This is a genomic window from Methylomonas fluvii (assembly GCF_014850975.1).
Lineage (GTDB): Bacteria > Pseudomonadota > Gammaproteobacteria > Methylococcales > Methylomonadaceae > Methylomonas > Methylomonas fluvii.
Window position 1 is genome coordinate 1 of sequence record NZ_JACXST010000004.1, and the last position, 95,309, is coordinate 95,309.

The window sequence follows — 95,309 nt, forward strand, 5'->3', positions numbered from 1 at the left end:
TAATTTTCTCCGCTCAAGAACTGAGGGCAGCCATTGTCGGGATAGTTTTATGGTTATGTGCATTATACCTAGCACGGTTGGCGGCCAAATCAGATCCGAAAATGCGATTTATTTATCTACGACATTTACGGTATCGAGGTACGCGGGTAGGTAATTTAAGAGGGTATTACCCGGCCAGAAGCACCCCGTTCCGTGAAAATCCAAATAGCCAAGGGAAACAATACAGATGATGATCGAGGCCATAACACTCATGATTGCGGGACTAGGGATTCTATTAGTCGCAATCCTCGCCAGATTGATTTACAGGGCGGATAAGGATCGTCGGTTAAGTCAACATCGTTCCAAAAACGCCAGCGTAGCGGATTTGTTGATTTATGCCGCCGAGGTCGATGACGGTATTATTGTTGGTAAGGATGGATCGTTTCTCGCTGGCTGGCTTTATACGAGTGATGACAACGATAGTTCAACCGAAGCACACCGCGAATCAATATCCGCCAGATTAAACCAAGCAATATCCAGACTAGGCAATGGCTGGATGATCCATGTCGACGCCGTGCGACGCCCGGCGCCGTCATATTCAGAAAGGGGGTTATCGACATTTCCTGATCGAATCACGGCAGCCATCGACGAAGAGCGCCGGACACTTTTCGAAGGACTAAGTACCATGTACGAAGGGTACTTTGTCATGACATTGACGTATCTCCCGCCTGTGCTTGCAGAACGCAAGTTTATTGAACTTATGTTCGACGACGACGCCAGGAAACCTGACTCAAAGACATATACAACCGACCTCATTGAACACTTTAAACGTGAATGTCACAACATCGAAACGCGATTGTCGGCAGCGGTCAACTTACGCAGATTAAAGGGCCATGAAATCGTTAATGAAGATGGGACAACTGTCATTCATGATGATCTTCTGCGCTGGTTGCAGTTTTGTATTACCGGAAAAAATCATCCGATACAACTGCCAACAAACCCCATGTATCTCGACTGTTTAATTGGTGGAGAGGATTTGCTCGCGGGCGTGATTCCCAAGATAGGTCGTAAGTACATCCAGGTAGTAGCGATTGAAGGATTCCCGCTTGAATCGACACCGGGAATGTTAACCGCCCTTGGTGAGTTACCTATCGAATATCGCTGGTCCTCAAGGTTCATTTTTATGGACCCTCACGAGGCTATCAGTCACTTGGAAAAGTTTCGAAAAAAATGGCGGCAAAAGGTACGCGGTTTCATTGATCAAGTGTTCAATCTCAACACAGGACCGATAGACGAGGACGCGCAAAACATGGTGGACGACGCACAGGCGGCGTTAGCTGAAGTTAATAGCGGCATAATCGCCCAGGGCTATTACACCAGTGTTGTAATCCTAATGGACGAGAATAGAAAACGCGTACAGGAACTGGCTCAACAGGTAGAGAAGGCCATAAACAGGCTTGGATTTGTCGCCAGGATCGAAACCATTAACGCAATGGAAGCCTACTTAGGTAGTTTGCCGGGCCATGGTGTCGAGAATGTACGCCGTCCCTTGTTGAACACTATGAATTTGGCGGACTTGTTGCCGATTAGCACCATTTGGACAGGCAGAGAATATGCACCTTGTCCAATGTATCCAGCACTATCTCCCCCGATTATGCATTGTGTTACCCATGGCTCAACACCATTCCGTCTAAATCTCCATGTAGGCGATGTGGGGCATACATTTATGTTTGGTCGAACCGGAGCCGGTAAGTCAACCCATCTTGCCATACTCGCCGCGCAGTTGCGCCGCTATCAAGGCATGCACATCTTTGCATTCGATAAAGGGATGTCGCTGTACCCATTAACCGAAGCAATCCACGCCACGAGTGTAGGGAAAAGCGGTAAGCATTTCACGGTGGCCGCCGACGACGAATTGCTGGCCTTCTGTCCTTTGCAATACCTGAAAACCAAAAATGATCGCGCATGGGCTATGGAATGGATCAACATCATTCTGGCGTTAAATGGTTTGATTACATCACCCGCCCAGCGAAATGAAATTGGTAACGCCATCATCAACATGCATAACAGCGGCGCTAGAACGCTATCTGAATTCACGGTAACTATTCAAGATGAGGCAATACGCGAAGCTCTTAAGCAATACACCATTGATGGCGCAATGGGGCATCTATTAGATGCCGAAGAGGATGGGCTGGAACTTACCGATTTCACGGTTTTTGAAATAGAAGAGTTAATGAATCTCGGGGAGCGCTATGCGCTTCCAGTGTTGTTATATCTCTTTAGACGCATCGAACGATCATTAACCGGGCAGCCTACGGTCATTATTTTGGATGAGGCATGGGTGATGCTCGGTCATGCGGTATTCCGGGAAAAAATTCGAGAGTGGCTAAAGGTACTGCGAAAAGCGAACTGTTTTGTTTTGATGGCAACTCAAAACTTATCTGACGCTGCGAATTCTGGAATCCTCGACGTAATTATCGAATCAACCGCATCGAAAATCTTCTTGCCAAACATTTACGCCAGAGAGGAAGACGCGACCGCACTGTATCGCCGTATGGGCCTTAACTCTAGGCAAATCGAATTATTGGCTACAGCAATCCCCAAGAGGCATTACTACTACGTCTCTGAAGAAGGCTGTCGTCTCTATGATCTTGCGTTAGGCCCGCTCGCTCTCGCGTTTGTGGGCTCTTCGGATAAAGACTCTGTTGCGGCCATCAAGAAATTAAAGGCGACTCATGGTCATGAATGGGTGGGTGAATGGCTCGCTCGTAAGGGTTTAAGCATTGAAGAATACTTGGAGGAAGCAGCATGATTTTTAAAAGAAAAGACCCAAAAGCAGACCCCAGAAAAAATCCTGAAAAGCTGATTGGTGGCCGTAGAACCGGAGAAAACGAGAATCCATATTTGTCAGCAAGACGAACCTGGAAAGATCACACACAGGGCGTTATTTCTACGCGGCAGGCGTGGCAAGTAATGGGGATATTATCCATGTTGGTGGCGTTAACCGGTGTCGGAGGAATGATTCATATCGGCCAGCTATCGAAATTTGTGCCTTACGTCATACAAGTTGACAAGCTTGGTCAAACCGCAGCCATAGCCAGAGCCGACCGAGCATCACCGGTGGATGGGCGAGTAGTGGCATCTGTGGTATCGGCCTTTATATCAAACTCTCGAATAGTCACGATAGACATCGCGCTACAAAGAAAAGCCGTTATGGATGTCTACGCTATGTTAGCGCCCGGCGACCCATCGCTACAAAAAATGACTGAATGGTTGAATGGCACCGAGGAGTCTAGTCCGTTTAAACGGGCGATAAAGGAAATGGTAAGCGTAGAAGTGGTGAATGTCCTGGCCCAAACCCCAGATACCTGGGAGGTCGATTGGATTGAAACTACCCGCGACCGCCAGGGCATTGTGACCGGAAAACCCTCATACATGAGGGCATTAGTCAATATTAAAGTCGTTGAACCAACGCCGGCCACAAGCGAAGAGCAAATCCGGAAAAACCCAATGGGAATTTACGTGAAAGACTTTTCCTGGTCCAGACAACAACAGTTTTAACCGAACGAGGCAATCTCATGAAAAAGCAATACAGCGCAATGATAAAGATAGCCATGACGCTATTTGTGATGCGGTCTGCGGTGGCGGAGCCTGATATGGCGGATATGTATTTTGCAACCAAAAACCCGACATTAACCAAACAAGAAAAACAGGCTATTGCGATAGCCGAAAAATGGAAAGCAAGTAGCGCGACAGGCTTGGCTCCAACCAGCGGGCAAAACGGTACGATCACGTTCCTATACGGTGCTCAACAACCAAGTATTGTCTGCGCCGTTCTTCAAGTGTGTGACGTTTCGTTGCAGCCTGGCGAACAAGTAAACGGGATTAATTTAGGTGATACGGCAAGATGGACCATAGAACCAGCGATTGAGGGTAGCGGCCAAAGCGAAGTACAACATCTGATTATCAAGCCGCATGATGTGGGCTTGGAAACATCGCTATCGGTGACAACCAATCGTCGCGCCTATAACTTGCAGCTACGATCACACCGAACACAGTACATGCCAAAAGTGGCGTTTAGCTATCCGGAGGATGCGATGGCGAAATGGAATGCCATCGTCCATAAAGAACATAAAGAACGCCAAGAAAAGACCATTCCTCAAACCGGGGAGTATTTGGGCGATCTGCATTTCGATTATGAAATCGAACCTAATGGCCCAATTTCATGGACCCCGGTTCGCGTTTATCACGATAAGCAAAAAACCATCATTCAAATGCCGGAAACAATGGCACAAACCGAAGCGCCGACATTGCTGGTTGTGCGAAGGGAAGGGGGGATGTTTGAGGACGATGAAACCGTGATGGTGAATTATCGTGTACAGGGCGACCGTTACATTGTCGACACTGTATTCGATAGAGCAATCATGATTGCAGGTGTTGGCTCTAACCAAGACACCGTAACCATTCAACGGGTGAAATAACATGATCAGGATCTTAGCGTTCGTCATCAGTATTGCCGGACTGGTTGGATGCGCAACGGAACGATTCGGCAATTTCGAATCAAATGCGCCTTCTGGGCTTCATGAAGGCATTGCGGCAGATACCATTCATCATTTGGAAAAGATATATCCACCTGCTCAAACTCAATTCAATTTCGGCCAAAGCATTCCAAAATCAGATAGATTCGGAATGTTATTGGTGGATTCGCTGAGAGCAAAAGGCTATGCAGTGAAGGAGTATAGCCCGAAGCAAAGCGTTAGCGGCACGGGGTTGAGGCTTCAGTACGTCGTTGATAAGCCGTCTATCAATGTGACCGACTTGTACCGCATTAAGCTCAAGATTGACGACGTGACGTTTACTCATGCTTATGAGGCGAAGAACAACACCGCCATATCAGCAGGCGCTTGGGCAAAAATGGAGTAAGGCAATGGAATCGACAGCAAATACCGTCAATGAAGAATACATGTCGCCTGAATTGTCACCGGATGAACCAGAAGCCAGTCACGGCGTTCGTCGGGTAAATAACTTACCCGTACTTATCCTGGGTGTAGCCATATCGATCTTCTTAATCATAATGGTTCTGGTGGCCGCTGACCGTGCAAACCAGCAAAACAAACCAGAAACGGCGGACCGGCAAAAAGCAGGAAACGCCAATATGCTCGCCAAAGAAATAGTGGGCAATAACCTGGGCGGTATTATTCCCCCCGAATCCAATCCGCAACCTGATCCGCAGCTAGAGCCCGCACCGCCAGTCAAAATAGTACGGGCCGATATGCCTCCAACGCCGCCATCCGCCGCACCCAATAGAGCGCGTACCCCGGAAGAGGATGCAGCCGCACGTATTGCCGCAATGAAGCGACAACAATTCGAAGATGCAATTAAAGCAAGAACGATGGTGACGGTTACAGCTCCGCGCAGCTCCGGTTCACCTCCTGGCGTAATTGCAGCATCACAAGTGCAAACAACCGGAAGAGATGGGGTACTTGCTAAGCTTGCCGCAGTCAGAGAACAGATGACAGATACCGACCCTATGACCGCATATAAGAAACGGCTCGCGGCATTGCAGGATTCGGGAATCGTGGGAGCAGACGGGGAAAATGAAACTGGCGGCAACGAAAGATCGCCGCAACTTGTTAGTTCCGAGACTCTGGGCGAAAAAAATAATATTAGCCAATTCGGCAAATCAGGATCAAGCGATAGATGGCGACTGGACTCACTACCGGAAGCGCCAAGAACGCCATTCGAACTTCGGGCCGGTTTCATTATTCCTGGGACGTTAATTTCTGGAATCAATTCCGAGTTACCTGGGCAGATCATGGCCCAAGTTTCACAGGACGTGTTTGATACGGCAACCGGAAAATATCTATTGGTTCCGCAAGGCTCCCGATTAGTTGGTGTTTATTCAAGTGAAGTGGAATATGGGCAATCTCGGGTTCTTGTTGCATGGCAACGTATCGTATTCCCCGATGGTAAGGCAATGGATATTGGCGCTATGCCGGGCGCAGATAGTGCCGGTTATGCGGGATTCACCGACCAAGTTAATCATCATTTTGTCCGGATATTTGGGTCTGCGTTGTTAATGTCCGCCATTACAGCAGGCATTACTTATAACCAGCAACAAAACCAACAAAACGGGGTTTATACAGCTCCGAACGCCAATAGTGCGATGAGTAATGCGCTGGGACAACAACTAGGTCGAGTCACCTCACAAATGATCGCGAAAAACATGAATATCGCGCCGACTTTGGAAATAAGACCTGGCTATAGATTCAATATTATCGTGACGAAAGACTTAACTCTAACCAAACCGTATCAAGCATTTGATTATTAAGGTTTACACCACAGGAGTCATTTATGAAAAACAATAGCATTTTAGCCGCTAAAAAAATATTGGTAGGGGTGTTGACCGCAACTGTCATGTTTAGTCCATCCATTTCAGTCGCGGGAGTTCCTGTAATCGACGGTACGAACTTGACACAAAACATTATGACCGCGGTCGAAGAAATCGCTCAGACAATAAAGCAGGTTCAAGAATATGGTACTCAATTGGAACAGTATTCAACGCAGATACAGCAATATGAAAATATGTTGCAAAACACAGCGTCGCCAGCGGTCAATATTTGGGATAGAGCGACCGCAACTATGGGACGGCTTCGTGGAACCATTGATACCGTCACCCGGTATAAAGACAGATTCGGTAACATTGATAACTATTTGGCAAAGTTTAAAGACATAAACACCTATCGGGGGTCGCGTTGTTTTAACGGCGACGCCTGCACGAATGCCGATTTAGCCGACTTACGCGACTCTGTACACCTTGGCTCGGAGGCGCAACAGTCAGCAAACAAGGCCGCAATAGAAGGCCTAGATAGCCAACAAACAGCACTAGAAGCGGATGCCGCAACTCTCGAAGATATTCAAGCAGCGGCACAAGGCGCCGATGGTCAAGTCAAGGCTATCGGATATACCAATCAAATTGCCAGCCAACAGGCCAATCAGCTTCTACAAATACGTGGATTGCTGATAGCGCAACAAAACGCCGAAATAACCCGCAATCAGGCCTTGGCCAATAAAGAAGCGCAACAACAAGCCGCATCCGACAAGGCCCACGAAGTGCCCTATGCATACCGGGATAATGATGGCTGGGCCATCAGGTAATTGCGCATGTCCATTAAATATACCTTGGTCGTTATTTTTATCGTGGCCGCTATTGCAACAACCGTCAGTAACTGGGATGAGTTGGTCAATCAAGGCGAAGACTCCTTGCCAGTGGCTGAGGATACCGAGACGGATGCAGATGCGGATGCGCTTATTGTTAATGAAATAAATTGTAGGCACGAAAACCTCATTCGCATCGCCAATGAAAAAAAGCGGAGACGACTAGCCTCCGCTTGCGCCCGCCGTGTGACTTTCGGTGCTGCGAACAATCGAAACTGGTCAATCAAATAGCGCGAGAAACGGCAAATGAATAGACAAATATTCTTGTTTTTAGCCTTCTTGATGCTCGCATCCACTGACGCCTTAGCGGCAATAGATGGGCCGAACATTATGGACGATGTTCAAGGTCGGTTTGCCGGTGCTGCGGCGGGGTGGGCCGCCGCCATTACTGCACGAGCGACCTGGCTATTCTGGGTATTGGCCTTAATTTCTATGGTATGGACGCATGGTTTTTTACTATTGAGAAAGGCAGATATTGGCGAGTTCTATGCCGAATTCCTCCGTTTCACTATTACCACAGGGTTTTTCTGGTGGCTTTTGAGTAACGGGCCTGCAATGGCAACCAGCATTTTTGCATCAATGCAAACGTTAGGGTCAAATGCGGCCGGATTGGGTGCGGTAACGCCGTCCGGCATTATCGATGCAGGATTCCAAGTATTTGGAAAAGCGATTACCGCTTCATCAATCTGGGAACCGGTAGAGGGCGCGGCGCTAATTATCATGGGCGCAGTCGTGCTAGTGATCATGGCCCTGATCGCCACTAATATGCTTGTGCTCTTTGTTAGTGGATGGATTCTTGCCTACGCAGGCGTTATATATCTTGGCTTCGGCGGTGGTCGATGGACCACGGACATGGCCATCGGCTTTTACAAAACGGTATTGAACGTCGCCATCCAATTGATGGCAATGATTCTGATTGTTGGAATTGGACAAGCCTTTATCAATGATTATGTGGCGGCAATGGAAGCCGATATGACCTACGCGGATATGGGTTCATTTCTCGTAGCAGCAGTGGTCTTGCTGCTATTGGTCAATAAAGTGCCCCCAATGCTTGGGCAAGTCGCATTCGGAGGGGGAACCGGCGCACTTGGTAATGGATTTGGAGCCGGCTCGGCAATGGCGGCTGCCGCAACTGCCGGGGCGGCTATTGGCGTTGCCGGTGGAGCGATTGCTGCCGGAGCAACAAATATTAGCGGTGGCATTCAAGCCATTATGGCGGCATCAAATAAAGCAGCGGAATTCGCCGGCAGTGGGGCGGACGGAGCTTCCAGAATGACAGCCGACTATCTTCAAAGCAGTCAGAGCACCGCTAACGGTGGTTCTACCTCAAACTCAACAACTCCACTTGGCGAAGCAATGGGGGGTAGTGGTTCGTCAAAGCAGGCAAATGATTCCAAATATGGACCATCAATGGTTAAAAATCTTGCAACCGGAATTGGAGAGGTTGCAAAGCAAAAAATTAAGGACAGAACCAACAATACGTTTGGCGGACAAGTCGCGGCTGCAATTAGCAACAGTGCTCAATCAACACCCACGTTTGGCGGCGATAGCCTATCGGGATCTGATGAAACAGTAGATCCGGATGAAGAGGTCGCGGCATTCACCAACAACGATAGCGGTAATGCACATTCAGCATAACAGGAGAGCAATTCATGAATGCTATAAAGCTTTGTATTGTTGCAATCAGCATACTCCCGATGCTAGTGCATGCTCAGCCTAACAATCAGAGTCCACAACAACAAGAGCGGATCGTATGCTCTATCACTGCTGCCGCGAAATACGATATACCTGCAAATATTGTGCTGGCAATCGCCGAGAAAGAAGGCGGAAAGCCTGGGCAATGGGTAAGGAATACCAACGGCACTCACGATGTGGGACCAATGCAATTCAACACCTCGTACCTAACCCAATTGGCGAAATATGGCATTACGCCAGAAGACGTAGCCCGCTCAGGTTGCTATCCCTACGATTTAGCCGCATGGCGACTGGCCGTTCATATCAAAGACGATAAGGGTGATTTATGGACAAAAGTCGCCAATTATCATTCAAGAACCCCTTATTACAACGGAGTGTACAAAGCCGATTTGATGGTAAGGGCCAACAAATGGGCCGATTGGCTGGATGCATTTTTAAAGGGCGGAATAGTAGAGGTTGTTCAGGTACAGAAAACAGACTCGACACCTGTTCAAGCACAACCCGAGCCCATAACGCCGGTATATAAAAAACCGATGCAAATACACGCCGCAAGCATGGCATATATCCCTCGCAAAATTATGGTTAGTTCTGACTAACAACCATATTTTAGCCGCTAAAAAAAGGAAGCACGAAATGAACTATCCTCGTGTAGTTGTCGCAGATGGCACCATCGAAGCCATCAAGTGGTTTTCCCTGATCCTAATGGTGATCGATCACACCAACAAATATCTATATAAGGGAGCCATTCCTGTTTTATTCAACATAGGCCGTTTGGCAATGCCGCTATTTGTTTTGGTCCTTGCCTATAACCTTGCAAGGCCAATGGCCTTAGAGCGTGGTGTGCATATCCGGATTATAAAGCGATTAGCTTTGTGTGGATCGCTGGCAACACCGGCCTTCCTTGCACTCGGTGGATTACTTGCTGGGTGGTGGCCGTTAAATTTTATGTTCGCGTTGTTGGTTCTCACGCTCACCATTTATTTAATCGAGCATCAAACGATCACTGGCTACCTAGCTGCGGCGGTAGTGTTTTTACTTGGTGGATCAGTGGTCGAATATTGGTGGCCTGGTCTTATTCTTGGCTTATCGGCGTGGTGGTATTGTAAAACGCCACGGCTTGCCCCGGTACTAATTGCAACTATATCCATTCTGTCACTACGTCTAATCAGTGGCAACTACTGGGCCCTGGCGGTATTGCCGGTTGCATTGGTGGCATGCTTAGTGAGATTGCCAATCCCGCGCGTCCAATGGGCCTTTTATGCCTTTTACCCATTGCATCTAACTGTCTTATGGATCATCTCCTTGACAGACACAACGTTCACCAACCTATAAGGAAGTATTTATGACCATAAAGCGCCTAGTCATACTTGCGTCATTTATGACGTTCGCAAACGTCGCAAAAGCGCAAACATTCCATGTCGAGCCGATTACCTCTAACACGGTATCTGATGTTGGCATCATTGAAATGCCGCGATCAAATACCGTAACAGTCCTATTTGATAATCGGAGCATTATTTTTCGTCCTAACTTTAGCGATTCGTCAATTTTGGACGACGCCAAGCATGCCGCGTTGATAACGGTTCGAGGCCGGACCAGTACGCCAATCCCGAGCGCTAATGACGAGCAGCTTGCATTATCAAGGGCAGTATCCGCTAGAAAATACTTGGTCGAGCGCGGTGTGTCTCCTTTGAAAATTCACGTGAATTACGCTTCCGGATCTGACTTTATCGCAGACAATTCAACACCCGAAGGAAAGTGTCAAAACCAGCGGGTGAAAATTGAACTGGTGTACGTCACACCGACAAGCGGTTACTCGTCGGCCCCCCAATAGTACTTGACCTGATACGAGCCGTATTATGATATAGCCATCCAATTTGTTTCGTGACGTAGTCTATCGATGATAATGAGGTTTATCACAATCAAATAGAAACTTAATATCTATAATGCATTTTAATCATTAAAATATGCTTATTACGCATAATTCTATTCTGTATTTATGATTTCTTCAGTGTCTGAATTAGTTCGTACAGCAAGAAATGGGCGAAGTCAGGAGCAGTTCGCCAAGGAGCTTGGAGTTCGCCAATCCTCAATAAGCCGATATGAGAGCGGTAGCGTCAATCCTCCTGCTAGAGTGATCGATCACTGTATGAATCTCATTAATCAAAGCGAAATACAGACAGCTCCTTCTGCAGAGGAACTGGCCTCGAAAATATTGAACCACCTCCTGGGGATAGGGGCCGCAGATGCCCGATTGGTCCTGGATAAGGTTATTGACACACTCATTGCCAATCAATCGAACGTAAAGCCGACGAAAGGCAAAAGGTAAAAACATGAAGTTAAATGATATCCAGGTGATTGATCTATTTGCTGGTCCTGGCGGCTTGGGGGAAGGCTTTTCAAGTGCGGCTGATGAGGCATTCAAAATTCTGGTTTCTGCCGAGAAAGATCAGTTTGCATATCAGACTTTAAGGCTCAGAGCTTATTACAGACTATTGCTGAGGAAGGCACAGGATAAGCAGAGTCTTTATTTGGATTTCTGCAATGATTTTCGGGATAGCCCTTGGGATGAAGGCACGGAAGATTTGTGGCGAGAGGCCGGCGAAGAGGCAAAACTAATTGAGCTCGGGACTGAATCTGGAAATGCCGAGCTCGACAGTGCCATTCAGCAAAAGCTGAATCAAGAGCTGCCATGGGTTTTGATCGGCGGCCCTCCGTGCCAAGCTTATTCACTGGTAGGTAGATCAAGAAACAAAGGGAAAATTGATTACCAACCAGAAAATGACGATCGGCATTTTTTATACAAGGAATATTTAAGAATAATTCAGAAATATCGGCCTGCTATATTTGTTATGGAAAATGTAAAAGGCATATTGTCATCCAAAGTTAATGGCGAACTGATATTTCATTCCATTCTTAAAGATTTGTCTGATCCTGACTCTGCTTTTAATGAGGGAAAATCTGCTGGTGGATACAGAATTTTGTCTTTAGTAAAGGATGTTGTGTTTAAACGAGGTGACTCTCCAACTTCCATCAATCCCCATGATTTTATCATTCAGGCAGAGGAATACGGTGTACCACAAGCCAGACATCGCGTAATCCTGCTTGGGGTAAGAGAAGATATTCAGATAACAGGCACGCAGTTACTAAGAAAGGTTGAAAAACAGGTTTCTGTCGGAGAGGTAACATTTGATCTTCCCCCACTTCGAAGCAAATTAAGCCGCGAAGAAGACTCCTCTCAAATATGGGCAGGAACCGTTTCTGGCCACGCAAAATATTTGACTTCAAATTCAAACGACCAAAAGCTGGGACATGAAATTCATATGGCCATGAATGGGATTTCAAAACACATTCATACTGGTGGAACAAGAATGCCGGCTGAAAATTACCCCCTTCCGGTCCAGTCAGAATTACTGGCGGAATGGTATACACAGAATCGTCCACAAGTTTGGTTGAATCATGAGGCAAGAGCACATATGGCGAGCGATCTGCGGCGATATCTATATGCTGCTGCCTTTGCAAAGGCGTATAACCGTTCACCGAAAGGAGCTGATGATTTCAGGGTTCCAGGCCTGGAGCCACAACACAAAAACTGGGAAACTGGAAATTTTGCCGACCGATTCAGGGTGCAAGTCTCGGATAAACCGTCAAACACTGTAACCAGTCACATGGCAAAAGATGGGCACTATTTCATTCATTACGACCCATCACAATGTAGAAGCCTTACCGTCAGGGAGGCTGCGCGAATTCAAACATTTCCGGATAATTATTTTTTCCAGGGAAATAGAACTCAACAGTACCATCAGGTTGGTAATGCTGTGCCACCTTATTTAGCCAAACAAATCGCCGAGATTGTTTATAATCTTTTCGCCTGCCTCAAAATCTGATTCTGTAAGGATTTTCAAATAAGCAACAATGCATGTTTATTTAAGGACTACATGTAGCGGCTCGCATTTGAAAACGGTTGGGCTCGCATTCGATGCAGTTCTGAGCTCACAATAATTGCAACTGAAATAACCGTTGGGCTCAGATTATTTGCAAATGAGCTTGCATTTATCGACTCTGGCTTGCATTCCATTGGCTTGAGCTCAAATTATCTGCAAATAAAAATCGGGCATATCATCGACCGCAAGATATGTATTTTATGGGTACACCCTTACGGCACACCGCCATTGAGACAACTTTTTGCGTATCAATAGGGTTTATTTTGGTTTTTGAGACACTTCAGCATGAAAGTCTAGACCTAAATGAGACGAAATCAGGGGGGTATTCTACAATTGCAAATATTGTGAGCCCGCGAAGATGAATTGCGAGCCGGTGCTGATAAATGCAAGCTCATTTGCAGATAATCTGAGCCGAGCTGCATTTTCATTTTCACTTAATTTGAGCCCAAAACACCGCTGATTGCGAGCCCGACCAATTTCAATTGCAAGCCGTTACAACTACATGCGGGCAACTCTCCAGTCTGATCATCACCCCGTATCCAGCTATTGATAATGCGACCCATATCCAATGCCATGGATCGATCACGCGTAATACATTCCCAAACGATCAAAACCCGCCATCCCAAGGCAATCAGGGAATGAATTGCCTTTTGGTCACGATCAACATTCGATTCAAACTTTTTGCTCCAAAAATCAGCATTGGATACAGGCAGCCTGGCATAACGACACTCAGAGTGTCGATGCCAGAAACAGCCGTGAACGAAAATGACCACTCTCTTGCTTTTTAAAACAATATCTGGAGATCCTGGCAAATCCTTACGATGCAATCGATAGCGAAATCCTTCAGCAAAAAGGGCGCGCCGAACCATCATTTCAGGTTTTGTATTTTTCCCTTTGATGCCTGCCATCATCCTGCTGCGTTTCTCAGGATCAACAACATCCATGGCACAATCTAAATATCATCGTAATTCAAAAATACCGTCCATTACTGGCGAATAAGAACCCATACGAACGGCATCCCAGCATTCCGGCTTTTTGGCCCATTCGGAAATCATCTTGCCACCGGAGGTCCTATGTAATGTCTCGTTGACCTCGGTAGCCCATGTTTGCAACTGTAATCGTAAAGTTGTCGAAATATCCTGTTTTAACCATACTTTATCTAGATCAATCCTGTCGCCAAGGCGGTCGGCCAACAAAGAAACAAGATAAGTAGCCACATTGCCCTGAAAAGCTGGAAACATAGGCCGGACAAGGCTCTGAGTTTTCTTGAAAAGTATGGCTTTCGCAACCATTGCCTTGTATGCCATGACATCAGGTAAAGGGATAGAAGAAGACTGATCATCTTCCCTAAGGCTATCCATAAAGCGTTCGAAATTCTTCTGCGCGCCAAGGCTGACCAGATCAGGTCTTTTATTCCATGCGTTAAGAAACTTGGCCAGATCGGTTTTTGTAATCTTGCGAGATGGTGGAATGGATTCTTTAAGTTTTTTTAGCTTTGCAGTCGTGGTCCCCTCTCGAGTCAGCATGGTATTGTAACTGCCTGCGGCCCTTTCATAAAACCACCTGCCGACGCCATCCGGGCAATAAGTTGTCATTGCAAGCTTCTCCATCTCCACATGGAAAGGCTTGTTGGCTGACAGATCGGATTGCTTGACTGAATTCTGGCTATTGGCATATCTGGATATGTCGGATATGAGAGCTTCTTCAGCGATGGTATCTTTTGATTTAAGAATGATTAGTTTGGCTGGTACCCGTACCTGCCGCAGATCGATATCGGGTGACTTTTTCTTGGTAAAGTAAATTGATGCCGTGGTCTGTCCTCCGTTGACAATCTGCATTCCTTTTAGCCACAGAATGCCTGGCCCTCCGTCGGCTGCCCTTCCAATATGGGCATCGTCAGCAACAATTACAATTCCGTTGTTATAAGCCATAAATCGCTCTGGATCATCCCTTAAAGTGTCTCTAATACCTTTGTTAACCTTACCCGTTACACTAAGAAATGATCGTACATTTGCCTCCAGAAGCCGGGGACCATATTTTTCGTAAACAAAGCGCAGAGCCTCCCCAGGAATAACCGTGAGGGCGTAATCATAGTCCGTCATCTGACCAGGAACATACACGCAAGGTAATGGGCTGCCAGAAACCTCTTCGAAATTTACAACCAGTTCGTCTCTGGGTTTCCCCTCTGACCAATGACGATGGAGACGCTCGATGTCCATGACCTCAAGCTTTATTGTTTTTCCGCTTATCTCACGAGCCTTAAAGTTCTTTGCCTTGGCCTGCCTGTCTGTAAGAACATAAACCCGAATCTGATCGAGATTGGCGTAACACTCCTGTATGGTCAAGGCAAGCGCATAAGCGTCGTTCGATTCATCCATGGTTGCTGCCAGTTTACCTTCGGCACATTTTGCAAGAAATCGAAGACACTGCTCTGCGGCCGTCTTAGTGTCTGAGTCAGGAATTGACTGAATCGTGTCTACGCCACCATAAATACTTACAAAAAGATCGAGCTGATCGGCTTCATCCGAAACCGCAAAACCACTAAGACGTAAGTTTGCATTACCGATTTTGGCCGAATAGTGGCAAACTTCTGGCTCAAAAGTCATGCCGATTTCTGACATATGCTGCATTACGACCTCGGCAAAAACAGACTCTGGATATGGGTAAGCCTCTCCCGATGCGCCAAGGCGCTCACCGATCTCTGTCTGCACTTCTATTTGCGTCTGACGCAAAAAATCCTCTAATTCCATTACAAAATGACCCCAAGTAAAGTTAGGGCGTTTTCAAGCCCGGAGTTTGTGGTTGTTATCATGTCAAGATCAAGATCGTAGCGCGCACCTCTGATTTCATTGGCCACGTTGGCCCGTGTCAGACGGGGGAAGATTTCCGAGATATGAAATATTTTTCTTTCTGTCTGCAAAAAGCGGCGCGAATAGTAATCAGCATGGTCGTCGATGTAGCCGGCATGCAGGAGGCGACTATCGAAGTCGTTTTTAGCAAAAGGAAATTCGGACAACTGGTTGCGAACAATTCCAATTTGCTCAGGTAAGGTAATACCCGATTGTGACAAGACAAATCTGAAGCCGGCAAGGAATAGTGGCTGTATCAAAGAATCATCCAGTTGATCCAGGGAGCCGATATTTGCAGGAAAACTGTTTGAAGAAACGGTACTCTTGACCTCGATTGCTCCGGTCCCGATTGCAAAATCCTGAACTCCGCCCATGGGACCACACCATGCATCGACTGCCAATGGGGCCGGCATTCCTGTCGCGATTAACGATTTAAGTAATTCAAGCTCGCCGAAAAGTCCTAACTCCGCTTCCCGGCAAAGAATACCGTTATCATTGCGAGACATGAAATCTTGCCAGGCTCTGATTCTGCCTATGAATGTTTGGTAGGCTTTCTGATCGCTAGCCCCTCTGATTCCCTCCAAAGTCATAACCACATCATTAGTCATCCTGGTGAACAGATCCAGACTGCCAGTGCTTTGCCTGCAAAGTGCGATCCAGATCAGACCACTTACTTCAGCACCCAAAGTCGTCTTCGTAACGAGGAATCCATGGCCTTGTGGGAGTTTTTCTGCTGGGGAAACATTGATCGTGGAAAAACCAGCAAGCAACGCTTCTTCGTTTCCCGGAAAGTGCCTGCCTGCAATCAGCTGGCAGGGGGCGTCGTGAGTAACAGGAATTGTGAGCCAGCCTTCGGAGTCCGGATTGCCGGTAAGAGCCCGCCAGGCAGCGAGCAACTCTTCGGTTTTATTCTGCAGGGCCATATTCCCGCTCCCATTGATGCCACTCAACACTATTGACTTTATAAAGCACCGGTTTAGCAGTATTACTTCCTGGAAAACTTACAGCAAAGGCAACTACTGGAGGTGTACCTTCTGGCAGATTGGCTCCCTCGCGACCGGGTTCGAGTACATATAAAAGCAACAACCCCCTATCTCGGGATGGCTCAATGTCATTTGCACCATATCCCCGTATTTCTCGAATTGCGGGACCATTTGGCACTTCCGGTGGCTCTTGCAATTTGCCATCTCGAAGTCTGGCTGGATCAGGCTTCCAGGCTTTTTGAGTTTTTTCGAGTGCGGCTTCCCAGGTTTTTGCATCGGTGTCGATAAACTCGTCTCTTGGTGACAGGAGTCGTCCAATAGAATAGCGGTCATCAAAACGGCCGTTATTTTTTCGAATCAGCATATTGACTGCAATGTCCTTAGTTAAACTGAAGTCACCTCCATCACCACCCCCAATCAATGCAATAGTCCATTTGCTCAGTTCACCGGCATCATTCATTGACCGAATGAATTCGGCGATAAGATTGCTTTTTACCTTGTAGGATTCCGGGTGGGTTAAATAGGCCTCCAGAAAATCAATAACCTGGCTTGCCACTCCATCGCGCCAGAGGAATCCATTCCACCGCTGTTTCCCTTTTGCTGTCGACCTCTCAGGGTTTACTTCAGTGGGTTTCCCAAGCGAGTTAATCAGCTCTAATGTTGCCGCAATGTTTGACTCAAGAATAGTGCAACGCTTGTGAAAAACGACTGTTTCAAGCAGCTTTCCACTGAATGAAAGCCATAAATCCTTTGCCGCTCTCATCTTTAGACGTGACGTAACCATAAGCACTGGGTGGGATTGCACTTTGAGACCATATTCTTCTGGCGTCGCTCCACTGGCAACCATAAGATCAAACTCTTCCCTCAGCTCCTCTGCTGCGTCGGCTATGTGTCCGAACCATTCTGAAAGTTCCGCAGTCGTGTATAGACGGCATAAATCCAGATAGCCGGGGCGATATCCAAACCAGCGACCCATCTGCATCAGCGTGTCGTACATCTTGGATGCACGCAAAAAATAACTGACGCAAAGCCCTTCCAGCGTAAGGCCTCGAGCAAGTTTATCGCCGCCAATCGCAATCACCTTGAGGCCTGTACCCTTGTGTTCGTCATAGTCAAGTGCATCCTTCGCCGTACCATTAATCATCCTGATTTCGATATCGGAAATGGTGTCGAATAATGCGGCCTGAATGTCATCCCATGTCACATCTCCTTTCGATGCTTGGTCTGGCTGGATGGAACGGATTGCCTGGGATGTGGGCTTGAAGTCTTCTTCCCATAAGGCCTTCAGGCGTTGAAGAATCATCTCGTGCTCGATGTTCCGGTGGAGCCTCTGGCGCATGTGACGAATATGTTCTTCTACCTGTCTGCAAACTTCTTTCTGTACAGAGTTGAAACGCGTGACGTGCACAAGCATTGAACAATGTTCATTCGCCTGACCATCAAGTCGGCGAACTGCACAGGCAAGAACAAAGGAGTCTATTGCTTTTGTGATCGATGGAGGCAGATTCTCGGTACCGTTGTGGAGCGGTCTATGGCCGTTTTTATGTTGTTGCGGCATCCAGCCATTTCGTCCGTCTTCAGTAGCGTAGTCATCCACCAATCGGACAAGAGGCAATCCACTTCGGAAACCTTCCTGAGTCGTTAGTCCAAATACTTTGGATGGCCCTATATAGTTCGAAGGGGCCGCAAGGTTGATAATGAAGGAAGATGGAAAAAGATCAGGACCTTCATCACGAGTAACTCCCCGTTCGTGTATGAAAATATTGGCAAATGGGGTGGCTGTGTAACCAACGTAAGCCGACCTGGAGAAAGAATGCAGGATTCTTCGAATCAGTCTGTTGATGGTTGTTGGTAAATGCTCGTCATCCGGGTTTCCGTCTGCGTCGAATACCTGTTCCTGAGTATCAACAGAAGCGTGGTCGGCTTCGTCATCTATTATCAACAGAGGTAGTTTCGTTACGATTTTCTTTACTTTTGGAAGGTCATCGTGGGACTCTGCAAGCCCATGGCTGGCCGCAAGATTGGTGTCGGCGGCATGGTTTTGAATCCATTTCAGGAGCTCACGAAGAACGGTCTTGTTCTTTTTTACGACAAAAAGCCAGGGACGTTCTTCTGGTGAGACGGCCAGATTTCTGGCAACTCTTTTACTAAAGTCGCCGCTATTGGAACGATTGGTTGCACAGTTGGGGTGGATTTCCTTGTCACTGTCGATTTCGCCAACGCCAAGCAGACTTTTGATATCCCGATCAGTCAATGTTTCATAACCTAAAAAGCCTTCTTCCAATCTTATTTGGGTTTGAGAGCGCAGATTGTTATGAAGGCCAGCGAGTACAATGATTATTTTGTATCCAGCATCTGCTGCTTTGCAGATGAGTCCGGTGTAGTTCCCTGTTTTACCCGACTGAACATGGCCGACCACAAGTCCGCGACGGTCCCAGCGTCCGGTACGGGTTGGGTCTTCCAGCAAAGCCAGAACGGAGTCGCTGGACTTATCCAGAGCCTCAATGGCCTTCCAGGAAAGTTTTTTCTCAAGCCATTCCCGATAGCGTTGCCAATAACGCCAGTTTTGTTTTCTCGAAGAATTTAGCCAGTCCTCATGTCCAACATCACTGACAAGGCTGGTATCCTGGCCGATCCATTGACTGTTTCGACGAATCAATTCGTCGATTACTCCCTCCCGATCAAGATTTTCCGCCCACTGTGGATTCATTAAGATAACCAGATCAATCTTTTCCGAGATTGAGGCTGGGGTTATGTTCGATTTGTCTTTGTCGGCAACAAGTAAGACCTGGACGATTTTCACAACATTCTGAAAATTTTCATCTGGTTCTGCCACTTTCAATTACTCCTTGTCATGAGCGTCTGGTTTATCTGGAAGTTTTGAAATTAAATCAGGGTAATTATTAAAGGGATTCATATTAAGAAGCAGAGCCTTAGCTTGAGCCGGGAGAATTCCCTTGCGAAGAACCATACTCCCATAAACGACAGACAGAACAGTCTCAACTGCAGAAGGATCACCTGCAAATCCTGTTCGAGGAGTCTCGCGAGCCTCGGTGGTATCCAGCCAGATTCGTTGTACGGGGATTGTTTCTTCGATGATGCTCAGCATTGCCCGAATTTGTGGCTCGATGGCTCTGGCATCCTCCAGCACCGATTTTATGACTGGATGCTCTGGGTCGATGCGATAGCGAATGCCACCTTTGAAATGTTCTGTCCGCCATGCCTGAGCTAACGGTTCGTTATTGCCTGTTCGCAGTGTCTGTCCTCGATGGGCGAATACTCGTCTCGCTCGCTCGCGAGTATCTTCCGCCAGTCTGGTAAGTCGTTCCCGGATCGATACGGGGGGACGCGCACTTGACTTTCGCACATCGATTTTCCATTCAGCATCAGCCGTATTGGGAATATCCAGCCTGATCCTTGCCAGACGGTGGGCTTCTTCCTTTGTCCAGGACCTTCCACGTCCCAGACCCAGCCAGCTACCAGAGACAAGCAGTCTTTCGTTCCTGTAGACATAGAATCCCTGCTGAGCCGTCCAGCCATCTGGTCCGGCAGCAGAGTCGTGATCACGGGCTTCTATGCGATCTTTGTGAGGGAGTACATGACAACTGACTTCAACAGATCCATACTCGGTGAGGATGCGCTCGGTAGGTGATGACCATGTGGCAGGGTGTCGCGTGAGAAAAGGATCCCAAGGTTCAACACGTTTTCCATTGATTGATATTTGAAGCCGGGATCCAGATATGAATCGATGAAAAACCATAGCGAGGTGACGCTCAACTCGGTCAATGAGATCAAGGAAATCTTGCTCACAAAAACCTGGAGTAATAATTCTGTCAGGCATTTCCCATAGAACAATGGTACCGGCTTCCTGAGCGGCATATAGTGGTGCAAGAAACTGAGTCGAATTTTCGTCCGGCCCTTCGAGCAGGTGCCAGCCATCATCTTCACATGCGGCAAGCACATCAAGATCCCACCTCAAGCAGTTTAAATTTCCAGCCTTGCGACTGGCGACTGTCAGCCTTCGACATTGAGAAAAAGAGGCTGTTTTGAGTCCCAAGCCAAATCGCCCCAAATCATGCGATTGACGCTCAACGACTGGGTTTCTTTCGCCTAGGCGCATTGCAAGATCAAGCTCGCAGTCATTCATACCACTTCCGTTATCGAGAACAGAAATAACTGACTGCTTGCCATTCCACTTGAACAGGATGTCCACTTTGCTTGCATTGGCAGCGATACTGTTATCAATTATATCAGCCAAAGCGGTAGCCGTAGAGTAACCCAGGCCCCGTAGCGCCTCAAGCATGGCTCCTGCCTTTGGAGGAGCGTTCCGAGACTTGCTAGGAATCTTCATTTTCCTCTAGCTCTTCTTGTTTCTTTTGTTTGGGTATTTCAATGAAGTCTCTGAGACCTTCAATGCGAGAGGGATATCTCAATTTAATCAGCGCCTTGGCCTCAATCTGGCGAATGCGTTCGCGCGTAAGCATAAAGACCTGTCCGATTTCCTCCAGAGTTTGTTCGTCATTCTCGTTCAGGCCGAATCGTAAACGAAGTACTTCGGATTCTTTGGAGTTCAGTGTATCCAGCATGCGTTCCAATTCGTCATGGAGTGCAATCTGCATTGCTGATTCTTCAGGGCCAGACGTTGCGGAAAAAAAGAATTCTGCGTTCGTGGCATCTTCAATAATCAGAGAATCAATGGGGACAATTTCAGAAGAAGCTCTTAATGCTTTTGTTACCTTTTCTATCGGGATAGACAAATGTCTTGCTATGTTGGCAGCATCAGCAGTCTGCCCCGTAGTCTGCTCAATTCTGTCTCTGGCCCATTCGACTTGATTGACTGATTCGATCATATGCACGGGAACTCGAATCAAGCGAGCCTGATCGGCAATCGCACGAGTAATTGACTGTCGTATCCACCAGGTGGCATAGGTTGAAAACTTGAAGCCGCGTCGATAATCGAATTTCTCGACGGCCTTGATCAGGCCAAGATTGCCTTCCTGAATCAGATCCAGGAATGACAATCCCCTACGTACATATTTTCTGGCGATCGAGTAAACAAGTCTGAGGTTGGACTCAACCATGCGGGATTTAGCCCTTGTCACTTTATCAAGTGCAAATTCAAGAGCAAAGTGGGCAACTGGATCCGTTTTAGATTGGCCAAGTCTGTTACAAAGAACATCCAAAAATGCCCCTGACAATCTGACTTCCCGCAGGGAGTCGAGCATGATGTGATTGTTTTCCTTTGATAAATTAGGAAGTAAGTCGCGAATAGTTTCGATTTGAACAGTTAAGTCAGAGGCGGGATTCTCACCAATATCTTCGTTATCTTCCTGGAAAGGGTAGATTTCATCGGCTGAGCCATTATCTTCAGGCAGAATGATGGCCTGGCGGTTAACCATTGTCCCCAACGGTAATTCATTCATCAGAATCCTGTCAGCCACACAAAGAATTTCCGTTATGGCAGGAACAGAGCCCGAAACTGCAATTAGAGCCTCCTCCAATCCCTTTTCAATAATGTTACCGATTTCAGCTTCACCCTCTCTCGAAAGCAGGCTCACTGTCTTTGCCATATCTTTTTCGTAGAGCCGTTGGGGGGCGATATTTTGGGAAGTCAGTTCACTCAGAAAGGAAAGAGCCTCGTTGGCAATGTCTTCGACGCCCTCGTCCATGGGAATAGGGATATCAGGCATCAACCATTCGACATCGTCTACAATCACTCCCTGCTCTTCCAGGATAGAGGCAAGGCGGCTCTCCAGTTCCCGAGCTGAGACCCCTTTATGATCCAGAGCAATCTTTTCTAGGGCCTGTTGCACTGTATAGTGTTCCCGATCAGAGTCCTCTTCATATTCCAGAGCAATATCCTCGATCCAACGATGTGATGCATGACGCTCTTGTATGGCGACGACAAACAGGCGAAGCACTTCGCCACGAATTTCATCATCCCATATTCGCCTGTTATTTCGACTGCTGTCTGGCAGGTCAACATCGACATCAGACCAGTCTTCGTCATTGTCGATTGGGATGTGTGCCGAAATAGCTTGATGAGTTACTGAAACCCTTGCCAGGCATTCATCATCCTGAGGCGGTGGAGGTGAATCTTCTTCTGACTTCCAGCCTGAAAGATCAAATGCTTCATCAGAAGAGTTTAACTGGTTGGGTTTTTCGCTTTCATTTGATTCATGATGCGATTGCGTTGCCCCGGCATATACATTGCTTTCAAGCTCGGACAGAAATTTTTTTAACAGTTCGGCAAGACTGTCCATCTTCCTGCCCAATGCAATAGTGAGCGCATCATTTCCCTCGTTGTCCCGCATTCGAGGGTCGGCGCCGGCCTCAAGAAGAATCCTGCAGGTTTCAGCATGTCCTTTAGATGCAGCAAGAATAAGGGGGGATCGCCCCTTTTCGTCAATGGCGTTGACTTCGATTCCGCGGCGAATATGCAGGCGAACGGCAGCTTGAACCCCGGAGAGCACAGCCATTTTGAGAAGTGGGTTTAAGAGTTTTTCTGGTTTCAGAAATACATTAGTCACGTCATGCCATCCATAGAAACGTAGTCCAAATGTACCTGGGAGTCAGATTAGAGAGCCAAATGATCTTTAAGCCAGAGCCTGGACGATCGCGCTGAGGCTGCGTTAAATTTATCGGCGGTTTGATACCATGATAATTATAGCGGCTTGCAATCGAAAACGCCCAAACCTGCACTCAGCGCAATTTTCGACCGGAATTAAATACAACTCTGCGATACGAAGTCGCTTACAAAAGTTGTTCCACTTAACAAAGATGGAACCGCCCGTGCAGATAACATAGAGTGGATTTCAGCTATGTGCATGCCAACATATTAGATATTGCTATTTTTTACCTTTTCGAGGGGATGGGCAAAAATAGCCATTAAAAACCCCGCCATTAGCGGGTTTTACTTCCATCAAGGTCGTGATGGTTAATTGGTTAATGCACGACTAATTCCAATGTTTTGCCAATCGCATGCAAGGCATTGGCAATCGAATCGATTTTTGATGGATGTCTAAGCCTTAAGAGCCTTGTTACATCCTGCGGTTTTACTTCAAGCTTTCTAGCTAAATCAATTGGGCGAACGTGTTCAGTCACCATTGCATTCAACAACAGAACTTTTGCCCAAAGCGAAGCGTTCAGTTCTACAACATTCTGCCCTTCTACCGGTACCGATGGCATAGGTACCGAACGCTCATCTTCGAAATAAAATTCGAGCGCGGTTTCAAGTGCGTCCTTCGCCATTTCCAAAGCTTCATCCATGGTTTGGCCTTCTGTTAGCGCCTCTGGAATATCTTGAAAGCTGACAAAAAAACCGGTACCGGTTTTCTCAACTGTAATGGGATAACGCATACTCTTACACTCCGATTTTAACGACGATTCACTCGTTTTTATGATCAAACAAAACGGCTACCACTGGTTAGTGATAGCCGTCATTAAGATCATCTATACATTAATTTTTTACGCTTACTCTATTCGCTCAGGCCAAGTTGTTTCATGATGGCTTTACGAAGCGGCTCGCTTATTTCTGCCGCATGTCGTGGCAGTGTGGATTGCCTGTCATCTAAATACAATTTAGTGTGTTTCTTACCTTCTTTGAAGGTTACGCCTTTCGACTTTAGCCATTTTGCAAACTCACTCGACTTCATCCCGCAGCCTTACCAGATTAACATGGTCAAATTATAAACAAAAATGTTTATAATATCAAACCAATTCAACATAACTGAGTATGATGGGACGGAAATGACGAGTATTTCTTGCACGAATGCGACGATGAAATTCTGTCAATAGCCTGCATAATTGTTTTTTATTGCAGTATTGTCAGTCACACCAGTAAAGCAGATGAAACTGCTTAGGCCAGTACAATCATACCTGCAGCTTCATCTGCCTCACCTTCTTCCAGAGCCGCCATGCTAGGATACAACACCACCGACTCATCGGTGATACCGAGAACACGGCCACTTTTCAGCTCCACAATATCAACCAAGATTCCGCCGCCAGAATCCCACGAAGACACTGATTTCACATATTCTGTATCAAGTTCCATAAAGCCTCCAATTGTGTTTTAGCTAAAACGGTGCATTGACCGATAGTTTTTTTTTGATTATTGTACATAATTCAAAATACTAAGCAATTCAGATTCATGCAAAATTATTCCGCCACTAAACGCGGTGGCAAACGGCAAGGCGCCGGCCGAAAAAGCGGCACCGGGACATACGGTGAAACTACCAAGGCTATTCGAGTACCCGAAAGCCTAGTTCCCGCAATCAAAACTTTACTCGACGAGCAAAGACGCCAGTTCGAGCAATTGGCTCGAACCTCGGCAAGCGTTTTTGTTCCGGCCGCAAACCCAAGCAAACTAGCCATGCCGTTATGCGTCGGCAAAGTCGCGGTCGGTTTTCCTTTGCAGGCAGACTATTACGTTGATAAAACCCTAGACCTCAACGAGCTACTGGTACAAAAGCCTGCAGCAACCTGCTTTATTCGCGCCCCAGGTGTGTCAATGCTAGGCGCCGGCGTCCATCCCAACGATATTCTGGTCGTCGACCGCTCCATCGAGCCGGTGCCGGGTAAGATCGTCATTTGCGCACTCAACGGCGAACTGACGGTTAAGCGGCTGGCGTGCGAAAACAAACAATGGACGCTAAAAGCAGATAATCCGGATTATCCGGACATCATGCTCAGATCCGATTTAGAGCTGGTGGTCTGGGGCGTGGTGACTAATATTATTCATGCCGTGTAATGCCGCCGTTATTGGCCCTAGTCAATTGCAAAAATTTCGTCCGCTGTGGAAAGTCACTTGCACCTTCAGGCTCTCTCGCAACGGGACGTATTCATACCGCTCCTATCGTTCACCCATCAGTAAAAAACCATGTTGTTTTTTGGAGTTATTGCGTCCGCCGCGACTCAAGCGTCGTAGGAAAGGATGTGGTTAAATAAACGACAATAAAAGTCCCATAGGACTATCTTGGCTCGTAGCCGCGGAATTTTGGATCAGCGGCCATAAAACAAGCTGAACGATTTCATATGGCAGAAACAAAACGCCGCACTGGAACCCCACTAAAACTGATCGCCAAGAACGCTCTGGGTGCTCCACGATTTTCACATGTTGGGGTGATTTGAGTAGTATTCTGCCTCGTGATTTATCTTTCATTGTTTCGCCTTTTCTTATTTTCGAGCAATTGCATTGTTTACTTTCCGAGTAAGCGATTCACGCGCTTGGTCGATAACCGATGCATTGGTGCGCGATGACAGGGCATCCCTACTCTTTTTCATTAGAAAATATTTAACACGTTCAGCGTTAGCGCCTGACGGATGTGGCAAACCATCCAAAATTTGGTCGCCTCTAAGCATACCTTTCTCTTTTAGCGCCCATAGTGACTCGCTTACTTTCGGACCAAGCGGTACAAAAAGCGCATCCGGCAACATTTGACACTCCTTGGCAAACCAAGATTCTAATTGATGCTTCAAAAAAGGCGTTTTGGTAATCGCTGGCGTGCCGCCATAATTTTCTCCATTAATCATGACTGGATACCTAAGTGCCGAAGTAAAATGCACTAAATGCGTTTGATCTTCAAAAAAGGCCTTTGTCGATGGAATATTCAGCAATTGTGGTATTCCGATAAAGTCCAGCATGCCAGTTAAATTATTACGAATTGGGCCGCTGAAACTGGCGAATTTTTTGGATTCAGATTTGGCATGTTCAATAGAGCCGCCGGCCATTAAAACTTGATGCGCTTTCCTTAAAGCATTAGAGGCTTGTTGATAGCCTGGTGTGATGCCGACCAGTACAATCTTGGCCGCCGGATTAACGTAATCGAATGGTGAGTACCAGACCGAAAATGAGCCTTGTTTTTGGATTAACAAGTCTTCTGGAAAATACCCATTTTCCAGGCTATTTGGGTCAAGGCTAGAAATGGCATTCTGATACTGATTAAACAAACATGTATTGGTTGGCATATCAATTCCTGATTAAAAATTGGTGCGTTGGCTTAGTCTAGAATTTGATCAATTTTCCAGGGCGACCCGAATTTTATTTCGATAATGATTGGTGTTATTGACTAACTGTCCTGCCGGGATGATCTGTCTCAAAAGCTTGATAATTGCTCTTTCAGCATCGGATATCGGCTCCCCGAAAATTTCGACAATGACCTCATATTCTTTCGGCCTGTAGTTTTTCATCACCAATTCAAAAAACTCGACGCGATCAATATCCAGCGCCTTAGCCAATGCTGGAATTTTTTCGACAGGGACTTTCGTGGCCCCTTGTTTAAGCATAGTGATGATATTAGGCGTGTTAAAACCACACATCTCGGCAATTTCTTTCTGCGAATACGTACTCCGATTGATGATCTTTTCTAAAAAACCAGCTACTTCTAATTTGGATTCCAATCTGTCGCGCATATTTTTTACCTTGGTCGAAAATGTTAAAAGACGATTTACAGATTCGTTTTGGTTCTAGGACTACCTTTCAAATAGCCTGCGGTAATGATCAGGCTTTCCGCGTCTTGGTCGGTTTTGACCAGATAGGCCTCTCGCAATTTGTCGAACTCCTTTAATGTCCGTTCAAGCTTTTTTCTCGCTCTCTCGAAGTTTTTAGTTTTGAAGTAAACCAGCTCTGTGCCGCCGTGCTGATGTTCGATGGCTCCATGCTCAAGCAACAAATCCAATACGAGCTTGGGGATACAACGTTGTTGAATTCTGGTTTCTGCGTGTTTGGTTAAAATCATGGCAATCACCCTTATCTTTAGTTGAACAATTGTTTTGCTCGGTGCTCGGCGACGACTGCGGCTAGAATCCGGCTACCATCCACGACAAACGTATTGAGATATTCCGATTGATAGAATTTGCCGATTTGCATCAGCGTTTCAGGCGTCAACAGCTCTAACTTCTCGGATACATCCAGCTTTTCCAAGTCGGTATATGCCTGAATAAGCGATTCGTTCCAGCCAAGGTTTTTGGCCAACTCGGCAATTTCCAATTTCGCCAACGTTCTCATGACATAGCAGTGATGCCGGAATTGTCCTAACGTCTCGTAACTGTCGAAGGGTGGTTCTTCGTGATATAGAAAAGGACCGGTGAAGCCTTTTTTAGTCAGCAGCCACCGATACGCTTCTTCGGCATCGACCACAGTTTTGTCTTCTGTCCGACCGGCGGAGATCAAGCGGTCATGCCCTTTCAAACTAACGGCATTCCTCACCGTTTTTATCCCAACACCGGCTAGCAAAGCTATTTCATCCAATGTCAGGTCATGACGTTCTGAAAGCTTCCATCTAGCCTCGGCGGCATCTGTAATAGCAAATAACGTATCCAGAATTTGATCTTCCCCGCCTCCCAGCATAGCAACCCCACTATCCTTAAAAGACAAAATCGGTCTTCTGTTAAATATTTGCTTGAAAGCTCCGAGTTCAATGACTGCTTCTTCTAACCATGCACCGAAATACTGAGTTCCGTTAATGGTATCAACGCCGCTCCAGGTCCCTGTTTGTGCAAAATCGAAGATTTCTTCAATTCGTCTTACAAAGACAGCGTTCTCTAAATTGCTTTGCGGAATGTATTTTTCTAAAACTGGTGGTGGAGCATGGTCGTAATGAATATCTCCGCCCTCATAGCTGCCTTCATCAATGTTCAACAACCTGGCCCCCGCTTTTTCATCGAAAAAACAATCGGTCCACATGGCCAAAATGCCAAGAAACATCATGGCGGCTTCTTTGGCGTCATCTCTCGTGATTTTTGATAGTGTTATCATGGTGGCTCCTTGGTGATTATGGGACTCATTTTTTCCCGTTGAAAATAGAATACCATCTTCCGGAAATAATGCAAGGACACAAGGACTCCTTTTTTCATATTTTTTATTTGCAGGCGATTTTATGACTGAAACACTATTTAGCAATCTGTTTTATTTAGTTCACAAGAATGGCGACAAGCTCTATCCGGTTAAGATGAAAAACAGAGAGACCGGTAAAATTTGTTTCCGCGTTTCGCCCGGCGGTACCGGTGGTAACAAAAAGGAAATGGGACTAGAGATAGAGAGCGAACACGAGATGAAGAAATACGTGTTACAGAAAGGATATGCGGTTAGAGCGGCCACATTGAATGGTAGCCGAAAGGGACTCTATAAAATTGGCCAGCGATGTATCGTATCAGTGGTGAACGACAGCATGTGACTGCTTTGGCCTGTTATATTGGAGATCCACTGAAAAGATCTGCTGCGGTCGGCTAATGATCAGATTGCTGCCATCTGATAGAAATGAGTGATAGGTCGCGGTAGGAATACCGGTTATCTATCATGGTTTAGCTCCTGATGTCTTTGTGGTGACTTGCTAACAGCGATTTCATGTTAACGATCGCATAGTGCAAATGGAATCTCCAGCATCATCTTTCGGTGCGAATCGCTTGATAACCCTTTTTACATTTGGCCGTGCACAGCTTATTCGCGGCGACGATGGCTTCTTCCAGGGTATCGAACCACTCCTTCCTGACCGTGCCCGGAGAACCTACCCTGCCCCACTCCTTAATCAGTGACCAATCGTCAAACAAGCCTGGCGTCACAAACATCTGATAAAAACGATGCATGTTGTCTTTGTCATCGTGCCGTTCCATATATAAATGATTCATCGCTTACTCTCCAGAATAGTTGACCGACTTTTCACTTTGCGGTGATTTCATCGCCGCTTCCCGAATTCGCATAATGGTTTGCCGGGTGGTTTTGAATTCCCGAGCCAACTCCGAAACGTTGCTGCCCGCGGCCAAGCGTTTAACAACGTCAGCACGATCTTCCGCGTTGAGTGCCGGCGGCCGACCGAACTGTTTACCCGCCGCCTTCGCTCGACTAAGGCCTGCTTGGGTTCGCTCAATTAACAGGTCACGCTCAAATTCAGCGACCGCTGCGATGACCTGCATAGTCATCTTGCCGGCAGAACTGGTCAGATCAACGCCACCTAATGCCAGACAATGGACCCGCACTCCGGAATCAGAAAGATGCTCAACCGTGGCTCTGACATCCATGGCGTTGCGACCGAGCCGATCCAGTTTGGTCACCACCAACACATCGCCCGATTCCAGCCGTTCGATTAACTTATTAAAGCCTGGTCGTTCTTTAGCCGCGACTGAACCACTGATGCTTTCTTCAATCAAACGATGCGACTGAATGGCGAAACCGGCGGATTGAATTTCCAGGCTTTGATTTTGGGTAGTCTGGTCAGTGGTCGACACTCGACAGTAAGCAAAGACGCGTGACATGCGTTAATTCCGTCCGAAAAGGATGTACGAATTATAACACATGTCCGTAATTAAATAAGCCTACTTTAGTACATGGCTTTTAAAGACTGTCCGAAACCGGTCGATTTCGGGCATCAATGTCAGAAGACGACTGCACGAATATCAGAAGTTGACTGCACGCCTTTAGATACCATTAATATAGGTGGTGTCATTTTCAGAGTCCGGCTTCACACATCAAGCCCCCAGACACGACCATGCCAATCCCAGACTCATTGCCCTGACCTTCTAAGGTCCAACCATGACAGACATGCACCATGCGGCTCTTTTATGCCCAACAAATAATCACGGGCAGTATAGGTGTGCGCCCAATAATAAGAGCGAAAGCCATACGGTTTAACAACCGAGCCTTTAAAACCAATGAAAGTCCGACAACGATAACTGCTTATCCATCGATGCATAACTACTTTGGCCTGTTGCAATTGATTCACGTTCATCATCACTGAGTTCTCCGTTTTTTAGCCGCAAAATGCCTTATACCTTTTTCGGTTTTTCGGCTTTTTCCGGTTGTTGGTTTCCAATGGCCTGCATCAACTGAGCGGCCTGGGATTTCATGGCTTCCAATTGGCCTGTTAGCTTGGCAAGCTCTTCTCGGGCTTTACCCGCCTCCCCTTTGGCGCCATCTCTTTCCGCTTCAAGCTTTATAAGCTTATCGGCGGCTCGCTGTAGCTCAGTGGCTGCCCTTTTTCTCTCTTCCTTATGGGACTCTTCAGCGGCTTCCGCCTTAGTCTGTACTTTAGTCAGTTCCGTTTTCACTTTATCCCGTTCTACCGCCAATTCTTGCGCCGCCCGCTTTTGATCCGCCAAGGCTTGCCGGAATTGCGCTTGTTCGGCAACATGCTGCTCGCCCGCTACCTTCGCGTTTTTTTCGACCGCCTCTAGCCGTTCGCGTAAGGTAGCCAGTTCAACCGCTTTAGCTTGATCAGCCGCTAACACGTCGGCCAGACGTTTTTCCAACTCCCCTACCCTGGACCGTTCTTCCGCCAGCATAGCCTCTAACTCATCGACGGCTTGCGAAGCATCGGCCAGTTCGCGCTCCGCTTGGGCCTGCTGCTCGCCCGCAGCCCGCAAGACATCCGCCACGCGGCGCTCTTGGGTCTTGACGGCTTTGTCGTTTAACTCCACGGTCAACGTATTGATTTTGTCCACCAAGGCCTTGGTCATTGCCGCCAAAGTTTCAGCCACCTCTACAGGCAACTCTGACACCGGCTCTGCATTGGTCACAGACTGACTTACATTGTGCTTATCCCAAACTTCTTTCAGTCTTTTGGGGTCACCGCCGCCAGTGATTTTGCGCAATGCAAAGCCCGTTACATTCCGATTGGCCCTCACCAAAGTCTCGCCGGCTTCAATAATGCGTTCATCGGTTATGTCGACGGGACGACCCACAACGGAATCAAACTCTTCTTTCATGACGGCCTCCCTAAAATTGACTGTGTAGATAGTCTAGCACAAAACAACAAACAAAGAAACTAAGTAATAAAGAAAGTAATAAATAAACTAAGTAACAACGAAAGAAAGATAGAAAGTGATTGGAAAGAAAGTAATCAGTGTCGGGTTATGCAGCAAAAATTTCTATGCAATAATTCTGGCGTGTGTTTAAAGTCACCCTGATATGAAAAAACTGGGCCGAAACGATCCCTGTCCCTGTGGCAGCGGTAAAAAATATAAGCAGTGCTGCTTGCAGGCCGCAGACGCCCAGATAGCGAACGATCGTTCTGAAGCCGTCCCGAAAGCCATACAGTGGCTCTTCACGAAGTATGAGCAGCCGGCCCATGCCGCGCTCGATGAAGGTTTTTTTGGTGGGCTCGACGACGATGAATATGCCGGGATTCAGGACCTGCCCGAGGACTCGTATGCCGGCATTATGATCAATGCCATGGAATGGCTGCTGGCCGATGGTGTAGTGACAATCAAAGACCAGGACTGTCGTGTTGCGGCATTGTTACTCGGAAAGGGTGGTCCGCTATTGTCTGCTGAACAGCGGCAATGGCTTGAGACTCTAACGGCCCTACCCCTCAGACTTTACGAAATTGTGGAGGTGGTGCCCGCCAAATGCATGACCTTACGGGATGTGATGCTGCCCGAACGTCCGCCCGTCCTCGTCCAGGAAAAATCGGGCTCACAACAAGCCAACCGCTACGACCTGATCGCGGCACGCATCGTGCCGATTGACGCTCATTTTGAACTGTCCGGCGCCGTGTATGGCTTCCCCCGCCAGCGAAGCTGGGATTTGTTGGAAGAACTCACAGACGAATTAGAGGGCGTCGAGCCGGATTCTCCTCTCGCCAAAGAAATCACCAGTGCCATCATTCCATATCACTGGCTCCAGTTATTTGTCAGGGCCTTTGAAATGCCGCCAGTGGTTGATCGTGTAACGGGTGAATCGCTCCTGTTCGTGACCGATCATTACCGGGTTCTGCACTGGGACGCACTGGGCCAGGCGTTGTCCGGTGAAGCGGATATCGAAGGTAATCGTGATGCGGGTTGGAGCCGCCTTTTTGTAGGCGAAGATGGGCTGACACGGCGAAGTCTCAGTATTAATCCCGGCAAACGCCCGGATCGGATCAAAGTGTCCTATCATACTCAACAGTATGCGGACGAAGGCAGACCGTGGTTCGAAGCGGTATCAGGCGCTGCTGTGGCCTTTATCAGCCGGGAACTAGCCGCCCCCAAAGGCATACTGGCTAATATGCAGCCTAATGACACCCAGGAAAGATCGGAACCGATACCCCTGCCACCCGAGATAATAACCGAGCTCATAGAGAAGAGAATTAGGCAGCTTTACGCTGACTGGGCTGACAAGCCATTACCGATATTGAACGATCAAACGCCGCGCGAGGCCATCAGAACGCCGGAAGGACTGGAGCACGTTAAATTCTTGCTGCATACCTACGAACATGGCGAAGCTCAGCAAGCCAGAGATCAACACCGCCCTCCGGTTTCCTATGAATTTCTTTGGCAGTCAATAGGGATAACGCCGTAGTGAATTTTCCATCGCTGCGAGACCCAAGACCGGGCTTCGAGCAGCTGGAATAGACAGGACGCCGCCGCAGGCAAACGTTATACCGATGGAGGGCTGATCAGGTACCCAGGACGGGGTTACAGGTCTTTAATGGTGGGGAACGCCTGTTTCGAAGCGTTTACCCGGTGTCGCAAATCAAGGCCCGGTTTAAAGTGAACAGCGTGTCGATTAGGTAGACTGACAGATTCCCCGGTCTTTGGATTCCTGCCGATACGGGCTTGGCGGGGAATCGTTGAAAAACCACCAAATCCGCGAATTTCAATTCGTTCGCCAGTGGCGACGGCGGTGATCAAAACCTCAATGATAGCGTTGACAGCGAGCTCTACGTCTTCTTGCAGCAGGTGCGATTGCTTGGCGGCCAGCGCCCCCATCAGTTCCGATTTTGTCATCTGAAATGCGAATGTTCGACAGTGTGTTAACCGGCGAATCATAGCGCAGTTTCACGAGGACTTCGAGCCACTCAATGCCCTCTATCTCTCAAGAGAATTTAACCGTTAACGGCGTCTTTTAAAGCCTTTCCGGCTTTAAAGCCTGGTAGTTTTGCCGCAGCAATGGTCAGTTCAGCGCCGGTTTGCGGGTTGCGGCCCTGACGCTCGGCACGTTCCTTGACTTCGAAAGTGCCAAAACCTACTAACGATACCGAATCGCCGTTTTTCAAGGCGTTTTGAATAGCACTGAGGATGCCATCCAAGCCCCGCCCGGCATCGGCTTTACTGAGATTCGCATGGCTGGCAATAGCGTCAATGAGTTCGGATTTATGCATGGTTTCCTCAAAAGGATGGGATGTAAAAAAAACTAGCCGGCGAAAACGCCGGCGTCTAAGATCAAATCAGCCACAAGCGATTATTGCAATCGATGAGATTGTAGCGTGGATGAGCACAGTTTCAACACCCGTCCTTCAAGCAAGCATCAAACCGTACACCGGATTGAGTTATAAGCCGCTACAATTAATGACAGAGAATACCCAAACCGGATTGCTCACATTCATGAACGCGGCCATTGATGAATTTGCGGCCGAGAATCCTATCCGGGTTATCGCGATCCGCATCACGCAAACCATGATTTTTAGCGATAGAGTGAATTTAGTAACGCAAAACCAAACCTATTTACGGTTGACAAAAAATGGCTTGCATCTTTGAAATAATTGCACTGAAAAACAGGCGTATAGTTATGCTATGTGAAAAACCCAAAACTTAACTCGTAGTAATCTAAATATGTAATTTTTACATAATCGACTTTATGACTGACAGCCCATCTATTTCTAAACACAATGCGATTGCAGCATGGGTGTTTGGCTCGCTTGATTTGTTGTTCTACATGGGGGTGTTTATCTTTTCCCCCTCTGAACTGCCGGACTATAAACACAAGCAATTGGCGATATTTTCGGCTTTGTTATGCGCTTTGTTCACTTTCTTCTTTGTCGGCACGCTTACACTTACCCTTGAAATTAAAAGCAAATGGTCAAAGTTAGGCATACAAAGTGGAGGAGGAGCAGCGGCTTTTGTCTTGATCTTATGGTGGTGGAACAATCCAGCGCTTGCCCCGGTACAAATCAAAGATCACCTCGCTGTGATTCATGCCAGTGTTCAAAATACCGAAGTCATTGCAGGCTCAATTAAAAATGATACGCAAACAATTGTTAGCTTATTACAAGATGAATTGCAGGTAAAAAACAATCAAATAGCCTTTTTGCAAACACAGCTACAAACACAGAAGCCTGAAATTACCACCAAAGCCAAAGAGTTAGCAAAACAAATTCCCGACACTGCAGATAACTATGCGCTAGCACTTAAAGCAATCGCCCAAGAACGCTTCGATGAAGCTATGCAATTACTGGATAAAGCAGAGATCGAAAAAGAATCTGAATTAGTCAATATTTACACTGCAAAGGGTGATACGAAATATTATCAAGGCTTATATACTAAAGCGGCTGAATGGTATAAAAAAGCCTATGCATTAAAACCAGATGACCCAGAAATATTAAATAGAACCGGTCAAATGCTCCAGTATGCTGGCAAATACGATCAAGCAGAACCGCTATTCCAACACGCTTTGGCTATTTGGGAAAAATCCTCGGGCAAAGACCATCCGGATATCGCCACCGGATTAAATAATTTAGCGGTGCTTTATTCTGTTCAAGGCCTGTATGCCAAAGCAGAGCCGCTGTATCAACGAAGTTTGGCGATTAACGAAAAAGCCTTAGGTAAAGACCATCGGGTAGTCGCCAATGCCTTATACAATTTAGCTGAGCTTTTTAGAAACCAAGGCAAATACGATCAAGCAGAGCCGCTGTATCAACGGAGTTTGGCGATCTTTGAAAAAGCCTTAGGTAAAGACCATCCGGATATTGCCCCAGGCCTAATTGGTTTAGCTGAGCTTTATCATGACCAAGGCAAGTACGATCAAGCAGAGCCGCTGTTACAACGCAGTTTGGCGATCTTTGAAAAAGCCTTGGGCAAAGACCATCCAGATGTCGCCATCGGCTTAAATAATTTAGGCAATCTATATTACAACCAACGCAAGTACGATCAAGCAGAGCCGCTGTTACAACGCAGTTTGGCGATCTGGGAAAAAGCCCTGGGCAAAGACCATCCACATGTCGCCACCGGCTTATACAATTTAGCCCTGCTATATTACGACCAAGGCAAGTACGCTCAAGCCGAACTGCTGTGCCAACGCAGTTTGGCGATCAGGGAAAAAGCCTTGGGTAAAGACCATCGGAATGTCGCAAACAACTTAAATGTTTTAGCTGAACTTTATAGGAAACAAGACAAGTACGATCAAGCAGAGCCGCTATATCAACGGAGTTTGGCGATCTGGGAAAAAGCCCTGGGCAAAGACCATCCAGATGTCGCCATCGGCTTAAATGGTTTAGCTGAGCTTTATAGGGACCAAGGCAAGTACGCTCAAGCTGAATTAATGTATCAGCGCAGTTTGTTGATCTTTGAAAAGGCCTTGGGTAAAGATCATCCGATGACTAAAACCATAAGAAAAAATTTACATGCGTTACAGTCGCCCCAAAGGACTTAATCACCTACAGCCGACTTTCGTTGCTGAAAACGTCTAATGGCCTTCTGAATTGCTTACGCTGAGTTTCTGGAACTGGTGTCGGTTGCAAATAATCTCGGTTTGAATGCCCGTCAGTTGCATTTAATTTAATCCCGGTCAAAAATTATGCTGATTGCTGGTTTATGGGTTTTTGATTGCAAGCCACTACAGTTATGCTTTCGCTAATCGAAATGGGCTAATCCGCTCTTTTTAGAGGGGCGTTTGACTCTAAAATTTGTTAAGCGGAGCTTATTGTGGCGGTTCAACGCCAACATCCAGCAACCGCTTAGTAGCTATAGCCAATTGCTCCTCGGTAAATAACACACACCAAGGCTCCTGAAGCACGAGGTACTCGACACTGAGCTTTAATTGCTCACGCCCACGTAGGAATAACTCTGTGAAACCAGCTGAAGGATTGGTTGCTGCCAATAGCTGATCTGCAGCTGCTTTGCCACCATTTCCCTGAACCATCCTGAGAAAACGAGTGGCTCGATACGGTGGACTAAGACAGACTGCGGACTCGTATATGTGGAGCATAGCCGCATGGAACTGGTCTTCAAGATGTGATTGCATTAATCACTCCGCTTATCAAGTTGCTGGAAAGTTTCATACGCCGCAAGTTATTCATTTATATTATCAGATTGATTTCGGCAATCAGTATGCCAACGCAATAACTCAGCTTGCGCTTGTACTGCATTAATTGAAAATTTTGCTGAATTAGTTTGCGATTCATTATTATAGCCATTTCTAAACATGTTTCGGCTAACTTCTGATTCTCCAAAATGAATCATATAGTGTAGTATTTCCCCTGCATCTTGATAATAAAGCATGCAATCTTGCCATTTCGCAGGAAAAATATTTGGTAATCCTAGTGACTTTGGTAAATCATAATTTTTCAGAGTAGGAACTCTTGCACCTTTTGGTTTCTTACTTTTTTCCAAGGCAATTTTTGCCTTTGCCTCCGCTTTAGTGGCATCGATTTTTCGGTGACAAGCGTACTCCCAGTCGAAGGCCTTTTGTTGCAAAGGTTGTATTATAGAGCGGTCACCCGTGCCTTGATTTACCATTGTTTGAAGCCTATTAGATTCACTCCAATATTTGCTACTGCATTCATCATGCGTATCTGGCATGGGGATTGATGAAAACCCAACATCATACACAATGTCTTTCTGCGAAGGGGATTGCTGAGGTTGAAAAAAGGCGTTGTTTCCGTTCTGTAAAGCGCAACCAGAAGAAACCAAACTGACCATAAGAAATTTCCTTAGGTTTTGTAACATATGGTCGGCGGATTATTCTTTATATTCAACTTCACCTTTTTCTGAGTTTGTTAACTCAAATCTTTGGGTCATGTATTCTTGATAATTATATGGTGATTTGAATATGACAATTTTTTCTTGCAGGTCTGGTGAAATGATTTTAGTACCGGCTCGCCATTCTTCACAGCCAGCTTCCTTTACTTTTTCACTTCGGCTAATAATATTACCCCATAGGCCTTTAATTCTTTCATGGTCAGTTTTTGGATCGAGAATAACCTTAGTCGGACAAACTATAGCTTTGTCTGTCGTGTATAATGGTTTAGCTAAATCAAGATCTTTCCGTTCCTTCTTTGCCTGTTTGGCAGGCTCATTTGTTGCCGAACCACTTTGGTTATCTGATGGGTTATTGCTACTTGAGTAAATAAAGAAACCGATTATCACCAAGAATATTAAAAAAACAGTGCCACAGCCGTCTAAACCCAAACAGCCTCCAGCATTTTTTTTCTCGCCGCAGTGAGGACATACAGGGGCAGCGGAAGAAATTTGATTAGAACAGGTTTTGCATTTAATCAGCTTAGCCATGTGAAAAAACAAATCCCACAAAAATCTGATTATGATAGCAGCTAATGATTTTGTTGTCGCGAAAGGCCAAGACTCACAGCAAAGCCAAGGTTGGTGCCCGACCCGTTGCTGTCTATCGTTCAATCTGATTCAATGATGTCTATTTGAATGCTCCCAGTCATAGCTGCCTATCGCCGATGAATTACAGAAAAGAAAATCAAAGGATTGAGTTTTGCCAGTATTCCTAAACGCATTCCCGCTAAAAATACCCGAAGTGGAGCTTGAAGCTCGCCAAGTCCCCTATGAAAAGGAAACGCTGGATGTCCTTCGCGCGAAGCACGGATCGACGCATTCATTCCGCCGTCAGGGCGACAAGATCCTGATCTTCTCGGGGAACAGCACATTCCCTTCATCTGGCGCACCAAACACAATCGTGCTCAAGGATAACCTTGGCATCTTCTGCTCGTTGGTCAAGGACGGACTGACACGACATCTCGCCGGACTAGGTCGCAATCCCTCGGGTTTCAATCCCATTGAGCTGGTAAGCGCCAAACCGGAAGACAATCTACTGATTCCGATTCTTGGAACTGAGTACCCGTTTAAGGTTTGCGCCAAATATACAATCAACACCCGCACTGTTCAAAACCATCCGACCCTCATCATTGATTGCACAACTCGCCGGGTAGCTAAAGAAAATGGACTGTTCTTCCTTAACGCTGGCTTCGACCTGATGGGCCGCTACGTTGTTACCCAGCAGGAGGACGGCTACAGAAAACTTCTGGGCTCAGTAAGCGCCTGTAACGGGTGCATTTAAACAAACGACACCAAAGTCCCACAGGATTTTTTTCAACGCCATAGCTGGCGTGGCTTTGAACCGATTTAGAGCTTCCCAATTTTAGTCCGGTTTTAAGTCAGGATTTTTGGGAACTGCCAAGCCCATCGAATCGACCATTCGCTCATCCGAGAAATCGAACTCCCCGTGCAGGTTGAAATGCTTCCAGGTGGCGACCGAGCCGTTACGAATCGCTTCGATCAATTCCGCCCGGCGCTTCTCGTTTTTCTCCGTAGCAAGCTCCTGTGAGAGATAGAGGTAATTCCAGCACACGGCAGCATTCTTGATCAGCCGCCGGCAAGCTTCGGCAATCTCCTGGTCTTCCTTTTCGCTTTGCATGAACTCCGAACTATGACCAAAAGAGACCGCCTTGGAAAATTTGTTCGAACTCTCGACCTTGTTGAGCTGTTTCTCGATTGCCTGCCTGAATTCAAGAATGTCACAGTATTTCAAAATGAAGAGCGACTTCGGAATTTTACCGAATTCCTTCAAGGCCCGGTATAGCGGGTGCTGCTTGGAATAGGAATTCAGGCGCTTGAAAAGCTGTGAGGCAGTTGCGATCTTCAATCGGATGGTTGCGATAAAGCGCAGAACATCATCCCATTGGTCCTCAAACTGGTTTTCTCGGATATAGTGGTCTGGCAGTAACAAGTATCCTTGTTCCTCGTAATGTTTACGGTGCTTAAAAGCATAGAGTTGCTGCCGACCAACGCCCTTGATTCTCGGAGCAAACTCAAAACCCAAGAGATAGGTTGACGCAAATATGACTTCTGAGTAGCCGTGCGTATCGGTCGAATGTATGTCGCTCTTGATGACATCGTTGTGCATCAGGCCATCGATCACGTAGTGGGCCTCACGTTCGGCGGAGCTGATCACCATGGAATGCCACATTAGACCGCGCATGTCGATAAACGTCACCGCGCTAGCACCCTTGTCTTTGCCTAAATATTTGAAAGAGTAATTGGCGTTAAGGGAATCCACGGCCACATCAATTTTCTGCCCATCGCTGGAGGTGTGCAGCAAATCGGACTGATTACGGTAGATGTTCGGCAAGTTCATCCGGTCGGTCAATCGCAGGATTCGATCATTGGCGCCCTGGACGTTCTGTAGCGAGAAGTACCAGTTGACCGCATTGTCCAACTCGCCATCATCGATCTGCTTGGAAATTTGCGCCAGTTTACGATGGCCAATATCACAGCCATAGCCGATAATGCCGGCAAAGAGAATTTTCTTGGGTGGTCTGGCTCGTTGATATTTGATCTGCCAATGCTCAAATTCGTCGAGAAAATTTGTGGCATGATCCACTGTCGCCAACATTTCAAGCATGGAAATATATTTCCGTTCCGGGAAGAAGGTTCCAAGAGACAAGCATTCCACCTCTTCCTGTTTCGGGGTGCTCACATGGAAGCTGCCATCAGGTCGTATTGTCAGGTAAGGATTTTTGCCATCTATCAAGTTCTGGTTGGTTTCCTTATACCGGGCATCAAGCTCTTTTTCCAAAGCTTTTAAGGTGGCCTTGCAGTCGGCAAAGCCTTCGAGCCGAGCGCGTTGCAGATATTCGGCACGGTTCACTTCCCAATCCGCCTTCTGGATCATGTATTCATCGAGAGAGCGGAATTTTTCAGAGTGCAGCAGATTCAACGCACCGGACTTGATGGCTTCTGCGACCTCGACAAAGAACAACGCCTTGTACAACGATACGCGAAATTTGCCATCGGTAGAGGTCAGTGCCACGCGCTGATCCTCGACCAGAAAGTCCACGGGAGCGCTCTTGTCTACATTGCCGTCCTTTTGCTGGTAATGGCATAATGCAGTCCACAATGCTGGCTTGCTACAGTTCGGCGCAAACTGCACCTGGCGCACAATGTCAGCAACGCGGTGTTGCAATTTGAGTGAACGTGTTTCCAATAACGCAAAGTAGTCTTGGCCCTGCTGAATCTTTACCGCAGATTGCTTGAACTCGTCGATTTGCTGTTCGACCTGTGCTGGCTTGGTCGGTTTATCATTCAGCACGCCGTCGATTAAAACAACTTTCTGACTGTCGTTTAGTTTCGCATCGGCGACGATAGTTCTGATTGCTGATAGTGTCGCTTGGACATTTTGCCGAAATTGCTCAACTAGTGTGGCGAAGGACTGGTTACGCTGATCGCGTTCTCGGAAATAGACCTCCTTTTGTTCTTTCTCTGCGGCATTGACCGCCGCTTGCACCGCGCTTAACAGGGTATCAATCAAAAGATCGTTCAGCTTGAAGGTCTGATACACAATAAAGGCAATCAGGTGCAGGAAGCGGTCTTCGTCTGCTCGGCGCGAAACCTGGGGAATCTGGGCCTTGATGACCGAATAGGCGTAGTAGCGGATGCTTTCGTAGCTCAAGTTGAGACGCTGCACTACCGGCATGAGATCAAGATACAGTGTCTGCACGGTATCCAGATCCACCAAATTGGCTCTAATTTTCGCTGGCCGGGTCGATTGGTTGGGTTTTTTCAGCAAGGTGAGGCGGTAACGCCAACCCTCTTCAGTGCTGTTACTGGGTTCTTTTTCCAGCAAAGTGTCGAGATTGGTACGTTGATTTTCTGTGAGGCAGGTCTCGATGATTTTGTTGAGGGTGCGTTGGTGGTTGTTTAGAGCTGCTACGATCAGGTCGGCCAGCGCATTGTAGCTGGGGATCGCAATTTTCTTAACGGTCAGCACCTGAATGATTTCCAGTAGAACCAGCTTGGGCCGGAACTGGACACGGATCAGTGCGGCTATCTCATTAGTAATGATGGTCTTCGCTGCTTCGTCGAACGGGCAATAACCGAAGTAGCTTAGGATCGCTCGCTGATGACGGGCATAGGTTTCCTTGCTATAAGACTTGATGAAAACCTCAGATGGATCAACGCCGATTTGACGGGCGACATACTCAATATCTGTCTGGTGGAACTGTCGGGCAAAGAATTTGCGCCGCGCCTTGAAGTAGCCTGCCACTACTAGAAAACAGACTTTATTAATAGGTGTCCTCAAGTTCACCATTGAATCTTCTAGCAACAAAGGCAAGGAGAAAAACCGTTTGCGTTCAGCGCTGTTGAACACCGGTGGAGATTCGAATGCTTCCTCCTCCAGGGTGTTGAAAATTTTCATTCTTGCCATGGGGCGAGCTCACTAGATGAAAAATGTACAGAAATTCTTTATACTTTAAACGATCATATATACGATAAGAATAATTAGATGAAAATGCTTGATATTTCTATCTATATCCTTCTCTTATAAGTTGAAATTTACAGTATTCATCGAATGGCGTAACCATGGCGATTAAAGTGGCTCCTGCAACGCGTAAAACAGTCGCTTATCTGCGAGTTTCGACACTCGACCAGGATCTTGAGAAGAATAAGTCGGATATTCTGCACTTTGCCAACCATCACGATTTGGGTAAGGTGAATTTCGTCGAGGAAATTGCTTCTGGACGAAAGCCCTGGCGGGAACGTCAAATCGCACAGGTGTTAGAAGAATTGCAGAGCGGTGATGCCATAATTGTGGCTGAACTTTCGAGATTGGGCCGCAGCATGCTGGAATGCATGGAAATTCTGGCTCTCGCTACCCGCAAAGGTATCCGGGTCTATTCGGTGAAGGGAAGTTGGCAACTGGACGACAGCATCCAGAGTAAGATCATTGCACTGGCTTTTTCAATGGCGGCAGAGATTGAACGCGATCTGATTTCGCAACGAACTAAGGAAGCACTACGCTTCAAAAAAGCACAAGGTCTCACGCTCGGTCGTCCCAAAGGGCCTGGCAAAAGCAAGTTAGATACATTCCGACCGGAAATCGAGAGTCTACTGGCGAATGGTTCTACACAGAGATTCATCGCGCAGCGTTACCACACCACAGAAGCAAATCTCCACAACTGGCTCAAGAAAAATGGGCTGAAGGTTATCAAATGAACCCCATTGTTTAATCACTCAGAAATAGGGAATATCAAGATTGAGTGAGCCAAGAAGCTGCTGGAAAAATGACGTACAGCTACGTAATGTTGCCAAAAACCCGAGAGTGTCCGTGCCGACACTCTATGGCTGGTTCCGACGTCAATACTTCCCTATCCAGAAGCGCTCATCTTCATCCAGTAATGGTTTCTAAGTTTGTTGGGCTAACTGAAATGCTGATCCAATCAGGCCGAGTGTAGATTCGGTCACAAAAAACAGTTATTAGCCTCTGTCCCCATTCATGCGTTAGGTTTTTTACGGCTATGCTGAGCGGACTATAAATAGTTGGGACTGGATATTCTGCTTCCTAAAACGGCTCAGATACAAGGCTGTTGTCTGAATTCGGCCGGACACCCGGCAGAAAGCTGTGGGTGGTAAGCGCTATTGGTGATCGCTTGACACAAAATTGTTGGAAATATTTTTGGATAAATATGAGCAGAAAACACAACAAAATATTGCCCGTAGCTTATGTTACTCGGTGGATTCATAACGTAAACCATTCTATTTTGATGGTCACAGCTTTGATTCTGGCAATAATGTTGCCAACACCTGGATTAGCAACCTACCCCGCTACCATTGTGAACTGGTACGATTATGGCTACGCTCCCGGCAAGCTTTCTATGCCGCCCTCTGGAAATGGGCGTATAGCTGATTGGCACACCAGATGGCCGGGTCATTCAGACATGTATTTAAGCCCCGCTCAATGTTCTTATTATGGACAAGGACTTATTATTAATTGCTCAAGTACTGGATGTGGAGGGGGATTTGCGTGCAGAGCAGATCTTTCATGTCCTGATGGTTCCGCACCAAATTACGCTAATGGGACGTGCGCCGGGGTCAATTACCAAAAGAGTGCGGGCGAAAATAGTGGCTGCGCCAGTAGAGTTGGAAATCCATGTGATGCCGCAACAGGAAATAAATATCAAAAAGACGTAGACTTTTCGAATGAAAATATTGGGTTATCTTTCAAGCGTCACTATAACAGTATTCAGCAATTACGGAATACTAATAGCATAGGCTACGGTTGGAGTCATCAACTAGCCGCCAGCCTGGAAATACTGCCCGGCAAGATTTTTATCCATCAGGCGGATGGCCGCGCCGAATGGTTTGTTTTGAGCAACGGCCTCTGGCAAGGCGATACTGATAGCCTGTTAAGACTGACGCAAGACGCTAGCGGCTACACCCTAACCGATCAACTGGGTGCGGTGGAACGCTATAACGCCGCCGGTCGCATTGTGACTCGTACTGAACTCAATGGGCAAACCACCTCGTACAGCTACGACAGCAATCAACGCCTGAGCGGTGTCACCGGCCCCTTCGGCCACAGCCTGCAACTGGCTTACGATACCGCCAACCGGATCAGCAGCGTCATCTACCCAGACGGCTTGAGTAGCCAATATCAATACGATAGTCAGGGCAACCTGAACAAAGTGATCTATCAGGATGGCAGCTTCAAACTTTACCATTACGAAAACACCACCTTCCCGCATGCCCTGACCGGCATCACCGACGAAAACGGCAACCGCTACGCGACTTGGAGCTACGACAGCCAAGGCCGCGCCAATTTATCCAAACACGCTGACGGCGTTGAACAAGTGGCGCTGACCTATAACAGCGACGGCAGCACCGATGTCGTCGATAGTTTCAATGCCAGTCGGCATTACACGTTTCAAACAATTTTAAATGTTCAGAAGCTGACCGGTATTAGCCAGCCCGCCGGTGCCGGTAGTGTTGCGGCAACCCGTACCCAAAGTTATGACGCCAACGGCAACCTCGCCAGCCACACCGACTTCAACGGCAACCTCAGCTGCTATGCCTACGATCTAACCCGCAACCTGGAAACCACTCGCATCGAAGGCCTGGCGTCCGGTTCAAGCTGCCCGGCCAATCTGAGTACTTACACGCCTGCACCGAACAGCATCGAACGCAAAATTAGCAGCCAGTGGCATGCCAGCTACCGCTTGCCGACGCAAATCGATCAAGCCGGCCAACGCATCAACTTGACTTACGACGCCGCCGGCAATCTGCTGAACAAAACCATCCTGGACACGGCCAGCCAACAAAGCCGCACCTGGACCTGGACCTACAACAATCTCGGCCAAATTCTGACCGCCGACGGCCCGCGCACCGATGTCAGCGACGTTACCACTTACACTTATTACGCCGACAGCACCGCCAGCCACAAACCCGGCGACTTGTGGAAAATGACTAATGCCTTGGGCCATGTCACCACTTTCAACAGCTACGACGCCAACGGACGGCCATTAAGCATCGCCGATCCCAACGGTCTGGTCATCAGCCTAAGCTACGATGCCCGAGGCCGGCTGACGCAAAAAACCGTCGACGGCAACAGCACCCAATACACTTACGACGCCGTCGGCAACCTGACCAAAGTGACCCTGCCCACCGGCGTGTTTATCAACTACAGCTACGATGCCGCGCACCGCCTGACCGACATCACCGATGCCCTGGGCGGCAAACTTCATTACACGCTGGATGCGATGGGGAACCGCACCAAAGAAGACATTCTCGACAGCAGCGGTGCCGTGGTTAAAACCCGCAGTCGCGTCTACGACGCCTTGAACCGCCTGGCCCAAGACATCGGCGCTTACAACCAGACCAGCCAATACCAATACGATGCCAACGGTAACCTGACCAAACTGACCGACGCCAACGGCCACGCCACTCTCAGCCAATACGACAGCCTCAACCGGCTGATTCGCAACAGCGACGCCCTAAATGGTCAGACCGATTATTTCTATGACGCACACGATCAATTGACCCAAGTCACCGATCCACGAGGATTGATGACCAACAGCCTCCGCAACGGCTTCGGCGATAGGGTCCAATTGGTTTCGCCTGACACAGGTAATCATGACTACGGATACGATGCGACCGGCAATCTTATCTCCGCCACCGATGCCGATGGCGTGGTCACGAGTTATGACTACGACAGCATCAACCGACCGATACGCATTCAGCGCGCCAAAGCCGGTTCGGTGACCGAATCCGCCACCTTGCAATACGATCAAGGCATCAATGGACTGGGACGATTAACCGGTATCGCGTCCAACGACGACGGCGGAAGCTCTGCCTGGCGCTATGACCTGAACGGACGGCTTATCGAACAGCAGACTGGCGGACCGATTTTTTCCTTGCAACGCCAATACGATGCCGACGGTCGGGTGAGCAGCCTGACCTATCCTTCCGGACGCGTCGTGGCCTATCATTACGACGCCGCCGGTCGGATTAGTCAAATCGACGTGGATGGCGTACCGACCGTTACCGGCATCACCTGGCAAGCCTTAGGCAGTGTGCAAGGCTGGACTTGGGCCGGCAGCGGCATTCGTTATAACCGCGATTACGATCTCACCGGTCGCATCACCACCGTAACCCTAGGCGACCACACCCGCAATCTGGTTTGGAATGGCAACAACCGAATCAGCCAAAGCAGCGATGAGGCCATTGCCACGCCTGGCACCCCGACGAACCCACAGAGTTTCGGCTACGACGAACTGGATCGCTTGAACCAATACCAATCCTCCGCCACGCATCACGACTACGGTTACGACGCGGACGGCAACCGTATTAGCAAAACCGTTGATGGAGGGCGTATCGACAATCGCTACGAAGCGGTCAGTAACCGCCTCTCGGCCAGCGCCACGCAACATTATCAATACGATGCGGTGGGGCGTGTCGTCAGCGATGGCGTCAACCAATACCGTTACAACAACGCCGGACGCTTAGTTGAAGTTATCAATAGCCTTAGCCGCACCTGGTATTACTACAACGGCCTGGGTCAGCGTAGCGGCAAATGGCGTAGCCGCCCGACCGATTTGGCCGGCGATGCCAATCACGACGGCAGAATCAACCTAATCGATTACCGTAGAACCGTCGTCATCGCCAAGGGTAGCTATGTGCAGGATTTGGCCGCCGATTGCAATCGCGACAATGTCGTCACCATGGTGGATGTTAATTGCGTCAGAGACAAATACAGCCAGATCACCACGGATCCTCAGGCCTTCACCCATTATATTTACGATCCGGCCGGCCACTTGAGCGGCGAATATCGTCAGCTGGGCGACCCGATCCAGGAAACCGTCTATCTTGGCGATACGCCGGTCTTGATCATGATGCAGGACGCCAACGCCACAGCCCTCTATACTATTGATACAGACCACCTCGATACACCTCGCGTCATCAAAAATAACGCCGGCGCCATCGTCTGGCGTTGGGATCAGTCCGAGCCCTTTGGCATCAGTCAGCCTAACAGTAACCCCAGTGGGCTGGGCACGTTTACCTATAACTTGAGATTTCCCGGTCAATATTACGACCAGGAAACCGGATTGCATTACAACATGGAACGCTATTACCATCCGGGGCAGGGGCGCTATCTTCAGTCTGATCCGATTGGGTTGGCGGGGGGCATTAATACTTATACCTATGTGGGGAATAATCCTTTACTTTACACTGATAGGTATGGGTTAAGAGCCAACATTGATACATATCGAACACCAGATGAAGCTGCTGTTGTAGCATTGTTGGAAATCAATGCTCAATCTATATCAGAAAATAGAGAATATAGTGGGTCGGTATATAAAATAGATGGTGAAAGTCTTTATAGGTATACCGAAACAAAAGTCGGTGACAGTGAAAGCTCTCCACTGTTACATGATGTGCCAGGCAATGTCGAGTATTCAATTGTAGAGCTTTTTCATACACACGCGGGTTTTGATCCAAAATTTGTAATCAATGGTGAGAATCGTAATAATATATTCTCTCCAGAGGACATAATTGCATCTAGGGATATTATTCACAAACCAAATGTAATGATAAATCCAGATTGGAATATTCAAAAATATGATCCTAAGACAGCAAAATATGGAAGGAAGGGTAAAAATGTCCCATTTTGCAAAAAATAATTTTCTTGTGTTATTGATGTGTTTGGTTTTTGTCTCGACACCTGTCTTATGTGAGTTAAAAGCATTTGATGTTAACGATAGAATAAGTGATCAACTTAAAAAAGATGAATTAAATGCATATCTTATTGCTTTGAATATGTTTTCAGAACAGATTCACAATAAATTTTTGCAAGAAGATATAAGGAAGTATGGCGAAAATAGTTACTCAGTATATGCGGCTAATAAAAGCAACTATACAGTGACGATAAGAAAGTTAAAAAAAACACCAAGATTTATAGTTGAATTTAAAATAAAAAATCCAGAGCAATTTGGTGGTATTTTGGGAAGTGGTGGCAAGAAAAAATACGTCGTTGATATCAAGAGCAATAAAGTAAAAAGAATATATTCTGGAAAATAAGGCCGTAAGGCGAAACCTTTGAGGGGTTCCGCATCGTGGACTTACGGGGTCAAGGGGTCAGGTCTTGGTTGCGGCTGGGCAATGCTGCACATTCTAGCGGGTGAGAACCCCGCCCCAGTAACCGCTAGCCACGGGCTGGGTATCGAGCCTTGCAGGCGAACTGGTAACAGTGCGCTTGATGCGTAGGCACGAAAGCAGGCGAGGAGCAATGGTAACAGGTAATGCTGACCGTGAAGGTGTAGAGTCCCGAAATGACCGCATTGGAAAGGGCCGATGGTATCAAGACGCCAGCAGGCAACAACGCGATAACGTGCGTTAAACCGGATGGCCGATAGGATGCAGCCGTCAGGCGCATCTGTCGAGTGATCCAGCCCAAAACCAGGCCGCCGAACTCTGCCTTCGGAGGCCTATCTTTCCACCCCGAAAACCCGAAGCCAGCAATCGCTAAGCCGTCCCTTCCTGCGTCCAATTCTACATCCCGGCCACTCTCTCACCGGACACCCCATTCTGGGCATGACCGCTTTTCGCTTTTCTATGGGCCTTTTTAGGCTAAAAATTGATTCAAAATTGACTGCGCTTCGACGCTTTTTTGACACACCTATACCGTTTAATACCCTGCCACCGATCAAAATCCTATGGGACTTTGGTGTCGTTTGTTTAAATGCACCCTGTAACGGTGAAACACTCCATATCACGCGGCCTGACGGACAATCCATCCAGATCGAAGCAAAAGACGTTTACCTTGAAGCCAACCGGACAAACTTCGACGACTACATTCTGCATACCCACGGTGCGGAGAAGGACTCAATCCTCGAACGTATACGGCAAGCCGTTTCCGCATTCAATGGCGGTGAGAACAAGAAAGTCCGCATAGATAAGCTTAAGAAGTACATACAATCAAACACAATTCCGCTGATCGATGGAACGCGCATCGAGATCGAGGATTCACCCGACATACAAAAGGACTGCGGACAAATGCAGAAGCCGGTGTTCGTCTTCAACGATAACGGCCAAGCAGATTGGACTGAGAAGGGGCTGACACAGAGCGGCCCTTATACTAAGCGCACCTTCGATAGGAACGACCCGTCGATCTGCGTGATCTGTGCCCAACACGACAAAGGACGAGTCGAGCAGTTCATTCGCAAGCTTTTGAAAGGAATATCGAACAGCAAGTATTTCAGTAATGGTCTTGAAGGCAAGTTCGCGCTCGGAACTAGCCGTGTTGAAGTGTTCACGACAGCCACCGATAGCGTTGAGGGTTACAAGAACGCTATCGAGGCGGCGATCCGCAAGAAAACCGAGGACGGTGGGCGCTGGGACCTGGCCCTCGTTCAGGTCCGGCAGTCTTTCAAGAAACTTGAGGTCACAGAGAATCCGTATTATCTCGTGAAAAGCCTTTTCTTTACGCATCAGGTTCCGGTGCAGGACTTTACGATAGAGCTTCTTTTGCAGCGTGACAATACGCTGGGATACTCGCTCAACAATATGGCATTGGCTTGCTACGCGAAGATGGGCGGCGTCCCTTGGCTTCTCAAATCCTCGCCGACTCTCTCACACGAACTCGTGATTGGCATCGGCAGTGCGAATATCGGGCAGGAGCGTGGCGCCGACAATCAGCGAATCATGGGTATCACCACCGTCTTTTCCGGAGACGGCAGCTACATCGTCTCGAATACCTCAAAGGCGGTCGTACCGGAAGCCTACTGCGAAGCATTGACCGCTGTGCTTGGAGAGACGATAGAAAAAATTCAAAAGCGGATGAACTGGCAGAAAGGAGATACGATCCGCCTGATCTTTCATGCGCAGATCAAGAAGTTCAACAAGGAAGAGATCGAAGCCGTCCGCGCCGTGATCGACAAATACCGTGAGTATCAGATTGAATACACCTTCCTGAAAATCTCGGAGGATCATGGCCTGCATATGTTTGACTCCGCGACTGCCGGCGTGCAGAAGGGACGGCTGGCTCCAATGCGCGGTAGGATGTTTAAGCTTTCTAAACACGAGATGCTTATCTATCTGATCGGCCAGCGCGAACTACGACAAGATACAGATGGACATCCGCGCGGCTTGATCCTTGATGTTCACAAGGACTCGACCTTCAAGGACATCAAATATTTGAGCGCCCAGCTCTTCAGCTTTGCTTCGCATTCGTGGCGTAGTTACTTTCCTAATCCGATGCCGGTGACTATTAGCTATTCTGACCTGATCGCCCGGAATCTCGGATGGCTTAATCAACTTCCGGGCTGGAGTGACTCGGTGATGATCGGGAAGATCGGGCAGTCCCAATGGTTTCTATAGAGAAGGAAAATGCGTACCAGTTACGCGAGTATCTGCACCACAAGGTGAGCGAGAGTGCGCACCCCGATCCCTTCAAATCCTCATTCCTGCATTTTCTGGGAATGTCGAAGGACGGGGCTCCATCCTTCGATTTTGCGATGCTCTCCTTGTATCAACGATGCACGATTGCGGGCCTCGGTGTTCTGGATGAATCCGTTTCGAGCCAGGATGTCTCCCGCCTACTCGGCCAAGCCGCCAAGATCGACTCCACGCCTCGCCCGTGGGTTTCCGATATGTTCGGCGTCATGGCGGTTAAGTGGCTGGTAGAGCAGATGAAAGACGTGCGCATCGCCCGTGAGTTCGAGAACTGGATTTCAGGGTTTTTGGCTCAGCAGGCCAGTGGTGACCACTTTAACCTTTTCGAGAAAGATATCGCGGCGTATGTCCGCAACACCGAGTCAGCTGTCCATGTGACTGCTTGCGTACCGCTCTTTCTTCACTATCGGAAGATACAGCGAATTGACGATCATCAGATCCGCCTTTCTCTGATTAGTCGCTTCATGGCCGAGTTCCGGGCGCAGGCGCAAGAATACGCTTCGACGGCACTGTTGAGTCTGATGGTTTACGTCTTCGATCAGGTCAATCAGGACGTGGCCGTGGTGCCGCCTAAGGGTTGGAGCATCGACGACCTTATAGGATTTCTGGAGCATATCCCCGTCGGCCTCAAGCGCTGGACATGGGAATACGCGGGGCGCACGAAAGGCGCCGAACCTATCAAGTGGCAGGTAGAAAACGAGTATCACGTCCAGAACCTTCTCTATGTCCTACTCGCGCCGATCTTCAACGACATCGCGGACGAAGTGAATCTTCAGCCCGTGGGGCAGAAGAATCCGCGCATTGATCTTTACCTGCCGTCGCTGCATACGATCATCGAGGTCAAATATCGGAAAGACGTGAAGAAGTCCTTCCAGACGCTCATTGGCGAGATTGCCGAAGATGCGTCTCTCTATCGCGTCGACGCGAAATACGAGGATGCGCGGATCGTCAGCTTCCTGTGGGATTGCACGCGTTCGACGCAGGAGCATGCAAAGTTCAAGGAAGGCGTCTTGAAGATGAAAGGAATCGACGGATGTGTCGTGGTCAGCGCACCCTCGACAATGAATGAACGGTCCAGTTAGAAAACTGAACGCAAAAATAACTGCGGCTGTGGATTGCAGGTTGCTAAACCACTGAGTGCGAAATATTGCAAATTTAATCGCACAAAAACCGAGATTTTTCAAGTTTTGTGGCGAAAAGTGTGTCAAATTAGTGAAAAACTAATGACACAAATTATGAAAAAATCCGAGTGCATGTGGTTCTTAGAACGAGAATGATAGGCATGTTCGTAACTGTGCTGGCTTGACCGGCCAGCCAGTTGCACCCTAAATTGATGTGTTTATAGCGTTGATAGTTAATCGGTGACCGTAAGGATTCGTGCGAAAATTGGCAATAGCGTCTAAGCTAATTTCATTAGCCCTTCGTTGCCGTAGAGGCTTTTTGCGTATTCGAGTACAACCAGTTCCGATTTCACTCAGGCCATCGATTCCGATAGGAATTCACCGGTAGAGAATGTTGGCTTTTGAGGGTGGCGAATTGTCGCGACCGACCCGTTGCCGGCTTTCCCCTAACGTGATTCAATGACGGCAATTGGACCATACACCCACACCCACATGTATTTAAGTCGACAGGACACGATTCCATGAAACTAGGCGCTGCTGCACTTTCGCTTCTTACTTTGGTGCAAGTTGCTCACGCACAAATGGACTGTTCACCACTAGATCCACGAGCCGAGGTCAATCAACGCAGTGCCGCCGAACTTCAAGCTACAGCGGACACGGCCTTCAAAATTGCCAAGGCTACAGGAACGCTCAAAGGCTCGGCTGAAACAACAATTCTCGCTGTACCTCCCAGCGCAAGTGCGACAGAACTGTCTCTGCTGCAGATGCGAAGTCTGTACTTATTCTGCGGAATGGTTGCAAACGCGAATGATCTCAATACTCAGCAAAAGTTTGGTCTATACAAGGAACTCCTGAACGTTCAGCAACAGGTCAAACTCAAAGTAAACGATTCAGTGGCGAACCCACTCGTGTCTCGCTCTGAGACGCCGAGCAGCCCCCCTAGCAACCCTCATCGATATGGTGAGACGTCCCTCACTCCGACGCGCGATGATGTCCTAAACGCGGGTTTTGGCAAGGAATACTGTGCTATTCCACCAGGCGCTTCGCATGTACAGAACTGCTACGACACAAAGGAACAGTGTCAGCAACAGAATCCGCATTTGGTTCCGTATTGTGTAGATCGGCCGTCCATGATGCATTGTGTTCGGGAGCCTCGATCAGATCACGCCCCAATGGGTATTACGTGTTTCTCAGAGACTGATGGTTGCGCTGCTAACGAGAATGGACGTGCCGGATGGAAAACAGGCCCATGCAAAGCATTCGCTCTCTAGGGGCATAGCGCCTGTGAGACCTAAGCTCTGGGTCGAGGCGAGACCCAACGACATATTGCACTCGACACGTGTCGTGTGAGTTGCGTCTAATTTGTTTGGCTCTACCGGCATTGCTTAGGGGCTTTTGGGTTTACTATAAGGGGTTGTAAGCCGGAACCCCAGAAAATTTTGTCACGCTTAATAAACCTATTTTGCGTATTCCAGCAACCAGTTCCGATTCCACTCAGGCCATCGATTCCGATACGAATCCAGCAGTAGCGATGGAAGTGGCGAATTGTTGCAATCGACCCTAAACTGCCCGTGACTTAGCCAAAGTTAATGACGGCAATTCATCCGCAATCAGCCAATCCATACTATTCTCGCACCCCATGTTCAGCTTCAAAAGCTTTCAGAACTAACTGAAATGGAGTATGACGAAGATCACAGTTAACAATGATTTTTTGCACTAGTATTTCGAAAGTTTAATTCCGTTAGGATAACAAATGAGTTACGAAGTTTTAGCTTTGGCTTGCGAGCAATTACCTTATCGAGACAAGCTACGTCTTGCCCAGTTGCTAATACAGTTAGCAAGAAAAGAGGAAGAAGAGCTTCATCCGGAAAAAAGAGTACAAGAACCGAAAAAATCTGAAAACACTAATAGCAAAGAACAAAATAACGATACCTTGGCTTATGTAGTAGAAAGGCTTTTAAAGTCTAAGCCACAAAAAAAGGCCGCACTACTAAATTTTATCAAAGCAATGTATCAATATAAGGGAGCACTTTCAGATGCTGATGCCGAAAAAATAATTAATGAGTTACAAAAAGGAAAAGTAATTAAAATTGATGGTTTAAAGATAACGTATTTGTAAATTAGGCCGAATTCGTTAGAACAGATTAGGAGAACAAAATGGGCGATTGGGATTTTCTTCACGAAATGAGGGATCGTGGATATAGCCAAGAAGATATTACTGGAGCTATGGCCTGTGGCTATGCGCCTTGGGAGGGGGAAGGGATAGCCAAGCAAGAAAGGAAAGCTAAGTGGGAGGAATTGAAATCCCAAAGGGACTCAGGAGAAATATCACCCGCAGAGTTCAAAAAGCGAAAGATAGAGCTCTTCAAATAGCGCTTCAACTCTTCATTTTCTTCGTAGTTGCTATCTGGCTTTATGTTTCCGCATCAAGCCAGCACACCCAAGTTTGGGCAAAGTCCTCGATCTTATTGATAACCAAGTCTTCCTGTCGTTCTATTCCCGATAGGATTAAGCGTTCACGCGTCAATTCAACCAACTGAGCGTCTCGCAAGGCCGGTAATAGCTCGTTGCTATTTTCCATCGCCCGGTACCTGGCGACTCTGGTGTATCGGTTTAATACGTTATCGCGTTCTTCGTGCACAGTGAGCCATCCGACCGGCGCAGGCTTAAATGCGAACTGATGTTTTGGGAGTGGCCTGCCACGTTCACGTAAGCAATGTATTCGGACGCGCATTGAATTTGGTTATGCCTTATTTATATAAAGCAGGCGTTGACAGTTGCAACCACTTCCTCAAATATTGCCGTTTTCTTTTTTACAATAGCGGATTCCGGGGTTTCCTGCCCTACGTATAAATCGGCCTGCATCAACATTTCTTGTTCCCCGGCCTTGATCATGACAATCCGCCCCAGCTCCCCCAGTGTTTTATGATCGAAGACATAGCAAAGCCCTCTATGGTCATAGCCACTGGAAGCGGTGACATGAGGCGGTAAATCCTCAGGACGCAACTGCCTTAACCCTGGCCGTATTGGTACTCCCTCTGCAAGCCATTGCCTTTTTGCCTGTTGGTGTTTGGTTTTCCCCAGCGTCTCAAGCCCTTTTTTTATCTTCTTGGGATTTGGCGTATGCTCTATTGGGGGTAGGTTCCGTTGTATTCCGTTTTTCTCTTCTTGGGTTCCCCTGTCCATAACCTCCCCCAGAAGATCGGCGATATTTTTGGCATCATGGAATAACCGCTGCTTTTCGTCATGCGCAAAGTGTTGTCCTAGCCCCTTACTCAGCATGACCTCAAATTCTCCGGTAACCAGAAAATTGCCATCCATAATGGTATTACTCACACTGAGGTGTCTGTATCGCAAAAGTGTTTCGCAACAGGCATGGACGAGCGGTTTCATTTTCTCATCGATATCGGGGTACATATCTTCGGCAATCGCCTCATTCAAAACAAAGTCGATGGCATGACCGCGTAATTCAAAGCGGAATAAAAAAATGGATACGTCATTCCCAGCTATATTTTTCAAAATCGCCTCATCTTAACGCGGCTTGTGATGATAGTGGCGATTCTAAGCCAGAACCCCAGAAATGTCGTTTTTCTCAGTGCAGAATACTGGCTCTATAAAACAATGTTCGATTGACTTATTTTTTGATGGGTATGACGAACCGTATAGAAAACGACTTACCGGTACTCTTCAAGCCAGTGGGTATGGGCATTTCTTCCGCCAATTCGCCGAGCAAGCCGTTTAATATCATCGATACCGAACTGACGCAAGGAAGGTCGGCGCCTACCATTCGCATCGGCAGCATCACAGGCCAGATTCCACGCCTGACCACGCTCCCGACGCAACGCTGTCAATCCTTCAATCAGCAGTTTGCGCTCATCGTCGCTTAAATCGGCAATTGGCTCAGGTTTGTCCATAACATATACCTCCACGGCAGGCAGTACCGACATGTTTCCGCCGCTGTCAATTCATTCGGTTCCTGGCCAATGCTATCGGGCAACGCCATAATAAAAAACTCAGAAAAACAATTGAAAATTTTAGCGGCTAAAATACAACATCCATCATCTAACTGGATTTCTTCTCGCCAGCGGTTTTCACTGGCTGATGGCTGCAAGCTATAACCTAAATAGTTGCAACCGCGTTGCGCGACGCCAGTTTCTGCCGCTGTTGCAGCTCTAGGCGCTGAACATTATCTTGATGCTGTCTCGTTTCAATTCCTTCGCGCTGATCGGAAACGATTTTGTTCACGACATTAATTACCTGGCGTTCAACCCCTTCCCGGCCTAATTCACTTTTTGTCGCAAGATCGTTGAAATCAGTGAAGGACTTCATCTTCGAGATAGCCTCTTTCTGGGCGTCCGATAACCCCCCATTTTTTGCCAGTACCGGCGTAACTGGATCAAGATCGGCTGGGTAAGCCTGCTCACCAGGGGCGAAAATCGGAAACAAAGCTACACCTCCGACCGCTTTTGCCGCCGCCTCTGCCTTTTCCTTACCAGGATTGCGGCCCTCGGTCAGTTCTTGATGTAAATCATTATCCCCGGCAATGATGATAGGTTTGTCCGGAAACTGGTCGTGCAATAACTTCGCAACGTGTGGCAAATTACCAGAATCGAAGGCCGCGACTGTTGGATAGATCAGGGACTGGGATAACGTATCAGCCGTAGCATACCCCTCACCTATCACTATGGCCGGCGCTCTCGCCAACGCTTCCACGCCATTGCCGCCGACAACATGAAACATGTCTTGCTTAGCGCCACCAGCAGCAAAGCGCTTCACGCCGTTTTCCTGGATAGATTGTACTGATCGAATTACGCCACTGACATCTTGCGCCGACAAGAGCAAATCACCAGCGGTGAACACCAGTTTATCCGGGTGCGAGTCCCGCAGCTCCTTCGACTCCTTCCATGTTTTACCAATCATTACAGCCGAATCGGGAGGCAACATTGTTGAATCGGTCGGCACCATTCGAAGATCACCTGGCCGGGCTTCCTTCGATTGCAAATATTGATGATCGGCAGATGCAGGTGGAGAGATAGCAAGCAGCTGTCTTATAGACGCCGCTACGGCATCCTGTTTAGCTTTTAGCTCGTTTTCTCTTGCTTGCAACTTAGAAGCGCTTTGAGCTTGCAATTCCGCCTTTTCTCCATCGCTAAGCGAATAGCCCTTTGATTTCCATTTCTGGGCTTCGCCGGTGCGATTATTCTGAGCAAAACCGGCAGGATGACCATCCAGGTGAGCAACATAAAATCCTGCTTTCTCGCCAGCCTTATCACCAACCGTTTCAAGCCTATGTCGCTGTCCATCCATAACAGGATGGTTTCCAGAAAGCACAAACCCCATATCCTTAAGTAGCGATGAAAATTCTTCGCGCGGCGTCATTGCCGGTTCTTGCTGCGGTTTAGTGTTATCAGGCAACCATCGTTGCAACTTATCCATATTGGCATTTTGACCGACATACCAAGATTTTGCGCCGGCATCCCACTTAGCGCCGGCTTCTTTCGCAGCTTTTCTTTCTGAATAAGGAACAGCAAGGTATAACTTATCGGAGGTGTTTGGTTTACTAACCTCTGAATTAACGACTGACGTTACTTTTACTTCTCCAGCCTCTGATGGCAACCATTTAGAAAACGCTGATTGATCAACACCAGCAGGAATGAACCAGGATGTATGTTGCCTATCCCATTTGGCGCCCAATGCTTTAGCTTCCTCTTTATCGCGGAAAGGCACTTCAATAAAGGTCTTATCATTTCCTGTGTTTTGTTGGTCTGGCCGCACACTATCACCACCGAGGCCGGACAAATTGGCGGCTGCTTGTTTCTGCTCAAATTCAGAAACTTTATTTTGAAAGTCTGAATTGTTTACCGTAGCCAACAGATCGGCGGATTTCCGCTTCTCCCGAGCGGCAGATAATTCTTCATCAGAGCTATCTGGGTCATTCATTACGGCTTGCTCTTCTAATCGGGCAGCCTCCGCCGCCTTTTGATACTCTTCGAACGTCGCACCCGATACCTGACTCAGATCGCGCGGCAAGTCATCAGATTCCCGTTTCATAGCCGGTGTGATAGTCGGACCAACCCCATTATCGGCTTGCCATTTCCGCCAGTCTTCTTCCACTACTTTTATGGCGTCACGAAACTCATCGCTGTTTTCACCACCATACCGGTGTTCTAGGTCGACGTTTAACCATAGTGCATCAATCGCTTTATCGATTTCACCCCTTTCAATTAAATCAAGAGCAAGGCGAACATTTCCATTGCCCTGCTCTTGAACGTAACTACCACGCCATTCAGGAATGACCTCTTGCGCGTACTCAATATTCCGCACCGAATCCTCTAAAAGACGTTCAGTTGAATTAACATCAGGATCGCGCATAACGCCCCCTTCAAATTGAGCTGTTTCAGTTTTAGTAGATTCCGGTAATGCCACCGTTTTAATAAATCCACGTTCGTAATAGTCAGCAATATCCTGATGTGTGACCCCGGTTTCGGACTGCGCTGATGTATCGGCCACGATTGCTTTCTTGCTGTCACTATCGATAACAACCTTACCGTCTGGCATTAAAGTAATTTTCGATATGCCAAATCCATTCGGTTTGCCATCTGGACCATTGAGCTCTGGGAACAGATCGAGCACATTGCGCCTATCCAACTCAACACCTTCTTTGGATAAGGTGATCGCAGACGAAGAAACTTGTTGTGTTTGTTCCTGGACTAACCTATCGGCCATTGTCTGGAACGCCTGAGCCAACCCCTTGCGCTCTAAGTAAGCATTGGTAACGCTAAAATCATCGGGCTCTATACCAAAAACAGGCGAGAGACGACGAATAGCATTGTCAAAAAACTGCCCAGGTACATCGCCTGTAACATCCTTAAGGGTATGTAAACCTTCCTTACGCAAAGCGGCATCCAGGCTATCCCCTTCGTAGTCTTGAAAATGATCGAACGTCCATTCTTCCGACCGCAGTAAAACGGTCGAAATATCAGCCGCCAGGCCTGAAGATAACTTTGCATCACCAGTGCTTTCATCCGTAACACGTGGAAATGTATTGTCTCCGGATAAACTCCTTCTAGCATCGGCAATAGCGCTATGCCAAACTTCAGATGCGGTATGGAAAGCCGAAGCCGCCTGTTGTAATACCGGATCTTCGTGTTTTTGTAGATAGCGGGCATCGCCCGCTTTGTCTTCCCCATAGACACGAACCAGCTCACGCTGATATACCTCATCAGCATCCACCAGCGTCTGATATTCGACCGCCGTCAGCCCAGCAACAGTAAGCGTCGAGCTTTCTGGGGCGATAGACTTATTAGATGTATTTGCATTCTCGGTTTCGACTAGCCTAACCGTTTGGGTTCGATTGGATAATTCGTTTTCCAAGTCAGAAATCAAATCATGCAAATTATTAAGAGGCTCTGTTAGATTCGAATGCGTTTCAATTTGCTCTGGCGTCGGGTTCTTGAGAGCATTGAAGTTATCTGCTTCGGAAAGCAATCGGTCGCGCTCTGCAATTGCTATATTAAGCCGCTCAAACTCTGGTGCATGTTCGCTAGGCTTTTCGGTCATTCGCAAGCTATCTCGAAATTTTTCACCATCCTCAGTTAATTCGCCCCATTCAATTTCTGTATTAGGAAATTGGCGCTGCAACTGATTTACAAGTTCTGTAGCGTACCCCAGCCGGCGATGATCATTTTCCACTTCGACCATCTGGATTGCGGGTATTCCGTTATAGATTGAGTAATCCAGTTTCCCTACTTGAACACCACCAACCTCCGCGATTAACGTTTGGTCGACCTGTCCCGAATATGCTCCGCGTGTTACATCCTTAAACTCGACCAACTGACTTTGAAATCCGTAATCCCTTACAAGATCGGGATACTCAATCAATACCGGCAACGGGGGCATAGTGGCCGAAATAGAGCTTCCCGAGTTCTCAGGTGAATTCAGATAAAGTGCATTGTTTACGGAAGCACGATGAACATCGGCAACGGCATCAGCAGAATTTTCCGCGTCGGAAAAAGCCGAATAGGTTCCTAACGTAACATTCCATTTTCGACCATGATTCTCCAACTGCTCGACAACTACCTGAGAAGCAAACTCAGACAATGTCAGTTCATGAGGTTGTCGCTGATCGGCAGTTAGCGCTTGGCCCTGCTCTTGAACTAAAGCTTGTTCGAGCCCGAGAACAAATGTCTGAATTTTTTCCGCATCGGACGCGGCCCGGAAAATCTCCATTGGATCATCCCGCAAAGCCTTAATCCACGAGCCAACATAAGCTGCATGTTGACCAGGATCATGACCAATACCAAGCTCTTCACCCAAGATCATACTGGCAATTTCCGCCCTTAATTCTTCTTTGGCGTAAGCCTCGCTTCCGAATGGATGTGCAATGTCCCGATTCAGCCGGTCTTCGTGTCCAGTCCAGTGTCCCAACTCATGCAACGCGGTCGCATAGTAATTCTCTGCGGTTGGAAACTGACCTTTTTCCGGCAAGTGAATACTATCAGTAGACGGTCTATAAAACGCACGGCTACCACCGTTATGATTTATATCGGCACCCGACGCCGCCAATATATTTTCAGCTCGTTCAATTGGATCCCAAGTTACCTCTTTCTTTTCAAGCGGTGGCAAACCATCGATCTGTTCAGCATTAAACACCGTTGCAAAGAAAACCCGTGGACGTTCCAACTTTACGACCACCTTCACCGGGTTGCCTTCTCCGTCTAAAACCGGATTGCCATTATCATCCCGCTTTGTTTGCTCATCGGTAAATTTCCAATATTGAACACCAGTACCCTTCTCTCCTTTTCGGACTTGTCCACCAAGCTCACCAGCTTGCTTATAGGTCATCCACCGATTATCGTTCCTATCCTCCGACAATAAATGGAGAGTGTTGATACCTTTATATCGATTGCCAGTAAGAGGGTTATATGGGAGAAAACCACCGCCTTCATCCGGGGTCCAAGGTCTTTGCCAGGGGGCCGTACCTTGTTCTAGTTGTTCAATTAGTTTTTCAGCAACAACTTCGTGAAATGGTTTCTTAGTTTTATCCATTGAAACATCCTCCTGACGAATAACGCCATTTGTTGGAGCGACGGCAATGCCGACTACATTGGTTGTGATGGGGTTGGTAATCTCGTCGATAAGCACCTTGGTGCCAGGCATGACAATCTCGCCGAAGGTATCTTTTACTCCATGAGAGTAAAGCACCCATGATTGATCAGGCGTTCTATCGGAGGGCAGCATATTTCCAGAAATATTCATTTCGGACTGAGCCGCTTCTTCTGATGTTGGGTATGAGCGATACCAAATACCGTGTTGAAACTTCGCGTATTGCTTATTCTCTAATTGATAGATACCGTCTTGTTCCGGTGGTTGCGTGCAAGGGGAAAATGGTGATTCGCCAGAATTGGCTGAAGTCTCAAAGACGTTGGTCGATTCATCATCCTGTAATGATGAATCATGGACATGCATATCCAAATCGTCACTTTCACTATTTTCGGAGTCCTTACCGCGATTCTTCTCAATTAGATCGACAACAGGTTTTGAAGCAGTGATGCGTTCAAAAACCCCTACCCCACTTTCGCCAGTTGGTATAAAAACTCTATCAGACCAGTTGATGCGCTCCACAAATGCGCCTTGATCTTTTAGCAATCGTTTCTCTGCGTCAGTAAAATAACTACGACCCTTAATCTCTATACGGTCTTCAAAATTCACCTTAGCAGTAGAAATCTCCCAACCATTCGACAGAATTGCTTTGTTACCCTTTTTGATTGATTCGAACAAATCGCCCACCGACATTCCAGAAAGACCGGAATCAAGGCCTAAATTCTTCAGGGTTTGTTTGGCGGACTTAGGCCCCAACATTCGGCCAAGTAATTGTTCACCGTCGTCTGTTTGTAATCGTTGAATGGTTTCGGCACCTTCGACACGATCCCAGATTGGCAAAATGACACCGACAAGCATGCGTTCGGATTTTGTTTCAGTTTTCGGGGCATTGGCGATTTGCTCGTTCCAAAGTTTTTTTGCTTCGGTTTCGTCTATCGCCCGAGTCAAAGTAACCCTCTGATAAGAGCCAACACCATTTGCACTAACTGTTCGATAGTCATACCCGCGACTGATAACGTCGGCGTTGTCGATATATCGATAGTCATGTTTTTTGATTGTATTAACAATACCGCGACGGACAGATTTACCATCGGAATCTAACCGCTCCCCAATGTCTCCGAGATAAAACACATCGCCTTTGCTCTTTCCGAATTCAGAGACGAACCACCCGCTTAGATCACCTTCTTTAGCGTTTTCCTTGACGAACTTTTTAACCTCATCCCACTTGTAATAGTGGACTTCATTGGTGACGGCCAACTCAACATAACGAGTCTGGGCACCGGTTTTCTTATCCTCATAAGCAACATCATCCCGCGTTTTTTGGATACTCAAAGCGGTCATTGTCTGTAGACCAACATCGTACAAACCACGTTGCTTTGCATAATCAACGGCTTCAATAAGACGTTGCTCGAATTCGCCAAAAACTTGATTCTGCATGTCAGTTTTCAGTGACAGCAGGCGGTTTAAAAACTGCGGTATAGCCGGCAGATTGCTCTCATTCAATGAAGCATTTTCATCAAGCAGATTAAGCCCCATCTGCTTGGTAACTTCGTGGAACTTAAGGCTTGTGGTCCCACGATAAAGATCACGAAAAAAGTTATTCAGCGCGGTCGATGCATATTGGCTTTCAAGATTGTCGGAAGCGGTAAACATACCTTGGCTAGTCGCTTCTCTCTGTCCTCGAGTAAGCGCTCCGAGTTGATCTAGTCGACGAGCAATTGACGACACAAAGCGCTTTTGTGCCTTTAAATTGGTGGTAGGCAATACATAATGCGGCTCCTGAGCTTGATTGGTTCGGTGAGTTCGCCCAAACCCTTGCACAGCGGCATCGGCCCGCCAACCAGGTTGCAAGATGTAATGAATTCGCTTACGTTGATTCTCCGCAGTATTATCGGCATGAAAGCTATAGCCAGTCCCGCCAGCGCCCGAGAATATGAGAATGTCCTTTTTGTCAGCCTGAAAGGCCTCCGCATCGGCCCTAGAAGAATGTTTGCCTCGCTTCTCTTCGACGACTTTGAGATTGCCTTCATCGTCGCGCGTTTGAACAAACCGACGTCCACGGCCAGTAACCTCTGCGACCCGTTCAGAACCAAAAGCATTGATGATTGAGTCCAATGGATTTTCAGGAACACGGACTTGATACAACGTGTCCAGCAGCGAATCGCGCAAAGCAATTGCCTCTCGATCAAATACTTGATTCCCTTCCGAGTCACGTACTGGAACGTAGGTGGTGTTGCCGTTAGCGTCTTGTGTTTGCTCATAAGCAGCTACCGGGAATCCGTTTCTGACATAATCCATTAGCATTTGCCGAGGCGTAAAATCCAATTCCTCCAAAGGGGCATCATTCGCCGTAGCGTCGGCGATAATCCGCTCCTGTGCAGCTTCGTTTGTATTTACCAACTGAATCACAGCCGCGTGACCAGCGTCCAGTTGATCGCGAATATGGTCTATCACTGCCGGCGTCTGCATGGCTGTGACAATTTGATTGAAAAATCGTTGATGGGCGCCCCAGAACTGAGACATAGCCGCACTTTTACCCGGACCACTCTTACCGGCTTGAGTGAGTTCAAGAGCTTGCTCAACATTATTTAAAACGACTTGCCAAGCGCCGGCGAGCTCGTTGTAAATATCTTCCTGTAAATCAGATAGTGGATGTTCCAACCTATCATAAGAGACACCATCGTAGGACAGCGACCTGGCCAAATACATGCCCATCGCCTTCATGTCTCGGCTGATCAATTCCATTGATGCAATGCCGCCTTTCGACACCCCGTTGATAAAGGCAGTTGTGTCAGCAAACGGCGTGCCCTCGCCCCATAAACCTAGACGATCCGCGTAACTAAGATTGCTTATCTCGGTAGCTCCGGTGGCTGACACATAGGTAACACGCGAATTAGGCAATTCGCGTTGTAAGTTAATACCGGCTATCGCTTGTTGTGATGGCTTCTTGACGCCTCGTTTTCCCTTAATCGCAATGGCATTGCCCATGCTATGGGCTTCATCAAATGCAATAACACCATCAAAATCCTTACCTAACCAATCTATGATCTGTTGAGCGCGAGACTTACCGCCCTTTTGTCCCAAATCATTTGCCTGCTTTTTCTCGCCGCCGCGTAGCGTCGAGTAAGTTGTGAATAAAATGCCCTCTTCTTGAGTGATTGCATTACCAGCTTTGGTCTTTCCCTGGAAAAACAATTTTGACGGGTCGCCACCCACACCAGCAAAATCCCTTTTAGCATCCTCTATCAAGCCTTCATTAAAAGAAACCCAAACGGCTTTTTTCCGACCTTGCAACATGTTATCCAAAATGATGCCGGATATTTCGCGTCCCTTACCAACACCAGTGCCATCACCAATGAAAAAGCCTTTCCTTGAACCATTCGGCAAAGTTTCTGAGTGCGCTTGCCCTGCATAAACAACGGCCTCAATTTGAGCAATCGAAAGCAATCCGTCTTCGATCAATCCCTTTGGCAATAATGGGGCATATGACGGTGCAGGTGGTTGGACAGCAGACATTGCCGCCGACTGCACCAATTTGCCTGGATGTGGTTTAGCGCCTTGTACTGTAAGACGTTGTGGAGCGTAGTTCGCAAAGACAGAATCAGTAAATTCGGTAGCCAGATCATCCTTAGCTTCTACTGCAACGCTTGCGGTACTGTTGCTTGCAGTGAGGCTACTATCTCCTCCAGTATCTCCGCCGCTGCTTCCTCCAACGTTTCCGATAACTCTATCTGGAACTCCACTCCCGGCTCCGATTCCGTCATTAGGGACATAGCTATCTTCGGTTGAGCCTCTAACTTCGCTATCAATAGGAGTGGTTCCGGAATCGGCCCCGTTTCCAGCAGATTCCGCTCTAATGCCGTCCGCACCAATGCTAATGCCGCTAACTCCGTTTCCGGATTGAATGGTATCTGACACTGGCGGAGTGTTTGGGCGGCTTGCCTGTTTATCGGGTGTTGATTGAATATGTTGACGGTCATTTCTTATGCCCTCCAATAATGCTGGTAAATCGGCCACCGAATCTACTTTGCCGGTCAATATCGGCTGAGTCGTGGCCCCGTTTTTGTCGATTACTAAAATCTGATTGTCGAATGTGGTTCCGTATTTAGCATATTCTCGCCCGGAAATGCCTATGTTGGCCCTTACATTGTATTTGGCTTGTACATCTTTCCACCATGAAGCAAAGGCAGGCTTATCCGCGGCCATTCCGTTCCCCACAATCGCCACCAACCGTCCGCCTTCATCTAGGCGCTTTAACGCCTGTTCGAGATGTCTTGCGCCATTAGTTGTGTCCCGCTGCCCTTGTACACGACCAGCAGACGAACTGAATGGCGGATTCATTACAACCACTGTCGGCTTAAACTCGATAGGTAGAACGTTATCCAACTGCTCGGCATTTTCTTTAAATATTGTAGCCTCGGGAAACAAGGCGCCCAATAGAGCTTGTCTACGGGGAGACAATTCATTCAGGATCAGTGTGGCTCCAACCATCTTTGACCATATGGCCAAGTCCCCTGTACCAGCAGACGGCTCGGCCATAACATCATCCCTTTTGACATTCGCAACCCAATTAGCAACGAACGACAAGGCGGGCGGTGTGCTGAACTGTTGGAATTCCTCCATTTCCTCGTCACGGCGAGTCTGAGTAGGCAATCGTTGAACCCGGTTAGTCAAGTCAACGACCTTTAGCCTGGCTTGTTCTGCATCCAATGCGTTCCAATTTGGGTCTTCGGTCCCGAGCAAGTGGATGTTAAAAGCGGCTTCTAAGGCATCATAAGCATCCTTAGATAAATAGTCGCCACCGGCCTGGGTTCCGCCAAACGCACGATTAGCTTCCTCAGTTAATACCTTGGATGTAACACCACCATCTTCACTCAGACGTTGCGCCAATCGTAATGCGAGTAAATGTCGAGCATCATTAGGGGATGATTCCAGGCGTTCCTTAATCGCCACCTCTGGTTTGTCAGCCGACGTAGGCTCGGGAACAAGCCAATCTTCAAAAACATTGAAAAAATCGAGTTGTCCTTGATTAGAAATAGGTTTCTTTGCCATTGATCAGACACCTATTCATGACTTGTTGAATCGATACTGCTTTCCAATGCATCGGCCTCATCTAAGGCGTCTTCATTGAATGCACCAAGCCGTTCGGCCTCGTCGGGATCGAATTCCACTACAGCACCAGGCACCATAGCATCAAGTAACTTCACGGCCACAACATCTACCGTATCTACCGCTAACGCCGAATCTACTTCCGTATCCACATTTAAGTCATTTACATCGTCATTGCTATTCATCACGTCCACCCTGTTTGCTATTGTTAAAATCCGGTTGTCCCTTAATGTCTGGGTAAGTTTGTTTGCACGTGGGGAACCCACTACATCCCCACCAGAACGCACCCTTCTTTCTTCCTGGCCGCCTTGACAAGCCTTTTCCACATGACATGCATTTATGTACGGCAGACACTAGAGGCGCTTGTTTAGGGACTGGCTTACCAGACTTGTCTTCTGCTGCAAACCGACACCCATCGGCGAACCCAGTACAACCCCAAAAGAACTCGTTTTTGTCCTTTTTCTTAATGCGGCGCAAAGGCTTTCCGCAATCAGGACAAGGATTGAAAGCAACCTTGATCCCAATGCCATTCTGCTTAACGTTAGCCACCTCTGCACCGATGTACTCCATCAACTCATTGACAAAGGAAATCGCATTGAGGTCGCCGCTCTGAATAGCCTTTTGTTGTTCGTGCCATAGAGCGGTCATATCGGGATATTTGGCTTTATCCGGCAAGGTATCGTAAAACTCCCGCCCCGTCGGAGTGCTGATAATGTTGTTACCCTTCTCCGCCAAATAGCCACGATCAAATAAAGTGGCAATGATGGTGTCTCGCGTAGCCGGTGTACCAATACCTCCATGCTCGCCTTCTTTGCCCTTGTCCTTTTCGACCAAGAGCTTCCGTAGACGATCATCACGCACATATTGAGCAACACGAGTAAGGTCCGTTAAAAGGGTGGCCATTGTGTACAGTGGTCGCGGCTTCGTCTCCATCTGGCTCGCAACGGCGTCAGTACAATCACCTGCCTGCCCCGCCTTTAACACTCGAAGATCAAGGGCGATGTCGTTTTCATCACCCTCTAAATCCTCATTACCTATATCGTTTCGATACAGCAACTTCCAGCCAGCCAAGGTAGTAATGTTCGAGCGAACAGCAAACCGATGTGTAGCGGCTTCAACAAAAATATCGGTTTGATCGTATTGATGTTTAGGCCAGAACTGTGCGATATAAGCGCGGGCAATCAACATGTAGATTTTCTGCTCGCCATCAGTCAGTTTAGAAAAATCGGCGGTGGCCTCAGTTGGAATGATTCCGTGGTGGGCACTTACCTTTGAAGAATTGAACGCACGGCTTTTTATCGACGGGTCAGCCTTTTGCGCGACAAGCGTTAGCGTCGGTGCCGTATTCGCAATAGCGGCCAGAACATTCGGCGCATCGCCATGTTGGTCTTCACTGAGATATTCACAATCACTCCGATTGTATGTAATCAGCTTGTGCTTTTCGCGTAACGATTGCGTTATGTCCTTCGTCTGGTCTGGACGAAACCCGAACTTCCGCGAAGCATCTGTCTGAAGCTTCAACAAATTGTAAGGAAGAGGCGGATGCTGATCTTTCTTTTTGGTAGCCGCACTAACAAGGGTTGCCTGTGCGCCCTTTGCCGCATCAGCGATACCCTGTGCATTGCCTTGATTGGATAGACGACCCTTCTCATCAACAGGATCCCCATTAACAATCTGATACCTGGCCGGAAACGACAAATCGCCAAAAGTAAATTGTCCAGTCACATTGTAGTAATAGCTCTTGGTATGGGCTTCGAACTCCCTATCCCGTCTAACAACTAGACCAAGGATAGGAGTCTGTACTCGACCGACACTTAACACACCTTGAAAACCTGCCTTATTCGCGGCCAACGTATATGCACGGCTCATGTTGTAACCGTAAAGTTGATCACCAATACTACGAGCCTCCGCCGCCGCCGACAAACCAGCGAACTCCCGATTGTCGCGCATACTTGCAAGCGACCTCTTAACGACACTGATATTATTGTCATTGATGAGCAATCGTTTAACAGGCAGCGAACAAGCCGCATACTCCAAGACTTCATCAACCAATAGCTGGCCTTCATCGTCAGGGTCGCCCGCATGTACAACACTCTTGGCTTGCTTTAATAAGGTGGTGATGATCTTGAGTTGGTCCTTCTTGTCATTCGATGGCTTTTTCTTCCACGGGATATGGGAAATAGGCAAATCATCCATATTCCATTTCCCGAATCTGGGATCGTAGTCCTCTGGGTTCAGCAGTTGCAGCATGTGACCGTAGCACCATGTCACATAACTATCGCCGCAGTCATAGTAACCATCTTTGCGCGATCCGCCGCCTAAACCATCAACAATGGCCTTAGCAAGATCGGGCTTTTCCGCAATAAACAACTGCATAAAAACCTCCGTTTTTACCAAGTTAAAACAGGACGTATAACGCCCGTGATTTGAGAGCGATTGATTAAGCCAAAATAGCGACCATCGAACGAACCATTGTTTATATCAGTCATAAGTAGAACTTCTGATTCACCTAATTCATGGGTTGTCCTGAATTTCGGCATTGGGCGACCTGCCCCATCAAGCTCTGAAGGGGCGCTATATGGCAATAAAACATCATTAACCCTTACTCCATCATCGCCAATGGAAACGACATCCGTTTTAGCCGCTAAAATTTTTTTCATCATGTAGCCATATCCGCCAGGGCAATATCCAGCATCGATATAGCCCCGAGTCTTTGCTAAATCGAACACTTCCGATTGCGGGGGACAAAACATTACATAAGCCCCTTTCTCGACCGGGTCGCGAGTTTCCCAGTAAATGCCAACAGGAATACTACGTGTGGAGTTAAAGCGCGCGCCAACGGCGTAGGCAATTCCACAGAAAGCCAGATATGAAATACCAAGAAGGGAAATCAATGAAGTAAGCCGCTTCATAACTTAATCGCCTCAGCGCCACGCGATATTTCATGCGTCTTAAGTAACTTGTCGGATACCTTGGGCGGTGGAATAGACGCCCTTGCCTGAAACACCGGGTCCTTGAAATATAATGGCTGGACACCGTAAATTGCAGGGTATCCTGCTGCATAAATCACCATGTCGCCAGGCTTCTCAATCAACCCATCAGCGCCCTTAACTGGCCCAGGCATGCGTAAGCATTCATCCGGAGTCAACAAAGGCCTTTGTACTTCTTGAATGGTCCTAGAGACTTGTGCCAATAAAGCACTGGTACGCCGACCACTGGTTGTGATTTGTTCCTTTGCGACAGTGGTTTGACCGGTCAACTTGGAAAGATGATCAGCAGTCTCAACCCTGTTAGGTGGATATGCATTTTGCACATGGCAGTTAGATGTTATCGACTCATCAGCGCCATAGCCCGTTTCACGACTCTTTAATTGGTTAATATCCTGGCAAATCAAATAGCACTTAATGCCGTAACCAGCAACAAAAGCCAATGACTCCTGCAAAATCTCTAGTCTTCCAAGACTAGGGAACTCATCCAGCATCATTAACATTCGATGTTTGTAATGAGCCTTCGGACGACCATTTTCGAATTCCATCTTGTCAGCCAAAAGCCTAACAATCATGTTCACCATTACCCTAACTAATGGCCTTAGCCGCGCCTTATCATTAGGCTGAGTGATAATGTATAAACTGACAGGATAATCGAAATTCATCAGATCCTTGATGCGAAACTCGGACTTACGCACATTGCGCTGGACAACTGGATCGCGATACAAAGCGAGATACGACTTAGCTGTAGAGAGAACGGAACCGGCCTCTTCTGGGGGACGATCCATCATATCCCGAGCGGTAGAGCCAACCACCGGATGATTTTTACCGAACACATGCCCATAGGTTGTCATCTCTATCCACAGCTCGGCAATATCCCTATTAGGATCAGACATAATTGCATCTACAATAGGTAAAGACGCCTCGCCACCTTCATCCCTGGCCTTATATAGAACATGCATAATCACACCGACAAGTAGCGCTTGAGCTGTTTTCTGCCAATGCGTTTCTAAACCCTTACCATCTGGATCGACTATCAATGTTGCTAAATTCTGCACGTCGCCGACTTCGTACTCCGTTGCAATTCTAATTTCATCCAATGGATTCCAACATACGCTACCTTGCAAAGCAGCCGGCTCAAAACGTAATACCCTATTTCTGGCATACTTCTTCCGCCAACCAGCAGTCAGCGCCCATAATTCGCCTTTCAAGTCGGTAACAACTGCGCTACGTTCCCAAGACAGCAACGTAGGAATAACCAAACCAACCCCCTTACCAGATCGCGTGGGCGCATAACAGAGAACGTGTTCAGGCCCGTTATGTCGCAAGTACCTGGTAACACCATTTTTATCGATCCATGCACCTACATATACGCCTGACACCGGCGAAGTCTTTTTGCCGAGAAGCCTAGAAATCAAACCACCAGAACGAGGTAATAAGCCAGCCTCTTGAATATCCTCTTTGTTGGCCCATCTGGCCGAGCCATGTAAATACGGATTAGCCTTAGAGGAATTAGCAATCACCATTTTGGCAACAATAAGCCCTAACAATCCGACAGCGGTTACAGAGATACCAACACTGCCCGCCTTCATAAAGCTTTCTTGATATAACCCATACCAATCACTAGACCAGCGCAAAACCGCCCAAGGTGCATAAATATGGTTGTACTGAGGACCTAGCGTAGACTGATAGTTAAATTCGTCGGCAAAGAACTGAGTAGCAGATTGAAGCCCAGCAACAAGCGACGCGATAGCCAATGCGGGTATGACGAGGCCAACCCTTGGCTGACCCGCCCGAATTTGTGGACCGACTGCATTGTTAAATTTATCTTTCATTTGATAAGCCTCTTTAGTGATAACAGGCGGCAGGAATGAGTAAACAATAGAACTCGCGTTTTAGCGGCTAAAACACCCTAAGCTATGGCTCACGAAGTGAAAAACGACACCCCACCTAATAACTGTTTTAAATAAGCAATATATCTAATAAAATATACTATCAACAATGAGTTATGAAGGCAATCACATTAATTTTTTTATACGAAACCGGCCAGGAAAAACCGGACTGACATCTAGCGCGAAAAAAAGGCGGCTATCTGCGTCGACCTTTTGTGAGTTTTATCGAACCCGATTCACCAACAGACACAGCATCACCTATAGATAAGCGCTTTAATTGTGCGGCCGTTTTCTCGTCTACCGGCAAGACACATACAACATCATCGCGCTTTAGAAGCGCAAGAAATCTGCCATCAACATGCCGCAAGCCAGCAAAAGGCAGCATGCCCGCATCACCCTCACAGAACCGCCTATGCACCGGCACATTAACGCCCTTTAACCGCTTTTCATCACGTTCAGCAATGTACTTATCGGCCTCCACAAATACGATCAATCCTGATCCAGAAACTGGCCGTCGCAATGCGTTATTTGTGTCGGATCCTTGGTGCTCCATACCACCAGATACATTGCCCGACAATAGCATTTCAATTCCACTGGCGAAGCGAACCATAGCGAGACTGGACAAGTCTCGCAAACGGTTACGACTTTCGGGCGGCGGTCGACGCCCAACGCCGCTAACGTTGGGCTTATTGATGAATCCGAAGATCCCATTCCGTCGCCCTCCTTCATCGAATCGCCCTCCACTGGAATTACGGACTCCTGATCCAATGCCGCTATCGCCGCTTCCAACTCCTCTTCCTCGGTCAGTTGAGTGCCCATTTCTGTTCTCCGTAGTCTCATTTAATAAAGACAGCCGCTGCCTCTCCAGGAGAGGATCAGCAAAAGTCAAAGGAATAGCAGCATCCACCGCCGTTTTTACGATTTGCGCTCTAAATTCAATGCTGCCAGTAACCGTGATTGTGCTCCCATATCTATCCATCGCCATCCGTAACGCCGCCTTCAATCCATCGACGGAAGCACCACGCGATACCTTAAGCTTGTCACCATCATCGCGAATAGCAGATGCCCCGACACGATAAATGACGGTGCCCTTCTTTGTGATGCTATCCTGTACAGCATTCACACCATGCGTTGAACGCGCGCCCCCAGCCGCCCCGACGGTATTCCCCTTTAACCCCTTGGCCACTTCCCTGGCACGTAATGCAGCAAGCGCGTCAACATCACCCATGGACGCATTACACCTTAACCAGTCCACCCACTGTTGTGGCCTGTGCGTTTCAAATATTGATTGCCTCGCGACGTGGTAGCGCTCGTTAGCCGTTTGCAAATCGGCCAACAAAGATTTACTAACCAGACCGTACAAGATCTTTTTCTCCATGCGAGATTTCGCAGAGAGCCTTATCACAGCCCGCTTTAATTTAGCCGCTCGCTTGGCGGCAACCACCTTACGAGCTCTCTCTTCTCTGGCCGACTTCCATTGCTGAGCACGTAGCGCTCCTTGATTGGCCTGCTCATTCTTATACCTGGCAAACAACAGCGTTGTATCAATCCTGGAGCCAACCGGCTTAGCTTCATATGCCTTCGACCGCCCGGTAGATAGCGAAGCAGTACCAGACCCATTTATCAAGGCCTCAAATAATCCAAGACGAGCCTCAAGCTTTCCCTTCGATAAATCACGCGCAACGGTACTCGCCTTCACCATCAAGCCTTCATGATCTGCAATGACAAAGCCATTGCCTTTTTCCTGCAATGTAAGGCCATGCTCCTGAAGGACCTTGTGAAACTCACCCCAAGAAGCCGCTACATGGAGCTGCTCTAAACATTCGCGCCTAATCCAACTGAGCAAGCTTTCAACACCAGCATGCCGCTCCATATCAGCAGCACGGTTTTCACTTGGCACCTTGTTCGATAGGTGATTATCTCGTCCAAGGCCGTACTTTATTTCTAGGGACTCGCACAACTTACCAAGAACCTTATGGTCGTTATATGGGTTATGAATAGTTAAGCGTGTCGGATGAATTTTGTTTATAGCAATATGCATGTGGAGGTTATCCGTATCGCAATGAACAGCACTAACGCGCTGATGCTCACCATACCCGAGCCCTTCGCAAATGTTACTTTCAATCTCTTTTAAGATTTCATTACTGGGATGTTCGCCTTCGCGAAAACTCAGAATCAGGTGATAGGTCTTATCCGATTCAGCTCGGGTGTTCATACCCTGGACAGTGGTTACTTCAATTATTGCCGACCTTAAATCATCCGACTGGCAGTTAGTCACAGAGGTGTACTCAACACGCTCGCTCTTATCCTGGTCATCAGATATGTAACCGACAAGTGCGCCGAAGTCGCTTTTCTTAATCGACTTCATCGAAACATGTTTCGCGATCATAAGTGAAAAAATTTAGCCGCTAAAATCACAGGTCAGCCTTCGGCATGATTACAGCCTTCATCACTTCAATCATTTTGTCTTGCGTAGCTTCGATACGCGCAAGTGCAGCCCTGATAGTGGACTCACCGAACTGCGCAGTTCGGGCATCATTGGTTAGCCAAAGCTTAAGCAACCCACCAAGACGCCCCAGGTCGCCATTGATCTTCGCCAACTCCAGAACCCTCTCGTTGTCGGTGATGCATTTCGGCGCATAACCAAGTCCAAGAAATCTCAAGTAGGCCGATGTGCTATGGCCAGTTTGCCTAGCATTCGCTTCAATCGCGGCCTTCTCGTCTGGAGTAACCCAAACACGGATTGGATTACTACCTTTTCGGGTTTCGTTTGCCATATTCATAATCCTTCATCAAATGTTGTAACGGCGGTAGCCGTTGACCTCGTAGAGCAGGATACCGTTGAGCGCTCGGCGCGAATAAGGGGAGTGAAGTGTAGCTACCGTTTATACGGTAGGTACACTTCACATATCCTGCCCCGACCTTTCGGTCGGTAACTCCACAACATGTTATCAAACACTCGATCAACGACAAAAAAATAATAGACATATATATTTAAACGTATATAAAATAACGATAATTCATATTATATAGCTTATTTTTTACATACATTTTGACTCAAAATTGACTCAAAGTTGACTGAGATGCACCTCCAGTGAAATTAGATGAATAAAAGTTATACGGAACAGCTTGCGGAGTGGGTGAAGAAAAAACACGCAGTGAAAAAGCGCGACCGAAACCTAGTGATGTTTCAGGCAGTGAAAGATGACGTTTGCGAAGCGATATCGGCGGGCTATTCGATACGAACCGTATGGGAAAACATGTACGAAACTAAGCGGGTCACGATTGGTTATCACCAGTTCCTTAAATATACAAACCAGGTACTTAAAAAAGCCAACCAAACCCCACCAAAACAAAACACTACACAACTAGTCCCGAAGAAAGGAGCCAAACCACCAGAAAGACCTAACCCCAGCAATCAACAGAAGCCACAAAACTTTAAATTCGATCCATCACCCAATAAAGAGGATTGGCTCTAATGTCAAAAATACACATGGTATTACAAGGGAAAGGGGGTGTTGGCAAGTCGCTAATCGCCGCCTTGATCGCACAATACAAAACTAGCAAGGGACATACGCCTCCGTTATGCGTAGACACCGACCCAGTGAATGCGACGTTGAACGGGTACAAAAAGCTCAACGTCGTGAAACTCGATATATTAGACGGCGATGAAATAAATTCTCGCCATTTCGACAAATTGATTGAAATGATCGCAAGTAGTGAAAGCGATATCGTTATCGATAACGGAGCAAGCTCATTTGTGCCACTGTCAAACTACTTGATGACCAACGCAGTACCGCAACTATTGAAAGAAATGGGCCATACACTCGTAATTCACACGGTAGTAACGGGTGGACAAGCATTGGTCGACACCGTGGCCGGCTTTGGTCAGTTAGTTCAGCAGTACCCGGAGGAAGCAGAGTTTGTGGTATGGCTAAACCCCTATTGGGGCCCAATAGAAGACAACGGTAAAGGGTTTGAGCAAATGAAAGCCTATACTGCGAACAAATCGCGCGTGGCGGCGATTGTAAAAATACCGGACCTCAAAGCCGAAACATTCGGTCGAGACTTGAGCGATATGCTACAAGATAAAATGACATTCGAAGAAGCTATTGCCGCAGAGACAAACACCATCATGATGCGGCAACGTCTAAAACTGATTCAGCGCCAATTGTACGATCAAATGGATACGGCGGTGATTCTGTAATGAGAGATGATCAAATAGAAAGTCTGATCCGGGAAATCGCGACTAAACACGGCATTGCCGTTGGTCGCGACGATCCTATCTTGATACTGCAAACGATCAATAATAGATTGCTACAAGACGGCGCAAAGGCACAGCAAGATATGCTTGATCAATTCAAAAAAGAGCTAGAAGCGCTGGCAATGCGCTGGAGCGAAGACGCAAAGAATAAAGCAGAACGCATTGTAAATGCGTCGTTGAACGCCAGTAAGGAATCAATGGAAAACATGATGGCCCAAGGCGCAAGGGATACCATAAAATCAGTCAGGACTGAAATCGAGTCATCGCTAAATAGAATCAATGGCCCAATCCGTGATGCAAAAAAGATCGCCATTATGAATGTAATTGCAGGAAGCATGACAATCATCGCTGTAACCGCATTTATAGCATTCACTGTTTGGATCAAATAAGGCACAAACCCATTATGTTTAGGTTAAGCCCTGGCGAATCGCCCGGCCTTCTGAATAAATTTTAGCGGCTAAAACATCCAATTGGACAAGGTAAAACCGGCCTGCATGAGACCATAGCTCAATTACGCGTTTTAAGTCCGTGATATGACCAAGCAACATTGGATTCTAGATAAGCCAGAAATCCATTCATTAAGAATAATATCTAACGCGAAATATGATCCTTCTTATCTGGGGTGAAGAGACTATTGTGAACCCGGAGAAATGGATAATGTTAATTTTGGAGCAATGCCTAAACTGTCACTTTGTTTGAGCGATTTCCTAGTAACAATATTATGTCTCCGCTGAGCTTCTAATACGCTATCAAACTCGTTAGTTAATTCCTGTTCGTTTCTTCTTAATTTCCGTTCCGCAAGCTCTTCGATTTTTGGCGAATGCAAGCCCATACCGTCCCGAATTTCTCTAACAGCTTCGAGTCTTGCTTGCATGACCTGCAACCTGGAATGTTGATGCGCAATTTGATCTTGCCATGCTCGACGAGTACCAGGCAAAACCAAAACTCCAGGTTTTGCGGATTGAATTTGTTGAATCCTAGACTGCTGCTTCTCAATTAAGGTTTCAAGCTTATCTTCAACACGATCTACTTGTTCGTGCTTTGCTTCAACGTAATCAAATAGGGCCTCTTGATAGCTTTGTTCAACAGATGACACTTCCAGAATAGCTTGCTGTTCTCGTTCCGCTGTTTGAGCACTATCCAAAAGCTCATCAACGTTATAAATAGCTTTCGCGTTTATCCCTTGATCATCTTGCAATTGATCAGAACCAGGATCAATTGCGTTATAGAGGCCCCGCTGAATTACATCTGGCGTTAAAAGTCTTTTTTGAGGAACATTTACAAGTACCATATCGACTCCAAAACGAAGCTACTATATTGCTCCGTACTCCGTACCGAGCCGACTAAGAATCAGCGCGTACTTTTAAAAGTTAAGCCTCTACCAATGCCAATAGCTTGACTTCACCAAGATCGACTTCTAATTCATGACCATCATCGTCATACTTAATATGCCCAAACCCCTCTGTTGAGGGCCTTTTGTCAAGAATGATCCTACCTGGCCGACCGTCATGCCATATCTGAACGATAGCCTTCTTAAATTTGCTTGGATCGACTATTTTCTTCCTTTCGTTATCTTCCTGTTGCTTAATATCTGGATTGTTAGGAATGCTCGAACTATCCGTCAATTGTAGTTGGTCGTCACCAGTAGCGACTAAAGAACGTCCGCCAGATTCTATATTTGATTCATCTTCACCCGTTAAGGTAGTGCCAGAAACTTGGCCGCTATTAAGATCATCTTCATCAACTTCAGAGAGGTTAGCGATTGGTTCATTATTAGCATCCTGGATGACCCGAATATTTTCTTTCTTGTCCTTTAGATATTCCTGAAATAACTTCAATTGGCCCCTAGTGAATTCTTGACCAGGAGTATCTAACCAAGCCATAACATCCGCTTGGTTCGTCTTATAAAGCTTATTCAATTCGTAAATAATATTTACGTCGGTAACTTTCCCTGCTTTGTATGCCGCATCAAGCTCAGCTGGTAACTTAAGCAACGTAGTGTGCAAAGTCACCCACGCCGGGCTCTTACCGATTAAGGAGGAAATGGTCTTCTTTCCAATACCTTCCTCTAGTGCGGTTGCGATAGTGTGCGCAATCTCTAACGGGGTATTACCTTCTTTTTGGAGATTAACAATCAGTTGTTCGATCTTTACTCGGGCTGCCGTCTTATCGCCTTCGTCTTCAATGATGGCAGCAATCTTTTCGGCCCCATTTTGCTTTGATGCTCGAAATCTTCTAGCACCATCCTTGATCATGTATCTACCCTCAATTTCAGGGTGCTTCCTAATCGTTATTGGCTGCAATAAGCCGCTATTGTCAATGGATCCAGCCAACTCTGCTATGCTTTCAGTTGAAAAGCCATGGTTGAATTCTGTGCGCGGTTGTGCAGGATCCTCGTCGATCAAATTGATGTCAATCTCTGCATAACCAGATGCTTCTTTTGGTTGTTCGGAGAGTAGGCCGGCAAGGTCGCCTATTTCATGCAAGGCAAGGCCACTGCTTGCAATGGTGTGTAATTGATCTGTCATTATCCGATCTCCATTTGATTAAGAACATGGGCCGCTAATGCTCTCACTTCTTTGGCCGCCACTCGCGCTGTTGTTTTTTTGATTTTCCATACTGGCGTTCGGGATGCTAATGCATCGGCAATACTACTCCGTAGACCAATGACTATACCTTCAGGAGTCATTAATGTCGGATAAGCATGGGTGAGTTCCTGAAGGTGTCGTAAGTGCCTTGGATTCCTTTTATCAACTTTGCTAGGAACCATGCCAAGAAACTTAAGATTTTTATTAGCTTTTCGAATGTTAGCTATGGTCGTAACCATTCGTTTTATACCTTGAATACTGTATGCCTCTAACTCAATTGGTGAAAGAACAAAGTCTGATGCAAATAGAGCGGCTCCCATTGTTACGCCAAGTGATGGGGCTGTATCAATCAAGCAAATATCAAAGCCAACAGACGATAATTCACTTATGGCGGATTTAAAATTCATACCCGCATCGCTCAGCGTCATTTTTTCCATATTGGCGAGTGCAGCATCGGACTCGATAAGAACCAATCCAGTGGAGGGTAACAAAGAACAATCAACTTTCGCATTAGTTAGTAGCGAACTAGCAGAGACTCCACACTTATATGCCCCTAGCGTGTAAGACGCATTCGCTTGAGTATCGAGATCTATTACAACAACACGGAAACCACGCTCAGCAAAGTCGAAGGCAAGATGCACGAGTGTTGCAGTCTTACCAACACCGCCCTTTTGATTCGCCGTAACTAATGTTTTCATAGTTCCTTTGATTCCTTTGCCCATTTTCTGACTTGAAACGCTTGATGACGAGGAAGGATCACCGTCACTTTCTCGTACCCTTCCGGTACTTCCGCTAATTCCTTGTGCGCGTTCCAGACTCTGTTTACAGCTTGAGAAACTGCACTCTTTGTTATGTTCATCGCTCTTGAAAAATCGGCTTGGGATTTCCCGTCTACCAATACCCCCCGTGCTATTAAGATTGTTTGTTCCCCAATTTCTAATTGAGAAACTGCTTGTTCGAATTGCCTCTCGGTTAGTCTTTTCATAACCACTTCCTAAACATCTGTTGCCCATGTTAGTGCTCCGCGCCTTGTTGATAAAACGACGGTGACAGCCGCCGTGAGGTAAAGAGTTAAGCTTAACGCATGCATAAAGTTTAGCTTAACTAATAGGCGGAGTCAAATAACATTTTAGCGGCTAAAATTTGCGAGGCCCATAGAACTCAACAAAGTAAGTAATCGCAATTAACAATGAAGCATGAATCATAGCGGTCAGCCCAGCATACATACCCGGTGTATTGTGATAATACATTGCCCTTATGAACTGAAATAGAACATCGAGGGCAAACAGCCATTTAGAGATTGGCCAAACTAGGGCAAGCATTATCCAAACAATATGCACTATTCGGTGCAAAAGTGGGGGAGAACTATGAATTAAAGGATCGGTGGCTTCGACAACATTTTCTTGCTGCGGGTGAGCTTTTCCTACATCCGGAAACTTATAAAGTTTTGCTGCCATATTGACTACCTTTGCGAAATTAAGTTTTAATAATCAGTCAGGCCCGCGCCTGTGTCGTGATGTGACAGCATCGCGGCAAGCCCCGGTTATGCCGGGGCTACCTATCATCTTCTTACTTCCGCAATAAATGGTATTTTCGCTACTTAAGAATACTCAATTAATTGCAGCATATATCTTGCCACTTTCTTCGTGAAATGAAATGTAATCAATTAACAGATGGTACATTTCTATAAAGTGGTCTTGCTCTGTTTTATTTGCAATTACGTTAAGGGTGTAAAGAGTTGCGACAATACCAGCGGCGTCCCCAGACATTTCACCACAAAAGCCATTATCCGCATTACATGTGATTTCCTCATAGCCTGTAGGAGCCATGTAAAAGCCACCATTCAACAGCGTAAAAAAATCCCAATAACCACCAGAATATTCTTCAAATAGTTTGTCCATAAAGGAATAAATAAGCGTTTCCCCTAGACAAAGTTTTTCTTTGAAATAGGTTGGCAAAAAACTTTCGCGTTTAACAGGTTCAACGGCAGTTGCAGTAATACTCATCGGAATCTCCGGTAACTGACCTTGGCGGAATGCCCGGCCTTCGATGTATACAGTAGGGCGTTATGTCCTATTTGTCAAGTTTACATGGTTGCATCAGCTAAATGATCGAAAGCTATAACTATCAGGTGTTTAATCTGATTCAGTTTCGCGCCAGATAGATTTGATGCCCGCCAGATCGCATAAAATACCCCAAATGGCATAAGATATATCAGTTTCCCCACTAACCCATCTTCTTACGGTTCTACTGGCGCCACTACCAGTAAGTCCCACTTTTTTTGCAACTTGGCCCCCTGTTAATCCTGTCCGGCGAATTATTTCTCTAACTTCATCTCCGTTCGGAACACTCCAATTTTCACTAAAGGGTATTAAACATTCAGGTCGTATTTCTATGACTTTTCCATCAAATGGGGTTGACGAGTATCGTCGTTTAACTGTTGTGTCATTGTTCATTTTTTTTAAAATACCATCACTTAAGTTAAGGGCTTCGATTTTAGCCGCTAAAATGGAAAGGTCATTGTAGAAGTTGCAGATGATCGTAACCATAAAGGGATTGAACACGCTTATGATCGGGTGCAATAACTTTTTTGCCCTCCCATTTATCCTATACTGAATTGGCTTATCACCATAAGCGTATAGGCATGTTTCACTTATTTTTGAGATTATAACGACGCTGCCGAGTTCTCTTGGGAATAGCGTTAGGAAGATTCTGCATCAAGATCCAATCTTAATGATTTCCTTTTGGCGTTTAATGATTTTTGCTTTTCTATAATCTGTTATTTTTTTGTTGTCTCTTCTGCCCATTTTCTGACTTGAAACGCTTGGTGCTTTGGCAGAATTGCTTCTACAAACTCATATGAATCGGCAATAATGTATGGAATAGTCCAATTCGGAATAGAAGACCCGCGACCTATTCCCCCTAGTGGATTCATTTAAAGCAAGAATTTTTAGTAAAAACTCGACTTGTTGTTCGTTTTAATGTCCAGAGGCTAATTGTTTTTGTTGCAGTTTACGGCTGTTCGTCTTGCATGTTCTAAGAGCATACTAAAAGAAGTCATAGGTTTATTTGCACGGTTAAAAAAAGGCTATATAAGGCTTATAAGTAATAAGGACTGTAAAAGACCAGTTTACTTGAGCATAATCAATATGTTGGGAATTGTACCCGCGACCTATTCCCCCTAATTGTATTGTGATAAAGCTCATTTATGTGTACTCATGTCATCAAAAAGGTATCTTGATTTTGCCAATCCCGCGAACCGCGACCTATTCCCCCTGGTTTTTTAATAACCCGCGACCTATTCCCCCTGGATTTTTAGGAACACGCGACCTATTCCCCCTGCCTGATTTGATCTATTCAGGGTGAAAATCTAAAGCGATTTGTACCCGCGACCTATTCCCCCTGAATAGCGCGACCTATTCCCCCTGGAAAAAGACATTTGCCGCGACCCATTCCCCCTGTGTTCATGAAAGTACTTTTGTTAATGGCTAATCCGGTGAGAGGTAGTTATTTCCTTAATAGCGAATTACCCTGAACGTTACCAACGTACTGATTTACCCCTATTTCCATTGAATTTTGAAGAACCCGCGACCTATTCCCCCTTCTTTGGTTACGACCCGCGACCTATTCCCCCTGCGTTAATTACGGCTCGGGACCCATTTCCACCATCAAGTGATTTTTTCGAATCTATTAATCGTCTATTCGATGCTTTTTGTTCTGCAGTGAATTCTGGTGAAGGGAATATGGTATACACAACATCTACGATTTTAGACCGCTTCCCGCGTTCTTCTGTTTTGGTGTGGCTGGTTAAAACACCTAGCGACTTAAGTTCATCCCAAGATTCTTCAAGTGTAGCTATTGCATCACGTTCGCGTTTATAGCCTTCCAGTAAAGCGCTGTCTCGCTTGATTGTGCTGTACCGCATTACGAAGCTGTTAGTTAATGCTGCTTGAGTGTACTTGAGTACCAATTGTGAGATTAACCATCTTGATAGTTGAGTTCTACACTTCATTAATCTGCGATAGTTGAACTGCCTATATGTCAGATTAGAAATACTGTTAGTAATCAATGGATGAAACTGAATTAACCATTTAGAGTCTTGAGAATTGCTTATAGAACTGTCTTTTTTGCTCACCCTTGCAAGCAATGAAAGATAATTCATGCGGGTATAGCAGACTTCTGTGTCCTCCGTTTCCCCTTGAATATCAATGTTGCTAAGGGATAGAATATCCAATGCTTCCGTTAGTTCGTCGTAACGGAGGGTGTGGCCTTGATCAGCTAGATGAGTGCGTAATCGGTGTAATGTAAATCGGCATCCGGAACGGAATCCATCAGCATCATAAAAACCATCATCAACCGCAATTTTTCGTAATGCGTGTTCAACAAGTTCCTCTCGTGCTCCAGGATAATATTCTGTTTCTACCTCTGTGATAGGGTCCTTTAGCCTTGCTGGTCTTATAAGTATCTTGAATTCATTACCTCTGTATTTGAAGGCAATTGTGCAGATTGGTAATGCGCCACTTGGTAGCCGCATTTCTTCTTGCCGTTTCCGTGTAATTGAAAACCGAGGAACGCTATCCCAAAGGTCGAAAGCGTTGCCAAGTTGATCGCGCTCGTCATTATTGTTGGCTAAAAAGTCTTGAAACAGGCATAACTGCTGATTTGAAAAAGCGTCAGGCGGGACTGGTTTGTGCTGCGAGACTCGTTTTTTGGGCGTTTTCTTTTTACCGAGAGAAATTGAATCTTGGGTATTATCAAGAAGAGTAATCTGATTGCCTTGCGACATGTTTAAGTCTCGCTAAAGAATAAAGTAACGCGATAGCACGTAGTAAAGAGTTTAGCTTAACTAATAGGCGGAAGTCAAACAACATTTTAGCCGCTAAAATCCAAGGAGGAGGGCGGGTGTGTATAGTCGAACATTCTTCACGCATTTATCGCGGGTGTTTGATGAAAGATTTTGGCCCCCCATCATTACTTATCTTGGCAGGCTGTATATTTCTGGAGGTGGCAGAAGGGTGAACATGGATGTCAGTGATCGAAAGAAATCATCAAATTAGCCCCGTCATATCCTGCTAACCGCCAGAATCAAAACATGTTATATTGTAAAAAATCATTTGTTTCGACGGTGTTTAAGTACATTTCACGGTTACTGGCATAACGTAATGGAGTATCAAAATAACACATACAATATAGAAGAAGCCGAGCTGGTAGAGTTTGTTAAAACTAAGGCCGTAAGGGAAATCAATATTGTTCAGGCACCGAGTAAAAAGTACCGAATAGTCACTAAATTAAATTGGAAGGACGGGGCTTTTTTGTTAGTGTCCTATCGCAAAAGAGTTCGTGAATGGTCAACGTTAGATACATTGATCCGATACCTTCGAGAAACCTATAAAGATATATCCATCCCCATCAGATTAACGTTTGTACCTCTTGAAGAAGCAGAAGATTCAACAGGGCATGAAATCCATATCGTAATAGATCAGAGCGATTAGATCGTAAACTATCCACTATGAAATCTTCTCAAACGGCGCAATATGTGTGTTTTTGTCTGTGTATCACACAAAACGCAATAGCCGAAACAGACGACGATTTAGGATTGATTTATGGATCTGGTCAAATGCAATCAATTGCATCAGGGCACCCGTTGCAGCAAAGCCTAAGTCCTAGTGTTACGTCGGTTATGACGGCTAAAGACATTGAAAGAATCGGTGCCAGACGCTTGACGGATGTTCTCGAATACTTACCTGGTGTACATGTAAGCAACGCCAGAAGTGGCGTTAAGGTTATTGGGTTTCGCGGTGTTTCCTCTGAGACAAACGCTCAAGTGTTAATCTTAGTCAATGGCGTACCTGTTAGGAATACATTATTTGGCGGAAAACCATTCGAATGGAATCTGCCGGTTAAGAATATTGCACATATCGAAGTAATTAGAGGGCCTGGTTCAATGCTCTATGGTGGCGACGCCACGACTGGAGTTATCAACATTGTTCTGAAGACCGGCAAAGAGCTAAAAGGGGGCGATGCTGGTGGGTTCTTTGGAAATCAAGATACTTATGAAGGCTGGGCTGAATACGGTAACGAATCAGGCGACTTAGAGTACAGCTTAGCCATTCAAGGCGGTAGCACAAATGGTTATCAAGGAAGGGTCAGCCAAGACGCACAGACAGTTATAGATAGCCAGTTTGGAACTCACGTATCTAATGCACCAGGCGTCACCAATAATGGTCGGGGTGACATTGATGCGCGCATAGACGTGGCCTACAAAGATATGATCAGGCTTCGAGCCGGGTATCAAGGATTCAGACATGTAGAAACCGGTATTGGAGCGGCTTATGCCCTTGATGGTACTGGCGGCACAAATAATGATATATATAATCTCGATCTGTCGCTAAATAACAAAATCACCGATGCACTAACGAATAAAACTTCGTTTTATTTTTTGGGGCAAAATCCAAGTACCGATATTTATTTATTGCCGGCAGGTACGTTCGGCGGGTTATTGCCACTTGGTGCACGAAATATTGTGTCTGGTTTCCAGGGGACAACTGGGCTAACTACCCAACTCAATTACGTTGGCATTAATAAACACACGATTACAGGGGGTACGGGACTTATTTACAACTGGATTTCTGATGGAACTGACAAAATCAATTACATCATTACTCCAACCTTTGTACAGCAGATCCCATTAACCGAAGCATCGGCATTTGGAAGAGATCCACTATTGGCATCGAAAGAGCGAACAAATTATTATGCGCTAATACAGGATGAGTGGAATTTCGCACCAGATTGGTATCTAACTACTGGCTTTCGCTACGATTATTACTCGGACGTATCACCAGGTTATAGTCCACGTATCGCACTGGTGTGGAATGTCAATTTGAATCTGACAACCAAGTTGCTATATAGCCGGGCATTTCGACCGCCGTCGTTTCTTGAAAAGAATCTACCACTGATTCCGGGCACTACAGTTAAACCGGAAACTGTAAACACGGTTGAATTCCAGGTTGAAAACAAATGGTCGTCTGATTTAATGACGTCGGCGAATGTTTATTGGTTTAAACAAGAAAACTTAATCGCGTCCACTAACTCCACAAGTGTGACCCCGGTCGGCTTTCGTAACAGCGCCCCAATTGATGGGATAGGCTTTGAGACTGAAACAAAGTACAAGCTAAGCAGCGATGTTGACTTTGCTGTCAGCTACAGTTATCACGGGTTGCCCTCTACGTCTTATACAGGTCTAATGCCAGAACACATGGCAAAAGGGCTGATAAACTGGGACATCACTGATAGTTGGGCGGTAGGGACTCAACTAAATTGGATCGGAGAGCGAAAACGGCCATCCGATGATCCACGTGGGAATTTAGCAGGTTATTTTACGGCTGGTCTAACACTATCGACCAAAGTCGCGAAACCACTCGAATTCACATTCAGAGTCAATAACATCTTTAATTCAACTCTAAAAGAACCAACGTTAAACCCAATTTTATTCCCAGGGGATGAAGCTATTCTTGGGCGAACCGTATTGGGACAAGTCAAAGTGACATTCTAGTGCTTATTTATCTAGCTAGGCTAATAACCAATCCTACTGGCGCATTAACCGCTATACACAAGAAATATGGCGACTTTGTGCAAACATGCTTTTTCAATAAGAAGCTTTTATTTACATCAAATCCGGAACATTACGAGGAAATATTCAATCAAGAAGCTAGGGGCCTTTTGAATAGAGACTCACTTTATGAAGCAAAAAAACCTATGTTCGGCGATGGACTGTTTAATAGCAAGGGCGCTACATGGACAAACCAGCGTCGACTAATGCAGCCAATGTTTACAAGGCAAGCTATCGCAGAGTGGCACGGCATTATGCTTAAAGAAGCCTGCAATGCCACAAGGCGGCTCAAAAACGATGGCGTCACTAAAGTAAACATATCAGAGGAATTAAAAACCCTTATTCAGAGCATTCTGATTCAGGTCATGTTTGGCCAGGCAAAAACATCACATAATGAAGAGTTATTGATGGCGGCGATTGACACCATAGTAAAAGGATTATTTCCGCATTTACTAACAGAGACGCTAGGCAAGGGAAAATTAAAGCGGCTTTTTGTCCTACAAAATAGGAGGATGGAGAAAGCCATCAATCAATTCGTGGCCTATGTTGACTCCAAAATCGATGGAATTGAGCCGACAGGCCATGATTTAATTTCGCTAATGATGAATGGTAGGGACAGAAGCGGCTCACAAATGTCGAGAGAGTTACTAAGGGATGAGGCGGTTACGTTGTTCCTGGCTGGGCAAGACACCACTGTTAATACGTTGATATGGTTCTTTTACCTTATAGGTAAGCATGAGGCGGTCCATAAACGTATTACCAGTGAAATACAGGGCATCAAGGATGACCTATTGACGCCAGAAACTATGGAACGGTTGATCTACACCAAGGCGGCGCTTTATGAGACATTACGCTTATATCCGCAGGCTATCGCGCTTAGTAGGGATACAGCAACGACGATAACCGTAGGAGGAAAAACGGTTTCACAAGGTACGTCTGTAATAATGAGCCTTTATGCGACCAATCGTGATGCTAGGTGGTGGGAGCGGCCAAACGAATTCTATCCAGAACACTTTTTAAACGGTGCCGTAACGCAGCGACATAAGTACACGTTTCTCCCGTTCGGTGGTGGAGTACACAATTGTGTTGGTAGGCATTTCGCAGAGTTGGAAATGATGGTGATTATTGCCACAGTGCTACGAGAATTTACAATTCTCGTCAACGAGGACATTAAACCTACCGTTAGTATTACCTATAAGCCTGAGAGAGATGTAATCGTTTCGATAACTCAAACTACTCAAGCCCTATAAATGCATGTCGAAACCGAGACCGCCAAGGTGGACCATAGATACTGGTCGTGATGGTGGAAAACTAAAACCTTTATCGAAGATATTCTAATGAAAGTGATTGTTGCCTCAAGTGATTATGAAATCAGCAATGCGATCACCAATCAAATCCTTGGCGTTGAAAGCACCAGTACATCCGTCATAGAGACAACAGATGATTTCATCGAGGCCCTAAAGAGCGATGAATATGATTTCATTGTCACAGATTATTCGTTCGATGGCACTGATATATGGCAGTTAACTAAACTGATAAATTCGAAGCAATTGGTTGGGCACGCAGTGCCAGTTTACCTGATAAGCGAAACCTGTGACACCGAAGTGCCGGTTATTCTCGCCAAAGAATATAACTTCCAAACCATTTCAATAAATGACTTGGTAGAAACTCTACAGATGGCCCACTGCACCGGATACGTTCGCGGGCAGCGAGGACAGGTAAAAGCAAGCGTGCTTGTCATAGAAGACGATGAAGATGCCTCGGAAATAGTATATGAGGCCTTAAAGAGCGATTATGACGTCGATAGAGCCACAGATGGCGAACTAGGTTTAGCATTATGGAAAAAGAAACGTCACGATCTTATCTTGCTTGACTACATGCTTCCGGGGCGCAAAGGGGATGAAGTGCTATCGGAAATAATGGATGTAGATAAGAACCAGCCAATTATTGTGATGACGGCCTTTGATAAACCAGAATATAACAAAGACTTTATCCTGAACGGAGCCAGTCAATATTTGCCAAAACCGTACACATTGATGGAGTTAAGAGCGCAATGCGTCAGCCAAATAAATAAAGCCAAACTAATTTATCAAGACTATTATCACGACCAGAAACAGAAAAAACTGAGAAATCTAGTCAATGAGTTAGAACGAGAGTTAACAGTTAGCAATATCGAGAAAGCAAGACGTATTATTGATGCGATTAAAATAAACTTACCGCATAGCTTATCCGAAGACGAACAAGCTAGGACTTGGAATTCGGTATTCTGATTGTAAAAATAGTGCCAGATATATGATTTGGCTCAACAGAGATGTCGCCGTTTAAACGTTGTACGAACTGTTTTGTTATTGCCAAGCCAAGTCCGTGCCCGCCATATCGCCGGCCTAGACTCATGTCCACCTGCCACCATGCATCAAAAATTTGATCGCAAAACTCAGCAGGTATTCCACAGCCTGTATCTGCAACCTCAATAATTAAAAACGCCTGGCTAAGTCGCCAAGTCAGAGTAATCACGCCATCTGTGGTGAATTTACACGCGTTGCTCAATAAATTGTTCAGAATGTGCCGCAAAACCTCGCTATCCGATACAATCATGGTATCTGAGCCGATTAGCTGTAGCTGATTTCTATTGCGGTTAAGCAAAGGGGTAACATTCTCAACACATGCATGCATTAAAGGTGCAATTGCAATAGAAGTTAGTGCCACATCGTACCGGTCGGCCTCTAGCTGCGCATGTAATAGAATATTGTCGATTAAAGTATTCAGGTCATTAACGCGAACTAATGCCTTTGCATGTAATGCTCGATTTTCAGTGAAAACAGGATCATCCGGTAAACGCTCAGCCAATAGTTGCAAATATCCCCTATGGCGTGTAAAGGTGTCTTCATTTCATGAGACACCATAGACATAATCTGCGCTTTATAAACGTTGGCGGTTTCGCTGCTTTCGAGCGCTATTTTTAAGGCACTCGTCCGCTCTTCGACGCTTTTCTCTAGCTCTGTTTCTGTCGTTTCGATATTCGCCAACATATCGTTGAGAGTAATTCGCATGTTATTGATTTCGGATGACCCTGAAAAATGAACTCGATTTCCTCTCTCACCTAGGCTTACCTTATTGAGTACCATCGCCATTTCCATCAATGTCGAAGTAAATAGTCGTGACAACCTCCTGACAATGACTATAAAAAATAACGAGAAAATGAGAATGATCAATATTGATCCTAGTAAAAGCTTCTTCATTACTAGGTCATATTCAGCTTTCGATATAACTAATTCGACGTACCCCAAATAGCTTTCTTGGTATATAGGTGAATAGAAGCACCATGAGTCTCGGTTGTCCGAATAGCTGGGCTCTTCAGTGCGAAGTGGCGGATTTAGTTCACACACAGACTTAGCACCGTAAGAAGCTAATAGTTCACCACGACTATTATAAATCGTTGCTCCCAATACGTTTTTGTCTGACGCAAAGCTATGGACAACGGATTCCGACTGTGATGTTGAACCTAAAATTACCGAGTATATGGCTGAATCAGCAAATGTTGCGGTATGTTCTCGCCAGTAGTGACTTGTGTAGTCGTTGATGTAATTAGAAATTAACTTGTACATGAATCCAATTAAGAAACATGACGCCAGGATAATGGAAATGAAAATCAAAAAATTGAACCGCTGTTGTATGTTGTAGCGGTCGAGCAGACTCATTTAATTTTAAGGGCGAAGGAATCTAGTACAATCGGATCGAACTCAATAGCAAGATGTTGGGCTACTCGCCGATTCAGCGCGAATTTAATGACCTTGATGTTTTCATAGACTGGGCTCGGTCGGCTCACTAAGCGGCCTAATTGCTCTCCCAACGCAAAATCATCAGGATAAGCTGCTATGAGGGCGCCATTCTCAAGGTGGCTAAGGTTTGTCGATAAAAGGATGATCTTTTTATCCCATGCGACCTTCGCTACTTCATACAGAATATTTTTTGGTAAGTTAGCTGGGATAAATATTGCATCAGCGGACGTGGCTTCATCTAGTAACCGGCCAAGTACACGAATGGTGTCTAGCGAATCTACTCCTTCCCTAATTTCTATGACGGCTGATGACTTTAAATTATTTGGCACATAATCAATGGTCTGAAAATGGGATTGCTGAACTACAAAGAAGTGTTTGACTGATGGAAGTAATCTAGCCAAATGTTCAACCAGTACACGATTGTCAAGCGCCAAGCCTACGCCGCTGTATTCCGCTGGATTAAAGTACATCAACCCTGCCAGCGTTCGTTCCCGATATTCCGTGCGGTAAATGTTCTCAACAATTCCCTTACCAAGCGCTATAACCCGGTCGGCATGCGTCGCATCAAGGATAGAGCTTATATTATTGTTATCGCCAGTAGATTCGATTCGTTGAACATGACTATTCATGTGTTCGATGCCGGCTATTACTTGGGCGTAAGCCGGATTCCCTAAAGCCTCCGCAGAGTAAACAATTACTACTTGAGGGTCTTTTGCGAATGTTGAGCAACTGAAAAAGATAATACTCGATTTCAATAGGTTATAAATCTCTTTCCGCATTTATCATCTTTAGTTGCTTCAATTCCATAATCAGAGGCATCAGCTCATGCCCGGTTAAATCCCTCATTCGCCAATACTTAGCTGATTGATCGCCTTCTAACCAAATGGCAATGGCGTGAACTGTCTTTTTTGCCAGGTCTATTGCCATACGCGGCTGCATTGTCCGTTGACTTATCTTGTGGCGATGAATTGCCTTTAACAAACATTCAATCGGGTCTGCCAACCCATCTTTAGTTTGCCCTTGATTATCGTTCAAACGTTTCAGAAATTCAGTAATTGGTTTATTCAGGGCAAGCATTATTAACGAACCGCCTAATACACCAGTTGTAAAAATATCTGATTTAGGGAGTAAGCCATCAATCAATAGGAGTTCGCTTTTAAACAATTCAATAGCTTTTTTCATATTAATGTCTTCGCGCTCTCTGATTGAACGTTTATCTTGTAGAGAGCGTTGACGGCCCCGTAACGCGATATGAATGGCCTCATTGATAAATCCATTTCGCAGCCTCTCGGAAACAAAGGTCAACCCCAATTCGTTATAGGCGGCTTTCACTACTTCATGTGGTGGTAGCGCCTCAAATTGCTTCGTCTTCGCTTCGATGCATAACGTCTGAAAATCTTCTTCGGTCATGTCGAAAATCAAGGCCATGAGGTAATCAGGTTTGGACAGCGTGCCATTTAGCCATGCTTCCTTCCGCCGCTTTCCGGATAATTTGAAGAGCGTATTACCGACCTTTACTAATGCGACGGTGATTGAGTAAGCATACAGAGACGGTATGTGCTGAACAAAATCGTCATGATCGCCTTCATCAACATCAAAGAACTCAAGTTCGGCAATTACAAGCCAATCAGCGAATGACATTCGCACAACGGCGCAACCTAAGTCGCTAATAGGGTAAACCATTTCCATAACACTGAATAAAAAAATTAATGTATTTGCGTTCGTAAGTCATTGTTGATAGTATTTTTTTCGCAGTTTATAGCATGTCGAAAACATGACGCGATGAACTGGCGGCTTTCACTCGTACTGCAAAGGCCTATACGCCACTACGAAATTTTAGCCGCTAAAAAATAGCAACGTACACGATATTACATAACCGACTTCAATTGCCCTAACAAAAAGAGCGGAACGTGTTTAAAAAATCAAAAAGTGCAATGCACTTTACGTTGACTGCGGAGGCAGTTTGTACTAGAGTGCATTGCAGTTTATAAAAAGTGCATTGCACTATAAGCAAAATGCACAGGCGAACAGTGAAGCAATGACCTGAGAGGATAACGATGACCCACGAACAGAATCTACACGAATCAGTCAGTGACAGGGCGAAAGTAAAGCTCGAACGCGATTTAGGTCCAATCATATTGTCTGCTTTAGCTGATCCGAGAACCGTTGAGGTGATGCTGAATGCCGACGGCAAACTATGGCAAGAACGTCTTGGGGACAAGATGAAGTGCATAGGAACCTTATCAATTAGCAAGGGTGAGGCAATTATTAAAACTATTGCGGGTTTTCATGGCAAAGAGATCACCAGATTAAAACCCATCCTGGAAGGCGAATTCCCTCTTGATGGCTCACGATTCGCCGGCCAACTTCCGCCTGTTGTGCCTGCGCCAACTTTCGCAATCAGAAAGAAGGCTATTGCAATATTTCCACTGGAGCAATACGTCTCGGACGGCATCATGACCTGCAATCAATTCGATGTGATTACAAAGGCAGTCAAAGATCACAAAAACATTTTAGTTGTCGGAGGAACTGGATCAGGGAAAACGACGTTGGTAAACGCCATTATTAACAAAATGGTTGAGTTCGACCCCACAGAACGAGTGTTCATTATTGAGGATACCGGCGAAATCCAATGCGCGGCCGAAAACTACGTGCAGTATCACTCAACTATTGATGTCCCGATGACGCAGTTGTTGAAAACAACGCTCAGGATGCGGCCAGATCGAATATTAGTCGGTGAAGTACGTGGACCAGAGGCGCTAGACCTACTAATGGCATGGAATACGGGCCACGAGGGTGGAACGGCCACACTCCATGCAAACAATGCGAAGGCTGGGCTGGACAGATTATCCATGTTAATCAGCATGCATCCAGAATCACCTAGACCTATTGAACCGCTGATTGGCGAAGCGGTACATGTTGTTGTTTTCATCGCCAAAACCCAAGAAGGCCGTCGTATTCAGGAAATCATAGAGGTTTCCGGTTACAGGGACGGTCATTACATAACCTCTAATCTGTAGGAGTTACAAAATGAATGCACTCGCGAATCGACTGCAAAGAGCACCGCTAATTCTGTTAATGGCATTGGTTTTTTTTATGCCAGAACAGGCGACCGCCGCCGTAGGTGATGGGGGAGCTTTACCTTATGAGGATTGGCTTACCAGCCTTAGAACATCGGTTACTGGTCCCGTAGCGTTTTCGTTGTCACTCATTGGGATCATTGTCGCCGGCGGTGTGCTGATTTTTGGCGGCGACTTAAACGGCTTCTTTCGGACCTTGATCTTCATCGTTCTTGTCATGGCCCTCTTAGTCGGTGCCCAAAACGTTATGACTAACGTATTTGGTCGCGGAGCAGTAATCACACTGTCGGCGGATGAGGTAGGCACACAGCTCATGATTATGGGTTTTCACGCGACGCAGTATGTCAAGGGGGCATTGATGATCGCGTGTTTAATAGCAACGTTAGCATGCCTTCAACTGCGTACATTAAAAAGCGCTGGTAAGTCATTGGCTATGGTGGGTGAAAAGTAATGGCCTTACGCGCGATTCCAATTCGCAGAGCGGGTAACAGAGACAACTTGTTCATGGGCGGGGATCGTGAGTTTGTGATGTTCTCCGGCCTAGTGGCCGGAGCGCTAATTTTCTCCGCTCAAGAACTGAGGGCAGCCATTGTCGGGATAGTTTTATGGTTATGTGCATTATACCTAGCACGGTTGGCGGCCAAATCAGATCCGAAAATGCGATTTATTTATCTACGACATTTACGGTATCGAGGTACGCGGGTAGGTAATTTAAGAGGGTATTACCCGGCCAGAAGCACCCCGTTCCGTGAAAATCCAAATAGCCAAGGGAAACAATACAGATGATGATCGAGGCCATAACACTCATGATTGCGGGACTAGGGATTCTATTAGTCGCAATCCTCGCCAGATTGATTTACAGGGCGGATAAGGATCGTCGGTTAAGTCAACATCGTTCCAAAAACGCCAGCGTAGCGGATTTGTTGATTTATGCCGCCGAGGTCGATGACGGTATTATTGTTGGTAAGGATGGATCGTTTCTCGCTGGCTGGCTTTATACGAGTGATGACAACGATAGTTCAACCGAAGCACACCGCGAATCAATATCCGCCAGATTAAACCAAGCAATATCCAGACTAGGCAATGGCTGGATGATCCATGTCGACGCCGTGCGACGCCCGGCGCCGTCATATTCAGAAAGGGGGTTATCGACATTTCCTGATCGAATCACGGCAGCCATCGACGAAGAGCGCCGGACACTTTTCGAAGGACTAAGTACCATGTACGAAGGGTACTTTGTCATGACATTGACGTATCTCCCGCCTGTGCTTGCAGAACGCAAGTTTATTGAACTTATGTTCGACGACGACGCCAGGAAACCTGACTCAAAGACATATACAACCGACCTCATTGAACACTTTAAACGTGAATGTCACAACATCGAAACGCGATTGTCGGCAGCGGTCAACTTACGCAGATTAAAGGGCCATGAAATCGTTAATGAAGATGGGACAACTGTCATTCATGATGATCTTCTGCGCTGGTTGCAGTTTTGTATTACCGGAAAAAATCATCCGATACAACTGCCAACAAACCCCATGTATCTCGACTGTTTAATTGGTGGAGAGGATTTGCTCGCGGGCGTGATTCCCAAGATAGGTCGTAAGTACATCCAGGTAGTAGCGATTGAAGGATTCCCGCTTGAATCGACACCGGGAATGTTAACCGCCCTTGGTGAGTTACCTATCGAATATCGCTGGTCCTCAAGGTTCATTTTTATGGACCCTCACGAGGCTATCAGTCACTTGGAAAAGTTTCGAAAAAAATGGCGGCAAAAGGTACGCGGTTTCATTGATCAAGTGTTCAATCTCAACACAGGACCGATAGACGAGGACGCGCAAAACATGGTGGACGACGCACAGGCGGCGTTAGCTGAAGTTAATAGCGGCATAATCGCCCAGGGCTATTACACCAGTGTTGTAATCCTAATGGACGAGAATAGAAAACGCGTACAGGAACTGGCTCAACAGGTAGAGAAGGCCATAAACAGGCTTGGATTTGTCGCCAGGATCGAAACCATTAACGCAATGGAAGCCTACTTAGGTAGTTTGCCGGGCCATGGTGTCGAGAATGTACGCCGTCCCTTGTTGAACACTATGAATTTGGCGGACTTGTTGCCGATTAGCACCATTTGGACAGGCAGAGAATATGCACCTTGTCCAATGTATCCAGCACTATCTCCCCCGATTATGCATTGTGTTACCCATGGCTCAACACCATTCCGTCTAAATCTCCATGTAGGCGATGTGGGGCATACATTTATGTTTGGTCGAACCGGAGCCGGTAAGTCAACCCATCTTGCCATACTCGCCGCGCAGTTGCGCCGCTATCAAGGCATGCACATCTTTGCATTCGATAAAGGGATGTCGCTGTACCCATTAACCGAAGCAATCCACGCCACGAGTGTAGGGAAAAGCGGTAAGCATTTCACGGTGGCCGCCGACGACGAATTGCTGGCCTTCTGTCCTTTGCAATACCTGAAAACCAAAAATGATCGCGCATGGGCTATGGAATGGATCAACATCATTCTGGCGTTAAATGGTTTGATTACATCACCCGCCCAGCGAAATGAAATTGGTAACGCCATCATCAACATGCATAACAGCGGCGCTAGAACGCTATCTGAATTCACGGTAACTATTCAAGATGAGGCAATACGCGAAGCTCTTAAGCAATACACCATTGATGGCGCAATGGGGCATCTATTAGATGCCGAAGAGGATGGGCTGGAACTTACCGATTTCACGGTTTTTGAAATAGAAGAGTTAATGAATCTCGGGGAGCGCTATGCGCTTCCAGTGTTGTTATATCTCTTTAGACGCATCGAACGATCATTAACCGGGCAGCCTACGGTCATTATTTTGGATGAGGCATGGGTGATGCTCGGTCATGCGGTATTCCGGGAAAAAATTCGAGAGTGGCTAAAGGTACTGCGAAAAGCGAACTGTTTTGTTTTGATGGCAACTCAAAACTTATCTGACGCTGCGAATTCTGGAATCCTCGACGTAATTATCGAATCAACCGCATCGAAAATCTTCTTGCCAAACATTTACGCCAGAGAGGAAGACGCGACCGCACTGTATCGCCGTATGGGCCTTAACTCTAGGCAAATCGAATTATTGGCTACAGCAATCCCCAAGAGGCATTACTACTACGTCTCTGAAGAAGGCTGTCGTCTCTATGATCTTGCGTTAGGCCCGCTCGCTCTCGCGTTTGTGGGCTCTTCGGATAAAGACTCTGTTGCGGCCATCAAGAAATTAAAGGCGACTCATGGTCATGAATGGGTGGGTGAATGGCTCGCTCGTAAGGGTTTAAGCATTGAAGAATACTTGGAGGAAGCAGCATGATTTTTAAAAGAAAAGACCCAAAAGCAGACCCCAGAAAAAATCCTGAAAAGCTGATTGGTGGCCGTAGAACCGGAGAAAACGAGAATCCATATTTGTCAGCAAGACGAACCTG

Annotated in this window: 83 protein-coding genes and 2 pseudogenes; 41 read left to right on the forward strand and 44 right to left on the reverse strand. The window is 46.7% G+C overall.

Annotation, left to right across the window (positions count from 1 at the left end; translation table 11 throughout):
- The first annotated feature begins 41 nt into the window (after positions 1-41).
- From trbD to EBB_RS25375, 14 genes are all read left to right on the forward strand, one after another.
- A complete protein-coding gene (gene trbD / locus EBB_RS25310; RefSeq protein ID WP_229427652.1) occupies positions 42-230 on the forward strand; it encodes a conjugal transfer protein TrbD in 189 nt (62 codons plus the stop codon).
- Complete coding sequence (locus EBB_RS25315) at positions 227-2,791, forward strand: VirB4 family type IV secretion/conjugal transfer ATPase (RefSeq protein WP_442785869.1); 2,565 nt, start codon at positions 227-229, stop codon at positions 2,789-2,791. The genes trbD and EBB_RS25315 overlap by 4 nt, the downstream gene beginning before the upstream one ends.
- Positions 2,788-3,540 carry a VirB8/TrbF family protein gene (locus EBB_RS25320; RefSeq protein ID WP_020485799.1) on the forward strand — a complete coding sequence of 251 codons (753 nt, stop codon included), beginning with the start codon at positions 2,788-2,790 and terminating at the stop codon, positions 3,538-3,540. The genes EBB_RS25315 and EBB_RS25320 overlap by 4 nt, the downstream gene beginning before the upstream one ends.
- Before the next feature lie 17 nt (positions 3,541-3,557).
- Positions 3,558-4,460, forward strand: a complete 903-nt coding sequence (gene trbG, locus EBB_RS25325; protein WP_020485798.1) for a P-type conjugative transfer protein TrbG — start codon at positions 3,558-3,560, stop codon at positions 4,458-4,460.
- Position 4,461: 1 nt separating this feature from the next.
- Positions 4,462-4,902: a conjugal transfer lipoprotein TrbH gene (locus tag EBB_RS25330; RefSeq protein WP_192396475.1), complete on the forward strand. Its 441-nt coding sequence runs from the start codon at positions 4,462-4,464 to the stop codon at positions 4,900-4,902.
- A 4-nt stretch (positions 4,903-4,906) separates the two neighbouring features.
- Entirely contained in the window at positions 4,907-6,310 is a 1,404-nt protein-coding gene (locus EBB_RS25335) for a TrbI/VirB10 family protein (protein WP_020485796.1), read from the forward strand.
- Positions 6,311-6,333: 23 nt separating this feature from the next.
- Positions 6,334-7,137, forward strand: coding sequence for a P-type conjugative transfer protein TrbJ (trbJ, locus tag EBB_RS25340; RefSeq protein ID WP_020485795.1), 804 nt, complete (start codon positions 6,334-6,336; stop codon positions 7,135-7,137).
- Between the two features lie 6 nt (positions 7,138-7,143).
- Positions 7,144-7,428 carry an entry exclusion lipoprotein TrbK gene (gene trbK, locus EBB_RS25345; RefSeq protein ID WP_020485794.1) on the forward strand — a complete coding sequence of 95 codons (285 nt, stop codon included), beginning with the start codon at positions 7,144-7,146 and terminating at the stop codon, positions 7,426-7,428.
- A 15-nt stretch (positions 7,429-7,443) separates the two neighbouring features.
- Entirely contained in the window at positions 7,444-8,835 is a 1,392-nt protein-coding gene (gene trbL / locus EBB_RS25350) for a P-type conjugative transfer protein TrbL (RefSeq protein WP_020485793.1), read from the forward strand.
- 14 nt (positions 8,836-8,849) lie between these two features.
- Complete coding sequence (locus EBB_RS25355) at positions 8,850-9,488, forward strand: transglycosylase SLT domain-containing protein (RefSeq protein WP_020485792.1); 639 nt, start codon at positions 8,850-8,852, stop codon at positions 9,486-9,488.
- Between the two features lie 37 nt (positions 9,489-9,525).
- Entirely contained in the window at positions 9,526-10,224 is a 699-nt protein-coding gene (locus EBB_RS25360; RefSeq protein WP_192396476.1) for a TraX family protein, read from the forward strand.
- A 10-nt stretch (positions 10,225-10,234) separates the two neighbouring features.
- Complete coding sequence (locus tag EBB_RS25365) at positions 10,235-10,723, forward strand: OmpA family protein (protein ID WP_225587920.1); 489 nt, start codon at positions 10,235-10,237, stop codon at positions 10,721-10,723.
- 165 nt (positions 10,724-10,888) lie between these two features.
- Entirely contained in the window at positions 10,889-11,218 is a 330-nt protein-coding gene (locus EBB_RS26820) for a helix-turn-helix domain-containing protein (RefSeq protein WP_225587921.1), read from the forward strand.
- 4 nt (positions 11,219-11,222) lie between these two features.
- Positions 11,223-12,776 (forward strand): DNA cytosine methyltransferase, encoded by a 1,554-nt coding sequence (locus tag EBB_RS25375; protein WP_192396478.1) that lies wholly within the window; start codon positions 11,223-11,225, stop codon positions 12,774-12,776.
- Positions 12,777-13,267: 491 nt separating this feature from the next.
- Here EBB_RS25375 and EBB_RS25380 read toward each other — a convergent pair whose 3' ends face one another.
- The 9 genes from EBB_RS25380 to EBB_RS25420 all read right to left on the reverse strand — a co-directional run bounded on the left by EBB_RS25380 (position 13,268) and on the right by EBB_RS25420 (position 24,718).
- Positions 13,268-13,777, reverse strand: coding sequence for a very short patch repair endonuclease (locus EBB_RS25380; RefSeq protein ID WP_192396479.1), 510 nt, complete (start codon positions 13,775-13,777; stop codon positions 13,268-13,270).
- Between the two features lie 15 nt (positions 13,778-13,792).
- Positions 13,793-15,583, reverse strand: a complete 1,791-nt coding sequence (gene mzaE, locus EBB_RS25385) for an MZA anti-phage system associated AIPR family protein MzaE (protein ID WP_192396480.1) — start codon at positions 15,581-15,583, stop codon at positions 13,793-13,795.
- Positions 15,583-16,605 carry a PD-(D/E)XK motif protein gene (locus EBB_RS25390; protein WP_192396481.1) on the reverse strand — a complete coding sequence of 341 codons (1,023 nt, stop codon included), beginning with the start codon at positions 16,603-16,605 and terminating at the stop codon, positions 15,583-15,585. The genes mzaE and EBB_RS25390 overlap by 1 nt, the downstream gene beginning before the upstream one ends.
- A complete protein-coding gene (locus EBB_RS26585; protein ID WP_192396482.1) occupies positions 16,589-19,501 on the reverse strand; it encodes a Z1 domain-containing protein in 2,913 nt (970 codons plus the stop codon). Before EBB_RS26585 ends, EBB_RS25390 begins: the two co-directional genes overlap by 17 nt.
- 6 nt (positions 19,502-19,507) lie before the next feature.
- Positions 19,508-21,016 carry an ATP-binding protein gene (locus tag EBB_RS25400; protein WP_223146925.1) on the reverse strand — a complete coding sequence of 503 codons (1,509 nt, stop codon included), beginning with the start codon at positions 21,014-21,016 and terminating at the stop codon, positions 19,508-19,510.
- Entirely contained in the window at positions 21,003-23,195 is a 2,193-nt protein-coding gene (locus EBB_RS25405; RefSeq protein WP_192396484.1) for a sigma-70 family RNA polymerase sigma factor, read from the reverse strand. The genes EBB_RS25400 and EBB_RS25405 overlap by 14 nt, the downstream gene beginning before the upstream one ends.
- Before the next feature lie 415 nt (positions 23,196-23,610).
- Positions 23,611-24,024: a type II toxin-antitoxin system HicB family antitoxin gene (locus EBB_RS25410; RefSeq protein WP_192396485.1), complete on the reverse strand. Its 414-nt coding sequence runs from the start codon at positions 24,022-24,024 to the stop codon at positions 23,611-23,613.
- A gap of 119 nt (positions 24,025-24,143) precedes the next feature.
- The gene (locus EBB_RS26825; RefSeq protein WP_192396486.1) at positions 24,144-24,320 is read right to left on the reverse strand and encodes a type II toxin-antitoxin system HicA family toxin; all 177 of its coding nucleotides are present in this window, start codon (positions 24,318-24,320) and stop codon (positions 24,144-24,146) included.
- A 203-nt stretch (positions 24,321-24,523) separates the two neighbouring features.
- Positions 24,524-24,718 (reverse strand): hypothetical protein, encoded by a 195-nt coding sequence (locus EBB_RS25420; protein WP_192396487.1) that lies wholly within the window; start codon positions 24,716-24,718, stop codon positions 24,524-24,526.
- Between the two features lie 96 nt (positions 24,719-24,814).
- Between EBB_RS25420 and EBB_RS26590 the strand changes: the two genes are divergently transcribed.
- Positions 24,815-25,414: a LexA family protein gene (locus EBB_RS26590; protein ID WP_192396488.1), complete on the forward strand. Its 600-nt coding sequence runs from the start codon at positions 24,815-24,817 to the stop codon at positions 25,412-25,414.
- Positions 25,415-25,839: 425 nt separating this feature from the next.
- Here EBB_RS26590 and EBB_RS25430 read toward each other — a convergent pair whose 3' ends face one another.
- From EBB_RS25430 to EBB_RS25445, 4 genes are read right to left on the reverse strand one after another with little or no spacing between them, the layout of a single operon-like run.
- A complete protein-coding gene (locus EBB_RS25430; RefSeq protein ID WP_223146926.1) occupies positions 25,840-26,631 on the reverse strand; it encodes a uracil-DNA glycosylase family protein in 792 nt (263 codons plus the stop codon).
- 48 nt (positions 26,632-26,679) lie between these two features.
- Positions 26,680-27,075 carry an XRE family transcriptional regulator gene (locus EBB_RS25435; protein ID WP_192396489.1) on the reverse strand — a complete coding sequence of 132 codons (396 nt, stop codon included), beginning with the start codon at positions 27,073-27,075 and terminating at the stop codon, positions 26,680-26,682.
- Between the two features lie 35 nt (positions 27,076-27,110).
- A complete protein-coding gene (locus tag EBB_RS25440) occupies positions 27,111-27,401 on the reverse strand; it encodes a hypothetical protein (protein ID WP_192396490.1) in 291 nt (96 codons plus the stop codon).
- 17 nt (positions 27,402-27,418) lie between these two features.
- Complete coding sequence (locus EBB_RS25445) at positions 27,419-28,420, reverse strand: hypothetical protein (RefSeq protein WP_192396491.1); 1,002 nt, start codon at positions 28,418-28,420, stop codon at positions 27,419-27,421.
- 121 nt (positions 28,421-28,541) lie between these two features.
- Between EBB_RS25445 and EBB_RS25450 the strand changes: the two genes are divergently transcribed.
- Complete coding sequence (locus tag EBB_RS25450; protein WP_192396492.1) at positions 28,542-28,838, forward strand: transposase; 297 nt, start codon at positions 28,542-28,544, stop codon at positions 28,836-28,838.
- Between the two features lie 208 nt (positions 28,839-29,046).
- On the opposite strand, the gene EBB_RS25455 is transcribed toward EBB_RS25450, so the two are convergent.
- The 3 genes from EBB_RS25455 to EBB_RS25465 all read right to left on the reverse strand — a co-directional run bounded on the left by EBB_RS25455 (position 29,047) and on the right by EBB_RS25465 (position 31,362).
- Positions 29,047-29,289, reverse strand: a complete 243-nt coding sequence (locus tag EBB_RS25455; protein ID WP_192396493.1) for a WGR domain-containing protein — start codon at positions 29,287-29,289, stop codon at positions 29,047-29,049.
- Positions 29,290-29,292: 3 nt separating this feature from the next.
- On the reverse strand, positions 29,293-29,913 hold the full coding sequence (locus EBB_RS25460; protein WP_192396494.1) for a recombinase family protein: 621 nt from the start codon (positions 29,911-29,913) through the stop codon (positions 29,293-29,295).
- 510 nt (positions 29,914-30,423) lie between these two features.
- Positions 30,424-31,362: a DNA-binding protein gene (locus tag EBB_RS25465; protein WP_064006705.1), complete on the reverse strand. Its 939-nt coding sequence runs from the start codon at positions 31,360-31,362 to the stop codon at positions 30,424-30,426.
- A gap of 202 nt (positions 31,363-31,564) precedes the next feature.
- Between EBB_RS25465 and EBB_RS25470 the strand changes: the two genes are divergently transcribed.
- The gene (locus tag EBB_RS25470; protein WP_192396495.1) at positions 31,565-32,935 is read left to right on the forward strand and encodes an SEC-C metal-binding domain-containing protein; all 1,371 of its coding nucleotides are present in this window, start codon (positions 31,565-31,567) and stop codon (positions 32,933-32,935) included.
- A gap of 116 nt (positions 32,936-33,051) precedes the next feature.
- On the opposite strand, the gene EBB_RS25475 is transcribed toward EBB_RS25470, so the two are convergent.
- Positions 33,052-33,363, reverse strand: a complete 312-nt coding sequence (locus tag EBB_RS25475) for an integration host factor subunit beta (RefSeq protein ID WP_229427650.1) — start codon at positions 33,361-33,363, stop codon at positions 33,052-33,054.
- A gap of 98 nt (positions 33,364-33,461) precedes the next feature.
- Positions 33,462-33,737 (reverse strand): non-specific DNA-binding protein Hbs, encoded by a 276-nt coding sequence (gene hbs / locus EBB_RS25480; RefSeq protein WP_192396497.1) that lies wholly within the window; start codon positions 33,735-33,737, stop codon positions 33,462-33,464.
- On the opposite strand from hbs, the gene EBB_RS25485 reads away from it, so the two are divergent.
- Together EBB_RS25485 and EBB_RS25490 are read left to right on the forward strand one after the other, a co-directional pair.
- On the forward strand, positions 33,736-34,113 hold the full coding sequence (locus EBB_RS25485; protein ID WP_192396498.1) for a hypothetical protein: 378 nt from the start codon (positions 33,736-33,738) through the stop codon (positions 34,111-34,113). The genes hbs and EBB_RS25485 overlap by 2 nt on opposite strands.
- Positions 34,114-34,213: 100 nt before the next feature.
- A complete protein-coding gene (locus tag EBB_RS25490; RefSeq protein WP_223146927.1) occupies positions 34,214-36,004 on the forward strand; it encodes a tetratricopeptide repeat protein in 1,791 nt (596 codons plus the stop codon).
- Between the two features lie 267 nt (positions 36,005-36,271).
- On the opposite strand, the gene EBB_RS25495 is transcribed toward EBB_RS25490, so the two are convergent.
- The 3 genes from EBB_RS25495 to EBB_RS25505 are packed head-to-tail and all read right to left on the reverse strand — an operon-like array spanning position 36,272 to position 37,860.
- Positions 36,272-36,595, reverse strand: coding sequence for a hypothetical protein (locus tag EBB_RS25495; protein ID WP_192396499.1), 324 nt, complete (start codon positions 36,593-36,595; stop codon positions 36,272-36,274).
- A gap of 47 nt (positions 36,596-36,642) precedes the next feature.
- Complete coding sequence (locus EBB_RS25500; protein ID WP_192396500.1) at positions 36,643-37,272, reverse strand: hypothetical protein; 630 nt, start codon at positions 37,270-37,272, stop codon at positions 36,643-36,645.
- 39 nt (positions 37,273-37,311) lie between these two features.
- Positions 37,312-37,860: a hypothetical protein gene (locus tag EBB_RS25505; protein ID WP_192396501.1), complete on the reverse strand. Its 549-nt coding sequence runs from the start codon at positions 37,858-37,860 to the stop codon at positions 37,312-37,314.
- A 211-nt stretch (positions 37,861-38,071) separates the two neighbouring features.
- On the opposite strand from EBB_RS25505, the gene EBB_RS25510 reads away from it, so the two are divergent.
- On the forward strand, positions 38,072-38,653 hold the full coding sequence (locus EBB_RS25510; protein WP_192396502.1) for a hypothetical protein: 582 nt from the start codon (positions 38,072-38,074) through the stop codon (positions 38,651-38,653).
- A gap of 81 nt (positions 38,654-38,734) precedes the next feature.
- Here the strand turns inward: EBB_RS25510 and EBB_RS25515 are convergent, their stop codons facing one another.
- On the reverse strand, positions 38,735-41,800 hold the full coding sequence (locus EBB_RS25515; RefSeq protein WP_192396503.1) for a Tn3 family transposase: 3,066 nt from the start codon (positions 41,798-41,800) through the stop codon (positions 38,735-38,737).
- Positions 41,801-41,955: 155 nt separating this feature from the next.
- Here EBB_RS25515 and EBB_RS25520 point away from each other — a divergent pair, with 155 nt between their 5' ends.
- The 9 genes and pseudogenes from EBB_RS25520 to EBB_RS25555 all read left to right on the forward strand — a co-directional run bounded on the left by EBB_RS25520 (position 41,956) and on the right by EBB_RS25555 (position 53,813).
- Positions 41,956-42,588 carry a recombinase family protein gene (locus EBB_RS25520; RefSeq protein WP_192396504.1) on the forward strand — a complete coding sequence of 211 codons (633 nt, stop codon included), beginning with the start codon at positions 41,956-41,958 and terminating at the stop codon, positions 42,586-42,588.
- Positions 42,589-43,341: 753 nt separating this feature from the next.
- Positions 43,342-43,563: a hypothetical protein gene (locus EBB_RS25525; RefSeq protein ID WP_192396505.1), complete on the forward strand. Its 222-nt coding sequence runs from the start codon at positions 43,342-43,344 to the stop codon at positions 43,561-43,563.
- 11 nt (positions 43,564-43,574) lie between these two features.
- Positions 43,575-43,670: pseudogene (locus EBB_RS26830) on the forward strand (DUF6531 domain-containing protein); the annotation flags it as partial.
- A gap of 69 nt (positions 43,671-43,739) precedes the next feature.
- Positions 43,740-47,549: an RHS repeat-associated core domain-containing protein gene (locus tag EBB_RS25530; protein ID WP_192396506.1), complete on the forward strand. Its 3,810-nt coding sequence runs from the start codon at positions 43,740-43,742 to the stop codon at positions 47,547-47,549.
- Entirely contained in the window at positions 47,527-47,946 is a 420-nt protein-coding gene (locus EBB_RS25535) for a hypothetical protein (RefSeq protein ID WP_192396507.1), read from the forward strand. Before EBB_RS25530 ends, EBB_RS25535 begins: the two co-directional genes overlap by 23 nt.
- 513 nt (positions 47,947-48,459) lie before the next feature.
- Positions 48,460-50,244 carry an argonaute/piwi family protein gene (locus EBB_RS25540; RefSeq protein ID WP_223146929.1) on the forward strand — a complete coding sequence of 595 codons (1,785 nt, stop codon included), beginning with the start codon at positions 48,460-48,462 and terminating at the stop codon, positions 50,242-50,244.
- Positions 50,232-51,401, forward strand: a complete 1,170-nt coding sequence (locus EBB_RS25545) for a PD-(D/E)XK nuclease domain-containing protein (protein ID WP_192396508.1) — start codon at positions 50,232-50,234, stop codon at positions 51,399-51,401. Before EBB_RS25540 ends, EBB_RS25545 begins: the two co-directional genes overlap by 13 nt.
- 1,792 nt (positions 51,402-53,193) lie before the next feature.
- Positions 53,194-53,559: a hypothetical protein gene (locus tag EBB_RS25550; RefSeq protein ID WP_192396509.1), complete on the forward strand. Its 366-nt coding sequence runs from the start codon at positions 53,194-53,196 to the stop codon at positions 53,557-53,559.
- Positions 53,560-53,597: 38 nt separating this feature from the next.
- Positions 53,598-53,813: a hypothetical protein gene (locus tag EBB_RS25555; protein WP_192396510.1), complete on the forward strand. Its 216-nt coding sequence runs from the start codon at positions 53,598-53,600 to the stop codon at positions 53,811-53,813.
- Between the two features lie 40 nt (positions 53,814-53,853).
- Here EBB_RS25555 and EBB_RS25560 read toward each other — a convergent pair whose 3' ends face one another.
- A complete protein-coding gene (locus EBB_RS25560; protein ID WP_165786297.1) occupies positions 53,854-54,021 on the reverse strand; it encodes a hypothetical protein in 168 nt (55 codons plus the stop codon).
- A 173-nt stretch (positions 54,022-54,194) separates the two neighbouring features.
- Complete coding sequence (locus EBB_RS25565; protein ID WP_192396511.1) at positions 54,195-54,959, reverse strand: hypothetical protein; 765 nt, start codon at positions 54,957-54,959, stop codon at positions 54,195-54,197.
- Between the two features lie 131 nt (positions 54,960-55,090).
- On the opposite strand from EBB_RS25565, the gene EBB_RS25570 reads away from it, so the two are divergent.
- The gene (locus EBB_RS25570; protein ID WP_165786298.1) at positions 55,091-55,327 is read left to right on the forward strand and encodes a hypothetical protein; all 237 of its coding nucleotides are present in this window, start codon (positions 55,091-55,093) and stop codon (positions 55,325-55,327) included.
- Between the two features lie 232 nt (positions 55,328-55,559).
- Here EBB_RS25570 and EBB_RS25575 read toward each other — a convergent pair whose 3' ends face one another.
- From EBB_RS25575 to traJ, 7 genes are all read right to left on the reverse strand, one after another.
- The gene (locus EBB_RS25575) at positions 55,560-65,594 is read right to left on the reverse strand and encodes a strawberry notch-like NTP hydrolase domain-containing protein (RefSeq protein ID WP_192396512.1); all 10,035 of its coding nucleotides are present in this window, start codon (positions 65,592-65,594) and stop codon (positions 55,560-55,562) included.
- An 11-nt stretch (positions 65,595-65,605) separates the two neighbouring features.
- Entirely contained in the window at positions 65,606-65,836 is a 231-nt protein-coding gene (locus EBB_RS25580) for a hypothetical protein (RefSeq protein ID WP_064037797.1), read from the reverse strand.
- A complete protein-coding gene (locus EBB_RS25585) occupies positions 65,829-68,027 on the reverse strand; it encodes a DNA topoisomerase 3 (protein ID WP_192396513.1) in 2,199 nt (732 codons plus the stop codon). The genes EBB_RS25580 and EBB_RS25585 overlap by 8 nt, the downstream gene beginning before the upstream one ends.
- Positions 68,028-68,041: 14 nt before the next feature.
- Entirely contained in the window at positions 68,042-68,563 is a 522-nt protein-coding gene (gene traF, locus EBB_RS25590; protein WP_064037795.1) for a conjugative transfer signal peptidase TraF, read from the reverse strand.
- Positions 68,560-70,473 (reverse strand): type IV secretory system conjugative DNA transfer family protein, encoded by a 1,914-nt coding sequence (locus EBB_RS25595; RefSeq protein ID WP_064037794.1) that lies wholly within the window; start codon positions 70,471-70,473, stop codon positions 68,560-68,562. The genes traF and EBB_RS25595 overlap by 4 nt, the downstream gene beginning before the upstream one ends.
- Before the next feature lie 253 nt (positions 70,474-70,726).
- On the reverse strand, positions 70,727-72,919 hold the full coding sequence (traI, locus tag EBB_RS25600; protein ID WP_192396514.1) for a TraI/MobA(P) family conjugative relaxase: 2,193 nt from the start codon (positions 72,917-72,919) through the stop codon (positions 70,727-70,729).
- A gap of 25 nt (positions 72,920-72,944) precedes the next feature.
- Complete coding sequence (traJ, locus tag EBB_RS25605; protein ID WP_020485822.1) at positions 72,945-73,307, reverse strand: conjugal transfer transcriptional regulator TraJ; 363 nt, start codon at positions 73,305-73,307, stop codon at positions 72,945-72,947.
- A 327-nt stretch (positions 73,308-73,634) separates the two neighbouring features.
- Here traJ and EBB_RS25610 point away from each other — a divergent pair, with 327 nt between their 5' ends.
- From EBB_RS25610 to traM, 3 genes are read left to right on the forward strand one after another with little or no spacing between them, the layout of a single operon-like run.
- Entirely contained in the window at positions 73,635-74,009 is a 375-nt protein-coding gene (locus EBB_RS25610; protein ID WP_020485821.1) for a TraK family protein, read from the forward strand.
- Positions 74,009-74,737 carry a PRK13886 family protein gene (locus tag EBB_RS25615; RefSeq protein WP_020485820.1) on the forward strand — a complete coding sequence of 243 codons (729 nt, stop codon included), beginning with the start codon at positions 74,009-74,011 and terminating at the stop codon, positions 74,735-74,737. Before EBB_RS25610 ends, EBB_RS25615 begins: the two co-directional genes overlap by 1 nt.
- Positions 74,737-75,183, forward strand: a complete 447-nt coding sequence (traM, locus tag EBB_RS25620) for a conjugal transfer transcriptional regulator TraM (RefSeq protein WP_020485819.1) — start codon at positions 74,737-74,739, stop codon at positions 75,181-75,183. Before EBB_RS25615 ends, traM begins: the two co-directional genes overlap by 1 nt.
- 242 nt (positions 75,184-75,425) lie before the next feature.
- On the opposite strand, the gene EBB_RS25625 is transcribed toward traM, so the two are convergent.
- The 9 genes and pseudogenes from EBB_RS25625 to EBB_RS25660 form a co-directional block, all read right to left on the reverse strand.
- The gene (locus EBB_RS25625) at positions 75,426-76,085 is read right to left on the reverse strand and encodes an IncP plasmid survival protein KfrC family protein (RefSeq protein ID WP_020485818.1); all 660 of its coding nucleotides are present in this window, start codon (positions 76,083-76,085) and stop codon (positions 75,426-75,428) included.
- A gap of 79 nt (positions 76,086-76,164) precedes the next feature.
- Positions 76,165-77,322, reverse strand: a complete 1,158-nt coding sequence (locus EBB_RS25630) for a ParB/RepB/Spo0J family partition protein (RefSeq protein WP_192396515.1) — start codon at positions 77,320-77,322, stop codon at positions 76,165-76,167.
- Positions 77,322-78,080, reverse strand: a complete 759-nt coding sequence (locus EBB_RS25635; protein ID WP_020485816.1) for a ParA family protein — start codon at positions 78,078-78,080, stop codon at positions 77,322-77,324. Before EBB_RS25635 ends, EBB_RS25630 begins: the two co-directional genes overlap by 1 nt.
- Positions 78,077-78,367 (reverse strand): TrfB-related DNA-binding protein, encoded by a 291-nt coding sequence (locus EBB_RS25640; RefSeq protein ID WP_020485815.1) that lies wholly within the window; start codon positions 78,365-78,367, stop codon positions 78,077-78,079. The genes EBB_RS25635 and EBB_RS25640 overlap by 4 nt, the downstream gene beginning before the upstream one ends.
- A 151-nt stretch (positions 78,368-78,518) precedes the next feature.
- Positions 78,519-78,839 carry a KleE stable inheritance protein gene (kleE, locus tag EBB_RS25645; protein WP_064037790.1) on the reverse strand — a complete coding sequence of 107 codons (321 nt, stop codon included), beginning with the start codon at positions 78,837-78,839 and terminating at the stop codon, positions 78,519-78,521.
- Between the two features lie 153 nt (positions 78,840-78,992).
- On the reverse strand, positions 78,993-79,388 hold the full coding sequence (locus EBB_RS25650; RefSeq protein WP_192396516.1) for an antirestriction protein: 396 nt from the start codon (positions 79,386-79,388) through the stop codon (positions 78,993-78,995).
- 129 nt (positions 79,389-79,517) lie between these two features.
- Positions 79,518-79,946 carry a helix-turn-helix domain-containing protein gene (locus EBB_RS25655; protein WP_306790090.1) on the reverse strand — a complete coding sequence of 143 codons (429 nt, stop codon included), beginning with the start codon at positions 79,944-79,946 and terminating at the stop codon, positions 79,518-79,520.
- Between the two features lie 30 nt (positions 79,947-79,976).
- Positions 79,977-80,093 (reverse strand): annotated as a pseudogene (locus EBB_RS26880) (hypothetical protein); the annotation flags it as partial.
- 899 nt (positions 80,094-80,992) lie between these two features.
- Positions 80,993-82,168 (reverse strand): hypothetical protein, encoded by a 1,176-nt coding sequence (locus EBB_RS25660; protein WP_020485811.1) that lies wholly within the window; start codon positions 82,166-82,168, stop codon positions 80,993-80,995.
- A gap of 376 nt (positions 82,169-82,544) precedes the next feature.
- Here EBB_RS25660 and EBB_RS25665 point away from each other — a divergent pair, with 376 nt between their 5' ends.
- The 4 genes from EBB_RS25665 to EBB_RS25680 all read left to right on the forward strand — a co-directional run bounded on the left by EBB_RS25665 (position 82,545) and on the right by EBB_RS25680 (position 87,261).
- A complete protein-coding gene (locus EBB_RS25665) occupies positions 82,545-82,874 on the forward strand; it encodes a hypothetical protein (protein ID WP_020485810.1) in 330 nt (109 codons plus the stop codon).
- A gap of 17 nt (positions 82,875-82,891) precedes the next feature.
- On the forward strand, positions 82,892-84,934 hold the full coding sequence (locus tag EBB_RS25670) for a TonB-dependent receptor plug domain-containing protein (protein WP_051067746.1): 2,043 nt from the start codon (positions 82,892-82,894) through the stop codon (positions 84,932-84,934).
- Positions 84,934-86,241 (forward strand): cytochrome P450, encoded by a 1,308-nt coding sequence (locus EBB_RS25675; RefSeq protein WP_192396517.1) that lies wholly within the window; start codon positions 84,934-84,936, stop codon positions 86,239-86,241. The genes EBB_RS25670 and EBB_RS25675 overlap by 1 nt, the downstream gene beginning before the upstream one ends.
- Before the next feature lie 87 nt (positions 86,242-86,328).
- Complete coding sequence (locus EBB_RS25680) at positions 86,329-87,261, forward strand: response regulator (protein ID WP_192396518.1); 933 nt, start codon at positions 86,329-86,331, stop codon at positions 87,259-87,261.
- Here the strand turns inward: EBB_RS25680 and EBB_RS25685 are convergent.
- From EBB_RS25685 to EBB_RS25700, 4 genes are all read right to left on the reverse strand, one after another.
- Positions 87,236-87,838: a sensor histidine kinase gene (locus EBB_RS25685; RefSeq protein WP_192396519.1), complete on the reverse strand. Its 603-nt coding sequence runs from the start codon at positions 87,836-87,838 to the stop codon at positions 87,236-87,238. The two genes, EBB_RS25680 and EBB_RS25685, sit on opposite strands and share 26 nt — an antisense overlap.
- Positions 87,772-88,041 carry a hypothetical protein gene (locus EBB_RS25690; protein WP_192396520.1) on the reverse strand — a complete coding sequence of 90 codons (270 nt, stop codon included), beginning with the start codon at positions 88,039-88,041 and terminating at the stop codon, positions 87,772-87,774. Before EBB_RS25690 ends, EBB_RS25685 begins: the two co-directional genes overlap by 67 nt.
- Before the next feature lie 644 nt (positions 88,042-88,685).
- Positions 88,686-89,549 (reverse strand): type 1 periplasmic-binding domain-containing protein, encoded by an 864-nt coding sequence (locus tag EBB_RS25695; RefSeq protein WP_020485805.1) that lies wholly within the window; start codon positions 89,547-89,549, stop codon positions 88,686-88,688.
- Positions 89,530-90,459, reverse strand: a complete 930-nt coding sequence (locus tag EBB_RS25700) for a hypothetical protein (protein WP_192396521.1) — start codon at positions 90,457-90,459, stop codon at positions 89,530-89,532. The genes EBB_RS25695 and EBB_RS25700 overlap by 20 nt, the downstream gene beginning before the upstream one ends.
- 368 nt (positions 90,460-90,827) lie before the next feature.
- Between EBB_RS25700 and trbB the strand changes: the two genes are divergently transcribed.
- The 4 genes from trbB to EBB_RS25720 are packed head-to-tail and all read left to right on the forward strand — an operon-like array spanning position 90,828 to position 95,197.
- Entirely contained in the window at positions 90,828-91,790 is a 963-nt protein-coding gene (trbB, locus tag EBB_RS25705) for a P-type conjugative transfer ATPase TrbB (RefSeq protein ID WP_192396522.1), read from the forward strand.
- Between the two features lie 10 nt (positions 91,791-91,800).
- Entirely contained in the window at positions 91,801-92,301 is a 501-nt protein-coding gene (locus tag EBB_RS26595; RefSeq protein WP_192396523.1) for a TrbC/VirB2 family protein, read from the forward strand.
- Positions 92,301-92,636, forward strand: a complete 336-nt coding sequence (locus EBB_RS25715) for a conjugal transfer protein TrbD (protein WP_020485801.1) — start codon at positions 92,301-92,303, stop codon at positions 92,634-92,636. Before EBB_RS26595 ends, EBB_RS25715 begins: the two co-directional genes overlap by 1 nt.
- A complete protein-coding gene (locus EBB_RS25720; protein WP_442785869.1) occupies positions 92,633-95,197 on the forward strand; it encodes a VirB4 family type IV secretion/conjugal transfer ATPase in 2,565 nt (854 codons plus the stop codon). The genes EBB_RS25715 and EBB_RS25720 overlap by 4 nt, the downstream gene beginning before the upstream one ends.
- Positions 95,198-95,309: the final 112 nt, after the last annotated feature.

Coding starts and splice junctions, on each gene's coding strand:
- EBB_RS25315 (WP_442785869.1), top strand. CDS start 227: ATGATGATCGAGGCCATAACACTCATGATTGCGGGACTAGGGATTCTA.
- EBB_RS25320 (WP_020485799.1), top strand. CDS start 2,788: ATGATTTTTAAAAGAAAAGACCCAAAAGCAGACCCCAGAAAAAATCCT.
- trbG (WP_020485798.1), top strand. CDS start 3,558: ATGAAAAAGCAATACAGCGCAATGATAAAGATAGCCATGACGCTATTT.
- EBB_RS25330 (WP_192396475.1), top strand. CDS start 4,462: ATGATCAGGATCTTAGCGTTCGTCATCAGTATTGCCGGACTGGTTGGA.
- EBB_RS25335 (WP_020485796.1), top strand. CDS start 4,907: ATGGAATCGACAGCAAATACCGTCAATGAAGAATACATGTCGCCTGAA.
- trbJ (WP_020485795.1), top strand. CDS start 6,334: ATGAAAAACAATAGCATTTTAGCCGCTAAAAAAATATTGGTAGGGGTG.
- trbK (WP_020485794.1), top strand. CDS start 7,144: ATGTCCATTAAATATACCTTGGTCGTTATTTTTATCGTGGCCGCTATT.
- trbL (WP_020485793.1), top strand. CDS start 7,444: ATGAATAGACAAATATTCTTGTTTTTAGCCTTCTTGATGCTCGCATCC.
- EBB_RS25355 (WP_020485792.1), top strand. CDS start 8,850: ATGAATGCTATAAAGCTTTGTATTGTTGCAATCAGCATACTCCCGATG.
- EBB_RS25360 (WP_192396476.1), top strand. CDS start 9,526: ATGAACTATCCTCGTGTAGTTGTCGCAGATGGCACCATCGAAGCCATC.
- EBB_RS25365 (WP_225587920.1), top strand. CDS start 10,235: ATGACCATAAAGCGCCTAGTCATACTTGCGTCATTTATGACGTTCGCA.
- EBB_RS26820 (WP_225587921.1), top strand. CDS start 10,889: ATGATTTCTTCAGTGTCTGAATTAGTTCGTACAGCAAGAAATGGGCGA.
- EBB_RS25375 (WP_192396478.1), top strand. CDS start 11,223: ATGAAGTTAAATGATATCCAGGTGATTGATCTATTTGCTGGTCCTGGC.
- EBB_RS25380 (WP_192396479.1), bottom strand. CDS start 13,777: ATGGATGTTGTTGATCCTGAGAAACGCAGCAGGATGATGGCAGGCATC.
- mzaE (WP_192396480.1), bottom strand. CDS start 15,583: ATGGAATTAGAGGATTTTTTGCGTCAGACGCAAATAGAAGTGCAGACA.
- EBB_RS25390 (WP_192396481.1), bottom strand. CDS start 16,605: ATGGCCCTGCAGAATAAAACCGAAGAGTTGCTCGCTGCCTGGCGGGCT.
- EBB_RS25400 (WP_223146925.1), bottom strand. CDS start 21,016: ATGAAGATTCCTAGCAAGTCTCGGAACGCTCCTCCAAAGGCAGGAGCC.
- EBB_RS25410 (WP_192396485.1), bottom strand. CDS start 24,024: ATGCGTTATCCCATTACAGTTGAGAAAACCGGTACCGGTTTTTTTGTC.
- EBB_RS26825 (WP_192396486.1), bottom strand. CDS start 24,320: ATGAAGTCGAGTGAGTTTGCAAAATGGCTAAAGTCGAAAGGCGTAACC.
- EBB_RS25420 (WP_192396487.1), bottom strand. CDS start 24,718: ATGGAACTTGATACAGAATATGTGAAATCAGTGTCTTCGTGGGATTCT.
- EBB_RS26590 (WP_192396488.1), top strand. CDS start 24,815: ATGCAAAATTATTCCGCCACTAAACGCGGTGGCAAACGGCAAGGCGCC.
- EBB_RS25430 (WP_223146926.1), bottom strand. CDS start 26,631: ATGCCAACCAATACATGTTTGTTTAATCAGTATCAGAATGCCATTTCT.
- EBB_RS25435 (WP_192396489.1), bottom strand. CDS start 27,075: ATGCGCGACAGATTGGAATCCAAATTAGAAGTAGCTGGTTTTTTAGAA.
- EBB_RS25440 (WP_192396490.1), bottom strand. CDS start 27,401: ATGATTTTAACCAAACACGCAGAAACCAGAATTCAACAACGTTGTATC.
- EBB_RS25445 (WP_192396491.1), bottom strand. CDS start 28,420: ATGATAACACTATCAAAAATCACGAGAGATGACGCCAAAGAAGCCGCC.
- EBB_RS25450 (WP_192396492.1), top strand. CDS start 28,542: ATGACTGAAACACTATTTAGCAATCTGTTTTATTTAGTTCACAAGAAT.
- EBB_RS25455 (WP_192396493.1), bottom strand. CDS start 29,289: ATGAATCATTTATATATGGAACGGCACGATGACAAAGACAACATGCAT.
- EBB_RS25460 (WP_192396494.1), bottom strand. CDS start 29,913: ATGTCACGCGTCTTTGCTTACTGTCGAGTGTCGACCACTGACCAGACT.
- EBB_RS25465 (WP_064006705.1), bottom strand. CDS start 31,362: ATGAAAGAAGAGTTTGATTCCGTTGTGGGTCGTCCCGTCGACATAACC.
- EBB_RS25470 (WP_192396495.1), top strand. CDS start 31,565: ATGAAAAAACTGGGCCGAAACGATCCCTGTCCCTGTGGCAGCGGTAAA.
- EBB_RS25475 (WP_229427650.1), bottom strand. CDS start 33,363: ATGACAAAATCGGAACTGATGGGGGCGCTGGCCGCCAAGCAATCGCAC.
- EBB_RS25485 (WP_192396498.1), top strand. CDS start 33,736: ATGGTTTCCTCAAAAGGATGGGATGTAAAAAAAACTAGCCGGCGAAAA.
- hbs (WP_192396497.1), bottom strand. CDS start 33,737: ATGCATAAATCCGAACTCATTGACGCTATTGCCAGCCATGCGAATCTC.
- EBB_RS25490 (WP_223146927.1), top strand. CDS start 34,214: ATGACTGACAGCCCATCTATTTCTAAACACAATGCGATTGCAGCATGG.
- EBB_RS25495 (WP_192396499.1), bottom strand. CDS start 36,595: ATGCAATCACATCTTGAAGACCAGTTCCATGCGGCTATGCTCCACATA.
- EBB_RS25500 (WP_192396500.1), bottom strand. CDS start 37,272: ATGGTCAGTTTGGTTTCTTCTGGTTGCGCTTTACAGAACGGAAACAAC.
- EBB_RS25505 (WP_192396501.1), bottom strand. CDS start 37,860: ATGGCTAAGCTGATTAAATGCAAAACCTGTTCTAATCAAATTTCTTCC.
- EBB_RS25515 (WP_192396503.1), bottom strand. CDS start 41,800: ATGGCAAGAATGAAAATTTTCAACACCCTGGAGGAGGAAGCATTCGAA.
- EBB_RS25520 (WP_192396504.1), top strand. CDS start 41,956: ATGGCGATTAAAGTGGCTCCTGCAACGCGTAAAACAGTCGCTTATCTG.
- EBB_RS25525 (WP_192396505.1), top strand. CDS start 43,342: ATGGACAAGGACTTATTATTAATTGCTCAAGTACTGGATGTGGAGGGG.
- EBB_RS25535 (WP_192396507.1), top strand. CDS start 47,527: ATGTCCCATTTTGCAAAAAATAATTTTCTTGTGTTATTGATGTGTTTG.
- EBB_RS25540 (WP_223146929.1), top strand. CDS start 48,460: ATGACCGCTTTTCGCTTTTCTATGGGCCTTTTTAGGCTAAAAATTGAT.
- EBB_RS25545 (WP_192396508.1), top strand. CDS start 50,232: ATGGTTTCTATAGAGAAGGAAAATGCGTACCAGTTACGCGAGTATCTG.
- EBB_RS25550 (WP_192396509.1), top strand. CDS start 53,194: ATGAGTTACGAAGTTTTAGCTTTGGCTTGCGAGCAATTACCTTATCGA.
- EBB_RS25555 (WP_192396510.1), top strand. CDS start 53,598: ATGGGCGATTGGGATTTTCTTCACGAAATGAGGGATCGTGGATATAGC.
- EBB_RS25560 (WP_165786297.1), bottom strand. CDS start 54,021: ATGGAAAATAGCAACGAGCTATTACCGGCCTTGCGAGACGCTCAGTTG.
- EBB_RS25570 (WP_165786298.1), top strand. CDS start 55,091: ATGACGAACCGTATAGAAAACGACTTACCGGTACTCTTCAAGCCAGTG.
- EBB_RS25575 (WP_192396512.1), bottom strand. CDS start 65,594: ATGGCAAAGAAACCTATTTCTAATCAAGGACAACTCGATTTTTTCAAT.
- EBB_RS25580 (WP_064037797.1), bottom strand. CDS start 65,836: ATGAATAGCAATGACGATGTAAATGACTTAAATGTGGATACGGAAGTA.
- EBB_RS25585 (WP_192396513.1), bottom strand. CDS start 68,027: ATGCAGTTGTTTATTGCGGAAAAGCCCGATCTTGCTAAGGCCATTGTT.
- traF (WP_064037795.1), bottom strand. CDS start 68,563: ATGAAGCGGCTTACTTCATTGATTTCCCTTCTTGGTATTTCATATCTG.
- EBB_RS25595 (WP_064037794.1), bottom strand. CDS start 70,473: ATGAAAGATAAATTTAACAATGCAGTCGGTCCACAAATTCGGGCGGGT.
- traI (WP_192396514.1), bottom strand. CDS start 72,919: ATGATCGCGAAACATGTTTCGATGAAGTCGATTAAGAAAAGCGACTTC.
- traJ (WP_020485822.1), bottom strand. CDS start 73,307: ATGGCAAACGAAACCCGAAAAGGTAGTAATCCAATCCGTGTTTGGGTT.
- EBB_RS25610 (WP_020485821.1), top strand. CDS start 73,635: ATGAATAAAAGTTATACGGAACAGCTTGCGGAGTGGGTGAAGAAAAAA.
- EBB_RS25615 (WP_020485820.1), top strand. CDS start 74,009: ATGTCAAAAATACACATGGTATTACAAGGGAAAGGGGGTGTTGGCAAG.
- traM (WP_020485819.1), top strand. CDS start 74,737: ATGAGAGATGATCAAATAGAAAGTCTGATCCGGGAAATCGCGACTAAA.
- EBB_RS25625 (WP_020485818.1), bottom strand. CDS start 76,085: ATGGTACTTGTAAATGTTCCTCAAAAAAGACTTTTAACGCCAGATGTA.
- EBB_RS25630 (WP_192396515.1), bottom strand. CDS start 77,322: ATGACAGATCAATTACACACCATTGCAAGCAGTGGCCTTGCCTTGCAT.
- EBB_RS25635 (WP_020485816.1), bottom strand. CDS start 78,080: ATGAAAACATTAGTTACGGCGAATCAAAAGGGCGGTGTTGGTAAGACT.
- EBB_RS25640 (WP_020485815.1), bottom strand. CDS start 78,367: ATGAAAAGACTAACCGAGAGGCAATTCGAACAAGCAGTTTCTCAATTA.
- kleE (WP_064037790.1), bottom strand. CDS start 78,839: ATGGCAGCAAAACTTTATAAGTTTCCGGATGTAGGAAAAGCTCACCCG.
- EBB_RS25650 (WP_192396516.1), bottom strand. CDS start 79,388: ATGAGTATTACTGCAACTGCCGTTGAACCTGTTAAACGCGAAAGTTTT.
- EBB_RS25660 (WP_020485811.1), bottom strand. CDS start 82,168: ATGTCGCAAGGCAATCAGATTACTCTTCTTGATAATACCCAAGATTCA.
- EBB_RS25665 (WP_020485810.1), top strand. CDS start 82,545: ATGGAGTATCAAAATAACACATACAATATAGAAGAAGCCGAGCTGGTA.
- EBB_RS25670 (WP_051067746.1), top strand. CDS start 82,892: ATGAAATCTTCTCAAACGGCGCAATATGTGTGTTTTTGTCTGTGTATC.
- EBB_RS25680 (WP_192396518.1), top strand. CDS start 86,329: ATGAAAGTGATTGTTGCCTCAAGTGATTATGAAATCAGCAATGCGATC.
- EBB_RS25690 (WP_192396520.1), bottom strand. CDS start 88,041: ATGCGAATTACTCTCAACGATATGTTGGCGAATATCGAAACGACAGAA.
- EBB_RS25695 (WP_020485805.1), bottom strand. CDS start 89,549: ATGCGGAAAGAGATTTATAACCTATTGAAATCGAGTATTATCTTTTTC.
- EBB_RS25700 (WP_192396521.1), bottom strand. CDS start 90,459: ATGGAAATGGTTTACCCTATTAGCGACTTAGGTTGCGCCGTTGTGCGA.
- trbB (WP_192396522.1), top strand. CDS start 90,828: ATGACCCACGAACAGAATCTACACGAATCAGTCAGTGACAGGGCGAAA.
- EBB_RS26595 (WP_192396523.1), top strand. CDS start 91,801: ATGAATGCACTCGCGAATCGACTGCAAAGAGCACCGCTAATTCTGTTA.
- EBB_RS25715 (WP_020485801.1), top strand. CDS start 92,301: ATGGCCTTACGCGCGATTCCAATTCGCAGAGCGGGTAACAGAGACAAC.
- EBB_RS25720 (WP_442785869.1), top strand. CDS start 92,633: ATGATGATCGAGGCCATAACACTCATGATTGCGGGACTAGGGATTCTA.